Annotated in this window: 127 protein-coding genes, 1 tRNA gene, 1 other RNA gene and 1 pseudogene (2 of these 130 cut by a window edge); 58 read left to right on the forward strand and 72 right to left on the reverse strand. The window is 36.8% G+C overall.

All coding sequences use genetic code 11. The features are described 5' to 3' along the window. The 3 genes from SFB89_RS06890 to SFB89_RS06900 form a co-directional block, all read left to right on the forward strand. On the forward strand, nucleotides 1–947 hold the 3' portion of the coding sequence (locus SFB89_RS06890; protein ID WP_331773950.1) for a carbon-nitrogen hydrolase family protein. It extends 583 nt beyond the left edge of the window; the window shows 947 of its 1,530 coding nt (coding positions 584–1,530); the start codon falls outside the window, past its left edge; the stop codon is at nucleotides 945–947. A gap of 226 nt (nucleotides 948–1,173) precedes the next feature. Then, nucleotides 1,174–1,965, forward strand: coding sequence for a transporter substrate-binding domain-containing protein (locus tag SFB89_RS06895; RefSeq protein ID WP_331773951.1), 792 nt, complete (start codon nucleotides 1,174–1,176; stop codon nucleotides 1,963–1,965). 17 nt (nucleotides 1,966–1,982) lie between these two features. Continuing rightward, nucleotides 1,983–2,765, forward strand: coding sequence for an amino acid ABC transporter permease (locus tag SFB89_RS06900; protein WP_443082186.1), 783 nt, complete (start codon nucleotides 1,983–1,985; stop codon nucleotides 2,763–2,765). Here SFB89_RS06900 and fliP read toward each other — a convergent pair. The 3 genes from fliP to SFB89_RS06915 are packed head-to-tail and all read right to left on the reverse strand — an operon-like array spanning nucleotide 2,762 to nucleotide 5,054. Continuing rightward, nucleotides 2,762–3,496, reverse strand: a complete 735-nt coding sequence (fliP, locus tag SFB89_RS06905) for a flagellar type III secretion system pore protein FliP (RefSeq protein ID WP_443082169.1) — start codon at nucleotides 3,494–3,496, stop codon at nucleotides 2,762–2,764. The genes SFB89_RS06900 and fliP overlap by 4 nt on opposite strands. Beyond that, nucleotides 3,496–4,281: a flagellar motor protein MotB gene (locus tag SFB89_RS06910; RefSeq protein WP_331773953.1), complete on the reverse strand. Its 786-nt coding sequence runs from the start codon at nucleotides 4,279–4,281 to the stop codon at nucleotides 3,496–3,498. Before SFB89_RS06910 ends, fliP begins: the two co-directional genes overlap by 1 nt. A gap of 8 nt (nucleotides 4,282–4,289) precedes the next feature. Continuing rightward, nucleotides 4,290–5,054, reverse strand: coding sequence for a motility protein A (locus SFB89_RS06915; protein WP_331773954.1), 765 nt, complete (start codon nucleotides 5,052–5,054; stop codon nucleotides 4,290–4,292). Between the two features lie 151 nt (nucleotides 5,055–5,205). Here SFB89_RS06915 and glmU point away from each other — a divergent pair, with 151 nt between their 5' ends. Genes glmU through truA form a run of 7 tightly spaced genes read left to right on the forward strand, consistent with a single transcriptional unit; the run spans nucleotide 5,206 to nucleotide 11,580 of the window. Further along, nucleotides 5,206–6,501, forward strand: coding sequence for a bifunctional UDP-N-acetylglucosamine diphosphorylase/glucosamine-1-phosphate N-acetyltransferase GlmU (gene glmU, locus SFB89_RS06920; protein WP_331773955.1), 1,296 nt, complete (start codon nucleotides 5,206–5,208; stop codon nucleotides 6,499–6,501). Next, on the forward strand, nucleotides 6,501–7,694 hold the full coding sequence (coaBC, locus tag SFB89_RS06925; protein ID WP_331773956.1) for a bifunctional phosphopantothenoylcysteine decarboxylase/phosphopantothenate--cysteine ligase CoaBC: 1,194 nt from the start codon (nucleotides 6,501–6,503) through the stop codon (nucleotides 7,692–7,694). The genes glmU and coaBC overlap by 1 nt, the downstream gene beginning before the upstream one ends. After that, a complete protein-coding gene (locus tag SFB89_RS06930) occupies nucleotides 7,691–8,425 on the forward strand; it encodes a hypothetical protein (protein WP_331773957.1) in 735 nt (244 codons plus the stop codon). The genes coaBC and SFB89_RS06930 overlap by 4 nt, the downstream gene beginning before the upstream one ends. A gap of 2 nt (nucleotides 8,426–8,427) precedes the next feature. After that, nucleotides 8,428–9,099, forward strand: a complete 672-nt coding sequence (gene uppS / locus SFB89_RS06935) for a polyprenyl diphosphate synthase (RefSeq protein ID WP_331773958.1) — start codon at nucleotides 8,428–8,430, stop codon at nucleotides 9,097–9,099. Next, nucleotides 9,100–9,828, forward strand: coding sequence for a prepilin peptidase (locus SFB89_RS06940; protein ID WP_331773959.1), 729 nt, complete (start codon nucleotides 9,100–9,102; stop codon nucleotides 9,826–9,828). Next, nucleotides 9,821–10,846, forward strand: coding sequence for an LptF/LptG family permease (locus SFB89_RS06945; RefSeq protein WP_331773960.1), 1,026 nt, complete (start codon nucleotides 9,821–9,823; stop codon nucleotides 10,844–10,846). Before SFB89_RS06940 ends, SFB89_RS06945 begins: the two co-directional genes overlap by 8 nt. Nucleotides 10,847–10,848: 2 nt before the next feature. After that, the gene (gene truA, locus SFB89_RS06950; RefSeq protein ID WP_331773961.1) at nucleotides 10,849–11,580 is read left to right on the forward strand and encodes a tRNA pseudouridine(38-40) synthase TruA; all 732 of its coding nucleotides are present in this window, start codon (nucleotides 10,849–10,851) and stop codon (nucleotides 11,578–11,580) included. Here truA and SFB89_RS06955 read toward each other — a convergent pair. The 24 genes from SFB89_RS06955 to SFB89_RS07070 form a co-directional block, all read right to left on the reverse strand. Continuing rightward, the gene (locus tag SFB89_RS06955; RefSeq protein WP_331773962.1) at nucleotides 11,577–13,031 is read right to left on the reverse strand and encodes an ArnT family glycosyltransferase; all 1,455 of its coding nucleotides are present in this window, start codon (nucleotides 13,029–13,031) and stop codon (nucleotides 11,577–11,579) included. The genes truA and SFB89_RS06955 overlap by 4 nt on opposite strands. A 75-nt stretch (nucleotides 13,032–13,106) precedes the next feature. Beyond that, a complete protein-coding gene (locus SFB89_RS06960; RefSeq protein WP_331773963.1) occupies nucleotides 13,107–14,321 on the reverse strand; it encodes an amidohydrolase family protein in 1,215 nt (404 codons plus the stop codon). A gap of 3 nt (nucleotides 14,322–14,324) precedes the next feature. Beyond that, nucleotides 14,325–15,209 carry an NAD(P)H-dependent glycerol-3-phosphate dehydrogenase gene (locus SFB89_RS06965; RefSeq protein ID WP_331773964.1) on the reverse strand — a complete coding sequence of 295 codons (885 nt, stop codon included), beginning with the start codon at nucleotides 15,207–15,209 and terminating at the stop codon, nucleotides 14,325–14,327. Further along, the gene (locus tag SFB89_RS06970) at nucleotides 15,206–15,898 is read right to left on the reverse strand and encodes an NAD-binding protein (RefSeq protein WP_331773965.1); all 693 of its coding nucleotides are present in this window, start codon (nucleotides 15,896–15,898) and stop codon (nucleotides 15,206–15,208) included. Before SFB89_RS06970 ends, SFB89_RS06965 begins: the two co-directional genes overlap by 4 nt. Next, the gene (locus SFB89_RS06975; protein WP_331773966.1) at nucleotides 15,895–17,448 is read right to left on the reverse strand and encodes an NAD-binding protein; all 1,554 of its coding nucleotides are present in this window, start codon (nucleotides 17,446–17,448) and stop codon (nucleotides 15,895–15,897) included. The genes SFB89_RS06970 and SFB89_RS06975 overlap by 4 nt, the downstream gene beginning before the upstream one ends. After that, nucleotides 17,449–18,879 carry an Asp-tRNA(Asn)/Glu-tRNA(Gln) amidotransferase subunit GatB gene (gatB, locus tag SFB89_RS06980; protein ID WP_331773967.1) on the reverse strand — a complete coding sequence of 477 codons (1,431 nt, stop codon included), beginning with the start codon at nucleotides 18,877–18,879 and terminating at the stop codon, nucleotides 17,449–17,451. It abuts the gene before it with no gap. Nucleotides 18,880–18,935: 56 nt separating this feature from the next. Then, a complete protein-coding gene (locus SFB89_RS06985) occupies nucleotides 18,936–19,244 on the reverse strand; it encodes a hypothetical protein (RefSeq protein WP_331773968.1) in 309 nt (102 codons plus the stop codon). After that, nucleotides 19,231–19,908 carry a F0F1 ATP synthase subunit A gene (locus SFB89_RS06990; RefSeq protein WP_331773969.1) on the reverse strand — a complete coding sequence of 226 codons (678 nt, stop codon included), beginning with the start codon at nucleotides 19,906–19,908 and terminating at the stop codon, nucleotides 19,231–19,233. The genes SFB89_RS06985 and SFB89_RS06990 overlap by 14 nt, the downstream gene beginning before the upstream one ends. 63 nt (nucleotides 19,909–19,971) lie before the next feature. Next, the gene (locus SFB89_RS06995) at nucleotides 19,972–20,721 is read right to left on the reverse strand and encodes a TIGR02757 family protein (protein ID WP_331773970.1); all 750 of its coding nucleotides are present in this window, start codon (nucleotides 20,719–20,721) and stop codon (nucleotides 19,972–19,974) included. Continuing rightward, complete coding sequence (locus tag SFB89_RS07000) at nucleotides 20,714–21,514, reverse strand: ABC transporter permease (protein ID WP_331776066.1); 801 nt, start codon at nucleotides 21,512–21,514, stop codon at nucleotides 20,714–20,716. Before SFB89_RS07000 ends, SFB89_RS06995 begins: the two co-directional genes overlap by 8 nt. A gap of 23 nt (nucleotides 21,515–21,537) precedes the next feature. Next, nucleotides 21,538–23,388, reverse strand: coding sequence for a flagellar hook-associated protein FlgK (gene flgK, locus SFB89_RS07005; protein ID WP_331773971.1), 1,851 nt, complete (start codon nucleotides 23,386–23,388; stop codon nucleotides 21,538–21,540). Then, entirely contained in the window at nucleotides 23,388–23,816 is a 429-nt protein-coding gene (locus SFB89_RS07010) for a hypothetical protein (protein WP_331773972.1), read from the reverse strand. Before SFB89_RS07010 ends, flgK begins: the two co-directional genes overlap by 1 nt. Before the next feature lie 18 nt (nucleotides 23,817–23,834). Continuing rightward, nucleotides 23,835–24,032, reverse strand: coding sequence for a flagellar biosynthesis anti-sigma factor FlgM (locus SFB89_RS07015; protein ID WP_331773973.1), 198 nt, complete (start codon nucleotides 24,030–24,032; stop codon nucleotides 23,835–23,837). Between the two features lie 72 nt (nucleotides 24,033–24,104). After that, complete coding sequence (locus tag SFB89_RS07020; RefSeq protein ID WP_331773974.1) at nucleotides 24,105–24,398, reverse strand: rod-binding protein; 294 nt, start codon at nucleotides 24,396–24,398, stop codon at nucleotides 24,105–24,107. After that, nucleotides 24,398–25,456 carry a flagellar basal body P-ring protein FlgI gene (locus SFB89_RS07025; RefSeq protein ID WP_331773975.1) on the reverse strand — a complete coding sequence of 353 codons (1,059 nt, stop codon included), beginning with the start codon at nucleotides 25,454–25,456 and terminating at the stop codon, nucleotides 24,398–24,400. The genes SFB89_RS07020 and SFB89_RS07025 overlap by 1 nt, the downstream gene beginning before the upstream one ends. A gap of 53 nt (nucleotides 25,457–25,509) precedes the next feature. Beyond that, a complete protein-coding gene (locus tag SFB89_RS07030; RefSeq protein ID WP_331773976.1) occupies nucleotides 25,510–26,892 on the reverse strand; it encodes an ATP-binding protein in 1,383 nt (460 codons plus the stop codon). Then, the gene (locus tag SFB89_RS07035; RefSeq protein ID WP_331773977.1) at nucleotides 26,886–27,560 is read right to left on the reverse strand and encodes a response regulator transcription factor; all 675 of its coding nucleotides are present in this window, start codon (nucleotides 27,558–27,560) and stop codon (nucleotides 26,886–26,888) included. Before SFB89_RS07035 ends, SFB89_RS07030 begins: the two co-directional genes overlap by 7 nt. Next, a complete protein-coding gene (locus SFB89_RS07040; protein WP_331773978.1) occupies nucleotides 27,560–28,225 on the reverse strand; it encodes a phosphate signaling complex PhoU family protein in 666 nt (221 codons plus the stop codon). Before SFB89_RS07040 ends, SFB89_RS07035 begins: the two co-directional genes overlap by 1 nt. Beyond that, the gene (gene pstB / locus SFB89_RS07045; RefSeq protein WP_331773979.1) at nucleotides 28,225–29,016 is read right to left on the reverse strand and encodes a phosphate ABC transporter ATP-binding protein PstB; all 792 of its coding nucleotides are present in this window, start codon (nucleotides 29,014–29,016) and stop codon (nucleotides 28,225–28,227) included. The genes SFB89_RS07040 and pstB overlap by 1 nt, the downstream gene beginning before the upstream one ends. Nucleotides 29,017–29,018: 2 nt before the next feature. Continuing rightward, nucleotides 29,019–29,825: a phosphate ABC transporter permease PstA gene (gene pstA, locus SFB89_RS07050; protein ID WP_331773980.1), complete on the reverse strand. Its 807-nt coding sequence runs from the start codon at nucleotides 29,823–29,825 to the stop codon at nucleotides 29,019–29,021. Further along, nucleotides 29,822–30,787: a phosphate ABC transporter permease subunit PstC gene (pstC, locus tag SFB89_RS07055; protein ID WP_331773981.1), complete on the reverse strand. Its 966-nt coding sequence runs from the start codon at nucleotides 30,785–30,787 to the stop codon at nucleotides 29,822–29,824. Before pstC ends, pstA begins: the two co-directional genes overlap by 4 nt. A 38-nt stretch (nucleotides 30,788–30,825) precedes the next feature. Then, nucleotides 30,826–31,833 (reverse strand): phosphate ABC transporter substrate-binding protein PstS, encoded by a 1,008-nt coding sequence (pstS, locus tag SFB89_RS07060; RefSeq protein WP_331773982.1) that lies wholly within the window; start codon nucleotides 31,831–31,833, stop codon nucleotides 30,826–30,828. Nucleotides 31,834–31,905: 72 nt separating this feature from the next. Next, entirely contained in the window at nucleotides 31,906–32,481 is a 576-nt protein-coding gene (gene rsmD, locus SFB89_RS07065) for a 16S rRNA (guanine(966)-N(2))-methyltransferase RsmD (RefSeq protein WP_331773983.1), read from the reverse strand. Next, nucleotides 32,471–32,827: a hypothetical protein gene (locus SFB89_RS07070; protein WP_331773984.1), complete on the reverse strand. Its 357-nt coding sequence runs from the start codon at nucleotides 32,825–32,827 to the stop codon at nucleotides 32,471–32,473. Before SFB89_RS07070 ends, rsmD begins: the two co-directional genes overlap by 11 nt. 118 nt (nucleotides 32,828–32,945) lie before the next feature. Between SFB89_RS07070 and SFB89_RS07075 the strand changes: the two genes are divergently transcribed. From SFB89_RS07075 to SFB89_RS07095, 5 genes are all read left to right on the forward strand, one after another. Further along, the gene (locus SFB89_RS07075; protein WP_331773985.1) at nucleotides 32,946–33,299 is read left to right on the forward strand and encodes a FlaG family protein; all 354 of its coding nucleotides are present in this window, start codon (nucleotides 32,946–32,948) and stop codon (nucleotides 33,297–33,299) included. A gap of 3 nt (nucleotides 33,300–33,302) precedes the next feature. Beyond that, entirely contained in the window at nucleotides 33,303–34,679 is a 1,377-nt protein-coding gene (fliD, locus tag SFB89_RS07080; RefSeq protein ID WP_331773986.1) for a flagellar filament capping protein FliD, read from the forward strand. A 12-nt stretch (nucleotides 34,680–34,691) separates the two neighbouring features. Beyond that, the gene (fliS, locus tag SFB89_RS07085) at nucleotides 34,692–35,072 is read left to right on the forward strand and encodes a flagellar export chaperone FliS (protein ID WP_331773987.1); all 381 of its coding nucleotides are present in this window, start codon (nucleotides 34,692–34,694) and stop codon (nucleotides 35,070–35,072) included. Beyond that, entirely contained in the window at nucleotides 35,056–35,274 is a 219-nt protein-coding gene (locus tag SFB89_RS07090; RefSeq protein WP_331773988.1) for a hypothetical protein, read from the forward strand. The genes fliS and SFB89_RS07090 overlap by 17 nt, the downstream gene beginning before the upstream one ends. 87 nt (nucleotides 35,275–35,361) lie before the next feature. Further along, nucleotides 35,362–36,381: an aldo/keto reductase gene (locus SFB89_RS07095; RefSeq protein WP_331773989.1), complete on the forward strand. Its 1,020-nt coding sequence runs from the start codon at nucleotides 35,362–35,364 to the stop codon at nucleotides 36,379–36,381. Here SFB89_RS07095 and SFB89_RS07100 read toward each other — a convergent pair. Beyond that, nucleotides 36,378–36,725: a hypothetical protein gene (locus SFB89_RS07100; protein ID WP_331773990.1), complete on the reverse strand. Its 348-nt coding sequence runs from the start codon at nucleotides 36,723–36,725 to the stop codon at nucleotides 36,378–36,380. The two genes, SFB89_RS07095 and SFB89_RS07100, sit on opposite strands and share 4 nt — an antisense overlap. Nucleotides 36,726–36,786: 61 nt before the next feature. Here SFB89_RS07100 and SFB89_RS07105 point away from each other — a divergent pair, with 61 nt between their 5' ends. From SFB89_RS07105 to mutY, 5 genes are read left to right on the forward strand one after another with little or no spacing between them, the layout of a single operon-like run. Then, entirely contained in the window at nucleotides 36,787–37,677 is an 891-nt protein-coding gene (locus SFB89_RS07105; protein WP_331776067.1) for a DMT family transporter, read from the forward strand. Next, complete coding sequence (locus tag SFB89_RS07110; RefSeq protein WP_331773991.1) at nucleotides 37,674–38,534, forward strand: DMT family transporter; 861 nt, start codon at nucleotides 37,674–37,676, stop codon at nucleotides 38,532–38,534. Before SFB89_RS07105 ends, SFB89_RS07110 begins: the two co-directional genes overlap by 4 nt. Next, nucleotides 38,527–39,252 carry a class I SAM-dependent methyltransferase gene (locus tag SFB89_RS07115; protein WP_331773992.1) on the forward strand — a complete coding sequence of 242 codons (726 nt, stop codon included), beginning with the start codon at nucleotides 38,527–38,529 and terminating at the stop codon, nucleotides 39,250–39,252. The genes SFB89_RS07110 and SFB89_RS07115 overlap by 8 nt, the downstream gene beginning before the upstream one ends. Next, nucleotides 39,246–39,647 carry a YchJ family protein gene (locus tag SFB89_RS07120; RefSeq protein ID WP_331773993.1) on the forward strand — a complete coding sequence of 134 codons (402 nt, stop codon included), beginning with the start codon at nucleotides 39,246–39,248 and terminating at the stop codon, nucleotides 39,645–39,647. The genes SFB89_RS07115 and SFB89_RS07120 overlap by 7 nt, the downstream gene beginning before the upstream one ends. Before the next feature lie 4 nt (nucleotides 39,648–39,651). Beyond that, nucleotides 39,652–40,620, forward strand: a complete 969-nt coding sequence (mutY, locus tag SFB89_RS07125) for an A/G-specific adenine glycosylase (RefSeq protein WP_331776068.1) — start codon at nucleotides 39,652–39,654, stop codon at nucleotides 40,618–40,620. Here mutY and SFB89_RS07130 read toward each other — a convergent pair. From SFB89_RS07130 to proV, 4 genes are all read right to left on the reverse strand, one after another. Continuing rightward, nucleotides 40,617–40,937, reverse strand: coding sequence for a thioredoxin family protein (locus SFB89_RS07130; RefSeq protein WP_331773994.1), 321 nt, complete (start codon nucleotides 40,935–40,937; stop codon nucleotides 40,617–40,619). The two genes, mutY and SFB89_RS07130, sit on opposite strands and share 4 nt — an antisense overlap. Nucleotides 40,938–41,043: 106 nt before the next feature. Next, complete coding sequence (gene proX / locus SFB89_RS07135) at nucleotides 41,044–42,015, reverse strand: glycine betaine/L-proline ABC transporter substrate-binding protein ProX (RefSeq protein WP_331773995.1); 972 nt, start codon at nucleotides 42,013–42,015, stop codon at nucleotides 41,044–41,046. Then, on the reverse strand, nucleotides 42,012–43,010 hold the full coding sequence (gene proW / locus SFB89_RS07140) for a glycine betaine/L-proline ABC transporter permease ProW (RefSeq protein ID WP_331773996.1): 999 nt from the start codon (nucleotides 43,008–43,010) through the stop codon (nucleotides 42,012–42,014). Before proW ends, proX begins: the two co-directional genes overlap by 4 nt. Beyond that, nucleotides 43,003–44,220, reverse strand: a complete 1,218-nt coding sequence (proV, locus tag SFB89_RS07145; RefSeq protein WP_331776069.1) for a glycine betaine/L-proline ABC transporter ATP-binding protein ProV — start codon at nucleotides 44,218–44,220, stop codon at nucleotides 43,003–43,005. The genes proW and proV overlap by 8 nt, the downstream gene beginning before the upstream one ends. A gap of 144 nt (nucleotides 44,221–44,364) precedes the next feature. Between proV and SFB89_RS07150 the strand changes: the two genes are divergently transcribed. Then, entirely contained in the window at nucleotides 44,365–44,706 is a 342-nt protein-coding gene (locus SFB89_RS07150) for a MerR family transcriptional regulator (protein ID WP_331773997.1), read from the forward strand. An 11-nt stretch (nucleotides 44,707–44,717) separates the two neighbouring features. Here SFB89_RS07150 and rnpB read toward each other — a convergent pair. Then, an RNA gene (gene rnpB, locus SFB89_RS07155) (RNase P RNA component class A) lies at nucleotides 44,718–45,054 on the reverse strand. 16 nt (nucleotides 45,055–45,070) lie between these two features. After that, nucleotides 45,071–46,153 (reverse strand): tRNA pseudouridine(13) synthase TruD, encoded by a 1,083-nt coding sequence (truD, locus tag SFB89_RS07160; protein ID WP_331773998.1) that lies wholly within the window; start codon nucleotides 46,151–46,153, stop codon nucleotides 45,071–45,073. A gap of 179 nt (nucleotides 46,154–46,332) precedes the next feature. On the opposite strand from truD, the gene SFB89_RS07165 reads away from it, so the two are divergent. The 3 genes from SFB89_RS07165 (at nucleotide 46,333) to SFB89_RS07175 (ending at nucleotide 48,261) form a co-directional block, all read left to right on the forward strand. Beyond that, nucleotides 46,333–46,968 (forward strand): DUF5644 domain-containing protein, encoded by a 636-nt coding sequence (locus SFB89_RS07165; RefSeq protein ID WP_331773999.1) that lies wholly within the window; start codon nucleotides 46,333–46,335, stop codon nucleotides 46,966–46,968. Continuing rightward, entirely contained in the window at nucleotides 46,965–47,810 is an 846-nt protein-coding gene (locus tag SFB89_RS07170) for an HdrB C-terminal domain-containing protein (RefSeq protein ID WP_331774000.1), read from the forward strand. Before SFB89_RS07165 ends, SFB89_RS07170 begins: the two co-directional genes overlap by 4 nt. A gap of 64 nt (nucleotides 47,811–47,874) precedes the next feature. After that, a complete protein-coding gene (locus SFB89_RS07175) occupies nucleotides 47,875–48,261 on the forward strand; it encodes a class II SORL domain-containing protein (RefSeq protein WP_331774001.1) in 387 nt (128 codons plus the stop codon). A gap of 63 nt (nucleotides 48,262–48,324) precedes the next feature. On the opposite strand, the pseudogene SFB89_RS07180 reads toward SFB89_RS07175, so the two are convergent. The 3 genes and pseudogenes from SFB89_RS07180 to rsmH form a co-directional block, all read right to left on the reverse strand. Further along, a pseudogene (locus SFB89_RS07180) lies at nucleotides 48,325–50,106 on the reverse strand (methyl-accepting chemotaxis protein); the annotation flags it as partial. 196 nt (nucleotides 50,107–50,302) lie between these two features. Further along, on the reverse strand, nucleotides 50,303–50,602 hold the full coding sequence (locus tag SFB89_RS07185) for a hypothetical protein (protein WP_331774003.1): 300 nt from the start codon (nucleotides 50,600–50,602) through the stop codon (nucleotides 50,303–50,305). Further along, the gene (rsmH, locus tag SFB89_RS07190) at nucleotides 50,599–51,510 is read right to left on the reverse strand and encodes a 16S rRNA (cytosine(1402)-N(4))-methyltransferase RsmH (RefSeq protein WP_331774004.1); all 912 of its coding nucleotides are present in this window, start codon (nucleotides 51,508–51,510) and stop codon (nucleotides 50,599–50,601) included. The genes SFB89_RS07185 and rsmH overlap by 4 nt, the downstream gene beginning before the upstream one ends. A gap of 251 nt (nucleotides 51,511–51,761) precedes the next feature. On the opposite strand from rsmH, the gene SFB89_RS07195 reads away from it, so the two are divergent. The 3 genes from SFB89_RS07195 to ftsZ are packed head-to-tail and all read left to right on the forward strand — an operon-like array spanning nucleotide 51,762 to nucleotide 55,728. Continuing rightward, entirely contained in the window at nucleotides 51,762–53,222 is a 1,461-nt protein-coding gene (locus SFB89_RS07195) for a peptidylprolyl isomerase (protein WP_331774005.1), read from the forward strand. Further along, nucleotides 53,223–54,587 carry a cell division protein FtsA gene (gene ftsA, locus SFB89_RS07200; protein ID WP_331774006.1) on the forward strand — a complete coding sequence of 455 codons (1,365 nt, stop codon included), beginning with the start codon at nucleotides 53,223–53,225 and terminating at the stop codon, nucleotides 54,585–54,587. Between the two features lie 13 nt (nucleotides 54,588–54,600). Then, nucleotides 54,601–55,728, forward strand: a complete 1,128-nt coding sequence (gene ftsZ / locus SFB89_RS07205; protein ID WP_331774007.1) for a cell division protein FtsZ — start codon at nucleotides 54,601–54,603, stop codon at nucleotides 55,726–55,728. Nucleotides 55,729–55,762: 34 nt separating this feature from the next. Here ftsZ and prmC read toward each other — a convergent pair whose 3' ends face one another. From prmC to SFB89_RS07220, 3 genes are all read right to left on the reverse strand, one after another. Beyond that, on the reverse strand, nucleotides 55,763–56,578 hold the full coding sequence (gene prmC / locus SFB89_RS07210; protein WP_331774008.1) for a peptide chain release factor N(5)-glutamine methyltransferase: 816 nt from the start codon (nucleotides 56,576–56,578) through the stop codon (nucleotides 55,763–55,765). After that, nucleotides 56,566–57,804: a M48 family metallopeptidase gene (locus SFB89_RS07215; RefSeq protein WP_331774009.1), complete on the reverse strand. Its 1,239-nt coding sequence runs from the start codon at nucleotides 57,802–57,804 to the stop codon at nucleotides 56,566–56,568. Before SFB89_RS07215 ends, prmC begins: the two co-directional genes overlap by 13 nt. A gap of 68 nt (nucleotides 57,805–57,872) precedes the next feature. Further along, the gene (locus SFB89_RS07220; protein WP_331774010.1) at nucleotides 57,873–58,340 is read right to left on the reverse strand and encodes a YbaK/EbsC family protein; all 468 of its coding nucleotides are present in this window, start codon (nucleotides 58,338–58,340) and stop codon (nucleotides 57,873–57,875) included. Between the two features lie 109 nt (nucleotides 58,341–58,449). Here SFB89_RS07220 and abc-f point away from each other — a divergent pair, with 109 nt between their 5' ends. Then, nucleotides 58,450–60,387, forward strand: a complete 1,938-nt coding sequence (gene abc-f, locus SFB89_RS07225) for a ribosomal protection-like ABC-F family protein (RefSeq protein ID WP_331774011.1) — start codon at nucleotides 58,450–58,452, stop codon at nucleotides 60,385–60,387. 4 nt (nucleotides 60,388–60,391) lie between these two features. Here abc-f and purH read toward each other — a convergent pair whose 3' ends face one another. Then, entirely contained in the window at nucleotides 60,392–61,924 is a 1,533-nt protein-coding gene (gene purH, locus SFB89_RS07230; protein ID WP_331774012.1) for a bifunctional phosphoribosylaminoimidazolecarboxamide formyltransferase/IMP cyclohydrolase, read from the reverse strand. Nucleotides 61,925–61,989: 65 nt separating this feature from the next. On the opposite strand from purH, the gene SFB89_RS07235 reads away from it, so the two are divergent. Next, complete coding sequence (locus SFB89_RS07235) at nucleotides 61,990–63,129, forward strand: MalY/PatB family protein (RefSeq protein ID WP_331774013.1); 1,140 nt, start codon at nucleotides 61,990–61,992, stop codon at nucleotides 63,127–63,129. Nucleotides 63,130–63,133: 4 nt separating this feature from the next. Here the strand turns inward: SFB89_RS07235 and SFB89_RS07240 are convergent, their stop codons facing one another. Then, nucleotides 63,134–63,466 (reverse strand): c-type cytochrome, encoded by a 333-nt coding sequence (locus SFB89_RS07240; protein ID WP_331774014.1) that lies wholly within the window; start codon nucleotides 63,464–63,466, stop codon nucleotides 63,134–63,136. Between the two features lie 75 nt (nucleotides 63,467–63,541). Here SFB89_RS07240 and folD point away from each other — a divergent pair, with 75 nt between their 5' ends. From folD to SFB89_RS07255, 3 genes are read left to right on the forward strand one after another with little or no spacing between them, the layout of a single operon-like run. Further along, nucleotides 63,542–64,402 (forward strand): bifunctional methylenetetrahydrofolate dehydrogenase/methenyltetrahydrofolate cyclohydrolase FolD, encoded by an 861-nt coding sequence (gene folD / locus SFB89_RS07245; protein ID WP_331774015.1) that lies wholly within the window; start codon nucleotides 63,542–63,544, stop codon nucleotides 64,400–64,402. A gap of 57 nt (nucleotides 64,403–64,459) precedes the next feature. After that, entirely contained in the window at nucleotides 64,460–65,290 is an 831-nt protein-coding gene (gene lepB / locus SFB89_RS07250) for a signal peptidase I (protein ID WP_331774016.1), read from the forward strand. Continuing rightward, nucleotides 65,280–65,933 (forward strand): site-2 protease family protein, encoded by a 654-nt coding sequence (locus tag SFB89_RS07255; RefSeq protein WP_331774017.1) that lies wholly within the window; start codon nucleotides 65,280–65,282, stop codon nucleotides 65,931–65,933. The genes lepB and SFB89_RS07255 overlap by 11 nt, the downstream gene beginning before the upstream one ends. Before the next feature lie 4 nt (nucleotides 65,934–65,937). Here SFB89_RS07255 and SFB89_RS07260 read toward each other — a convergent pair whose 3' ends face one another. Next, nucleotides 65,938–66,579: an adenylate kinase gene (locus SFB89_RS07260; protein WP_331774018.1), complete on the reverse strand. Its 642-nt coding sequence runs from the start codon at nucleotides 66,577–66,579 to the stop codon at nucleotides 65,938–65,940. 114 nt (nucleotides 66,580–66,693) lie between these two features. On the opposite strand from SFB89_RS07260, the gene rpiB reads away from it, so the two are divergent. The 12 genes from rpiB (at nucleotide 66,694) to SFB89_RS07320 (ending at nucleotide 76,687) form a co-directional block, all read left to right on the forward strand. Continuing rightward, entirely contained in the window at nucleotides 66,694–67,125 is a 432-nt protein-coding gene (gene rpiB / locus SFB89_RS07265) for a ribose 5-phosphate isomerase B (protein WP_331774019.1), read from the forward strand. Nucleotides 67,126–67,127: 2 nt separating this feature from the next. Beyond that, entirely contained in the window at nucleotides 67,128–67,457 is a 330-nt protein-coding gene (locus SFB89_RS07270) for a hypothetical protein (RefSeq protein WP_331774020.1), read from the forward strand. A gap of 90 nt (nucleotides 67,458–67,547) precedes the next feature. Beyond that, nucleotides 67,548–68,102: an adenine phosphoribosyltransferase gene (locus SFB89_RS07275; RefSeq protein WP_331774021.1), complete on the forward strand. Its 555-nt coding sequence runs from the start codon at nucleotides 67,548–67,550 to the stop codon at nucleotides 68,100–68,102. Beyond that, complete coding sequence (gene trpB, locus SFB89_RS07280) at nucleotides 68,102–69,325, forward strand: tryptophan synthase subunit beta (protein WP_331774022.1); 1,224 nt, start codon at nucleotides 68,102–68,104, stop codon at nucleotides 69,323–69,325. The genes SFB89_RS07275 and trpB overlap by 1 nt, the downstream gene beginning before the upstream one ends. Before the next feature lie 12 nt (nucleotides 69,326–69,337). After that, on the forward strand, nucleotides 69,338–69,922 hold the full coding sequence (locus SFB89_RS07285; protein WP_331774023.1) for a DedA family protein: 585 nt from the start codon (nucleotides 69,338–69,340) through the stop codon (nucleotides 69,920–69,922). Further along, a complete protein-coding gene (locus SFB89_RS07290) occupies nucleotides 69,919–71,370 on the forward strand; it encodes a leucyl aminopeptidase (RefSeq protein WP_331774024.1) in 1,452 nt (483 codons plus the stop codon). The genes SFB89_RS07285 and SFB89_RS07290 overlap by 4 nt, the downstream gene beginning before the upstream one ends. After that, nucleotides 71,370–72,470 (forward strand): redox-regulated ATPase YchF, encoded by a 1,101-nt coding sequence (gene ychF, locus SFB89_RS07295; RefSeq protein WP_331774025.1) that lies wholly within the window; start codon nucleotides 71,370–71,372, stop codon nucleotides 72,468–72,470. The genes SFB89_RS07290 and ychF overlap by 1 nt, the downstream gene beginning before the upstream one ends. A 57-nt stretch (nucleotides 72,471–72,527) precedes the next feature. Further along, nucleotides 72,528–73,043: a TlpA family protein disulfide reductase gene (locus SFB89_RS07300; RefSeq protein WP_331774026.1), complete on the forward strand. Its 516-nt coding sequence runs from the start codon at nucleotides 72,528–72,530 to the stop codon at nucleotides 73,041–73,043. A gap of 12 nt (nucleotides 73,044–73,055) precedes the next feature. Further along, the gene (locus SFB89_RS07305; RefSeq protein WP_331774027.1) at nucleotides 73,056–73,487 is read left to right on the forward strand and encodes a globin domain-containing protein; all 432 of its coding nucleotides are present in this window, start codon (nucleotides 73,056–73,058) and stop codon (nucleotides 73,485–73,487) included. 385 nt (nucleotides 73,488–73,872) lie between these two features. After that, on the forward strand, nucleotides 73,873–75,873 hold the full coding sequence (locus tag SFB89_RS07310; RefSeq protein WP_331774028.1) for a TonB-dependent receptor: 2,001 nt from the start codon (nucleotides 73,873–73,875) through the stop codon (nucleotides 75,871–75,873). 8 nt (nucleotides 75,874–75,881) lie between these two features. Beyond that, nucleotides 75,882–76,310 carry a TonB-system energizer ExbB gene (gene exbB / locus SFB89_RS07315; RefSeq protein WP_331774029.1) on the forward strand — a complete coding sequence of 143 codons (429 nt, stop codon included), beginning with the start codon at nucleotides 75,882–75,884 and terminating at the stop codon, nucleotides 76,308–76,310. Further along, nucleotides 76,307–76,687: an ExbD/TolR family protein gene (locus SFB89_RS07320; RefSeq protein ID WP_331774030.1), complete on the forward strand. Its 381-nt coding sequence runs from the start codon at nucleotides 76,307–76,309 to the stop codon at nucleotides 76,685–76,687. The genes exbB and SFB89_RS07320 overlap by 4 nt, the downstream gene beginning before the upstream one ends. A 63-nt stretch (nucleotides 76,688–76,750) precedes the next feature. Here SFB89_RS07320 and SFB89_RS07325 read toward each other — a convergent pair whose 3' ends face one another. Further along, complete coding sequence (locus tag SFB89_RS07325; RefSeq protein ID WP_331774031.1) at nucleotides 76,751–76,981, reverse strand: hypothetical protein; 231 nt, start codon at nucleotides 76,979–76,981, stop codon at nucleotides 76,751–76,753. A gap of 73 nt (nucleotides 76,982–77,054) precedes the next feature. On the opposite strand from SFB89_RS07325, the gene SFB89_RS07330 reads away from it, so the two are divergent. Further along, nucleotides 77,055–77,447, forward strand: a complete 393-nt coding sequence (locus tag SFB89_RS07330) for an energy transducer TonB (RefSeq protein WP_331774032.1) — start codon at nucleotides 77,055–77,057, stop codon at nucleotides 77,445–77,447. Here SFB89_RS07330 and SFB89_RS07335 read toward each other — a convergent pair. Next, nucleotides 77,416–78,249, reverse strand: coding sequence for a phosphatidylserine decarboxylase (locus SFB89_RS07335; RefSeq protein WP_331774033.1), 834 nt, complete (start codon nucleotides 78,247–78,249; stop codon nucleotides 77,416–77,418). The two genes, SFB89_RS07330 and SFB89_RS07335, sit on opposite strands and share 32 nt — an antisense overlap. A 122-nt stretch (nucleotides 78,250–78,371) precedes the next feature. Here SFB89_RS07335 and aspS point away from each other — a divergent pair, with 122 nt between their 5' ends. Genes aspS through SFB89_RS07350 form a run of 3 tightly spaced genes read left to right on the forward strand, consistent with a single transcriptional unit; the run spans nucleotide 78,372 to nucleotide 81,434 of the window. Continuing rightward, a complete protein-coding gene (gene aspS, locus SFB89_RS07340) occupies nucleotides 78,372–80,129 on the forward strand; it encodes an aspartate--tRNA ligase (protein WP_331774034.1) in 1,758 nt (585 codons plus the stop codon). Continuing rightward, the gene (locus SFB89_RS07345) at nucleotides 80,126–80,698 is read left to right on the forward strand and encodes an adenylate kinase (protein ID WP_331774035.1); all 573 of its coding nucleotides are present in this window, start codon (nucleotides 80,126–80,128) and stop codon (nucleotides 80,696–80,698) included. The genes aspS and SFB89_RS07345 overlap by 4 nt, the downstream gene beginning before the upstream one ends. After that, on the forward strand, nucleotides 80,685–81,434 hold the full coding sequence (locus tag SFB89_RS07350) for a competence/damage-inducible protein A (protein WP_331774036.1): 750 nt from the start codon (nucleotides 80,685–80,687) through the stop codon (nucleotides 81,432–81,434). The genes SFB89_RS07345 and SFB89_RS07350 overlap by 14 nt, the downstream gene beginning before the upstream one ends. On the opposite strand, the gene SFB89_RS07355 is transcribed toward SFB89_RS07350, so the two are convergent. The 12 genes from SFB89_RS07355 to SFB89_RS07410 form a co-directional block, all read right to left on the reverse strand. Beyond that, the gene (locus SFB89_RS07355) at nucleotides 81,431–82,882 is read right to left on the reverse strand and encodes an N-acetylmuramoyl-L-alanine amidase family protein (RefSeq protein ID WP_331774037.1); all 1,452 of its coding nucleotides are present in this window, start codon (nucleotides 82,880–82,882) and stop codon (nucleotides 81,431–81,433) included. The two genes, SFB89_RS07350 and SFB89_RS07355, sit on opposite strands and share 4 nt — an antisense overlap. Continuing rightward, nucleotides 82,866–83,963, reverse strand: a complete 1,098-nt coding sequence (locus SFB89_RS07360) for a nitronate monooxygenase family protein (RefSeq protein WP_331774038.1) — start codon at nucleotides 83,961–83,963, stop codon at nucleotides 82,866–82,868. Before SFB89_RS07360 ends, SFB89_RS07355 begins: the two co-directional genes overlap by 17 nt. Continuing rightward, complete coding sequence (tyrS, locus tag SFB89_RS07365) at nucleotides 83,963–85,162, reverse strand: tyrosine--tRNA ligase (protein WP_331774039.1); 1,200 nt, start codon at nucleotides 85,160–85,162, stop codon at nucleotides 83,963–83,965. Before tyrS ends, SFB89_RS07360 begins: the two co-directional genes overlap by 1 nt. 10 nt (nucleotides 85,163–85,172) lie before the next feature. Next, nucleotides 85,173–87,335, reverse strand: coding sequence for a RelA/SpoT family protein (locus SFB89_RS07370; RefSeq protein ID WP_331774040.1), 2,163 nt, complete (start codon nucleotides 87,333–87,335; stop codon nucleotides 85,173–85,175). Beyond that, on the reverse strand, nucleotides 87,332–87,547 hold the full coding sequence (locus tag SFB89_RS07375; protein ID WP_331776070.1) for a DNA-directed RNA polymerase subunit omega: 216 nt from the start codon (nucleotides 87,545–87,547) through the stop codon (nucleotides 87,332–87,334). Before SFB89_RS07375 ends, SFB89_RS07370 begins: the two co-directional genes overlap by 4 nt. A 164-nt stretch (nucleotides 87,548–87,711) precedes the next feature. Continuing rightward, nucleotides 87,712–88,443, reverse strand: coding sequence for a UMP kinase (gene pyrH, locus SFB89_RS07380; protein WP_331774041.1), 732 nt, complete (start codon nucleotides 88,441–88,443; stop codon nucleotides 87,712–87,714). 77 nt (nucleotides 88,444–88,520) lie between these two features. Further along, complete coding sequence (locus tag SFB89_RS07385; RefSeq protein WP_331774042.1) at nucleotides 88,521–89,726, reverse strand: murein hydrolase activator EnvC family protein; 1,206 nt, start codon at nucleotides 89,724–89,726, stop codon at nucleotides 88,521–88,523. A 5-nt stretch (nucleotides 89,727–89,731) separates the two neighbouring features. Then, nucleotides 89,732–90,538: an FtsX-like permease family protein gene (locus SFB89_RS07390; RefSeq protein WP_331774043.1), complete on the reverse strand. Its 807-nt coding sequence runs from the start codon at nucleotides 90,536–90,538 to the stop codon at nucleotides 89,732–89,734. Next, complete coding sequence (locus SFB89_RS07395) at nucleotides 90,525–91,196, reverse strand: cell division ATP-binding protein FtsE (protein ID WP_331774044.1); 672 nt, start codon at nucleotides 91,194–91,196, stop codon at nucleotides 90,525–90,527. The genes SFB89_RS07390 and SFB89_RS07395 overlap by 14 nt, the downstream gene beginning before the upstream one ends. Nucleotides 91,197–91,223: 27 nt before the next feature. Next, entirely contained in the window at nucleotides 91,224–92,396 is a 1,173-nt protein-coding gene (gene trmB, locus SFB89_RS07400; protein ID WP_331774045.1) for a tRNA (guanosine(46)-N7)-methyltransferase TrmB, read from the reverse strand. 5 nt (nucleotides 92,397–92,401) lie between these two features. Further along, complete coding sequence (locus SFB89_RS07405) at nucleotides 92,402–93,640, reverse strand: fibronectin type III domain-containing protein (protein WP_331774046.1); 1,239 nt, start codon at nucleotides 93,638–93,640, stop codon at nucleotides 92,402–92,404. Further along, nucleotides 93,588–94,547 carry an RluA family pseudouridine synthase gene (locus SFB89_RS07410; RefSeq protein WP_331774047.1) on the reverse strand — a complete coding sequence of 320 codons (960 nt, stop codon included), beginning with the start codon at nucleotides 94,545–94,547 and terminating at the stop codon, nucleotides 93,588–93,590. The genes SFB89_RS07405 and SFB89_RS07410 overlap by 53 nt, the downstream gene beginning before the upstream one ends. Before the next feature lie 54 nt (nucleotides 94,548–94,601). On the opposite strand from SFB89_RS07410, the gene SFB89_RS07415 reads away from it, so the two are divergent. Then, on the forward strand, nucleotides 94,602–95,702 hold the full coding sequence (locus SFB89_RS07415; protein ID WP_331774048.1) for an FtsW/RodA/SpoVE family cell cycle protein: 1,101 nt from the start codon (nucleotides 94,602–94,604) through the stop codon (nucleotides 95,700–95,702). Between the two features lie 66 nt (nucleotides 95,703–95,768). Next, nucleotides 95,769–95,845 (forward strand) — tRNA-Ile (locus SFB89_RS07420). 179 nt (nucleotides 95,846–96,024) lie between these two features. Here SFB89_RS07420 and SFB89_RS07425 read toward each other — a convergent pair. Beyond that, the gene (locus tag SFB89_RS07425; RefSeq protein ID WP_331774049.1) at nucleotides 96,025–96,375 is read right to left on the reverse strand and encodes a S24 family peptidase; all 351 of its coding nucleotides are present in this window, start codon (nucleotides 96,373–96,375) and stop codon (nucleotides 96,025–96,027) included. A 250-nt stretch (nucleotides 96,376–96,625) separates the two neighbouring features. On the opposite strand from SFB89_RS07425, the gene SFB89_RS07430 reads away from it, so the two are divergent. Then, entirely contained in the window at nucleotides 96,626–96,841 is a 216-nt protein-coding gene (locus SFB89_RS07430; protein ID WP_331774050.1) for an XRE family transcriptional regulator, read from the forward strand. 533 nt (nucleotides 96,842–97,374) lie between these two features. Here the strand turns inward: SFB89_RS07430 and SFB89_RS11950 are convergent. The 13 genes from SFB89_RS11950 to SFB89_RS07490 form a co-directional block, all read right to left on the reverse strand. Beyond that, nucleotides 97,375–97,623: a helix-turn-helix domain-containing protein gene (locus tag SFB89_RS11950; protein ID WP_443082170.1), complete on the reverse strand. Its 249-nt coding sequence runs from the start codon at nucleotides 97,621–97,623 to the stop codon at nucleotides 97,375–97,377. A gap of 9 nt (nucleotides 97,624–97,632) precedes the next feature. Continuing rightward, complete coding sequence (locus tag SFB89_RS07435) at nucleotides 97,633–97,863, reverse strand: hypothetical protein (protein WP_331774051.1); 231 nt, start codon at nucleotides 97,861–97,863, stop codon at nucleotides 97,633–97,635. 29 nt (nucleotides 97,864–97,892) lie between these two features. Next, complete coding sequence (locus SFB89_RS07440; RefSeq protein ID WP_331774052.1) at nucleotides 97,893–98,453, reverse strand: hypothetical protein; 561 nt, start codon at nucleotides 98,451–98,453, stop codon at nucleotides 97,893–97,895. Next, nucleotides 98,443–98,886: a hypothetical protein gene (locus SFB89_RS07445; protein ID WP_331774053.1), complete on the reverse strand. Its 444-nt coding sequence runs from the start codon at nucleotides 98,884–98,886 to the stop codon at nucleotides 98,443–98,445. Before SFB89_RS07445 ends, SFB89_RS07440 begins: the two co-directional genes overlap by 11 nt. Before the next feature lie 777 nt (nucleotides 98,887–99,663). Continuing rightward, nucleotides 99,664–102,687 (reverse strand): phage tail tape measure protein, encoded by a 3,024-nt coding sequence (locus SFB89_RS07450; RefSeq protein WP_331774054.1) that lies wholly within the window; start codon nucleotides 102,685–102,687, stop codon nucleotides 99,664–99,666. Nucleotides 102,688–102,718: 31 nt separating this feature from the next. Then, on the reverse strand, nucleotides 102,719–103,198 hold the full coding sequence (locus SFB89_RS07455; protein WP_331774055.1) for a hypothetical protein: 480 nt from the start codon (nucleotides 103,196–103,198) through the stop codon (nucleotides 102,719–102,721). Between the two features lies 1 nt (nucleotide 103,199). Next, nucleotides 103,200–103,646 carry a hypothetical protein gene (locus tag SFB89_RS07460; RefSeq protein ID WP_331774056.1) on the reverse strand — a complete coding sequence of 149 codons (447 nt, stop codon included), beginning with the start codon at nucleotides 103,644–103,646 and terminating at the stop codon, nucleotides 103,200–103,202. Beyond that, nucleotides 103,643–103,897, reverse strand: coding sequence for a hypothetical protein (locus SFB89_RS07465; protein WP_331774057.1), 255 nt, complete (start codon nucleotides 103,895–103,897; stop codon nucleotides 103,643–103,645). The genes SFB89_RS07460 and SFB89_RS07465 overlap by 4 nt, the downstream gene beginning before the upstream one ends. Further along, nucleotides 103,887–104,699, reverse strand: coding sequence for a replication protein (locus tag SFB89_RS07470; RefSeq protein WP_331774058.1), 813 nt, complete (start codon nucleotides 104,697–104,699; stop codon nucleotides 103,887–103,889). Before SFB89_RS07470 ends, SFB89_RS07465 begins: the two co-directional genes overlap by 11 nt. Before the next feature lie 14 nt (nucleotides 104,700–104,713). Then, nucleotides 104,714–104,971 (reverse strand): hypothetical protein, encoded by a 258-nt coding sequence (locus tag SFB89_RS07475; protein ID WP_331774059.1) that lies wholly within the window; start codon nucleotides 104,969–104,971, stop codon nucleotides 104,714–104,716. Between the two features lie 262 nt (nucleotides 104,972–105,233). Further along, nucleotides 105,234–105,863 (reverse strand): BRCT domain-containing protein, encoded by a 630-nt coding sequence (locus tag SFB89_RS07480; protein ID WP_331774060.1) that lies wholly within the window; start codon nucleotides 105,861–105,863, stop codon nucleotides 105,234–105,236. Between the two features lie 95 nt (nucleotides 105,864–105,958). Next, on the reverse strand, nucleotides 105,959–106,471 hold the full coding sequence (locus tag SFB89_RS07485; RefSeq protein ID WP_331774061.1) for a hypothetical protein: 513 nt from the start codon (nucleotides 106,469–106,471) through the stop codon (nucleotides 105,959–105,961). Continuing rightward, the gene (locus SFB89_RS07490) at nucleotides 106,464–107,588 is read right to left on the reverse strand and encodes a tyrosine-type recombinase/integrase (protein WP_331774062.1); all 1,125 of its coding nucleotides are present in this window, start codon (nucleotides 107,586–107,588) and stop codon (nucleotides 106,464–106,466) included. Before SFB89_RS07490 ends, SFB89_RS07485 begins: the two co-directional genes overlap by 8 nt. Nucleotides 107,589–107,960: 372 nt before the next feature. Here SFB89_RS07490 and SFB89_RS07495 point away from each other — a divergent pair, with 372 nt between their 5' ends. The 7 genes from SFB89_RS07495 to SFB89_RS07525 all read left to right on the forward strand — a co-directional run bounded on the left by SFB89_RS07495 (nucleotide 107,961) and on the right by SFB89_RS07525 (nucleotide 114,896). Continuing rightward, nucleotides 107,961–109,298: an NAD-binding protein gene (locus SFB89_RS07495; protein WP_331774063.1), complete on the forward strand. Its 1,338-nt coding sequence runs from the start codon at nucleotides 107,961–107,963 to the stop codon at nucleotides 109,296–109,298. Next, nucleotides 109,295–110,743: a TrkH family potassium uptake protein gene (locus SFB89_RS07500; protein ID WP_331774064.1), complete on the forward strand. Its 1,449-nt coding sequence runs from the start codon at nucleotides 109,295–109,297 to the stop codon at nucleotides 110,741–110,743. Before SFB89_RS07495 ends, SFB89_RS07500 begins: the two co-directional genes overlap by 4 nt. 97 nt (nucleotides 110,744–110,840) lie before the next feature. Beyond that, nucleotides 110,841–111,629, forward strand: a complete 789-nt coding sequence (locus SFB89_RS07505; RefSeq protein ID WP_331774065.1) for a DUF234 domain-containing protein — start codon at nucleotides 110,841–110,843, stop codon at nucleotides 111,627–111,629. Next, nucleotides 111,622–112,650 (forward strand): sensor histidine kinase, encoded by a 1,029-nt coding sequence (locus SFB89_RS07510; protein WP_331774066.1) that lies wholly within the window; start codon nucleotides 111,622–111,624, stop codon nucleotides 112,648–112,650. The genes SFB89_RS07505 and SFB89_RS07510 overlap by 8 nt, the downstream gene beginning before the upstream one ends. Continuing rightward, a complete protein-coding gene (locus SFB89_RS07515; RefSeq protein WP_331774067.1) occupies nucleotides 112,643–114,139 on the forward strand; it encodes a DUF1538 domain-containing protein in 1,497 nt (498 codons plus the stop codon). The genes SFB89_RS07510 and SFB89_RS07515 overlap by 8 nt, the downstream gene beginning before the upstream one ends. Nucleotides 114,140–114,142: 3 nt before the next feature. Then, on the forward strand, nucleotides 114,143–114,499 hold the full coding sequence (locus tag SFB89_RS07520; protein ID WP_331774068.1) for a transcriptional regulator: 357 nt from the start codon (nucleotides 114,143–114,145) through the stop codon (nucleotides 114,497–114,499). Between the two features lie 10 nt (nucleotides 114,500–114,509). Further along, nucleotides 114,510–114,896, forward strand: a complete 387-nt coding sequence (locus tag SFB89_RS07525; protein WP_331774069.1) for a CBS domain-containing protein — start codon at nucleotides 114,510–114,512, stop codon at nucleotides 114,894–114,896. Nucleotides 114,897–114,907: 11 nt separating this feature from the next. Here the strand turns inward: SFB89_RS07525 and dnaE are convergent, their stop codons facing one another. Next, nucleotides 114,908–115,094, reverse strand: partial view of a DNA polymerase III subunit alpha gene (gene dnaE, locus SFB89_RS07530; protein ID WP_331774070.1) — the end only. 3,353 nt of this gene lie beyond the right edge of the window; only the last 187 of its 3,540 coding nucleotides appear in the window; its start codon lies beyond the right edge, outside the window; it ends in the stop codon at nucleotides 114,908–114,910.

The following is a 115,094-nucleotide window of genomic DNA, read 5'->3' on the forward strand; positions in this document are numbered from 1 at the left end:
CCGAATCTGGAGAGTTTGCGGTCTTGCTGGAGTGGGACAATATCTACTACGAAAAGCCGAGTAAACTCACCCAAACCAAGAAAAAAATCGTCCGACTTGGCTTGATTCAATGGCAGATGCGCCCCTATAAAAATTTGGAAGAATTACTACAACAAGCTGAATACTTTATCGATACAGTTTCGGGGTATCGTTCAGATTTCGCTCTTTTTCCTGAGTTTTTTAATGCCCCTTTGATGGCGGAGAATAATCATCTCAAAGAGCCTGAAGCCATACGTAAACTTGCAGAACACACGCATGATATTGTCCAAAAATTCTCCGATTTTGCCATCTCTTACAATATCAATATTATCGCTGGCAGTATGCCTGAAATTCAAGAAGGTCACCTCTACAACGTCGGGTATTTGTGCCGTCGGGATGGTACAATCGACCGGTATGAGAAGATCCATGTCACTCCGGATGAAGAAAAAGTATGGGGCATGCAAGGCGGTAATCATATCAGTACTTTCGATACTGACTGTGGCAAGATTGGTATCCTGATCTGTTATGATTCAGAGTTTCCTGAACTCAGTCGTTTGCTTGCAGATGAGGGGATGGATATCCTCTTTGTCCCTTTTCTCACAGACACGCAAAATGGCTACTCAAGAGTGCGTTATTGTTCTCAAACTCGAGCCATAGAAAATGAGTGCTATGTCGCAATTGCCGGGAGCGTTGGCAATCTCCCCAATGTGCACAATATGGATATGCAATTTGCTCAATCTATGGTCTTTACTCCCTGTGATTTTGCTTTTCCGACCAATGGTATCAAAGCAGAAGCAACGCCAAATACGGAGATGGTTTTGATTGCTGATGTGGATATTGACCTTTTGAGAGAATTACATGAATTTGGCAGTGTGAAAAATCTCAAAGACAGAAGAACAGATATTTTTGAACTCAAAAAAATAAAATGATTAAATAAAAATGTCATTTCCCCTACAAAATACACTCTTAACACAAGCTTGAAACGGCCTAAAACAGGGTCGTTTCAACAGATTGGTATCTCTTTTTTGTGACAAAGCCCACATACTTGCATAACAAAATATAATCCAAGTCATAGTAAAAATATCACAAAATTAATACAAATCTAATCAACTCTTTGCCATAATGCAAGGTATTTTAAAACGAATGGGAGACATTATGTTAAAAAAAGTAACGTTGGTGGCACTAGGCCTTGTCCTATCTGCTACAATGTCCTTGCAAGCAAAAGAACAAAAAGTATTAAACGTCGGTATGGAGTTAGCATATCCTCCTTTTGAAATGAGTACCAAAGATGGTAAGCCAAGTGGCGTGAGCGTTGATCTTGCCAAAGCAATCGGAAAATCACTCGGCAGAAAAGTTGTCATCAAAAATATCGCATGGGATGGTTTGATTCCTTCACTCAAAACCAAAAAAATCGATATGATTATCTCATCCATGTCAATTACCAAACAGCGAGAGAAAGTCATCAGCTTTTCTATCCCTTATGCTCAAGCAGACCTTGCAATCTTGACCAATCCAACTTCGGGTGTCAAAAGTGTCGAAGATCTCAATCAAGCCGGTAAAGTTGTCGCTGTCAAAAAAGGTACGACGGGCAATATGTATGCAATCAAGTACTTGAAAAAAGCAAAAATCTTGCTCTTTGACAAAGAAAATACTGCGGTACTAGAAGTCATCCAAAAAAGAGCAGATGCCTTTATTTATGATCAACTCACCATCTATAGAGAGTGGGAAAAACACAAGAAAACAACCGTAGCCCTACTCAAACCCATCTCGAAAAATCATGGTTATTGGGGTGTGGCGATGCGTAAAAACGATAAAGAGCTCAAAGCTAAAGTTGATGCCTTTATCACACAAGCCAAAAAAGATGGTACTTTTGACAAACTCGCCAACAAATACCTAAAAAATGCAAAAGAAAAATTTACAGAACTTAATATACCGTTTTTCTTTTAGGAGTCATCATTAAACTTATAGATTTTTTTATACAAAAAAATGATTTTCAAGAAGAGGAAAACCTAAAAGTCAAGGTTTACCTCTTCAATTTTTTCTTTTTAGCCATCATCATGATACTCTTTTTTTATCTCATGTTTAGCTATACACAATATGATTTTAATTGGTCTAATATCTACGAATACAAGCAAAAATTTATCAGTGGTTTCTTGACTACGATTTATATATCGTTTTTTGCGCTTATCTTGAGTTTCTTTATCGGACTCTTTTTTGCATACGGTCAAAATTCGAAAATTATCCTCTTGCGATTTTTCTCCAGATTCTATGTCGAAGTCATCAGAGGTACGCCTCTATTGGTTCAAATTTTGATATTTTTTTATGTGTTTGCTGCCAATATAGGATTGGATAATCGCTATATCGCGGGCACCTTGATCTTGGCAATTTTTTCAGGAGCCTACATCAGTGAAATCATCAGAGCGGGAATCTTTAGTATCCAAAAAGAGCAATACGAGACCTCATTATCACTTGGTTTTACAATATTTCAGACCTATAGATACATCATCTTTCCGCAAGCGTATAAGCGTATCATTCCACCGCTGACTGGGCAATTTGCATCGATTATCAAGGACTCTTCGCTACTCTCAATCATATCTGTGAACGAGTTCACCATGAATGCGCAAGAAGTCAATGCCTATACCTTCTCAACCTTAGAGAGTTATATCCCACTTGCCATTGGATACTTGCTATTGACCTATCCTATCTCATTGTATGCGCGACACTTAGAAAAAAAGATGAAGGATTAGTGGAAGCTTTTAACTAAGCTTCCTATCAGTAGATTCCAACCATCCACCAACACGAAGATTAAAAGCTTAAATGGCAAAGAAATCATGACAGGTGGGAGCATCATCATCCCCATACTCATCAAAATCGAACTCACTACCATATCGATAACCAAAAATGGCAAGTAGAGTAAAAATCCAATCTCAAATGCGGTTTTGAGTTCACTAATCATAAATGCCGGTACGGCGATAGTAAGAGGAATATCTTCAATATTTTTTGGATTCTCTAATTTGCGGATTCTAAAGAAAAGTGCCAAATCTTTTTCTCTTGTATTACGCACCATAAAAGCTTTAAAAGGCTTCGCAGCACGCTCAAATGCAACCTGATAGCCTATCTGTTTGGCAAGGTAGGGTTTGATGGCTTCATTATAAGATTTTGTAGCGACTGGTTGCATGATGAAAAATGTCAACACTAAAGCCAACGAAACCAAGATATTGCTGGGTGGCATTTGTTGGGTACCCAGTGCTTGTCGCAGGAAAGAAAAAACGATGATAAGTCGCAAAAAACTTGTCATGACAAATAAAATCGAAGGAGCCAAGACCAAAATCGTCAATAACACCAGCAGATTTAGACTGCTGACGAGTTGTTCTGGCGTATTAGGAGCACTGAGTGAGAGATTCACAGTCGGTATCGTATCGGCACCAAAGAGAACACTAGCAGAGAATAATAAAATGATAAAGATATATTTTTTCACTATTTACTTTGCTGATTCATATCTAAGATACTTTTTTGGGCGATACTTTTATCTGTATTGCCAACTGTAAAAAAGCTCAATTCAACGCGTCGATTTTTGGTTCTACCCTCTTCTGTCGTATTTGAGGCTATAGGGTCATATTGTGCTTTTCCTGATGCCATCAATCGCTTTGGTGATACATTATCTTTGATTAACTCTTTGACCACACTCACGCCTCGTGCGCTTGATAAATCCCAATTATCTCGGAAGGCACTTTGCACATCAGGAGCGGTATTGTCAGTGTATCCAATCACATTAATATGTAAATCTTTAGGTAATTTTTCGATAATCAGTGAGATACGTTTCAAAAAGAGGATAGCATCTTCATTTTCAATTACAGCCGATCCTGGTTTAAACAACAAAGCACCCGGAAGTCTGATGACAAATCCTTTTTGAGACTCTTCAAGTACCACTTGTGGAGAACCGGTTGCTTTTAACATTTGATTGACTTCTAAAATCGTTTTTTCTATATTTGACTTAGCACTGCTTGGAGTCTGTTTTTCATTGCGAATAAGCGAGGTTTGTTGTTGTCGTTCGCGACTGATTTCAGTCTTGGTGCCACCTTCAAGAACACTCAAAGCTCCAGCCAAAGAGCCAATTGCCTCTTGAACTTTTTTGGCATCCATCGTAGACATCGAGAGGAGTAACACAAAAAAACATAATAGTAAGGACATCAAATCGCCAAATGCAGCAAGCCAAGCAGGCAAACATTTTGGACAATCACATGGTTTGGCTTTTTTCCTCATAAATTTCCCTAATTAAATTGACTTTCTCGCTCTTTTGGAGGGAGAAATGACAATAATTTTCCTTCTAATGTTCTTGGATTATCACCCGATTGTATCGCCATAATCCCTTCTATAATCAATGTTTTGACCAGAATTTCATCACTATCTCGCACTTGTAGGATATTGGCGATTGGAGCACCGATGATATTTCCAATCATCGCACCATAAAGTGTCGTAATCAACGCCACCGCCATCGAAGGTCCGATTGCTGATGGGTCTGACATATTTAAAAGCATGGCAACCAATCCTATCAGCGTCCCAATCATCCCCATGGCTCCTGAGAATCCACCCATTTGCGCAAATATCTGAGCATTAGCTTTGTGACGTTCGCTGGATTGTTCCATATCCACTTCCAAGAGTTCACGGATGGTATCAGGTTCATTACCATCAACGGCCATAGAAAGCCCTTTTTTCAAAAATTCATTCTCTTCGTTGTTGGCATCATTTTCCAATGACAAAATACCATCACGTCGTGCTTTTGTGGAGTATTCTATCATTTTTTTAATCAATTCAGGCGTATCAATTTGTGGAGGTTTCACCGCAATCATAAAATACTTGGCGAGATTTTTCATCTGTTCCATCTTGAAGCCCACCAAAAGGACACCTGTCGTACCGCCAAAAACAATCAAAAGAGACGGTATATCAATATAAGGACCAAGACCTACACCCATAGCCATAGCGCCCAAAAGCAACGATAACGTCAGAACCAAACCGACAATTGTTCCCAAGTCCATAAATTATAACCTTTCGTTTAATTTGCATATTTTAAATTTATTTGTGTTAAAAGATGATTAAATCTTTTTTTATCGCTATCTTTAGCCCATTTAAAACAAATTTCTGTTAGAATATCGGACATTTAAATTTATTTTTTAGGAGCATGATTTCATGAATATCTCTATTGCCATTATGGCCGCTGGTTTTGGAACCAGGATGAAATCAAAAACACCCAAAGTTTTACATAAAATCAGTGGATTTGAAATATTATACTATATTATTAAAGAAGCTCAAAAAGTCTCTGATGATATCACGGTCATTTTGTATCATGAGGCCAATCAAATACAGCAAAAGATGGATGAATATTTTACCAATATCAACTACATCATTCAAAACCATGATCAATTTCCAGGAACGGGTGGTGCGATTATGGATGTACATCCAAAATATGAAAAACTCTTGGTACTCAACGGCGATATGCCCCTTTTGGAGGCCAAGGATATGCTCTTGTTTGCACAAGAGGAAGCCCCAGTCATTATGAGCAGTTTTTGCGCTAAAGATGCGAGTGGTTATGGTCGTGTGATTAAAGACAACACAAATCTTGTCGAAAAAATTGTCGAAGAAAAAGATGCCAACGAACAAGAGAAGAAAATCAAAGACGTTAATGCCGGTGTCTATCTGTTTGATAGTGACTTTTTGCAAACAAATCTGCCAAAACTCACCAACGATAACCAACAAAACGAGTATTACATCACCGATCTCATCAAAATCGCCAACGACCAACTTATCCCAGTCAAGGCCATTGATGTTGATGAAGAGACCTTTATGGGAGTCAATTCTAAATATCACCTTGCTTTAGCAGAAACTTGTATGCAAGCACGCATTAAGAAGAGATTTATGGAAGCTGGTGTTATCATGAGATTGCCAGAGACGATTTATATCGAAGCAGAAGTACAAATTTCAGGAGAGAGTGTGATTGAAAATGGGGTGAGTTTACTGGGTCACAGTAACATTATCGATTCGATTGTCAAGACCAATAGTGTCGTAGAAGATTCCACACTTGAGGACTCAGACATCGGCCCGATGGCACGAATACGACCGGGCTCTTATCTCTTTAAAACCCATATCGGCAACTTTGTTGAAGTCAAAAAATCAACACTCAAAGGAGTCAAAGCCGGACATCTTAGCTATTTGGGTGATAGTAGCATTGATGAGGGCACGAATATTGGATGTGGCACGATTACGTGCAATTACGATGGCAAGAGCAAATTTAAAACTATCATCGGAAAGAACGTTTTTATCGGAAGTGACACACAACTGGTCGCACCCGTAACCATAGAAGATGATGTCATGATAGCCGCAGGAACAACGGTGACCAAAAATGTCAAGCAGGGAAGCCTCGCGATTAATCGACATCCTCTAAAAATCATCGACAACTTTTTTTATAAATTTTTTGGCAAAAAATAATGGAAAATATACTCAAAAACAAGAACATTCTCGTCGGTGTTACCGGTAGTGTCGCGGTTTATAAAACTCTTGAATTGATTCGATTGTTTATCAAATCAGGTGCCAAAGTGAGGGTTTTGATGAGTGAAGAGTCCAAGCGATTTATCACACCACTCATGTTTGAGGCCATCTCCCAAAACCAAGTCATGCATACTGAGACGGAAAGTTGGGCCAATGATAACAATCACATCCATATAGGCAAATGGTCTGATATTTTTGTAGTAGCGCCAATGTCTGCCAATAGCATCAATAAAATTGCCCATGGGATTTCTGATAATCTTTTGGTTCAAACCCTACTGGCTTATGAGAAGCAAATCTTTATAGCACCGGCTGCTAATACCCATATGATTTTGCACCCTAGCACACAAGAATCACTCAAAAAACTCAAAAGTTATGGCTATAAAATCATCGAGCCACAAGATAAATTACTCGCGTGCAATGATAAAGGCATCGGTGCGATGGCTGAGCCACAAGAGATTTATTGGAGGATTTGTGCCCATCTTCTCAAAGATGATTTTTGGAAGGGCAAAGAAGTTCTCATTACAGGAGGCGGCACCAAAGAGAAAATCGACCAAGTCAGATATATTAGCAATTTTTCCAGTGGCAAAATGGCAAAAGCCCTCGCTACTTGGGCTTATCTACTCGGAGCTCATGTCACATATATTGGTACCGATGAGACGAGTGATCTTCCTCATGAAATCACAACATACCACGCCCCAAGTTCACAAGAACTTCAAAAAGCTATCCAAAAGAATCTCAAAAATGGTAGCTTTCTTTTTATGGTCGCAGCCGTCAGCGATTATGTGTGTGAGCATGTTCATGAGGGAAAATTGAAAAAAGAGACATTAGGAGAAAAAACCACCCTCTCTCTTGTCAAAAATATCGATATTTTACAGAGTCTAGACAAAAAAAATATTACGACTATTGGATTCAAAGCGGAACTTGATGCCTCCAATGCACTCAAAAATGCCCAAAGAATGCTCAAAGAAAAACATCTTGATGCCGTTTGTCTCAACGTATTAGGCACCCATAATAATTTTGGAAGCGAAAAAAATGCCATCACATTAATCACAAAATCACAAGAGACACAAATAGCATTTAATACAAAATCACACGTAGCATTTGAAATTTTTAGAGAGCTCAAAACTATATGATTCGCCAAATCAAACGTGTTGCCAAGATTTCCCAACAATCTTCTTACTCCAAAATCACGTTTAATACTAATCTACCGCTTTCTATCACTGTTTTGGAAAAACTCTACCAAAACCAATACAAATTGCAGGTAGGCAAACAGGAATTAAAAGCAAGAAGCAATCGGACACTCAGTGTCAATAAACAGTATTGGGGTATTTTAGAAGAGAATAAAGAAGCGATTTTAAATCTCTCTCATCTGGTTCAAAAACCAGAGATTTATAACTCAAATTCTGCATTTTTAGATATCGAATTTGACTTATTTGCACAACTCTTAGAAGAGGACCCGACTCCCATACAAACGCTCAAAAAACAGATGGTAGAAAAAATGCTCGATGCTACAACATCAAAAGAAGAATTTTTAACACTCACCTATATGTTACTTGCACAAAACCAAGGAATTTTTCATTTTCCTATTTTTTTGGAAGGGAAAAAAATACTGTTGCAATTTGAAAAACAAGACCTTCATACGACGGTATTTTATCTCGCATTTGAAAATTTAGGACCTATTCGTGGTATCATACGTGAGAATGGTAAAATACTCGATATTTCATTTGAGGTAATGTTTGATAAAAGTTATCAATTGTTACAAAAAGAACTAAAACAAAACGATTTACACATCACAGTGACACGCACAGATATGATGGTGCCACTCTTTAATCCTAGTGACGTTTTGTTAGATGTAAAAGGTTAATCATGAATACTCTAAAACACTTGGCTATTATCATGGATGGCAATGGCAGATGGGCGAAAGAACGAGGCAAAATTCGTTCTTTTGGACACGTAGCAGGAGCTAAAAAACTCGTAGAAATCACCAAACATGCTTCACGAATAGGCATAGAGTATTTGACCTTATACTCCTTTAGTACCGAAAATTGGAAACGAGAAAAAGTTGAAGTAGATTTTCTCATGAAGTTGATTGAAAAATTTTTAAAGCAAGAGCTCAAAAATCTTATGGATAACAATATTAGATTCAAAGTCATTGGCGATATGAGCAAAACATCAAAAAGCCTACAAAAACGTGTCAATCTCACTATAGAAAAAACAAAAAACAATACCGGCTTGACTCAAATTTTGGCCATCAACTATGGAGCGAGAGATGAGATTGTACGCGCCATCAACAGCATCAAAAAAGAAAAAATCACAGAAGAAGATATTCAAAATGCCCTCGATACGCATACCCTCCCCGATGTTGATCTCATGATTCGAACCGGTGGAGAACAACGCCTGTCAAACTTTTTATTATGGCAAAGTGCTTATGCAGAATTAATCTTCACAGATACATACTGGCCAGCTTTTTCAACACAAGAACTCGACATCATGATAGAAAAATATCAAAAAATACAGCGAAGATTTGGAGGCATTTAGATGGAGATTGTATTATTCACCCTGCTTGGTTTGGCTATTGGGTCATTTTTAAATGTTGTCATTCTTAGAGTTCCTGAGAATCAAAGCATTTCATTTCCATCGTCACACTGCCCCAAATGTAAAACAAAGCTAAAATTCTATCACAATATCCCCGTCATTTCGTGGATTGCACTTAGAGGTAAATGTGCATTTTGTCATGAGAAGATTTCTTTTCAATATCCTTTGGTAGAATTAATAACCGCGATGATTTTCATCATCGCCTATCTCAAATATGAAAATATCACACAGGGATTGATTTTGGGCTTATTGTTTGCCCTCTTATTAGCACTGAGTGTCATCGATTTACGGTACAAAGCGGTGCCAGATATCTTGAGCTTTCCTGCTTTGTTTGTTGCTTTTTTTGCTAGAAGTATTCCTGAGAGTTTTTATGATGCACTGCTTTTTGCAGGAGGATTTTCATTGCTGCGTATGATAATATCATGGATAATTAAAAAAGAGGCTATGGGTGAAGCTGATATTATTATCGCCGGTGTTATTGGCGGTGTTTTAGGAGTTCAATTAGGATTAGGGGCGATTTATATTGCGGCGGTGATAGCTTTGCCAGCTTTTCTTTTGGTCGGTAAAAAAGGATTTCAACTCCCTTTTATCCCCTTTTTAACGTTAGGATTATATATCACATGGGTTTTTGATACCCAAATTGCAGCATTGATGGGAAAAATTTATGGCTAGAGTCAATCATTATCTATTGAAAAATTTCATGGAGGTATTTAGTACCCTCTTTTTTATACTTTTTTTTGTTGCATCTATCATCTTTTTTATCAACATCGCCAATGTCACGTCTGTCATCAAAATGAACTTTATCGAACTTTTTACGATGTATGTCTATCTTATACCCAAGTTACTCATCTATACGATTCCCATCACGTTTTTTGTAGCGCTGTGCCTGACATTATTTAATCTATCAAAAGAAAATGAACTGATTATTTTATTTAGTTTGGGATATTCTCCCAAGCGAATGTCACGATTTTTTACTACCTTGGCGTTCCTGTTTTCACTGCTTTTGGTTGTGAATATTGTGGTTTTGGTCCCGCTGTCTAATCAACTTAACAATAACTTCCTCGAATACAAAAAAGCAAAAGCAAAATTTAATATTCAAGAGAGTAAATTCGGTCAAAAATTTTCTGATTGGCTTGTCTATATCAGTAAAGCAAAAAAGAATCAATCCTATGAAGATATCGCACTCTACAAAGTCGGTACGAACACTGAGGCGACACGATTAATTTTGTCACAACAAGCCTCTATCAAAAACGAAGAGGGCTCATTGAGGCTCATATTAAATGATGGTAAAGCATTTGAATTTCATAAAGATAAAATACAACAAATTAATTTTAAAAAAATGCATATGAATTCAACACCCAATGAAGATATTGGCTACATGCAGACTATCTATACCTATTGGACGCTCGCCTTTAAGGATAAAAAACGTGCTTATGATTTTGCCTTTTTTATGCTTATTGCACTATTTCCACTTAGTACCGTATGGCTTGCCATGGGCATCTCTGTAGTCGTTTCAAGATATGCTAGTGCTAAAATATATTGGTATCAATTTTTGTCAATACTCATCTATTTTTCTTTGGCTGTCATCGTTGCCAAGATTAACCCTTTTGGAGCTATTTTTGCGATTTTCTTGGTCTCATTGATAGCCTCTTATGCAATCTATAAAAGAAATGTTCTCTCAAGGTTCTAAAAATGCAAAGGATAAAGCTTACACTCTGCTATGATGGCGCAAAATTCTTTGGTTCACAAACTCAAAATAACAATAAAATGCCGACCATTATGGGTAGCTTACAAGATGCTTTTTCACTACTAGGTATCACCAGTCATTTGCAAGCAAGTGGTAGAACCGATCGAAACGTCCATGCCCTGCATCAAGTGTGTCATATTGATATTCCACTCTATTTTAAGGATTTGATGAAATTAAAAAAATCACTGAACAAACTCGTAAAGCCTTATATTTACATTGAAAAGATTGAACATGTCTCAGCTGATTTTCATGCAAGATTTAGCGCAAAAATGCGCCTTTATCGCTATATCATTTCTCATAATCAATACAATCCCACACAAGCAGATTATGTTTTATTTCTTCCAAAGCTTGATGCTTCAAGCATGCATCATAATGCTCAATATTTTGTAGGAACTCATGATTTTGGATATTTCAAAAAAAAAGGAACCCCCACCAAGACAGATATTCGCACTATCTATAAAGCAGGGGCTTATGCCTATCGTAATCATACGATTATTTACTTTTTGGGAAGTAGTTTTTTGAGAACACAAGTACGATTTATGTGTGATTTTCTACTCAAAATAGAACAACAAAGTGCCACTCAAGAAGATTTGCGCAAACAAATCAATCAAGACGCACGCATCAACATGACACCCGCCCCGGCACAGGGGCTCTATCTGTGCAGGATTTTTTATTAAAAACTAGAAAAAAGTGTGTGCCTTTGACTCTGATAAATCAACTTATACTGTTGAAATGGTTTTTGATGTTGAAGTAGCTCACCCTTTTGTCCTATGACAAAATATTTCTCTTTTGGGTGCGAGATAGCTATCTTCTTGAGGGCATCTAATGTCGTAATATGGATGTTTTTATTCATATAATAAATCTCTGAAAATTCTTTATGATTTAAAAAATAGACCGGCTCACCATTTTTGGCAAGATTTTTATATTTTTGAATCAAAAACTTTTCTGTTTTTAACTTTGGTGCCACATTCATCACATAAAATGTTCCCAGAAATCCCAGCACCGGAATCAAAAGAGCCCCTGCTAAAAATAATTTTAATGCACCTTTAGTGCGCGAGATATCGATACTACGATAATACAGGGCAAACAAAATACCAAGAGCCGGAAAACCATACAAGACATAGGTTTCTGTAATATTAGCCGACATCGTGAAAAATAACATCGGAAATAGCATCCAAATCAGATAAAAAGAGAGTGTTTCAGATCGGAGAGCCTGAAGCATTAGGCTTCGTTTTTCACCGTTAAAAAGATTTTTTAAGACCAAAATAATCCCAGCTAATCCCCAAGGCAATGAACAATACAGCCACATGAACCAAATCGTTCCAAGCGGTTTGAAATGAGCATGACCATATTTGTCACCCTTCCATCCCGAATCAAGAAAACGATCAAAATGCTCCCCAATGATAAAATAATCTAAAAATCCCGGTGTTTTATTTTCAGCAATCACATACCAAGGCACGGCGATAATCAGCATGATAATCGTCCCGCTAATCCAAGGAAAGAGTGATAGCGTTCGGATGCGTTTTTTAAATGAAAACAAAATCCAAATAAAAAGTGTCCCGCCCACTAGTACGATAGCAAGAGGGCCCTTGGCCAATAATCCAATACCCAAGCCAATAAAAAAGAGATAATTCCAATACTTCTTATGTCCTTTTAGTACCATGATAAAAGAGGCATAAGAGAGCGTTGTCGCAAAGGTAAGATAAGGGTCTAGTAATACGACACCGGAGAGTGCATAGACTAAAAGTGAGCTAAAATAGATAATAATAGCCCAAAGTGCAGTGATTTTGTCTTGAAGCACGACAAGCATCTTGTAAATAATCCACGCGGTTGCTAGTGTCACGAGCAATGAGGGAATTCGTGGCACAATATCGTGGATTCCAAAAAGATCATAAGAGAGTGCTTGAAACCAAAATGAGAGTGGCGGCTTGCCCCAATAAGGAATCCCATAATCAAAATAAGGGGTAATCCAATCATTGGTCTTTGACATAATGAGCGCAATATTGGCATATCGTGCTTCTGTGGTATCGGTGAGTGGTAATACTACCATCAACAAAATACGAGAGGAGACAATACTCCAAAACAGAATAACTAAATTTCGAATATATCTATCATTGGTTTTTTGCATTGATTATCTTTTTTTAAATTTTTTGGAATTGATTGTATAAAAACTTATACAATATTTTATAAACAAACAAACGTATTATGCGACGAAAACATTCGTAATCTTACCGTACAATGTTTCATTGTTATAAATTGAAAATTCATTCTTCATGATACTTTTTTTGTTGGCATCAAATAAGAACATATCAGCATCATATCCGACTTTTATCTTACCTTTTTTCTCAAAATTAAGCACTTTTGCAGGATTTTCTGAGCACATACGAATCAAATCACACATCGGCAATCCCTCTTGTTTGACGAGGTAAGTATACGCCAGTGAAAAGAACTCTTCAATCGAACCCATACCAAAATCAGCATCACAAAATGCAACGTCTTTGTATAGGACAGATTTGGGCGCATGAGAAGAGGTCAAGATATCAATCGTCCCTTTTTTAGCCTCTTTTACAAGTCGTACACGTTCTTCTTCTTCTCGCAATGGTGGTAAAATCTTGGCATACGTATTAAATCCATCACAACTGGTATCATTTTTGATGAGATGATGGATGGAGACTTCACTATACATTTGAGTTGCGTACTTTTTGACATTTTGAACAATCTCAAGTGAGCGCTGGGTGGAGAGTGTTTGAAATACAATAGGAGCATGCTGTTCGATAGAGAGTTCCGCGATTTTAGCCACTTCGACCGTTTCTGAGGATTTTGAAATCCCCGATAAGCCAAGTTTGGACGAGATGGCACCTTCATTCATGATACCAACATCATCAAGGTCAGGTTCATAACAGAAACAAAACAACGGTTTTTCTTTCATATGGGCGTATTGCATCCCGCGTTTGATAATATTGGAATTCAAACTAGAGAGGCCATATATCGCTGTGGCGCCATTATTTAAAAGTGTCGCAATATTATTCAGTTTATCATTTTTTTCGTTGGTTAAAGGGGCCGTGACTTTTAGATTGATGATAGTATTATCAAAAGTTGAATTCAAAAAATCCAGCAACGTAGAACTATCCAATCGAGGCGTAAAATCAGACATAATCACCGCGGTTGTCACGCCACCTTTTCTGGCACTATTGACCAACTTTTCCAAATTAGATTTACTCAAGATATTGTTTGCTAATCTGACATTTAAATCAATTAAACCCGGCAAAAGATACGCACCTTTTACATCGAGGATATCCCAACCATCTGTTTCTTGGATATAATCTTGAATCTTTAAGATGGTTCTATCATCACTCAAGATATCTTTTTTGACAAAACCATCATCTTCTATAATCATCGCATTTTTTATTAATCGCATTGTTTACTCCAATAAATCTCTCAAACTTAAATTTGGGTTTTTGCCCTGTATAATTTTTTGTACCTCACTGGCGATTGGCGTATAAATATCGTGTTTCACACTCAGTTGCATGATAGCCTCTGTTGTGAAAACACCCTCAGCCACCTCGCCTATTTCATTGAGGATATCCTCCATTTTTTTCTCATGAGCCAATCCTAAGCCAACTCTATAATTTCTAGAGAGTTCACTCGAAGCGGTCAAGAATAAATCCCCTGCTCCACTGAGCCCTAAGAATGTCGCATCTTTGGCACCAAAAAATCGTCCAAATCGAGCCATCTCGACTAAACCTCGTGAGATCAAACTCGCTCTTGCATTATTACCCAGTTGCAACCCCGAACAAATACCACTGGCGATGGCAATCACGTTTTTGTAAGCACCACATACTTCAGCACCGATAATATCATCGCTAATATAGGTCTTCATGAAATTTGGGAAAAAATCAGCAAAGGTTTTAGCAAGCGCTGCATTACTTGAATTAATCACAACCGCAGTCGGTAAAGATTGCATAACTTCAGAAGCAAATGATGGACCTGATAAAAATGCAAGATTTTCTGTGGGAACAAATTCTGTAAAAATTTCATTCAAAAATTCCCCACTATTTTGTTCAATTCCTTTGGCCACTACCAAAATCTTCTGTCCTTGAAATGTGAAGTTTTCTCGCAACCAACCTCGCACGACTTGAGTAGGAATCGCAATGATAAGATAATCACTCTCAAGCGCTTCTTCCAACGTGACAAAATCCTTCATCTCTCTTTTTCGTCTTGATGCTATCTGACATGAGGATTTTTGCGACAATGCAAAATGCAATGCACTTCCCCATTTCCCCGCACCTATTACTGCTATACTCATACTGCACCTATCTTTATTCTAAATTTTTTTATGTTTTCTTTACTACCGAGCAATAACAACACATCATCATGATGAATCTTGTGTGTAGCCTTTTGGGAATGAAAGATAAACGCTCCTTTTAAAGAGTGGTCTAATATACCCAAAAAAATCAGATTTGATTCTTCAAAAATTTTGAGGTCCTTAAAAGAGGCTCCATCAAAAATAGAACCTTTTAATACCTCAAATTCACTCATTGCTAACTTATTTTTAAGCAAAGAAAATCGGTTTAAAACCTTGGATATTTTGGGTTTATCGATAATTCTGAAAGCTTTCATAGCCCCCACACTATGTGGACTAATCGTACGATTAGCACCGGCTAAAAGCATCTTCTTGCTATCTTGTTCTTTTTTTATTAGTGTCAATATCTTGAGATTTTTATCAAGATTACGGGCTGAGAGTGTCACAAACAAATTCATACTATCATTATCGCTAGTACAAAATAAAATCGCTACATCCTTGCCAATACCTATCATCTCTAGTGATTGATCATCGCTGACATTACTGTGCCAGGCATCATACCCCGCTTTTTTGGCCTCATGAACCAAAAGCGCATCATCATCGATAATCTGAAACTCGTATTCATCCTCTTGTAACAGTTTTGCAATCTCTCGTCCTGTCTTGGTATATCCAAAAATGACTGCTTTTTTCATGCCAACTGCCTTGTGATTTCAGTGCGGATTTTATTAATATGAGTCTCATCTCCCATCACAATCAAAATATCTTTGACTCCCAATCGATAGTCCTCTTTTGAGGGATTAAATATAAAGTTGTGTAAATCACCCTCTTTTAAGACTGCTATTGGAATAATATCTAAATCTTGCATACCTAAATCTGAAATACTTTTGCCCACAAAGTGACTCCCCTCTAAGATATCAATTTCATCCAGAGTCATCCCCTCTTTTCTCAGTAAAATATTGTCGATGGTATCAAATTTAACACAATTACCAATATACTCCACCCCCACCTCGGCCACGGTCTCATAAGGGAAGATGACATGATCTGCCTTGGCTATCTTGAATTTTTTTATGTTTTCATAGCTATTGGAGCGCACAATCACTTCTATTGCATTTCGCTCTGCCTTGATAGTCAACAAAATGGAGAGATTCAGCGCATCATTTTCTGTTGAAATAACGACTTTTTCGACATCATTGTTGAAGATAATAGTATCGATGGTATCATAATTTGACGCATCGGCTTGCATGTACAAATAGCCTAAATTTTTTGCTTCTTGAATCTTCTCTTTATCATGATCTACGACGATGAATTCTTTTTGGGTACGCTTTAATTCTTCTGCTAATACTTGCCCCATCCTTCCAAATCCAATCACCACAATCAAATCAGATAATTTTTGTGCCTTTGCTAAAAACTTGTTTTCTCGCACGATTTCTATCTTTTCAGAGAGTGCATTGGTCACGATTGAAGTCGCTAATACGAGTATTAAAAATCCCCCACTAATCAAAAACACTGTCACGATTTTTCCACTCAAGGTCACCGGTGTAATATCCCCATAGCCTACCGTAGATATCGTCGTCATAGCCCAATAGACAGCATCTAAATAAGAGTTTATATTGGGATTATTCCCTACTCCTTCAAATACATAAATAATGGTAGAGGAGACCAATACCGCAAAAAGACCCATTAAAAATAAAAACTTAAATTCAAAATTTTTATCATGCAAAATACTAAAAAATGCATTGAAACTTTTGGTGTATCGGAACATTTTCAACAAGCGAAAAATCAAAAAAACACGTAAAATTCGCAGAGGCCTAAACATCGGCAATATCGCCAGTAAATCGATGATGGACATCGGAGAGATGATGTATTGAACTTTTTTTTGAATTATCATTTTCAAGATAGCCAAAACAGAGGGATTTCGGTTGTAATCAAGCATCTTTTTATGATAAAGAATCACCATCTTTCGCAAATCAGAACTAATCCAAAATCTACCAAGCCATTCAAAGATAAAAACGCTAATCGCGACATTTTCAACGACCTCAAAGTGGTATGGTATGTGGTGTCCAATATCATAAATCAGCATCCCCACAGTAGAAAAAACCAAGATGATAATCAAAGCATCAAAATAGGGTTTGATTCGTGATCTTGGATTTTCTAATACATCATAAACAAATCTTTTGGCATTTTCATAACTTGAACTCGAATTTAAAAAATATGCAAAAGTTATAAAAAGCCTTGCGAGCATTTAGCTACCTAGTTTTTGGGCAAGTAATGCATTGACTTTCGCAGGATTTGCAGTACCTTTGCTCGCTTTCATCACCTGCCCGACAAAAAATCCGAACAGTTTAGCTTTACCACTTTTGTATTGTTCCACTTTATCTTCATTTGCTGCTAATATCGTATCAATTAACTCTAAAATAGCACCATCATCACTGACTTGTTTGAGGCCCAGTTTATCAATCGCATCATCAACACTTACCTCTTCATCTTCTAAAATAAAGTCCAACACTTCTTTGGCTGCTTTACCACTAATCGTAGCATCTTGGATTCTCTTTACGAGAGTCGCGAGCTTTGGAGCATCTACAGGGCAGTTTTGCAAACTCATGCCATTATTTAAACGACCTTGTAACTCAACACTGAGCCACGTTACACTTGTTTTAGCATCAGCACCCAAAGAGAGCATTGTCTCAAAATATTTCGCCATTTCCACACTGCTTGTAATCACTTGTGCGTCGTACGGTTTGATACCAAAATCATTGACCAAGCGCAACTTCTTTGCATCAGGTAATTCAGGGATTTTGCGGCACTCTTCTAGCATCTCATCGGGAATGATCACCGGCAGAAGGTCAGGATCTGGGAAGTAGCGATATTCGGCACTATCTTCTTTACCACGCATACTTCGGGTCTCGTCTTTATCGATATCATACAGCCGTGTCTCTTGAACCACTTCTTGTTCATAAATACCATCTTCCCACGCACTCACTTGGCGCTCGATTTCATAGTGAATCGCTTTTTGTATGAATTTAAAAGAGTTAAGATTTTTAATTTCTGCTCGTGTATAAAGTTTTTCTTCGCCTTTTGGTCGGATAGAGATATTAACATCACAACGGAAACTTCCCTCTTGCATATTGGCATCACTAATATCAAGATATCTCACGATGGAGTGAAGTTTTTTGAGATATTTGATGGCTTCATCAGCACTTCTCATATCTGGTTCACTGACGATTTCTAAAAGTGGGGTACCGGCACGATTTAAATCCACATGACTCGTAGCACCCATGTGGTTGTTTTTGCCCGCATCTTCTTCAAGATGGGCACGCGTCACACCGATGCGCTTGGTTGTACCATCATCCATATCAATCAAAATTTCACCGCCTTCGACGATTGGAATCTCAAATTGACTGATTTGATACCCTTTTGGAAGATCCGGATAAAAATAATTTTTTCTGTTAAATATGGATTTTTGATGCACCGTAGCATTGATAGCCGTACCAAATGCAATGGCTTTTTTCACCGCTTCTTTATTCAGTACGGGGAGTGCTCCAGGGAGTGCCAGACAAACAGGGCACACATGAGTATTGGGTTCGTCTCCAAAACTGGTTGGACAATTACAAAAGATTTTCGTTTTTGTATTTAATTGCGTATGTACTTCTAAACCGATAATAACTTCAAACATCTATAAAACCTTTAATTTTTATAGACTTATTTTAACATTAATTTCTTTTAAATTCTCTAAACTTTGGTATTGCTCTCTTGGAGTTCGACTAATTTTTCCAATAATTTCGTCTGTTTTTTTACTTCTCGGAGTTTGTCAAATTGGATTTGTATCAATTCAAAAAGAACAACAAAAAAGAAACCAACCAATGAGCCAAGAAAAGCACCAAAGATTGCGATTAAAAGACCAAGATGATAGAAGTTTGTAAAAAGTGTGAAAGCGCCTACTACGACAAGGGCCCAAGCGGCACCTTGTAGTAGGCTCAGTAGTTTTTCAAAAAATGATTGTCGTTGCATCAATTCTGGCGTTATATTAGTGGTCTTCACTAATCAAAACAGCACCCGCAAGATAGACATAGGTCAAAATCATGAAGATAAACGTCTGCAATATGGCAGAGAACACCAACAAGGCATAAGCAGGAAGTGGTGCAATCCATGGTGCTAACATCAAGATAACAGCCAAAAATAAATCATCACCTTTGATATTTCCAAATAATCGAAATGAAAGTGAGATGATTCGTGATAAATGTGAGACGATTTCGATTGGGAACATTAAAGGGGCTAAAATTTTCAAAGGTCCCATAAAATGGCCAAAATAATGGATAAATCCATTAACCCTTAAGCCTTCAAAATTATAATATACAAATACAATAAGTGCCAAGGCAATCGTCATATTTAAGTTACCAGATGGTGACTCAAATCCTGGGATTATACCCATAACATTGGCGAAGAATATCATCAAACCCAGTGTTCCGACCAATGGAAGATATTTTCTTGAAAGGTCTTCTCCTATGACATCTTTACCCATGGATAGTATGCCTTCTAGATAAGCTTCCATGACATTTTGGGCGCCTCTTGGAACTAATTGCAACGAACTCGTAGCAAGCTTAGCAATCACCAAGACTATAACCGCAACGAGAAGCATGTGAGATACAAAAAGATAACTGTATCCATGATCTACAAGGCCTAAGAATGTAAATGGTTCATTCATTACGCGACTTCCTTTTAAATATTTTTACAGATTTTATCCAAAATTGATTTAATAATTGATTAACTAGAGTAAATTTTCTTGACCCAGACGATACAATGCAAAATCAAACCGTACCGGATCACGTGGATCGAGTGCTTTCAAAGCATTTGTCAATTCAAGTACGGCTTTAAAATCATACGTCTTTCTCTGGATTAAGCCTAGCTTTTTTCCGACATTAAACGTATGCGTATCCAAAGGAATCAAGAGGTCTTTTGTATCCACATGCGACCACAATCCAAGATCTAACGCATCCTTTCGCACCATCCATCTTAAAAACATATGCCATCTTTTATAAGGGGCTGATGGGGTTTTCTTGGGTATTTTTCCAATCAAAAATTCATAACCGCGTGAACGGTAAGGATTAGTAGAATAAAGGGCATCAATGAGCATAAAAATACCATCCATCACATCATGCTTTTGCTTGTATCCTTGCATAAAAATTGATTCAAGCGATGTACTTTGCTTGAGTTTTTGCAAGGTCAAAAAAATTTCTTGCGTATCCTGAGTCGTTTGAAAACGATAATAATGATGTGTTATAGTCGTTTGGATGGCTTGTGCATCATGATCTAACAATGAGAAATCCAACGTCTTGAGAAATTTCACAATCATCATGGCATTTCCATAAGAGTACATTGCACAAATTAACGCGATATATTCATCCCTATAAGGAGCAGCAACCAATAGAGGATCTGGTTTTTGATCGTGAATCTCTTTCTTATTGTCGCGTTTTGCGGCTTCTGAGAGCAGTAGGTCAAAAACACTTTTTTTAGACACTTAATATCTCTTTTTCATTGGTTTTACTTTGCAGAAAATCGGAGATATTAATCAATGAAAATGTCACCAAGAAAATCATAAAACCCGGAAAAAAGCTAAGCCACCACGCGATATCAATCACCTCTTTACCTTCACTGATAATGGTTCCCCAGCTGATTTGCGGTGGATTGATACCAATACCCAAAAAGCTCAGTCCACTTTCTGCCAAAATCGAGCCACTCACTCCAAAGGTAAAACTAATCAAAAAGATAGGGGCAATCAAAGGCAAATAGTATTTTATAATAATTTTAAGTGGATGTACCTTTGCTATCTTCAATATCTTAATAAAAGGCATATGAGAAATCGCAAAACTTTCACTACGTATCATCCGTGCCATCCCCATCCAACCGGTCACAGAGATGACAATGATGAGTACCAAAATAGAAGCATTGACATAACTCACCAGCGCCAAAAGGAGAAAAAACGTAGGAAAAGTCAAGAAAAGATCTATCATGATCACGATGCCTTTGTCCACGGTGCCTTTAAAATATCCCGCACTAATTCCTATCATGACGCCAACAAAACTAGCAATCAAGGCACTAAAAACACCAATACTAAGAGAGACCCTACCCCCTTGCATCAAACGAGCGAGCAAATCTCTACCGAGCCTATCGGTACCGCACCAATGCTCCCATGATGGACTGAGTAAAATCGCATGATAATCAAAATCATACGGCGATACTCGATAAAAATAAGGCAATATAAATGAAAAGACAAATACAAAAACAATCGTAAAAGTACTCAGAAGTGGTATGCGTTTCAATGGAGTCCTAGCAATTATGTTTTGATACCCAATAGGGTTGTCAACATTTGATCAATCGTCGTAATCACTTTCGCATTGGCGCCATAAGCAGCTTGAAATTTAATCAAATTGGTCAATTCCTGATCAGTACTAACCCCACTGATGGATTGAAATTCTGTCTGTACCGTCTGAAACAGTGCATTAGAAGTATCCACATTATTGCCTGCTTGTTCACCATCACTTGCAATCTCCGTGGTAATGGCTCCATAATAACCAGAGAGTTGTTCTTGTGTGATTGTATTATTTGAACCATAAAAGTTAACATTATCATATTGTAATTGCACCATGGCATTGGCCACATCATTATTACCATCAATTGGGGCTTTATACCCTTGTACTGAGGCGGGATTCTCTTCATAAACATCATTCACTTTGATATCTTTGGCATTGGTACCGCTAAAGAATTGATTGATTCCTATGGTTCCGGGGAAATTTGTCCCATTGTCTTCGATTGATATTTTATAAGCCCCAGAGACATTGCTACTGGTTGGGGTGAGAGAAAAGGTAGAGCCATTATATTGTGCTGTAAATTTACTGTTGATATCATTGGTATTATTGTTATCATGATTGTTATCTGTTGGAGCATTGATTTGTTTGACAATACTATCACTGATGCTATTATCATCCATCGTCGTTGTGCCATCGATGGTGATGGTTTTCCTACCTACTTCTGTACCGGCATTATCATACATCACCACATCAAAAGATCCGGTGTTGATATGTTTATCGGTGTTGACCAGTATCGTATTGGCATCTAAATTCTCTTGCGCAGGAGTGGTCATACTTGTGCTCGCACTTTGTGCATAGATAGTATTGGTTTGTGTTATCAGTGTATTGGCAAAGCTATCTAGTTTATCAATATAATCTTGCAACACACCATCACTCGGGAATCCGCCTTGTGAAGTCGTGTCAAAAGTTCGTCCTCTAATATCGAGAATCGCGCCCAATTTCCCACCTGAAATCTTATCCGTAAGGTTCGCTTTTGTTCCATCTTGGGAGACACTATAAACAGAGTAATAATTACTTTGATTACTCACATTTTCAGCTACCAATGGACGAAAAGTCGGGCCATCAACGAAAGAATTGCCCGCAATATTGATATTATAATCATTGCCTTGGTCTGTCGCATTGCTATCAATAATATTTTGCGTTGAGACATTGCCTTTAAACACTGCAATATCCAAAAGTTTTGATAGATTAAGCTCAAGATTGTCTCTTTGGTCTCTTAAATCATTAGCATTATTGCCACTCACGCTCTCCGCGGTTGCAATGCTTTTGTTCAAATCAGCAATCTGTTGCCCTAATGTATTGATTTCATTAATATTTGCTTTTACCTGATCATTCAAAGAGTCTTGTAATGTTCGTAATTGATCGCGTGTGTTAGAAATATTGGCAGAAAGTGTCACGGCACTTTGAACCAGCGAAACTTTTTGAGAAGCATCACTCGCATTTGTCGTCACATCATTCCACGCATTAAAATAATTGCTTAAATCTTGTGAAATACCCGAGCCTTGCAAATCCGGAAAATAGCCCGCTATCTCTTCGAGTGTTTGTTGGGAATATTGATTGTAAGAGAGTTGGTTGGAAGAATCTTTGAGCCTTTGATACACAAATTCATCATGAATTCTCTCAATAGAGGTGACTGTGACTCCCGTGCCAACACTTCCTGGTGAAACACTCAAAGGCGTGGAGGCAGATGTGACAATTCTCTGTCTGGTATAGTAATCATTATTGGCATTGGAGATATTTTGTCCCGTTACCGAAGTGGCAAGTTCTGAGGCACTAAGTCCGGAATATCCTGTATTTAGTGTACTAAAAAGACTCATTATGCTCTCACTTTCAACAAGGTTGCCGGCGTACGATTGGCTTTTTTGTAACCTTCGAGTTCGCGCGGAAAGATTTTATCTAACAATGTATTATAAAATTCACTCACTATCACAACAAATTTAGCATACTGTTTATTGACACTCTTTAGCTCTGTCAATTTGATTTTCATTTCATTAAGTAGCGTTTTTTGTTCTTCATTTAAGATTGATTCTAAATCCATACCTTTGTTGTTTGAAACCATTTTAATGAGTTCATTATCTAACAAAGATTTTTTATTTTCAAACGCTTTTACTAAATCATTTTTGATTTTTGTTCTCTCAAAAACAAGCTCATGATTGGCTTCTTTGATATCTTCGATATCTTTTTTTGTCAAGTCAATCAAATGATCAATATCATCTAGAGAACTTTTAAGATAGTGTAGCAACATATAAATCCTTTTACAAGGCTAAATAAGTTCCTCAAAGACAGATTGTGCAGTTTTTTGAATATCCACGTGATACGTACCGTTTTTAATCTGCTCTTTTATAGAGTCGACTTTATTTAACACTTTGTTTTCTTTTACTTGGGCTGTGCCCTTTTTCTCTTGAGAATTTTGTGTATTCTGCAAGATCGCCGTATTGGTGGCGTTTATATTTGAAATCATCTTGAACCCCTTTAGTATCTAAAGATACATACTATTCTTCTTTAATACTATATCGTCACATCATGATAAAACTTAACCTTTTTGTTTGAGAAAATTAAATAGGATTTGACTCAATCCAAATTTTCCTCCCATGGATTCACTAATAGCATCATTATACATCGAATGATAAATACCATCTCCAGCACTTTTTCCAAAGAGTGGATTGTCATTTTTCATCGACACATCCAAAACTTTTTTGATAAAAAAAGCTTCAAATTTATCCGTTTGCTCTTTGAGTTTCACATCATTTTCCTTGGATAAATCAGATGCAATGTTCACTTTACCGATGTAAGATTTGGCAATACTATTATCAATTGTGTTTGTCATTATATAATCTCCAATTTCGCATTGATGGCACCGGCTCGTTTGATATTTTCGATAATCGATATAATATCCTTCGGTGTCGCTCCTAGCTTGTGCAAAGCTCTGGTGATGTTAGCAATCGTGATATCCTTTTCTTTCATGTTGAGTTCATTTTGATTGACTGCGATTTTAACACCATCCCCTAGATTCACTTGTTCTTTACCTTTTGGCATCACTTTTCTTGGCTCAATTTTGATGGTAATATCACCGTGTGTGATGATAATAGGTGACACATGGATACCAATGCCACTGACGACGGTGCCTGTGCGTTCATCGATGACAATTTTCTCCTCTTTTTCATATTTCACATTCACATTTTCCATCTTGGCTAGAAATGCTACCATAGAAAGATTATCTGGTTTTTTTAATCGAATAGTACGAGGATCTATCGCTGTTGCGACGTTTTGTTCAAAATAAGTGTTTAATGTTTTTTCTATTGTTATGGCGGTATTAAAGTCTGAATGTTTCAAACTCAAATCAGCAAATTTTTTATCATACAAATCATACGCGACATCGCGTTCAACAATCGCACCATTAAAAATCGTGCCGTTGGTAGCATGATTGACCTGTCCTTTGCTCCTTTTTGGATTCATTCCCCCAATCGTAATGGAGCCTTGTGCTAACGCATAAATCTTCCCATCGACCCCTTTTAAAGCGGTGAGTAAAAGCGTCCCACCTTGAAGCGATTTGGCATCTCCAATTGAAGAGATGACAACGTCCATCTTGTCCCCTTGTCTCGCAAAGGCACCCAATTTTGTCGTTACAATAACCGCCGCAACATTTTTGGATTTGATATCAGAGGAAGAAATTTTGACATTCACCGTCTGCAAAAGATTGGCCAATGAACGCAGTGTGAATTTAGATGACGTGCCATCGCCCGTTCCATTGAGCCCGACAACTAAGCCGTATCCGATGAGTTGGTTTTCTCTCACACCAATGATATTAGCAATATTTTTAATCTTCTCCGCTTGCAAAAAAGAGAGGTTTGATAATATAAGACACAATAGTATGAAGCGCTTCATTGTCATCCTTTGGTTTAATTACCAAAGATAAAGCAATTTATGTTCCAAAAAACTCAAGAGAGCAAAGGTTGTAAATCAAAGGAAAATTTAGAGCCCTTCGCTGGTGTACTTTCAATTTTGAGTTTGCATCGATGAATTTTCAAAATATATTCAACAATATACAATCCTACGCCGATGGAATTATCCCATTTTAGCGATTCAACACGATAAAATCTTTTGGTGATATTTTGTACATCTTGAGGCTCAATCCCAATGCCTGAATCAATCACTTCCAACGTGTTATTTTCGGTTCGCACCACGACATCGCCTTCAGAATATTTGAGCGCATTTTCGATCAAATTCGTCAAAACATTTTCAATCATCACGCGATCTGCTTGAATTTTAATCTCGTCTACGGCGACGATAATAGTCCGATCTTTGTATTTTTGAATCAGCATATCCTTGACATCTTGGACAATCACAGCGAGATTAAACTCTGTTAATTCTGGTGTTATCGTGTCATTTTCAAATTTGATTGCCATAGACAATCGATTAATCATCATGGATATTTTATGGGCATTATTGATGACTTTATCCAAAAATTTATCGCGAATACCCAGACTCAAATTATGGTCATCTTTGACACTTTGAGCATAGCCAATCACAGCAGCTATTGGATTTTTAAATTCATGACTAATCGCAGAGATGATATCGCTCTGTTTTTTACTCAAGGCTTTGAGATTTTTGGCATATTTTGTTTTTTGTTTTTCCCGTTTTTCTAATTTTTTGGATACTTTAGTAATCTGTTTGGCTATGGTATTAAATTCACTACAACACTTACTCTCATCAAATTCAAGTTCATATTTTTTATTTAGCATATTTTCCAAACTCTTCATAATCGCCACCAGGTCTTTTTTGATTTTGCGATTAATCCGCACAGAAATCCAAATTGAAAAAAGCATCGAGAGTGAAAAAAGTCCAATAGCACCAAACCAGAATTTGAGAAATTTACTTTTGATATTGTTGAGGGGAAATGCCATACGAATAAAATAGTCTTGATATTTTTTGGCCACATAGAGCATATTGGTATCAATACTCTCAGAATAGCGCACACTCTCGCCAAACTCCTGCTTGAGTGCTTGTTGGATTTCAGGTCGGTGGAGGTGATTTTCCATCCCTTTGATGTTGCGATCACTCTCATCAAGCACATCACCTTTTAAATCAACAATCGTCACCCTCACCGAGGTTTTTGAGCGAATCGCCACCAAGCGTTTTTGTGAATCTTTAATATCATGAGTGGATACAATAAACTGATTAATCATGTTTTGAAGCATCATTTTATGGTTGCTAATCTCTATCTTTTCTAGCAAGAAATACCCCACCAAAGAGACCACAAAAATCGTCCCAAAAAAGAGTAGAAAATAGTTACGAAAATAGAGCTGATTTAACCTCAACAAAATTTGTACCCTACCCCTCTAATCGCGTTAATATAACCCTTTTTGTTCTCTTTATCGATTCGATTTTTTAAACGGTTCACAGTCACATTGACGGTTTTATCTTGTTTTAGATACGTATCACGCCACACATCTTCTAATAATCTGTTACGATCTAGCACAATGTTTTTATTATTGATAAAGTAGAGTAAAAGATCAAACTCCAATTTGCTCAAAGCTACCAATTCTTCGGCTACAAATACTTCTCTTTTATCAATATCAAGTACAATATCTTTGTAAGCCAGCTTGCCACTTTCAACATAGGATTTTGTTCTTCTTAAAATCGCTTTGATGCGCAAAATCAGCTCATTAATATTGTAAGGCTTTGTGACATAATCATCTCCCCCTCGCAAAAATCCCTCTTCAATCTCTTTATCACTATCTTTGGCGCTTACAAAAATTGCAGGAATTTTATAGCCATTTTTTCGTAAGTATTTGACAAATTCACTCCCCTCCACGCCAGGAAGATTGCGATCGACAATCATCAAATCAGCCGATTCTTCTAACAAAAAATCTTCCACTTTTTTGGTAGATAAAAAACCGACAACACGAAAGCCTGCTTTTGATAGATGATACTCTAAAAGCTCTAGCAAATCCTCTTCATCTTCAATAATAATAATTTGTGCACTCATTATAGTTTTATCTTTCCGCCCTTAATCGCAAAATAGGATAATTTGACGATATTTAAGCTTCTATCAGAAATCCTCTCAAACTTTCGCATACTCTTCAAAAAGGCAAAAAATGCTTCTGCTTTTTCAGGCTCTAAATAGACTTTTTGAATCACCGATTGTTCTAAAACAGAGAGGATATCATCACATTTGCTCTCTTCCACATTAACATTGCGATACAAGCCCTCTAGCTCCTCTTCAGAATCTGCCACGATAGATGCCACTGCCGCCTGCAATGATTTTGCAGCACTTTGCATATAAGCTTGGGTATCTTCTTTGATATCTTCGATAAAAAACTCTGCAATAATTTGCACTTTGGTATTTTTAGCACACGCTCGAATATAATCAGAAATCCGTGTTAGTTCACTGGCAATCTTCAAGTGTGCAATCACCACTCTCAAATCACGTGCTTCTGGAGAAAAAAGTGCCAATGTTTTGATAATTTCATTGTCAATTTTACTATTTCTATCATGAGCGTTTTTGAGTATATTACGTGCTTCATCTGCTTTGATTTCATCGCCATCACGAAAACTCTCCAGCAACAAATCATAAGCTTGGATAACATCATGACCTAAATCAAGGACCCTCTTTTTAGATTTATCTAAAATTTCTTTATAATTCTCTAACATTATCCAAACCTTCCTGTCACGTAATCTTCTGTCAACTTTTCTTGAGGATTGAGAAAAATTTTATCGGTTTTATTATACTCAATTAACTTCCCAATGTACATAAAAGCCGTATAATCACTCAATCGACTGGCTTGTTGCATATTGTGCGTCACAATAACAATCGAAATATCTTTTTTTAACTCTGAGACCAACTCCTCAATCGCCCCGGTAGAGATAGGATCAAGCGCGCTCGTTGGCTCATCTAAGAGTAAGACTTCTGGCTTAAGTGCCACGGCTCTTGCGATACACAAGCGTTGTTGTTGTCCCCCACTCAAGCCCATGGCACTCTCTTTGAGTCTATCTTTGACTTCCTCCCAAATGGCTGAGCCTTTGAGTGCATTAGTAACTTTCTCTTCAAGTAGTGTTTTATCCTTTAATCCCGATAGTTTCAATCCATAAGCAACATTATCAAAGATACTCATCGGAAAAGGCGTTGGCTTTTGAAAAATCATCCCTACTCTTTGGCGCAGTTGAATAAAATCATTCTCTTTTTTGATATCCAAAATGTTTTCAAATGTATCATTCTCATTATTCAATAGATTAATGTCACCTTGGTATTCATGTCCAGGGTAGAGATCATGAATACGGTTAAGCGCTCTGAGAAGTGTTGATTTACCACAACCACTCGGTCCAATGAGTGCGGTTACTTTGTTCTTATGAATGGGCAGATTTATCGACATCAATGAGGCTTTTTCTGCACCTGCATAACGAAACGAAAAATCTTTGATATTCATAATCAATTCTTTTGCCATATTTATCCTTTTTCTCTTGTAAAAAATCTGCCGACAATATTAATAAACAACACAATCATCGTCAAAATAAATGATGCCGCCCATGCTAAATCTCTTGCTTTATCTGTCGGAAAATTTGCAAGATTATAGATACTCACACTTAAAGAAGGAAAGGCATTGCTAAGATCTGTTGTCCAAAAACTGTTGGTACCGGAAGTAAAAAGAAGGGGCGCGGTTTCACCGATAATTCTGGCAAATCCCAGCAAAATACCGGTCATCAAACCAACCTTTGCGGCTTTTAAAACAATATCTAAAATCACTTGATGTTTTCCACCACCGAGTGCAATGCCAGCTTCTCTGAGCTCTTTTGGCACTAATGAGAGCATATTATCAGTCGTACTCACCACGATGGGAATCAACATAATAGTCAAAGCAATCGCACCAGCCCAACCGTTGATACTGCCAAAAGGGACGACCACAATCACAAAAACAAAAGAACCAATAATAATAGAAGGCGCACTCATCATGATATCGCTTAAATCTCTAATGATATTAGCATACCTTCCCTGTCCATACTCACGCAAATAAATCCCTGCCATCAATCCCAAAGGTACGCCAATCACGGTCGCAATTGTCGCCATTAAAAATTGTCCAAAGATGAGATTTTTCAATCCACCATCCACAAGGTCATGCAGAAACAATGAAAAATGAAGCGAATTCACCCCTTTTAAAAATAAGGTGATGAGAATCCATGCTAAAAAGGCTAACCCCGTAATCGCTGATAAAATCGAAAGCAATAAAGCGATTTTATTAATCATCAAGCGTTTCATCTGTGTCTCCTTAAAAAATAAAATTTAGCAATACCGATAATGATGAAACTAAACACAAACAAAATAAATGCAAGATAAAAAAGCGCACTCATCATATCCCCACTCGCTTCACCAAAGTTGTTAGCTAAAACAACCGGAATCGATATGGTAGGACTTGTTAGTGAATTTGGTACCTTAAAAACACTCCCTATCAAAAAGGCTACTGCCATCGTCTCACCCAAGGCACGACCGAGAGAGAGAATAATTGAGCCAATGATGCCAACTTTTGCGTACGGAAAAATAATATCTTTGACCACTTCAAATTTGGTAGCACCCAAAGAGTACGCTGACTCTTTTAAGACACTAGGCGTCGTATTCATCGCATCTCTAGTGATTGCGGCCATAAAAGGAAGTATCATGATCCCCAGCACCAAACCCGCTGTCAAGATGGAGATTTGATAGCCACCAAATATTTTTTGTACAATAGGCGCAAAATAAAAAAGTCCCCACATTCCATAGATAATACTAGGAATGGCTGCAAGCAATTCAATCGCTAAGCCCACAGGTTTGATGAGAAATTTCGGTGCTATTTCAGATAAAAATATTGCTATACCCATAGCAATCGGCATCGCAAACGCCATCGCAATAAGCGTTGAGAGAATCGTTCCTACAATCGGAACAAAACCGCCATAGATGGTCTTTGTAATTGTAGGAGACATTTGATTTGTAGGGTCAATACTTTGATCTGAGATAGGTAAGATGGGAGTCTCTTCATCAGCAAAGAGATTAGAATCAGCATCACTATTATCTGGCGATGTTGCGATGGGTTGCATCACTGGTTTGCTAGATGTTACCTCAACCGTTTTTCCCCAACTACTATCAACCAAAAAATGCCAGCCATATGCTTGCATCGCAGGTTTTGCAGAGATAAACAACATCACAAAAATTGAGACTAAAAGTACCAAAATAAGGGTCGCGCTCAAAAACGAGACCCTTTTAAAAATATATTCTTTGTTCACGATTAGTAAACTCCGTTATCTTTCCAATATCCTTTGATTTTATCCGTAACACTTTTTGGAAGAGGCACATAATACAAATCTTTTGCTATTTTGGCACCATGGTCATAAGCCCAAGCATAAAAAGCAGTAATCTCTTTGTTAGCGTTGGTTTTCTCTTTTGGCATGATGATAAAAGGACACGCTACCAATGGATAAGAATCTTTGCCTCTTGGATAACCAATGACAGTATAAAAACCTTTTTTAGGGTCAAAATCCGCACCGGCTGCTGCGGCTTGGAATGTTTTCATCTCAGGTTTGACGAAGTATCCGTCTCTATTTTCAACAACTGCAACTTTTGCGTTAGATTCAATCGCATAGGCATATTCGATATAACCGATTGAATAAGGAGTTTGTTTGATGATAGAGCTCACGCCTGGATTTCCTTTTCCACCGATATTTTTACATTGCCAATTGATGGTTTTTTTCACACCAAAGTTTTTTCTCCAATCGGTACTAACACTGGCTAAAAAGTAAGTAAAGTTCCACGTCGTACCAGAAGCATCAGATCGTCTTGCAAAAATAATCTCTTTATGGGGAAGTTTAATCATTGGATTGAGTGCACTAAGCATTGGATTATCCCAATATTTGACTTTGCCCTCAGCAATAGCCACGATAGCTTTGCCACTAAGCTTTAGAGCTTCACTCTTCACACCCGGTAGATTGTATGCCATAACCGTAGCACCCACGACTGCAGGGAATTGCAACATTTTGTCTTTTGCTTGTGCTTTGGGTGTCAATGGGGCATCAGTACCACCAAAGTCAACCAATCGTGACGTGGCATCTTTGATTCCTTTTCCACTACCGCCGCCATTGTATTGTACTTTTTTACCGGTTGCTTTAAAGTACGCCTTCGCCCACGCTTGATTGATAGGAAGGACAAAACTAGAGCCATCTCCCTTTACCATATCTCCTGCCATTAAAGAGGCTGCACATAAGGCACCACCAAGAATTGCCGCAGTAAACTTTTTCATTACATATTCTCCTTGAAATTTTAAATTCGTTGAGAATTATAATGAAGTTCGATAACAAAACGGTTACAACCTCTAGCGATAATATGAGAGAGAGCTTTTTCCGAATTTTTTGGTTTTTTGTAGTGTGAAAGAGGCGATATGTTCTGGCATTTTCAAGGCACTCATATGCTCGATAGTAATCAAGGCTGCTTTAGCGGGAGGAATCTTCTGGATGAGTTGATAGACTTTTTCATAGACATCTTCCATACCATCACGAATCGAAAAGGGAGGATCAAAATAGAAAAAACTTTTTGAATCAATCTCGCCTAAGAGGGTTTCAAAATACTCAAAGCTGTCTGCCTTTTTACAAATAGCATGGTTTTTATCAATCTGTGAGCAATTAAAACGCAAAATCTCAAACGCTGTGGCATTTTTCTCTATGAAATAGGCTTTTTTCGCTCCCATACTCAACGCTTCTAGGCCCATAGAGCCACTTCCTCCAAAAACCTCAACAAAGATTTGATCGCGTATCTCAAATTGGATGGTATCAAAAAAGGAGCCTTTGAGAATTGATTTGGTACTGCGAGTAGTACCAATGGCAGGGATTTTTATCTTTTTCCCTTTATAAAGACCTGCCCGAATAGTAGTATAAATCTCTTTATTTTTCATAATGTTGCGCTATAATTGAAATCAAATCATTACGAAATTTTGTCGTAATCTCGTCAATTTTGTCCTTTAAATCATCTTCAGGAACTCTAGGCTCTTCTTTTGAAGCAGCAAGATTTAATATATTTGTATTATAAAATTTTTCGAGTGCTATAATCAAAGAAGATTCCGAAAAAGGCATCCCAAGATGGGCATCATGATGGGCGATAATAAATTGTGGTTTATCCAACTCAAGCTGCTTATCTGTGATGACAAAATCACATTTTTTGTATGTCGTGATTTTGTTTTTCAAAAACAATTCCAAAGATTTTGAGAGCAGTAAAGACTGACACATGAGCGCAATTTTCATAGAATAACCTACATTTATATAATTTTGGTTACGATTTTATCATATAAAGATAAAAAGCATATAAATTAAAAAACATTCGCGCCGATATACTTTATAGATTTTAGTAAAGGAGTCAGGTATGGATATCTTTAATGTCGCCAGCAAACCCGTTTCGCAGACTGCATCACAGACGACTAGTACACAATCAGTGACTAATAAAACAAGTGATGTGGCTCCCGTGCAACAAAAACAAATGAGTACCGATCAAGTCAATACCAAGATAGACAGTACGGTTAAGGAGCTAAATCAGCATATGGACGCGCTTAATACCAATGTCACATTTGGATATAATGACAAAATCAACAGCATGTTTGTTGATGTTATGGAAAAAAGTACCGGTAAACTGATTAGAAAAATACCATCCGAAGAAGCCATGCATCTTTCTGAAAAAATGAAAGAAATTGTTGGTATGATATTTGACAAAAAAGGATAAACAATGGCAACATCTTCATTGAGTTCTCTTGGAATTGGAAGTAGTGGTGTCCTTAGTAGTGATGTACTCGATCAATTACGATCTGTTGATGAGAAAGCCATCATTACACCTATAACAGACAAAATTACTGCCAATCAAACAAAAACAACTGATTTAGCAAAATTGACGACATTAGTAGCCACACTCAAATCAAATACGAGTGCCTTAGCATCAGAATCAACATATTTTAAAAATACTGTCACAACATCATCAGACAATGCTACCGTCACAGCAGAAGATGGCGTATCTGCACAAGATTTTTCACTCAATGTAACAAAAATTGCAAAACCAGACATCTACCAAAGCGACTCTTTTAGCAGCGAAAACAGCACCTTTACCAGCGCCGATGACACCCTTAATTTTAATATTGATGGAAAAGATTATAGTGTGGATGTCACCGCTAGTATGACTATTAATGATTTAAAAAATAAAATTTATGATGCAACCGATGGAAAAATTATTGCCTCCACCCTCAATGTTGGAGGAGATACTCCTTACAGATTGACATTTAAATCAGCCAATACCGGAACAGACAATGCCATCACCATCACCTCTACGGGTTCGGCTGCATCAGATTTAGGTTTAGACACTGCTGCAAATCATATTCAAACAGCCACTAATGCAGAGTTTACTTACAATAACATCAATATCACGCGACAAACAAATACCGTAGATGATCTTATCGTAGGAGTCACTATCAATATCAATCATACGGGAGAATCAAATGTCTCCATTACACAAGATACTGATTCAATTGTTAGTAATATTAGTGATTTTGTAGACAATTACAACACATTAATCAGTAGCCTAACAAGTAGTACAGGCTATGATTCTTCTACTCAAACCGCAGGCGTTTTTCAAGGGACCAGTGAAATTAGAGATTTAAAATCTGCATTAAGTAGACAACTTTTTGAAGTCAATTCTGATGGTAAAAGTTTGTCCGATTATGGCGTCACCCTCAATAGTGCTGGCACCTTAGAGTTTGATCAAACCGCACTAGAAGATAAAATAAAAGAAAACAGTTCTGATGTTGAAGATTTCTTTAGAGGCACAGGCACAAGCGGTACGGGATATTTTACTGATTTCAATTCATTATTAGACACCTATACCAATACATCAACAGGTATCTTAACCGGCCTGGATACTCAATATTCAACACAAGCAACATCGCTGAGTGAAGAGAAAGAAAAAGCCACCGCATCACTCGATAGTAAATATGATGCACTGACCTCAAAATTTATTGCTTATGATGCCGTCATTTCAAATCTCAACTCATCATTTCAGTCATTAAGTATGCAAATTGATGCATTATCAAATAATAGTTCAAGTACAAGTAGTTAGAAAGGAAACATTATGAGTCAAAACGCCGCATACGCTGCATATTCACAAAATAATCTCGCCATAGAGTCACCTGAAAAGTTAATCACTATGCTTTATGAGGGGATTTTAAAATTTGCTTCTCATGCTAAACGTGCCATCGAACATCACGATTTAGAAAAAAAATCCTACTGGATTAATAGAAGTGTGGCGATTTATATAGAATTGCTCAATGCTTTGGACTACAAAGAGGGCAATGTCGCGCATTATCTGAGTGGTCTTTATGTGCATCAAATCAAAATGCTCTCAGAAGCTAATATCGAAAATGATACGAATAAAATCGATACAGTGTTACACGTCACCAAAGAGTTACTAGCTGCATGGGAGGAAGAGACGAGATATGCCATGGCTCAATAAACTGAAAATTGCTGTCATTGAAGAAAATATAGAAAATATTAATGCACTCACAACCACCATTCCAAACTTTGACAGCTTAGATAAAGCCCAAGAGGCTTTATCCCTTCTTCAAACTGCAATCTCACTTGTTAAGAGAGAACAACATAAGATTGCCCTCAATATGGATAAAATCCGAAAAACAAAAGAATACTTAAAAAATTAATATTGCTAACAAAAGTATATTTTTTATTTTGAAAAATATGCTAAAATTGGAACATATAAAAAATAAAAAACAATCAAAGGAATATTGATGAATTACAGGTATATTGGGAAAAGTGGCTTGAGAGTGAGTCCAATTTGTCTTGGAACGATGACATTTGGTAGCTTTTGTGATAAAAAAGAATCTTTTAAAATCATGGATAAAGCTTATGAGCGAGGTATTAACTTTTTTGATACAGCAGAGCTCTATCCAGTGCCTGCTTCTAGCAAATACAATGGTCGCACTGAAGAATTTATCGGTGAATGGATGAAAGACAAACCCAGAGACTCGATTATCCTCGCATCAAAAGTAGCAGGAGCATCCAATGGATGGTTTGTACCACCAATCCGCCATGGTCTCACTGCTGTTGATCGATTTCATATTACCAAAGCATTAGATGAGAGTCTCAAACGATTACAAACAGATTATCTAGACCTCTACCAAGTTCATTGGCCGGATATGACGGTACCAATAGAAGAGACGTTAGAAGTTTTAGACGAATTTGTAAAAGCAGGAAAAATACGCTATATCGGAACGTCTAACGACACCGCTTATGGCCTAACAAAAGCGAATGAAGTGGCAAAATTCAAAAATTTAGCACGCTATCAATCTATCCAAAATAACTTTTCAATTCTCAATCAAAGATTTTTAGATGAGTTAGCGCAAGTCTGTCAAAAAGAATCCATCTCTTTATTGCCATATTCTCCATTAGCAGGGGGCGTTTTAACAGGAAAATATAATCAAAAATTTATGCCTCAAGACGCACGATTTGCAAAATACCTCAACAATCCAAATCCACGCGTTCAAGCACAAGCTGCACGATTTGTCAATGATAAAACCTTGGCTTCGGTAGAAAAATATCTACAAATAGCCAAAGAATTCGACGTCAATCTTACCACACTAGCCACAGCATGGAGTATGCATTTTGATTTTATTGCCTCTACGATTATTGGGGTTACGGATGAGACACAACTTGATGTTATTTTCGATGCCTTTGATTATACAATTTCACCAGAATTGATGCAAAAGCTCGATGCTGTTCATAAGGAAATTTTGTATCCAATGGGTTAGCGGTACATCTTCCAATTTGACAATTCAAACAAGTCCGGTGTCGCAGACACTTTTGTGAAACCGGCACTTGTTAAGTAACTCAATCTCCCTTGAGAGAGACATACCACAAAACGCTCTTCAAAAACAGCATAATTTCTACCGCTAAGATAAGAAAAAAGCTCAGGAAAAGAGGTAGGCTCCACATAACACTCCTCAGTCACACGACACGCAATGACATCTTTGAGTATCTCCAAAAACATCTCATTTTTTGCCACCCACGACGGGAGCGACCAACTCTGTTCTGGATAACTAAAATTCCCAAATAAATCTGAAGTTTTTAATTTTGTTCTTTTATTAGCATTCATAATCTTCTCTTTTTGTCATTTCAGTGATATAATATCTTTTTTTAAAAATAAAGGATTTATTATACCAGTTTTTTTTCTATTAATATTATGCGTTTTATTTTGGTCGGGCAATTTTGTCATTGGTAGGTTTGTTCACTCAGATATCGACCCCTTGCAGTTAGCATTTTTTAGGTGGCTTGGAGCCGCTGTGTTTATGTTGCCCGTCATCATTGTCAAATTTGGTAAAATCACCAAAGTGATTAAAGAGCATTTTCTCATACTCACCCTCCTCTCGTGGCTTGGTATCACAGCATTTAATACCTTATTGTATGTCGGATTGCAATATACCACAGCAACCAATGCGCTTTTGATTAACTCTTTTATTCCTATTCTCATTTTGGTCTTTTCTTTTTTTATTCTCAAAATTCGCATCAGTCCAAAACAGTTTACAGGGATTCTTATCTCCACCTTAGGCGTTATCTTCCTAGTACTTCGAGGTCAAATATCTACACTGAGCACGTTAGAACTCAATCAAGGAGATATTTGGATTATTGTCTCCTCCTTAACATGGGCACTCTACTCAGTACTTGTCAAATTTAAACCCAAAGAATTAAATGATCTTGAATTTTTTACTACCATTGTATTTGTAGGTCTCTTTTGGCTCTTTCTTATCTACAAATTCATGGGATATAGTGTCAATGAGGATATGGCAAAAGTTTATGCACACCCTTGGGTCTTTGTTTATGTCTCCTTTTTTACCTCCGTACTATCTTTTTACTTTTGGCATCAAGGTATCCATCATATCGGAGCGAATAAAACCGGTCAATTTACCCATCTCATGCCGCTATTTGGTTCAATTTTGGCTTATTTATTTTTAGGAGAAAAACTCCATCTTTACCATATTTTTGGGGCGTTACTTATCGCAACAGGCATTTACCTCTCTTTGTTTAGCAAACGAAAAGGGATTATTTGAAATATACCGGTTTCCTGCTCGTTCTCTTTTCGAGTATCTGCTTTGGGGTGATGCCAATCTTTGCAACTTTTGCCTATCAAACAGGCCTCAGCGTGTCGGTTGTTTTGTTGTTTCGATTTCTGCTTGCAGCCATTTTATTGAATCTTTATGTTCTGATAAAAGGATACAAATATCCAACAGGAAAAACACTCATCATTCTTATCATGATGGGCGGGGTAGGATATGCCACGCAATCTTTTTTATATTTCACAGCTTTGACACTCATTGGCTCCTCTCTCACCGCGATTTTACTCTATCTTTATCCTGCTATTGTGTTGCTGCTATCCATATTTTTACTCAACACAAAAATCAAGAAGATTGAGATTATCGCACTCATTTTAGCGATGATTGGAGCGCTACTTGTTATTGGAATCAAATTTGAACAGATGAATTACATCGGCATTTTATTTGGTATCGGTGCTGCTTTTGTCTATTCGATTTATATATTAGCCGGCTCAAAAGTCATGCAGGGTATTCATGCCCTCGTCGGTGCTACGGTCATCATCAGTAGTGCCTCTGTGGTTTATTTGCTATTTACCCTCTCAGCTCATGCAACGATGCCGGCAACAACACAACAATGGACCTGGGTATTTGCGATTGCCATGGTCTCAGGAATCTTAGCAATCGTGACTTTTTTCTCTGGCATGAAAATCGTCGGTCCCGTCAAAGCTTCTATGATTTCAACATTTGAACCGGTAGTGACAGTGTACCTTTCTTATTTACTTTTACATGATACAATCACCCGCTACCAAATCTTAGGAGCTATTTTAATTATTACAGCCGCTATTTTAATTTCTAAGGAGGGAAACCATGAGTAAATGGGATGAAAAAGCAAAATATTACACACGCTATACACCGGGTAATGATAGGTTTGAAGCAAAAGTTTTGGATACGTTAGCACAATCAAAAATTGATATCACTAACAAAAAAATCATAGATATTGGTTGTGGTACGGGGGTTTATACCTTACGCATTGCAGCACACGCTGCTCACGTTGATGCCCTTGATTCTTCACAAGGAATGCTTGAAGTTTTGCGCCAAGATGCTCAAAAATTACACCTTAATAATATTACAATCTTGCCAGAACCCTGGCGTACATTCTTGGTGAGTCCCAATAGTTATGACTTGGCACTTTGTACGATGTCACCCGCACTCGATGAGCCTCAAGATTTTATGAAGATGACACAATGTGCAAAGACAAAAGTCTATCTCGGTTGGGCAGGACGTAGGTCTTCACAAATCCTAGAGGCACTCTTTCAAGCGCATCAAGCCACCTATAGCCATCCCAATGGTGCCGGAAAACTCGCCACGTGGCTAGAAGAACAAAAGATTGCGTACACGTGTATCCCCTTTGATGAAAATCGCGAAACAATCAAAGATTTTGATACAGCATTTCAAAGTTTCATCTGGCATCTTGAAGTCCGAGGTGTTACTCCTGATAAGCAGAAGGTAAAGACCGTATTAGAACAATTCTGCGATAGTGATGGCAATGTGACAGAAAAAATGATGAATAAGATGAATTTGATTCTATGGTAAATAAACCCTGTCCGTGTGGAAGTCATATCAAATATAAAAAATGCTGTCGCCCTTTTCATGAGGGTAAAGTCGCAAAAGATGCTTTGACGCTGATGAAATCACGCTACAGTGCTTATGCAAACCACCATTATAAATATATCATGAGCACCACACACCAAGATCATGATGATAGCAAAAAAGATCCAAAAATCTGGCAAGCAGAGATTGAGGATTTTTGTGCGCACACGCAATTTCAAAAATTACAAATTTTAGAATTTATCGAGGGGCAAACGGAGGCTTATGTGACCTTTAGAGCATCCTTGTTATCAGACAGTAACGATGTCTCCTTCACAGAGAAAAGTCGATTTCTCAAAGAAAACAATCGTTGGTATTATGTCTCTGGTGACATCCTCTGATACTATGAGCTCCTCACTCCATCAGAACATTCAACTGTGGTATCACCAATACGGTAGAGTTGATTTGCCTTGGCGAAAAACGCGTGATCCTTACAGAATTTGGGTGAGTGAAATCATGCTACAACAAACACAGGTCAAGACCGTATTGGAGCGATTTTATTTCCCTTTTTTAGAGGCATTTCCCACTTTCAAATCTCTCGCTCAAGCGCCATTGGATGCGGTGCTAAAACAATGGGAGGGATTGGGATATTATACAAGAGCGCACCATCTTCATAAAGCAGCACGACAATTAGGAGAGACTTTTCCAAAAAGTGTTGAGGAGCTCGTCGCTTTACCGGGTATTGGTCCAAGTACGGCTCATGCCATTTGCGCTTTTGCCTACGAGACACCCGTGCCTATTTTAGATGCCAATATCAAACGGATATTGTACCGCTTTTATGGCCTAAAATCAGCTACGCCAAAGCAACTATGGCATTATGCCTATGAACTTTTGGATTCGCATCATCCCTATGAATACAATCAAGCGATGATGGATATTGGCAGTATGTTGTGCCAATCAAAACAGACCCATTGCGATGCATGTCCCTTACAATCTCACTGTCTTGGCACTCAAACCAATCCTCTGGATTTCCCACCAATGAAACAGAAAAAAGAAGTTCCCATCCGTCAACGCCATATTGTCATTTATGAGCATGACAAACAGCTCGCACTCATCCAAAGAAAGAGTCGTTTTTTACACGGATTGTGGGGTTTTTATGAGTATGAAACAGTCTATCATGAGGGTCAGTGTCTTGGTAAAATCATCCAAAAATATAGCCATTTTCACCTGCATGCAACCGTCTATCTTTCTCATAAAAAAATCCATCATGATAGGTGGTTTCTAGAAGAAGAGCTCCAGACACTCGCACTCAGTAGCGCAGATTCTAAGGTGCTAAAACTCTATTTGAAACACCTTGCGTCAAAGGGTTGCTAGGACATCATGATAGTATAAGGACGTTCTATCTCTCGCATGACTTCATCAACGCTCATATTACGAGATTTTCTCAGAAATTCTTTTCCATCTAGATAAATCAAGACCGTCGGTACGGTAAAGACGCCAAACTGTGGGGCAATCTCTTCAGTGATGGACACATCGACACTCTCAACAACAAAAGCTGGAAAATGTTCATCTAATGCTTGCACTAACTTTGGTTTCAGCACATGGCAGACATTACAAGTTGGTGCAGAAAAGTAGACCATAACAGCGGGATTTGTGGCAATAGTATTGTTTATATTTTCAATGGTTTGCATGGCGTGATTATAGTATAATCGCCCACACAATGCAATAGTATTGTTCTGATTTTATTCTAGAAGATTGAGAGAGGAGTGCATGAGGCAAAGCCCCATACACACATTATTATTTCGCTGCTTTTGCTTCTTGTATCCATTTGTCAAAAGTTGCTTGATGTTGTTTGATCCACATTTTCGCATGGCGTTGCATATCGGCATCTTTATCTTGTCCCTTTGTGATGAGTAAATTTTCACTACTGACATCATTGACACTCAATTTCATGATAGAAAAAAGTTTTGCGACATCAGGATGCTTGGTCTCAATACTTTTATTGGCCACGATTTTTTGGTTGTTAATGCTAAAGCCAAAATCCATTCCATTTGGAAGTTTGGTACTTTTGACAATAGGATGAGCAGAGTGTGTTACTTGCAACCAAGTCACATCTTTACCCGGAACTAAAACACCACTAACCCAATACGGTGTCCAAGTATAATATAAAATTGGCTTGCCTTTTTTGTATCGTGTGATGGCATCTGCTATAATCGCAGAATATTGTCCTTGATTGTGAGTGACGGTTTTATCAAGACCATATGCTTTTAATTGATAGTTGATGACTTTTTCACATCCCCAACCAGGATTACATCCTGCAAGGTCTGCTTTACCATCTCCATTTGCATCAAAAAGCTTTGCAATTTTTGGGTCTTTGAGCTGATTGATATATTTGATATGATATTTGTCTGCAGTCTTTTTATCAATGAGATAACCTTGAGCGGAATTGGCGATATAAACCCCTTTACTAAAAAGTTTTTTGTCTCCGCCTGCCTTTTCAACCATAGCATCATGTAAAGGTCTCCAGCTATCTGCTAGGAAATAGATATCATTACTCTTGCTATTTTGAGCTATCGTCTCATATCCTACCGCATATGCGACTTCTTGAATCGGTTCTACTTGATATCCCAATGCTTTAAGCGCATCGATAACGATATAAGTTTGAAAACTTTCTCCTGCGATGGAGCTTTTTAAAGGCACCACTTTAACACCGGCATACAAACTGCCTGTTAAAAAAATTAAAACAAAACTCAATAAAATTTTCTTCATTTACTACTCCTTAAATTATAGATAAGTCCAACCGGACCTCTTTCATACCATTTACTCTTGTCTTTTTTGTCTTTCTTACCCATTTGTTGGGTGAGTCGGTCTAATACAATCGCTAATAAAACGATGCCCAAGCCACCAACTGCTGCCAGACCAATATCAAGTCTGCCGATACCTCTTAGCACCATTTGTCCCAAACCTCCAACGGCAATCATCGAAGCAATGACCACCATAGAGAGTGAGAGCATCAAGGTTTGATTAATACCTGCCATAATTGTAGGCATGGCCACAGGTAACTGGACTTTAAACAACATTTGAGTGCCACTAGCACCAAAAGATCGTGATGCTTCAATCAAATCCGCAGGTACTTGCCTAATACCCAAATTGGTCAAACGAATCAAAGGAGGCAAGGCGAAAATAATCGTCACAATGACACCTGGAACGTTGCCGATACCAAATAACATGACAATAGGGATCAGATATACAAATGCTGGCGTGGTCTGCATCGCATCCAAAATAGGCCTCAATATATTATCAAATCGATCACTTTTGGCACTGAGAATCCCAAGAGGAAGCCCTAAGAGCATTGAGAAGATAACCGAAGTCAATACCAAGGCTAATGTAATCATAGATTGTTCCCAAACCCCTATAAATCCAAGTGCAAGAAATGATAATAAGGTCAAAAATGCCATCTTTTTTGATGACACTTGCCATGCTAAAAGTGCAAAGAAGAGGACAATAATAAAGGGATTGACGTGTAATAAAAAGTTCTGTACGCCGAGTAATATAGTCTCCACTGGTACTTTTGCTAATTGAAAAAAATCTCGAAAGTTACCGACTACCCATGATAATGATGAATCTACCCATTTGTCCAAAGGAAGCACCATATCTTTAAAAGGATGCGAAATATCAAAATGATAGGCCGCTTTTTGTGACGCTTGCCCCCAATCCATCGTTGAATTTTGCTCTACAGCTGTACCCCAAGGATTACTACTCATTTATATATCCTTCATCAAAAGTTTCAAGCAAAATGCTTTTGGAGATAGAGCCTTTATATTTGCCATCTTCACCCACTACTGCAATTGGATTTTTATGAGAGGCGACCACACTAATAATGTCACTAATAGGGGTATTCTCCAAAATGGTTTCTTGCTCGATAATGGCATCATAAATCGTTCCTCCGAGTTTTTGTTGTTTACTCAAAGAAGCCATCGTCAAACATCCAAGATATTTATTATTTTTTTCAACAAAAAAACCAAAATCTCTGTCATAATCACTCATATATTGCATCGCTGATTTTATCCCACTTCCCTCTTTTTTGACAATCGTTAGATTTGATTTTCTTGCGATATGTGAAGCACTCAGCACTGAGGTAACATTGACCCCCTTAAAAAATGATTTGACATAATCGTTGGCCGGATTACTAATAATCTCTTCGGGCGTTCCGATTTGAGCAATATTGGCATTTTCCATAATAGCAATACGATCTCCAATACGAATCGCTTCGTCAAGATCATGAGAGATAAAGACAATCGTGCGTTCTTGTTCATTTTGCAAATTTAAAAGTTCATCTTGCATTTCGGTTCTGATCAAAGGATCAAGTGCTGAAAATGCTTCATCCATGAGCAAGATATCAGGATCATTTGCAAGCGCTCGAGCAAGTCCCACGCGTTGTTGCATCCCGCCGCTGAGTTCATCAGGATAGACATCACCATAATTTTCTAACCCAACTTGTTTCAATGCGGCATTGGCTTTTTCATAACGTTCAGATTTAGAAACTCCGCTCAAATCGAGTCCAAATGCCGTATTATCGAGAATATTTAAGTGTGGCATCAATGCAAAAGATTGAAAGACCATAGAGATTTTGTTTCTGCGTATATTTTGCAACTTCTTATCACTGAGATTTGTGACTTCAATATCATCGATAAAAATTTGTCCGCTTGTTGGTTCAATCAACCTATTTAAAAGTCGTACCAGAGTAGATTTGCCAGAGCCAGATAATCCCATAATGACAAAAATTTCACCTTTGTACACTTCAAATTCAGCATTCTGAACACCTATTGTCATTCCAGTTTTTCTAAATATTTCCTCTTTGTTTTGACCTTTATGTACCATTTTCATCGCTTGTTTTGGATTATCTCCAAAAACTTTATAAAGGTTTTTTACGACGAGTTTTTTTTCTCTTTCTTCGATATTTTTTCCTTTTATGTGTTATTATTTGACAAAAATATTGTAAAATTATTACATGTTTTATGTCGTTTATATTCATTATACTTGTTTAAGCATAAATTTTTATTAAAAATTTTTTGTTTATTATTACGGTATAATGAGAAAATTTTAAAGGAACAACACGTGGCACTATTAGACAACGATAAGAATATATTACCTATTAGTAGTATTGCAGAAATTTTAGCAACTAAGCCAAGAACACTGAAAATGTATGAAGAAAAAGGTCTATTGCCACAAGAGCGTCGACAGATCAAAAAACTTTATTCCATCAATGACATTAAATTGATTGCATTTGTACACTATCTTGCTAGTGTGAAAAAAATTAATGCGCATGGTATCAAATTTATATTAGACATGCTCTATAACAACATCGATGAACAAAACCGACAAGATTTTATCAATAAAGTAGAACTGGAAATGGAGAAGATATCTGGCAATGACGTCAAAGATATCGAAACGATGTAACAAAAAGTAATCAAAAAGGCACGACGATAAGCCGGGTTTTGTCGCGGGTGATTATTTATCTACTTACTATCTTGCAATAGCACTCTAGCGAATGGTATTATCATGAGACGAAACCAATCCATTCTTGCTGCAGGTTGGGTTTACATAGCAATCTAGATTACTCTAGACTCTGGTGAGCTCTTACCTCGCCGTTTCACCTTTGCCATACCTTTTTCAAAGTATGGTAGTTTACTTTCTGTTGCACTATCCCTTGGGTTACCCCAGTCGTCCGTTAGACGAAACCCTGTCTCAAAGCAGCCCGGACTTTCCTCTTGAATCAAAAATCCAAGCAATCACCTGTCGTACCTTTAAGGACGAGATTATATCATAATTTGTGTGTTAATTCTTCGAGTACCACTGTCGCATAAGAACCTTTAGGCAAACTAAAGTGGATTTCGAGCCAATTTTCTTCTTCTTTATAGCGCGATTCTACATCGGTTAAAAATATCCAAGCAAAACGCCGTGAACCATTCATCTGTTTTAAGTACGCTTCTGCCTCACCGTAAATCTTATCATCCAAGACTTTGGCATAGCCCTCTCCTCGCATACTTCTACTTCCGGGAAGCCATCCGGTGAGTGTGATATCATGATCAGAAAAACGCTGTGACTCTTTAGCTACATCCTCACATAAAAATGCTTTCCCGGCAGGGTAATGATGGGCCACGTCCCCTTGAAATAATTTCAAAAATTGTTTTTGGGCACGCAGCATTTTAATCTCATCTTTAGATAAACCAAGCAAATCCATCACTTCGGCATCTTCAAAACTGGATAACGTGTGTGAGATTTGAATACGAGAAGAGAGCCATTGATTGAAAAGATCGCTTTGATACGCGCTGATAAAGAAATTTTTCATTTTCATCCGACGCTCTTTTCGTGTCCCTTCTAAAATCGCTTTCCCAATCGCACTATTGTCGCCAGTTTTTCCAAAACGCTGATAACCAAAATAGTTTGGACATCCCTCTTTCGCCAAGGTTTTGAGTGCATTTTGTAGTTTGAGGGCATCGACTTTATTAACTTTTTTGAGTCGAATAAAAAATCGATTGCCTTTGAGATGTCCCATCCTAATTTTGTTATCATGATAGGTAGTAGAGAGAATCTTTATTTTTTCATCATGAAAATCTTTGAGTTTGGTTTCAAATTTTTTGTGTATTGAGAGGTATTGTGTGGTCATGCCATCTTTGTCTTTTAACCCAGCATAACCAAAATCTCGCACCTTAGCACCACAAACTTCACTCAGTTTTTGAATCATATCCCACGTTGTCATATCTTTTTTACGAACATGCAAGACCAGATGCTCCCCTTGTCCTGAAAATTCATACAATGGAAGTTCGTTGACGACAAAATCATTAGAATTTTTAGTAAATACAACATTGACAGGAGCGTGATTGAGGAAAAATAATCGTTTCATACCAACACGCTCCTTTGTTTTGATACATCATGATTTTTCATAAATTGCTCCTTATTATCACCTATCATCAATATAATTTTGCGACATTATACTGTAAAATTTTATTTTGTTAGAGATTAAGTTAATTTAGAGTAAACTATTATCAAATTATGTATTTATCAAACAAAGGAGTAAAGAGTATGGAGCTTGAACTGAGATTGAGCGTCTTTAGATTTGATGCATCGAGTGATTATCTACCATTTTATAAGAAACATATTATAAAGATAGATAAAAGCAAGACTTTGAACAATTTATTGGCGATCATAAAAGAAGAAGACAGACTATTTGACTACCCGACAGGAAGAAATGCTGCGATTAGCATTGAGGGGAAAAATCTTTTTACAACCACAAAGATATCCGCAATCGTCGAGGCTTTTGGTGAATCGTTCACGCTCTTGCCGATGAGCCAAAAAAGAGCCAAAAAAGATCTCATCGTCAATATGGATGATTTTTATGAAACATTTGATTTGATTGATCCCTTTGTCGCTGCGACTGATAAAAAGATATTTGAAAAACTCGTTATCTATCATTATGCTTCTGATGTTTTTAAATACACCGATGATTTTCAAGGTGATGCACTGTTTCTTTTTGCTCATGAGATGGTCAAAAAATATCCTGATCAAGCACAGCATATCTTTAAGATTATCGATAATGATGAAACAGGCATATGGCTTCATACTAATATCTGCAATAAAGTCTTCCCCTATGATTTTGATGTAGAAAATAAAATCTCTAGTATTCAAGATGAAATAGTAAGAGCAAGGAGCCAAAAGTGAAAAAATACGTCTTATTTGATAATATCATCGATATCAATGCAACAGAACCAATCGCTATATCTACCCGAGAATTACTCAAATTTTTAAAAGTCGAAACACTCACCATCAAAGAGTTGTCACGTGATCTTGGAAGTCATGATATGGGATATGATAAAAAAGGCTTTTATGTTGCCAATGCAAAAAATCTCGCTCTCGCTAACAAAGAAGGTGGCGCTATTATTTGTGCTGAAGATAGTGTATTTCTTTCGATACAACTTACAATCCAAGCGTTGAGAAATGATGCCGCACTCAAATCAGAAATTGACACCCTTTTAAAAGAGCAAGATTTGGAACTCGATTTGGATATTCAAATCAACACCTTAGCAGATTTTCTCGTCGAAGAAATAGGACTATCAAAAATCTCAAAACTCGTTAAAAATAATTTTGGAGCCTTTAATGCCGCCATTTATCTTGGCTCTAGTCAATGTCAACTCAGTCAATTTAGCACACTAGGTTCCTACACGGACATCTTAAAAACTTTGGGAGCCCAATGCATATCCTATGACTTGGCAGACCAAAGTAGTGGATATGAGATTAAAGAAATCAAACAAGAATTGGCTTTTAAAATGTCAGGTAGTTTGATGTTGGATATGTTTGATAATGCTGCTGATTTCGTACTCGTCAATGATGCACGAAGTTTCGTCATGTTTGACCAACACCAAAGAGAACTCGAAAAAACAGTCGGAAGGGAAATCGATTTGAGTATCTTTTCTTTGGCTCAATTGGTACTCTTGGCCTTTGGGGAGACAAATAGAGAAGTTTTGGGTCTTAAATACCATAAAATTCAAACCAAAATAATATAAATAAGACTAATTTAATCCTATTTGTAATATAATGACAATATAAAAACAAAATAAAGGAGTTTTAATGCCAACCATTAATCGTTATGTCGATATCGACACCGTAGAGAGAGAATCAAAAAAAGATTACATCGATAGACACTCACCATTTATTCACTGTGCTAGTGAAGCCAAAAAAGGTGAAATCTTTCAAGTCACTGTAAAAATGGGAAATGAATACACCCACCCTGATGACTTTGATCATTATATTGCTAACATTGCACTATATAATGGCGAAACATTACTAGCAAGAGCAGATTTTGTTGCCGGAACACTCGGTAATGAAAAATCTCATACTGAAGTCACTTTTAATATCAGACCGATGGGAAGAAAACTCAAATTAGTCGCACATGCATACTGTACAAAACACGGACTATGGGAATCTACTCCTGTAGAAGTAGCCGTAACTGAATAATTTTTTATCATGAAGAAGCCTGAATCAAAAGGCCTCTTCATCTCACGCCCACATCCCCTTCTATCACGTCCTAAACTCACTCAATTTATTATTTAATGTCTCTGTCATCGTATTGAGATGTTCTGCTGCACTGGCAATCTCTTCGGTACTTCGTGCATTGTGTGTAGAGATTTCATTGATTTTAGAGACTTGATTAAAGATTTCATCAACATCTTTTTGTGTTTCATTATAACTGTGTTCAATGGAATCAGATGTTTGAGTGGCGGCTTTATTGATAATACTTGCCATATCATTGATAGTAGTCTCAACTTCAGTGGCTCTTGTTGCTAGAGCTTCTACTTTTTTGGAGTTGGTATTCATCTCTTCACTGCTTTGGACAATAGATTGGACAATCACATTAATCGTCGCATTAATCTCAGTGAGTGATTTTTGGGTACGTTCTGCTAATTTTCTCACTTCATCAGCAACCACAGCAAAACCTCTTCCATGCTCACCTGCCCTTGCCGCTTCAATCGCAGCATTTAATGCCAAGAGATTGGTTTGATCAGCAATATCACTAATGACCGTCAAGATATCTTTGACTTGTGTCGCATCATGACTGAGCTGTTGAATCTTAGCGGAGAGTTCTACCTCCATCGCGGCACTTTGTTGAATATCCTTGGCTAAAGCTAAAATAGCACTATTAGCTTCTAACATATTTTGATTGACTTGTTCTAATTCACTCCGTGCTACTTTGGCATCTTGAACGGAGACTTCTAGTTTACTTTTAATCTCTTTGGTTTTATCATTAGCTACATGAGTGGTTTGTGTGGAGTTCTCGACTAATTTCCCAACTTCTAATGCGGTGGAGGAGAGTTCATTGGCAATTGACGAATTCTCATGAGAGATATGTTTGGCTTCATCTGTGATAATACGAACTTTTTCAATAAAATGATTAATCTCAACACTCGCTTGTGCTATCTCATCTTTGCCTTTGACTTCTAGTTTCTTCGTCAAGTCTCCATCACCACTTGAGAGCTCTTTAGCGCGTTTGGTGAGGTTGGAAAGAGGTATAAGAACCGCCTTGTGAATAATCAAGTATAAAATAGCCATGACGATTATATAGGCCACCAAAATAGCAATAATTTGGTTTAATACATTATTCATCGCGCTATCAATCACTGCATTGACAACCTTTTTGTTTTGTCCTACAAGCGCATAAGCGACAGTATTACCACTGAAATCTTTCATAGGAATCGAGACAAAGATATAATTTTTACTCTCCAAGAGTGTATTGTTTTGTCTCAAGTCGATACCTTTGAGTTCATGAAAAAAATTCATATTGGCAGTTTTTTCATCAACGGCCAAGGCATAATCTCCAACTGTGACAGATTTCTTGAGTAGCGTAGCGATATTTAGGTATTGTTTTTTTAGTACAATAAGCACATCTTTTCGTTCCGCAGCACCATCGTGTACAAATGAATTAAATCCTTGCATAAATTCAACAGACCCCAAATAGGTATGGTCTTCGATAATAGGGGCAACCCCTCGCAAGACCAATCCTGCCCGTCCTAATTCTATTGCTACTAATGGTTTTTTTGTCTCTTTAACTTTTACAAGTGTTTTGCGAAACGAAGAGAGATCATCGCCAAATTTATTAGGAGCCCACACCCGTAGCATACTATGAATACTCGAATCGTGAATATGGATTTTGATGTTTTTCAAAGAGGTATTTTTTTTGAACTCTTCTAGCAAATGGGTTAAGCCTTTTTCTGTATATCCCCGAGATCCATCTAGCATCAAAGACGTCACATACTCATTACCACTTAACATAATCGCATTGGTCAGACCAAAGTCTTTTTTCTTTTGATACTCTTTATTGAAAAATATGGTGTATTGTTTCAATTCATCTTTGTAAACCGAAGCTTTTTCGCGTGAGATGGCGTAATAATAATTGACAACTAAAGATACGATAAATACCACAATAAGAATCATTAATGGAAGAAAAATTTTCTTTTTAATGCTCATAGATACATCTCCTGATTTTTTGTATTGAATGGATTTAAAACACCGTATCCAATACTTGATTTTTAAATTTAATATATTCTACTTTTTGTTTCAAAAATCTATTTTCTTCTTGCAGTACGGAGTATTCGCTGGAGAGTTTGCTAATATCTCGACTCGTATAATAAATCTCATTTTTTATATAGATATTAGGTAAAATGACAAGTAATCCCACAAAAATACTCAAATAAACCACCAATAGTAGTTTAAAATCTAGATTTTTTTCTTCGTGTATAGTATCGTCAATTTCATGTAAGAGTTGATCTTTGCCGCGATTTTCATCATATTTTTGCGTCATGATATTTGAAATACTCGCATTTTTGAACTTCGGCTCCTTGGATTGAGATGAATCTCTTCATCCGTTGGAACGATGGGACGTTTGGTCAGTATCTGACCCAGTGAGTGGTCGTTGCCACATGTGCATTTCATAACACCATCGGGGCAAATACAGCTTTTTGAAAACTCTTTGAAGACTCTTTTTACAATCCTATCTTCAAGTGAATGAAATGAAATAATGGTGACCGTACAATCATGTAGCTTGGCCGCTTCAATACTCCCTAATAATTCACCTAATTCTCCCAATTCATCATTTACCTCAATACGAATCGCTTGAAAAATCAGTGTGGCAGGGTGGATACCTTTTTTTGAAGGAAATTTTCTAAAAAGGCTACTCAGCTCTTTAGCACTTTCAATCGGTTTTGTTTTCCGATATTCGCAGATGATTTTAGCAGCTTTTTTAAAATCTCGCACCTCACCGTAATCTCGAAATATCGTCTCCAACTCCTCTTTCGTGTAGTGATTCACCACCTCAAAAGCACTCAATTTGTTGTGAATATTCATCCGCATATCCAAGTTGTCACTTTGAAAACCAAAACCTCTCTCTTCTTGGTCTAATTGCAACGATGAGACGCCAATATCTGCTAAAATACCTCGAATGGGATACGTTTTATATTTGGAGATGATAGTCGAAAATTTTGCATTTTCAAATGTCACACGATCCGCATAAGGTGCCAATCTTTTTTTGCTAAACTGAATCGAAGTGTCATCTTGATCACAGCAAATCAATTGGATGTTTTTGTTTTGTTCTAACAGCGCTTCACTGTGTCCACCATATCCTACGGTGCAATCGATAATATAACCACTTTTTATATCAGAAAAAACTTCTTTGACTTCTGACAAAAGGACAGGGATATGAGGTGATTTCACGTTATTTACCTTTATTTTCTTTATAGTATCATAGCAAATAATGCATTAGAGAGTACTTTACTAACAACTAACGCATCTCAAGTCTCATTTTGATACTGTTCTCATGATAAAAAAGATTAAAAGTACGCTTTTCAAGGTTTCACTGGCTTTTTTATGGCTTAGCGCCCTTGTCCTTAGCGTTATTTAATAACTTTAAAGGTAGAATTATAGCAAATTTATAGTGTTCTTTAAGCACTAACAGAAGGAAGAGAATGATTACTTGGATGCAACACCGCAAAAAGTACTTAGTAATAACCATATGGATTGCCACAATAGCCTTTATTGGTGCTGGTTTTGTTGGCTGGGGCGCTTATGATATGAATACAAACAGAGCCAAATCAGTCGCAAAAGTTGGAAACCGAAATATCAGTGTTGAAGAGTTTCAACAAGCATATGCCAACAATTTTAATTACTACAATCAACAATTAGGCGGAAAACTAACACAAGAAGAAGCCGATAAAATGGGACTTGACAAAGTCGTAATGCAAAATATCATCAATGAAGCGTTGCTTTTAAATTTTGCTAATGACATGGGCTTTATTGTTCTAAAAAAAGATATCGAAAATGCCTTGATTCAAGACAAAAACTTTCAAACTGATGGCGTTTTTGATAAAAATAAATATTACAGTCTTCTCAAAGCACAAAGAATGACGCCAAAAGAGTATGAAAATAGTCTCAAAAAAGAGCTCTTGCTCAATAAACTTCAAGCGGTGTTAAACCTACCTATCTCCAAACAAGAAATCGAGGTTTTTGGGTCATCAATCTTCATGCAAGACAAATTAAATGTCTCTGTATTGTCCATCAATCCACGTGATATTGTTATTAAAACAGAGGCCTTGAAAAAATTCTGGGAACAACATAAACAAGCGTATATGACAAAGAAAAAATACATTCTTGATACTATCAAAGTCGCTCTTGATCCTGCAGCACCAGATACAGAGGCCTTGAAAAAATTCTGGGAAAGCAAAAAATATCTCTACAAAGATAAAGAGGGAAAATTACTCAGTTTTGAAGATGCTAACGCAAAAGTAACGATTGATTTTAAACTCAAAGCAAGTAAACAAAAAGCGCTTGAAACTTACTTGAAACTCAAAAAAGGAGAAATCACCCCTACTGGCACAAAAACAGTATATGACGATGATACAGCGTTTCCATTAAAAACATTACGCGTATTAAACCAAGGACAGGTCATGAAACCAATCGCGATGTCTGATGGTTATTTGATTGCCAAATTAAAACAAGTATTAATGCCAAGAGAGATGACCTTTGAAGAAGCAAACGCACAAGTGACTAAAGATTATCGACAAACACTGCTAAAATCTGAATTAGAAAAAAAGGCAACTGCGAGACTTGACCTCTTTAATGGACAAAATACTGGTTTTGTTAGTAGAGACTCACAAGTGTCTATAAATGGCCTCAACAGCACGCAGAGCAGTCAATTCATCAATTTTATTTTTGATCAAGCACAAACAAAAGGTTATAAAGTTTTTGGTAATAAAGTAGCAATGTATCGAGTTTTGGAACAAAAGTTGCTTAATCAAGAGAAGTTAAAGTTATATAAAAATATAATAACAAACAGTATAACACAAAACAAAAAAGCGGAACTCTACAAGAATTTGTTAGCAACGCTTAGAACCATGTACAAGACAGAACAGTATTATAAAGGAAAGTAGTTGAGCACAACAATATTAGGTATTGATATCGGATCCACTAAAATTTGCGCAATCATAGCAGAAAAGAATAGTGATGGCGATATCAAAATCCTAGGAGCCGGCATTGCAAAATCTCAAGGCTTAAAAAAAGGGATTATTACAAATATAGATCTCGCTTCCAACTCCATAAAAAATGCCTTAAATGATGCCAAAAGAGTAGCGGGAACTCAGTATGAAACTGTCATCGTCTCGATTTCAGGCGCTTACACAAAAAGCGTCGAGAGTACTGGAGTGGTCAATATACCCAATCATGATATCGGAATCAAAGAGATTAGCAGAGCGATGCAGATGGCTGATCACAACGCAAATATTCCTAACGAATATGAAAAACTCCACATCTTGCCATTTAATTTCAAAGTAGATGATCAAGAATTTATTGACGACCCACTTGGTATGAATGGATCACGCCTTGAAGTACATGCCCATATTATCACCGTACAAAAATCTTCCATCAGCAATCTCGCCAAAGCAGCAAAATTAGCCGGTGTGAAAATCGACAATATCGTACTATCGGGTTATGCCTCAGCCATTGCAGTAGTCAATGAAGATGAAAGAGAATTGGGCGTTGTCGTCATTGATATGGGTGGCGCAACATGTGATATGATTATTCATGCGGGTAATTCACTCCGATATAATGATTATCTAGGAGTGGGTTCTAACAACATCACCAATGATCTCTCCACCGCACTTCACACGCCACTAACAGCGGCTGAAAAGATGAAAATAAAATATGGCACTTTAGATAATAATTCCAGCGAACTCATAGAACTTCCGGTAATCGGAGATGATGGTTCCACACATGAAGTTTCACTAGATATTATCTCAAATGTTATCTATGTCAGAGTTGAAGAGACATTGATGATACTGGCTAAGATGTTAGAAGACAGCGGCTATAAAGACCAAGTTGGCGCGGGTATCGTGCTAACAGGTGGGCTCACAAAAATTGCCAACATCAGAGAATTAGCCACAGCTATCTTTGATAATCTACCGACAAGAGTCGCCAAGCCAAGAGAGATGGATGGCTTATTTGAAACACTTCGAGATCCAAGCTATTCAACAGCACTAGGATTGGTATTATATGGTGGTGGTCATTTTACACCATACGAAATTGATTCAAATAAAAATCTAAGATACAAAGATGAAATCATTGACTCAGAAAAAAATATACAAAATGTACTATTTGAAGAAGAGCCTGAGGTCATCAAAAAAAGTGATGAAATGTTGAGTGCAAAAGACAAACTGGCAAATATCGCCAAAATCAATGAAAAAAATGAAAAAAATGGTTTCTTTACTAGTTTATGGAACCGATTAACACAACTATTTTAAGAGGAGCAAAGATATGAGCGGCTTTAGCATAGAAGAATCAAAATACACATACGGGGCAAAAATAAAAGTAATAGGTGTCGGTGGTGGTGGCGGTAATATGATTAACCACATGGTCCGCGAAGGCATCGGTGGTATTGACTTAATTGCAGCCAATACAGACGCTCAGGCACTCGATAGCTCATTAGCAACAATCAAAATACAATTGGGTGAAAAAAAGACAAAAGGACTCGGTGCGGGTATGATTCCTGAAGTCGGCAAAGAGTCTGCACTAGAGAGTTATGAAGAAATCAAAAGTGCTTTGGAAAACTCAGATATTGTTTTTATTGCCTCTGGATTTGGTGGTGGTACGGGAACCGGCGCAGCTCCTATCATAGCGCAAGCAGCCAAAGAGATGGGTGCATTGACCGTTTCAGTAGTCACAAGACCATTTATGTTCGAAGGAAAAAGAAGAGCAAAACTCGCTGAAATTGGTCTCGGAGAGCTCAAAAAAGAGAGTGATTCAATCGTAGTGATTCCAAATGATAAATTACTCTCTATCGTTGATAAAAGCCTCGGAATAAAAGACAGTTTTAAAATCGTTGATGATGTGTTGAGCCGTGCAGTCAGTGGGATGAGTTTAGTTGTGTTATCATCCGGACAAAGCGATATTAATCTGGATTTTGCCGACGTTCAAACCGTCATGAGTCATCGCGGTATGGCACTTATGGGTGTGGGTGAGTGTACAGGAGAAGGATCCGCAGTAGAAGCCATCAAAAGTGCCATCGAATCTCCTCTTCTTGATAATATGTCTATAGATGGCGCGTTGGGTGTATTGGTACATTTCCACATATCTCCAAATTGCCCTATTTCTGACATCAGTGATGCCATGAGTATCGTACATGAAAGTGCAGATGAAGATGCTGATGTCATCTTTGGAACGACTACGGATGAAAAGATGGAAGACAATAGAGTCAAAGTGACTATCGTGGCCACAGGTTTTGATAGTAAATTAGAAGAAACAAAAGAATTAAAATTACTTGATCCAACACAAGAAGCAATCAAAAAAGAACGTATCAATAGAATGAAAAAAGTCAGTGGTGGGTATGAAAGCCAAGAAGACTATTTAGAAATACCAACCTATATCCGTCATCAAATGGATTAAAACCAATCAAAGGGAGTGTCACGCTCCCTTATGATCACCCTTCCAATAAAAATCCTCGATCAAAATCAGAATAATCCTTATAAAATGTTGCTTTGGCATTCAAAGTGTGTAGATAATTTGTAATTTTTTCTCTTTGGTCATATCCCATCTCACAAGCCAAAAGTGCAATCTTTCGCTTATGTGCAATGTCAATAATCTCTTTCAATATCTCATCGCCCTCTTCTCCGCCAAATAAAGCAAGAGAGGGTTCATAAGAGAGATTTTTGTCTAAAATAGCATCTTTTTTGATATAAGGAGGATTTGAAACAAGCACATCAATGGGCACATTCACATCATCAAGTAAATGACCATGCACGAAGGTAATGTTCTGACTCACACCATGTTTTATGGCATTGATTTGCGCCACTTCAAGAGCCTCTTTTGAAAGATCCACGGCAATCAAACGTGCTTGTGGTAAAAAATGTGCTAGCATGATCGAGATAATCCCACTACCCGTACCGATTTCAGCGATGGTAAGGCTCTGGTGCTCCTTTACCCAACCGAGTACGTGATCCACTAAGAGTTCGGTTTCAGGACGGGGTATCAAGACACGCTCATCTACATAAAATTCACGCGAATAAAAAGAGGCTTGCTTTAAGATATATTCTAAAGGTACAGATTTTTTTCTTTGTTCAATATGGTCTAAAAAATCTTGAGGTGTTTCGATTGTATCATCATCATGAGCCATAATCCACAGCAATTCTTTGCCTAAAGCATGCGAGAGCATCGTGCGTACCTCTTTTTGAGGATTCTCGCAGATGCCTTGCAATACTTGTGATGCTTCAGCAATCATCTCTTTTATTCGTGGCAATGCTCTTCCATAAAACGCTTATCTTCATTCACATCAACACCCAAATGTTTGAGTCGCGTAACCAATGGTGGATGTGTAAAATATAATGCAATCGTGAGGGGATGAGAATAAGGAAAACTTTTGTTGGCATCTGCCAATTTCATCAAAGCAGACGCCAGTGCTTCTTTGCTTTCACACTCACTTCCATAAGCATCCGCTGCATACTCATTTTTACGGCTAAGAAAACTAAAAAATGGCATAAAGAGAAACGAAAGCACCGGAGAAAAAAGCAAGAAAAAGACCAATGTCATGTAGCTTCCATTGCTTACCCCTAATTGCAAAAAGATATCACTAGGAAGATTTCCAAATATCGCGAACATAATCAATAACATCAAGCCACTAGAGAAAATATTTTTGATAATATCTTTATGTTTAAAATGTCCCAGTTCATGACCTAAAACCGCCAAAAGTTCTGTTTTGTCGAGTTTGGCAATCAACGTATCAAAAAGCACGACGCGCTTTGACTTACCCAACCCTCCAAAATACGCATTCAATCGATTGTCTCTTTTGCTCGCATCCAAACTAAAAACGCCACTACTTTTCAAACCGGCTTTTTGCAGCAGTGCTTCGATAGCGTTTTTGAGATCTTCATCTTGCAATGGCGTAAATTTGTTGAACAATGGAGCAATCCATGTCGGATAGACCATATTAATAAACAGAAGAATTAAAAATACTACTCCAAATCCCCAAATCCACCAATTTGGCAATACTAAAATGATCCAAGACAATAGCGCAATAACCAGTGAACCAAAGACTAAAAAGAGCACAGATGCTTTGAGTTGGTCCATCAAATACATTTTAAAATCCATATTTGAAAAACCAAATTTTTTATCCAAAGAAAAGGTTTTGTACCAATCAAAAGGCAGACCTAAGAAATAATTAATCGCGATAAATAGATCCACAAATACAACCGCATGTAGAATCTCATTATCAATCACAATGGCGCGATCTAAAAAATTCAATCCAAAATCAAACCACCAAAAGAAAATTAGCAAATCATAAAGAATTTGAAGCAACTCCATTTTTGTAGTGGCGATTTTGTAATTTCCTGCCTTTATAAAATTACTAGCACTTAAAATGACCGGCTGTGCCCTTTTTGCTTTTAGCACAAAACCAATCTCCATCACGGCGGCGTAAAATCGCACCAACGCATATACTGTATATATCAAACTAATCCAAATTAACATCAAAGATACCTTGTTTTTTACGCAATTGTAGCAAAAATGTGTTAAAAAGAGATTGATTCTGTCTTAATTTATTTTAATTTGCACACATCCACCCAGCGCAGCGCTCCAGAAATCTCATACAATTGATCATGTGTTAATTTAATCGCAGAATTAGAACTCCCACATGCAGGATAAATAAAATCGTACTGTTTTAATGAAACATCAAGATAAATATCTACATCCTCATTCACACCAAAAGGACACACGCCACCCACATCATGACCAATTAATGTACCGACTTGATCAAATGAAAGCATTTTGGCTTTGGTGCCAAATTCTTGTTTATATTTTTTGTTATCAATCTTCACTTCACCACTGGTCACCACTAAAATTGCTCGATCATTAAGCATAAAAGAGAGGGATTTTGCTATCCGTGATTCTTCAGTTCCTAACGCTTTGGCGGCGAGTTCCACCGTGGCACTTGATACGTCAAATTCTATAATATCTTTCTCTTTGTTCCATCCTTGTAAATGAGCGCGTGCTTGTTCTATCCCCAAAGTAATCTCCTTTATTTGTTGTTCTGAATGTTTTTATTTTATCAAAAATATTGTAAAAAGAGAATTTTAGATAAAATATCACCTCTAAAACTTTGATATAGGAATCACATTGGCATTATTAGATATTTTGGAAGTTAGCAAATCATACGAATCACAACAGATACTGAACAAAGTCAGCCTCTCCATCAACAAAGGAGAACGCATTTGTATCATCGGTAAAAACGGTGGTGGCAAGTCGACCCTGATGAAAATCATCAACGGTACCTTAGACGTTGATGAGGGCCGACGTATTATCCAAAATCAAATTAAAGTCGATATGCTAGACCAAACCCCTCTTTTTGAAGAGAATCTTAGTGTCAAAGAGACAATTGCACAGGGACTCAAAGAGTTGATTGATGCCAAAGCAGAATATGAAACAACCCTGCAACGCTTATCTCAAGATTTTGAAAATCCGGAACTTTTAAAAAAACAGGATGAATTATTGAGCTTTTTGGATGCTCATGATGCTTGGAGTTTAGATGATAAAGTCGAGCGTGTTTTGCAAAAACTCAATCTCAAAGAGTATGAAGACACCAATATCAATCTTCTCAGCGGTGGAGAACAGCGACGCGTCACCTTGGCGGGATTGATACTCAAAAAACCCGATATTTTACTCTTAGATGAGCCGACTAACCATCTTGATGTTTATATGGTTGAATTTTTAGAAGAGATGCTTATCAAAGAACAATTTACCTTGGTTTTTATCTCTCATGATCGTTATTTTATTGACAATCTGGCCACAAAAACACTCGAAATTGATAACACCAAGCTTCTCTCTTTTAGCGGAGGGTATCAAGATTATCTACGAGCCAAAGAGTTACTATTACACTCCATGAACCAAGAGCATGAAAATTTACTCAAACTCCTTAAAAGAGAAGAAGCATGGCTAAGGCGTGGTGTCAAAGCCAGACTCAAACGAAATGAAGGCAGAAAACAGAGAGTTTTTGATCTCAAAGAAAAAGCCAAGACCAATCCAGCGGCCATCAATAAAATCAAACTAGAACTCGAGCGCGAACAAAAAAACTTCAATCAAAGTGCTTCTGTCAATAAACAAAAAATGCTTTTTGAGATGTATGATATTTGCAAAACGCTTGGACATAAGAGACTCATCGAAAATTTTTCAACGCGTATTTTACAAAAAGACAGAATCGCCATCGTAGGGAAAAATGGCTCAGGCAAATCAACGTTTTTGAAGATTTTGCTCCAAGATATCCCCATTGATAGTGGGATTTTAAAGATGGGAGAGTTAAAAATCGGCTACTTTGACCAACAACGAGAGATGCTCGATGATACTAAAGATATCCTAGAGACCTTCTGCCCAAATGGAGGTGATCGCATCGATGTAAAGGGTCGTAATCTGCATGTTTTTGGATATTTGAAAAATTTCCTCTTTCCCAAAGAGCATCTCAACAAAAAAATCGGCGTCTTAAGTGGTGGGGAAAAGAATCGAATCGCACTGGCACTTCTGTTTACTAAAGAGGTCGATTGTCTCATCCTCGATGAGCCGACTAACGACTTAGATATCCCAACTATTAATATTTTAGAAGAGTATATTCTAAACTTTCAAGGAGCCGTGATTTTTGTCAGTCATGATCGCTACTTTGTCGATAAAATTGCCAAAAAACTTTTTATTTTCAAAGGCGATGGCGTTATTGAAGAGAGTTTTCAAGAATACAGTGAATATCTCAGTATCGAAAAAGAGATTGCCTCCTTAGACCAATGGAGCACTGAAGAAAAAAAAGAGAGTGGCAAAAAGGACAAAACACAGAATCAGCGTCCTTCAAAACTCAGCTATAAAGAGAAGCAAGATTATGAAACCTTGCCAAAACAAATCGAAATTTTAGAAGATGAGATTAAAAGCATCAATGCCTGTTTACAAGACCCAAAATGCTATGAAACGATTAGTTTTGCAGAAGTCAGTCAAGAACTCAGTAAAAAAGAACAACAATTAGAGATCATGATAGAACGTTTTTTAGAATTAGAAGAAAAGGCCGAAGCCTTCTCTTGATATCTTAATGTAAAAAGTGTCGGGTACCACTAAAATAAAGTGCCATTTTGTGTTCATTAGCCGCTTGGATGACCTCATCATCACGGATACTGCCACCGGGTTCGATGATAGATTTGACGCCCGCTTGTGCTGCGGCATCAATACTATCTCGAAATGGGAAAAATGCTTCGCTCGCCATCGCGCAACCGGTGACATCTAGGCCTAAATCTTTGGCTTTTAACAGTGCACATTTAGCCGCATCCACACGACTAGTCATCCCCATACCGATGCCAACCATCGCAGCATCTTTGACATAAACGACACAATTTGATTTTGTCAAAGAAGCAACTTTGTAAGCAATCTCAAGATCATGCATCTCATGAGCACTCGCAGTACGTTCGCTCACGCATTTTGATTTTTCAACCTCATCGTTTGCAACGCGATCGCTATTTTGATACACAAATCCGCCATCAACATGCTTGAAATCATACGCATCTTCATTTTGGACAAGATATTTACTCTCTTGTGTGAAGATTTTGATACGTTTTTTAGAAGCAAATACTTCCAGTGCATCCGCATCAACATTGGCCGCGATAATCACCTCGACAAAAATCTCATTGATTTTATTGGCCAATGCGACATCCAAAGTACCATTGATAGCAACCACACCACCATAAGCAGAAATCGGGTCACATTGTAATGCTTTCGTATAAGAATCCAACACATTTGCTCCAATTGCAAAACCACAAGGATTGGCATGTTTGATGATAGAAACTGCCGGTGCTTCCCCAAAAGAGGCTGCGATTTTAAGCGCCCCATTGATATCGGTTAAGTTATTAAAACTTGCCTCGCCTTTGAGGGTTTTAAAATTATTACTAAAGAAGTAATCAAACTCATACAAAGCGCCTTTTTGATGTGGATTTTCGCCATATCTTGTATCAAATGCTTTTGAGCCCACGATAAATTGCTGTGCCCCAAAACCATCATGAAATTTTTTGTTCATGTAGTTGGCAATCATACTATCATATGCTGCGGTATGTTCAAACGCTTTGATCATAAAATCACGTCTGAAATCGACATCATTTTTGCCCTCTTTTATCGCTTCAATCACACGATCATAATCATTGACATCAGTCACAATCAAGACATCATTGAAGTTTTTAGCAGCACTTCGTACCATCGCTGGACCGCCAATATCGATATTTTCAATAATCTCATCAAAATCATCGGTTTTTGTTATCGTCTCTTTAAAAGGATAAAGATTGACACACACCAAATCAATCCCTTTGATATCATGTTCTTGTGCCATTTGGACATGAGATTCAAGATCTCTACGATGCAAAATTCCTCCGTGAATGTAAGGGTTTAGAGTTTTTACCCTACCATCAAACATCTCAGGAAATTTTGTCACTTCGCTGATTTCAATCGCTTGAATTCCTGCCTCTTTTAAAAGTCTAAAAGTCCCACCTGTTGACACGATTTCGTAACCTAAAGATTCTAACTCTTTAGCAAACGAAGCGATGCCCTCTTTGTCGCTGACGCTAATCAATGCTCTCATTGTAATCCTTATTTTATATTAAAGCGTTTATTATATAATAACGCAGTTTTAATAAGGATAAAAAAATGACCGGCTTTGACCAACAAATCAATAGAATAGATACTAATTGCGAAAAATGGAATAAATATAAAGACCAAGATATCATCCCAGCTTGGGTTGCTGATATGGATTTTCAATCCCCTCCTTCACTTATCCAAGCACTCACAGAAAGAGTCGAACATGGAATATTTGGTTATACAGGCATGGACGATGCTACGATTGAAGCGACGATTGCTTTTGTAAAAAGACAACACAATTGGGACATTAAAAAAGAGTGGATTGTGTGGACTCATGGTGTGGTTGTGAGCATGAACCTCGTATGTCGTATGCTCGCAGCAGATGAAGAGGTCATCACCACAACACCTATCTATCCACACTTTGTCAAAGCACCTCATAATGCGAAGAAAACACTCACACAAGTACCCTTGAAAAATATCGATAACCGATGGACCATCGATTTTGATACCTTTGAATCATCGATTACGCCCTCATGCAAACTCATGTTACTGTGCAACCCTTATAATCCAGGGGGTACGGTCTTTACACGAGAGGAATTAGAGCGTTTGAGTGCGATATGTATTGCTCATGATCTCATAATTTGCTCTGATGAAATTCACGCAGACCTCGTCATCAATCCTGCGGCAAAACATATTCCGATTGCGTCACTAAACTCAGATATCCAAAAGAGAAGTATCACGCTCATGGCACCTAGTAAGACTTTTAATATCGCAGGACTTCAAAGTTCTTTTGTTATTATCCCAGACAAAGAACTCAGAGTGCGTTTTCAAAAAGAACTCAGAGGACTTGGCGGAGATATCAATGTGCTAGCCATCACTGCTACCCGTGTGGCTTATCAAGATGGCGATACGTGGTTGGCAGATTTAAAATCTTATCTTTTAGAAAACTTCAAAATGATTCAAGCATTTGTCGAACACAATAAAAATCTAAAAATGCTCCATCATGATGCCACATTTTTAGCATGGATTGATTGCTCACAACTCAATACGCCCCATCCTTATGAACTCTTTTTGAAATACGGTGTAGGGCTTAGTGATGGCTCGGGATTTGGAGACAAAAATTTTGTCAGACTGAATTTTGGAACGGATAAAAAAACATTAACACAAATCTTATCGCGAATGCAACACGCTCTAAATTCCCTAAAATAGAATTCTAATGTGCCGCTTCGCTTCTCACATAAAAGAATAAAATATCCATTTCTTGTTGGGTCAAGAAATAGGTTGGCATGACTTTATGTGTGCTGCGAAGTGCCTCAAAAAATACCTCTTTTTTCAAATCATTGATCGGAGGTGCCTTCAAGACGCGCGGTTTGCCTTTGACTTTATAATGAGCGATAATCTTACCCTCGCCTTTTTTACCGTGACATTCATCGCATCCGATGCCTCTTGGGTTCACATAAAGCATCTTGGCATACTCCATTTTTGTGATAAAATCTTCGCCAAAAACAGACACACACAATAAAAAAACCAGAAAAAATATTCTCATAACACTCACTTTATCAACTATTTAATACTAATTTGTTATGATACTGAATATTTATTAAAAGAGAGTAAAAAGTCCATGAAGATTTTAGATGGTAAAGCATTATCTAGTAAAATACGAGCCCAAATCAAAGATGAAATCGATGATTTGAAAAAGAGCAATATCACTCCCGGTCTTGCTGTTATTTTGGTAGGAGACAATCCTGCGAGTAAGACGTATGTTGGCATGAAAGAAAAAGCCTGTGAAGAGACAGGAGTCTATTCTATCGTTCATAAAATGCCCAATTCTATCTCCCAAGAAAAGATTCTTGAAACCATTAAGATGATCAATGAAAATGACAATATTGATGGGGTATTAGTCCAATTGCCACTCCCAAAACAGATTGATACAGAGAAGATTTTGGAATCTCTCAATCCTGATAAAGATGTTGATGGGTTTCATCCTTTTAATGTCGGTAGATTGGTGGCTGGACTTGATAGTTTCGTGCCATGTACACCACTGGGGGTCATGCGACTTTTGGAAGAGTATCACATCAATGTCCAAGGCTTAGATGTCTGTATTGTCGGGGCGAGTAATATCGTCGGCAAACCGATGATGAATCTGATGCTCAACGCCGGTGCGACGGTCGATATCTGCCATATTTTTACAAAAAACCTCAAAGACCATACAAGCAAAGCTGATATCGTGGTTGTGGGCGTCGGCAAAGCCGGACTCATTACAGAAGATATGGTAAAAGAAGGGGCGATTGTGATTGATATTGGTATTAACCGACTTGAAAATGGTAAATTAGTCGGTGATGTTGATTATGATGCTACCGCACCAAAATGCTCTTATATTACACCCGTACCTGGTGGCGTGGGTCCGATGACCATTGCGATGCTACTACGCAATACCCTCAAAGCTGCGAAAAAAAGAAAAGGATCATCTATTGAATCATGAGATACAACATAAGACAACAGCTTCTGTGAATATACGTCAAAGCAGAGGAATCACACAATGAGCAAATTAAAAAAACTTTATAAATTTTCAAACAGTTGGACGGGTACGGTTATTATCGTATTACTTGTCATATTTTTTGTAGCACAAGCTTTTGTAATCCCAAGTGGTAGTATGAAAAACACCCTCCTCATAGGGGATCATCTTTTTGTCAAAAAATTCTCTTATGGTGTGCCGGTGCCACATATTCCTTGGATTGAGGTTCCCGTATTGCCAGATTTTAGAGGCAATGGTCACTTAATCGATGCAGAGGGTCCACGACGTGGTGATATTGTCGTCTTTAGATATCCTAAAAATGTCAAAGTACATTATGTCAAACGTTGTGTTGCCTTAGGTGGCGATGAGATACTCTATGCCAATAAAACGCTCTATCTCAGATTTCATGAAGGCGATGCATACATGCAAAAAAACTACCCGAATCAAATCGTATCCTTAGGCGGAAAAATCTGGGTAAAAAACCCCTATCTCAAGAAATATCCGGGTATTCATTATGACCCTACGGTCAATATCTTTCAACAAATGGGTCTCTATATGGGCGTGAATCAACTGGCCATGCAGCCAGCTCTCATCCCTGAGCTTCCTAAAAAAGATGGACTTCTTTATAATGCCTTTTACAAAAAAGTACCCAAAAATGAATACTTCATGATGGGTGATAATCGTGACCATTCAAATGATAGTAGATTTTGGGGTAGTGTCCCTTATTCTCTTGTGGTAGGAAAACCTTGGTTTATCTACTTTTCTTGGGACAAAGATTATAAAATACGTTGGAATCGCATTGGTAGATTTATCAATAGTATGCAACTTGATAAGAGTTTTTTAAATGACAAATGAAGAATATATCAATATTATCACTAAAATATTAGCCCTCATGATCGCCATCATCGGTCATGAGATTATGCATGGATATGTGGCGTATCGCTATGGGGATAATACCGCCAAAAATGCGGGACGTCTGAGTATCAATCCCATCAAGCATGTCGATTTAGTCGGTACCATCATCTTACCAGCACTGCTGTTTGTCTCCCATGCACCCTTTTTATTTGGTTGGGCCAAACCGGTTCCTATCAATATGCGAGAGGTCATGAATAATGGCGGTTACAAAGCGGCGATTTTCGTCTCATTGGCGGGTATTGCTTATAACTTTACATTGGCAATTGCGGCAACGGTGATTTTGAGTCAATTGAGCACACCAGAAACTATATTTGGTATCTTTTTCGCGTATTTGATGATTCAAACGATGATTTATAATGTGGTGTTAGGAGTCTTTAATCTCTACCCGATTCCACCTCTTGATGGCTCACATGCGCTCGCATATTTGGCGGCATCAAAAGGGTGGTATGGTATTATGAGATTTTTTGATTCGATTCAACGATATGGCATCATTATCTTGCTTCTATTTATCGCCACACCGCTTTCAAATTACTTTTTTGCCCCGATTGGGTATATTATCAATTATCTTATGAAGCTAGTGTAATCTCTTACACTAGCGCTTCAAACATATCTTTGGTCACAAGATGCAACTCTTGCGCGCCATCAATCGGAGCAAAGATTCCTAAATCTTTATAAAAATCAATCAACGGTGCAGTTTGCGCATGATAGGCTTCGAGTCTATTTTTGACCGTATCAACATTGTCATCTTTTCTAATAATCAAAGCATCCCCACAATAATCACAAACATCTTCCTTCTTTGGCGGATTGAATTGAACGTGAAAAGAAGCACCACATTTTGGACACACTCTTCTGCCTGCGATTCGCTCGATAATTTGACTATCAGGAACATCAAAAGAGAGTACTTTATCTAATTTTTTGCCACTGTCATCTAATAATTTTTGCAAGGCTTGTGCTTGCTTTAAAGTTCGTGGAAAACCATCAAGTACAAAACCGTTGGCACAATCATCTTGTGCTAATCGATCTTGGATGATTCCTATTATTGTCGAGTCTGGGACTAATTTACCTGCGTCCATATACTTTTTTGCTTCCATACCCATGGCGGTTTCATCTGCGATGGCCGCTCGTAATATGTCTCCGGTTGAGATTTGTGGAATATTGTATCGCTCGGTTAAAAATTTAGCTTGCGTTCCTTTTCCGGCTCCGGGTGCACCAAATACCATAAGATTCATATAATCTTCTCCTCTAAATTGTTTCACATATGATATAGTATTTTATTTTAATAAAACCTTTTTATAATAATCCTTATGGTATAATCTCTAAAATTAATTTAGAAGAGAGAAAACGTGAAATTTTTTATAGCAACAGATCATGCGGGTGTTGCAATCAAACCCGACATTATCAAAATATTACAAAATATGGGGCATGACGTCATCGATTTAGGCCCTATGGATGACAGTCGGGTAGATTATCCCGATTATGCTCATAAACTGTGTTTGGAAGTCTTAGCGGACACCCAAGGGGCACACGGTATCTTGATTTGTGGTACGGGTATTGGTATGAGTTTGAGTGCCAATAAGCATGTAGGAATCCGAGCAGCATTGTGTCATGATGCCTATACCGCATCCATGTCACGCGCTCATAATGATGCCAATGTGTTGTGCTTTGGCCAACGCGTTGTCGGACTTGGTGTTGCAGAATCTATACTTCAAGCCTGGTGTGAAACACCGTTTGAAGGTGGACGACATGCCACGAGAGTTGAAAAGATAGAGCTTTAAGCATGACAACTTGGCTTATAACAACCATCCTCTCATCCCTATGTATCTATTTGCTTATTATGGTTTTTTATTACAAAACCTTGCTCAAAAAAGAGAAGCAAGGTAGTGTGTTTATCAAAGAAACTTTAGGGGATGCAGAAGTTGTTATCAGAAAGTACCAAGTTCAACTTCAACGATCATTAGGAAATATGGATATCTTAAGTGATGAACTGAGCAAAGTCAAAAATGATTTAAAATCACTAAGAGCCAGAAATTCACAATATCGGATGGAGAGCGATAAACTAAGAGATAAGATAAAAGAGCTTGAAAGTAAAATCGAGGCACTCCTCTAATGTCCACCCTTATCGCCTACTCTTCCGTATTATTCATCACCGCGATATTTTTATATATCAAAGTAAAACTTTTTAAATAAAGGTTAGAATATGAAAAAACTCAGCCAAAAAGAAAAAGATTTTTTATTGCATTCAATTCGCACAGTAGAAAATTTTCCAAAACCCGGTATCAGCTTTAAAGACATCAGCACCCTTTTGGGGAATGAGAAAGCATTTGGCTTTTTGATGGACCATCTTGTTGATCGATATGAGAGTATGGACATCGACTATATTGCGGGTATTGAGAGTCGGGGCTTTATCTTTGGCGCAGCCCTTGCAGCGAGACTTCATAGCAAATTTGTACCCATAAGAAAACCAGGAAAACTTCCCTATACTACCATCAGTGAAAAATACTCTTTGGAATATGGAGTTGACGAAGTACAGATTCATATCGATGCATTTGAGTGTGACAAAACCAAACCCAATGTCTTGTTGATTGATGATTTGATTGCCACAGGTGGCACAGCCAACGCTTCGGTCAATCTTATCAATAAAGCGGGTGCTACTTGTATTGAGAGTTGTTTTATCATCAATCTTAAATCACTTTGTGGTGATGCTGAGATTAGAAAAACTACGCCGGTCTATTCGGTATTGGAGATTGATTAATGTACATACCAAAAGCGTCAAAATATGACCCAGATAGCGATGGGCATTTCGGAAACTTCGAAAACGATGGATTTTCCTATGGTGGTAGATACGTCCCTGAAACGCTGATGCCTGCCTTGCTTGAATTAGATGCTGCTTACAAAGAAGTGCGATTTGATCAAGATTTTTGGAAAGAAGTGAATTATTATCTGAGTGAATATGTAGGCAGACCCTCGCCACTTTTTTATGCGGAAAATCTCTCCAAAGAATTAAACGCAACCATCTACCTCAAACGAGAAGATCTCAATCATACGGGCGCTCACAAAGTCAACAATACCATCGCGCAAGGCTTACTGGCAAAACGACTTGGCAAAAAGCGCGTCATCGCAGAAACAGGAGCAGGACAGCATGGTGTTGCCACAGCTACCGTTGCGGCACTTTTAGGTTTGGAATGTGATGTCTTTATGGGTGAACTTGATGTGCAAAGACAAGAATTGAATGTCTTTAGGATGAAACTCTTAGGCGCGCGTGTCCACTCCGTCAAAAGCGGGAGTCGTACACTAAAAGATGCCATGAATGAAGCCATCAGATATTGGGTCACCAATGCACGTGATACCTTCTATATCATCGGCACTGTTGCCGGCCCGCATCCTTATCCTATGATGGTGCGAGATTTTCAATCAATCATTGGATATGAAGCCAAAGCGCAAATTCTCAAAAAAGAGGGAAAACTTCCTGATTTTGTCATCGCTTGTATTGGCGGAGGAAGCAATGCTATTGGTATTTTTAACCACTTTTTAGAGGATGCCTCTGTCACATGCATAGGCATAGAAGCGGGTGGTATGGGAATAGACACCCAAGAACACGGATGCAGTTTAGCCAAAGGAAAACCAGGCGTGCTTCATGGACAGATGAGTTATTTACTACAAGATGAAGATGGACAAGTACAAGAAGCTTACTCCATCTCAGCCGGACTTGATTATCCCGGCATTGGACCAGAACATGCGTATTTGAAAGATATCAAAAAAGCGCGATATGAAAATATTACCGACCAAGAAGCACTGGATGCTTTTGTATGGCTCAGCCAAAAAGAGGGAATTATTCCTGCATTTGAGAGTGCTCATGCTATCGCGTATCTTAAAAAAATGAAACAAGAAGAGTTAGACAACAAACTTATCATCATAAATCTATCCGGCAGAGGCGATAAAGATATGATACAAGCCAAATCCATACTCAAATTTTAACAGGAAAAAAACTTGGAAGCCTATTTAATCGAACTGCTACAACACTATGGCTATATCATACTCTATTTTTGGAGTATTTTAGAAGGTGAGATGGGACTCATCATGGCAGGAATCATGTCACATACAGGACATATGAACCTAGCCATTGCTATATTTGTCGCAGGTCTGGGAGGATTTACGGGAGATCAAATCTACTTTTTTATCGGTAGACACAATAAAAAATATGTCTACAAAAAGTTCAAAGGACAAAGAAGAAAATTTGCTTTAGCACATATTTTGTTAAAGAAAAACGGATGGCCCATCATCTTTTCACAACGCTATATGTATGGTATGAGAACTATTATCCCTATTTCCATAGGATTGACCAGGTATAGTGCGAAAAAATTCGCATTTATCAATCTACTGAGCGCATGGTGCTGGGCAACCGTCACCATAACACCCGCGTGGTTTTTTGGAGAAGAGATACTAGTGGTCATCCATTGGGCCAAAGCACATTGGTACTTAGCACTGCCACTTGCGGCGATTTTAGCCGGTGGTATCTATTACTATTTTCACAAAGCAACTGAGAAAAAAATCAAACAAGAGGTAAAAATATGAATTTTAAATTAATCGAAGATCAACTTAAAAACATCAAAGCAGATTGCGAAATTATCTTGGTACTCAATCAAGATATGACGCACAAATGGGTTCAAGATAGCGTTTTATTAGAACAAACTGATTTTCACGCTAAAAGTGACGAAGTTGTCTATTTAGCTTCACTTCAACGTGTATATGCCACACTAGAATCATTAGATCATGATGCCATCAGATTGGCTGTTGCCAATGCATATAAATGTATCAAAAACAACAAATTTGAAACATTAAAACTTGGCATCTATGGTGATACACAAAGTGTGAGTGCTTTGGTTGAAGGTTTTGTTTTAGGTGATTATGCTTTTGACAAATATAAAACTCAAAAAGCCACACACAACATCCATACAGTATTGATTGCCAGTGAGACTTATGACAACCAAAAGATTGACATCCAAGAGGCCAATACCGCCATCGCACGTGCTCAAATCATTGCTAATGCGACCAATGAAGCCAAAGAGATTGTCAATACGGCACCTTATGAAATGACTCCCGTCAAACTGGCTGAGTATGCAAAAAATCTTGCCGATTCCACTGAGGGGATTGAGTGTTTTATCGGGGATGAAACCTTTTTGGAAAAAGAGCAAATGGGAGCATTTCTAGCAGTAGCGAGAGCCAGCAGTGAAAAACCAAGACTCATTCATCTCAGCTATAAGCCTGCCAATGCAAAAAAACGATTTGTTTTTATTGGCAAAGGATTGACATATGATAGTGGTGGACTCAGTCTCAAACCAAGCGAGCATATGGTCAGCATGAAATCAGATAAAAGTGGTGCTTCAGCGGCACTTCATATCATCAAAGCAGCAGCACTTTTGAAACTTCCTTTTGAAGTTCATGCTGTCATTGGCGCGGCTGAGAATATGATTGGGGGAAATGCTTATAAACCTGATGATGTTTTAATCGCACGAAATGGCAAGAGTATTGAAGTGAGAAACACCGATGCAGAGGGAAGATTGGTTTTGGCAGATTGTTTGGATTATGCACAAGATCTCAATCCTGATGCGATGTTTGATCTCGCAACCTTGACCGGTGCGTGTGTTGTTGCACTGGGTGAATACACCAGTGTCGTCATGGGACACAGCAAAGATTTAAAAGAGAGTTTTTTATGCGCCGCGGAGCAAAGTGGTGAACTGGCTGCAACGCTTCCTTTTAACAACTATCTCAAAAAACTTTTAAAAAGTAATGTCGCCGATCTCTCCAATATCTCCAGTTCACGTTACGGTGGTGCCATCACGGCTGGATTATTTTTAGATCACTTCATCAAAGATGAATTTAAAGACAAATGGCTTCATCTTGACATTGCAGGACCGGCTTACATCGAAAAAGATTGGGGTTATAACCAATGTGGTGCCAGTGGTGCAGGTGTGAGAATGTGTACATATTGGATGATTAAAGCAGCAAAGGAAGATGCATAATGGGTTTAGGTGTCGGAATTGTAGGACTTCCAAATATCGGTAAATCAACAACGTTTAATGCCCTCACAAAGGCACAAAATGCTCAAAGCGAAAATTACCCTTTTTGTACTATTGAGCCCAATAAAGCAGTGGTACCTGTACCTGATCCTAGACTCTCTGAACTTGCGAAAATCGTCAATCCCGAAAGATTGCAATATTCTACGGTAGATTTTGTTGATATTGCAGGACTTGTCAAGGGGGCGAGCAAGGGAGAAGGATTAGGAAATAAATTTCTCTCCAACATCAGAGAAGTCGAAGTGATTCTTCATATGGTCCGCTGTTTTGTTGATGAAAATGTCGTCCACGTAGAGGGAGATGTCAATCCACTGCGAGATATTGAAATTATAGAAACCGAACTGATTTTGGCAGATGTGGAACAACTTGACAAAAAGATTGATAAACTCAATCGTCAAGCCAAATTTGACAAAGCAGCCAAAGCGACACTTGAAATTGCCCTAGAACTCAAAGCACATTTAGATGAACTACAACCGGTTAGTAATTTTGCAAAAAAAGAAGATGACCTGTTTATAGAATTAAACAAAGAGCTTAGATTCTTATCGGGCAAAGCCATCATTTATGGTGCTAATGTTGATGAAGATTCGCTCCTTGAAGACAATGAATTAGTAAAAATTGTAAAACAACATGCCCAAGAAGTTGGTGCTGAAGTCATCACACTCTGTGCCAAAATCGAAGAAGAATTAGTCACGCTTGAAGAAGAGGAAGCAGCAGAGTTCCTAGCAGATCTTGGCGTCGAAGAATCGGGACTCAATAAAATTATCCATACTGCTTTTGCAAAGCTGAATTTGATTAGCTATTTTACAGCCGGTGTCAAAGAAGTCCGAGCATGGACCATCAACAAAGGATGGAAAGCGCCAAAGGCCGCATCAGTCATTCACAATGATTTCGAAAAAGGCTTTATTCGTGCTGAAGTTATCAGCTATGAAGATTTTATCGCCTGTCATGGTGAAAATGGTGCGAAAGAAGCTGGAAAGATGCGATTAGAAGGTAAAGACTACGTCGTACAAGACGGTGATGTCATGCATTTTAGATTTAATGTATAGTATTTATCAAATATTTATCTTCTCACTATATGATATGAAAAAAATTAAAGGATAAAGATGAAAAAATTGTTAATCATTGTGATGATTATGTGTTTGGGTATCAGTTTACAAGCTGAAGATATTATCAAGACGTATAATATCAAAGATGCAAAAGGAAATATGGTTTCATTAGAGACAAAAGGGAGTGGTGTCAATTTTCCAGAATTTAAAGGCAAAGTTGTCTTGCTTGCGTTCTTTGGTAGATATTGTCCTCCTTGTATCGCAGAGATTCCTGAGTTGGTCAAACTCCAAAAAGAGTACGGCAAAAATTTTCAAATCGTCGCCATGCACGTCCAACAAAAGATGTCAGATACAGAGTTGCAAGATTTTGTAAGCTCACATAAAATAAACTATACCGTACTTCCTGCCACCGATCAAGTATTTGATTTTGCAAATTTCATATCACAAAGAACCGGATGGAAGGGTCAAATCCCCTACTCTATTCTTTTTGATAAAAATGGAAATGCCATCAAAACATATCTAGGAATGCAAAAAGAAGAGACGCTGACTAAAGACATCACTGATCTTTTTTAATAAAGGAAAAAAATGCAATATACCATCACTCAAGCACTTCCGGGGGCCAGACCTCCGGTACAAATCCCAAATCCGAAAGTGTTGCAAACGCTGGGAGAAGACGGTATGCGCCAACTGGTTTCAGAACACTATGAAATTCTAAAAATCAGTAGCATCAAACACCTTTTCCCTACTACGGATAAGGGGCTTGAGATGGCTAAAAAACATGCTGCAGATTTTTTCATTCAAATTTGTGGCGGTCCAAAATATTTTAATGAATCACGAGGAGCGCCTAAGATGGGGCAACGTCATGCCCCTTTCAAAATCACACCCACTGCGAGAAAAATCTGGCTTGAATCTTACATGATAGTTCTCAAAGATGTTGATTTAGAAGATAGTTTAAAACAATCATTTTGGAATTATCTTGATATCTTTTCAATTTGGATGATCAATACTCCAGAATAAACACCTCGGTCATGTTACCTCATTACTCAAAACATGACCCACGTCCCTCTTATCACATTACTTTTAGACAAGAATTTTAATAAAATTTCATGATTATAATTATAAAAAGACTCTTTACGGTCGCTTTTTTATCATTCTAAAATATTTAATACATTTTTAACACTCATATAATAGAATTTTGCTGTTTTTAGCATAATAATACTGATTGCATTGACATGAAGTTTAAAATTTGTGGGCCAAATCAAAACTTGATGTCACAATAGTAGTAGAAAAATATGAGTAAATTTGTCATGATAATTTTGGTGGAAATCGAAATCATTTGACACAAATTTAACACAATTTTTGTACTATTGCAAACACTAAAACGATAATAAGGAGCGTGGGTATGAATAAGAAGGTATGTATCTCAGTCATGTGTGCATTATGCATCAATGCGTATGCAACAGATTTGGGCAAGATTGAAGTGACAGATTTCAAAACGAGTAAAGTCGTAGAACATGTCAATCAAGAAGAGGTAAAAAGTGCGGATTTGGCAGAATCACTCTCACGAGTGGTACCGAGTATTTCACTGCAAAGACGTAGTGGTATTGCTAATGACATCATTCTAAGAGGTCAGAGAAAAGATGATATTAATGTTCTCATTGATGATGGTAAGATTTATGGAGCCTGCCCTAATAGAATGGATCCTCCAACATCACATGTCTTGACCAATAACATCGAAAAAGTAGAAGTGATTGAAGGGCCTTATGATGTCACAAACTTTGGAACACTCAGTGGTGTGGTAAAAGTAACAACAAGTAAACCAACCAAAGAAACTCATGGGGATGTCAATCTCAACGTCGGTAGTTGGGGCTATAAGAAGGCGTCTGCCTCTGTGAGTGGGGGGACTGATAAAGTGCGCGTCTTAATAGGTGCCTCAACAGAGCAAGGAGGGCAATATAAAGATGGCAATGGCAATACCTTAGCAGAACAACTCAAACTTGCCACCGATGGAACATCAGATGCTCCAAAACAATACAAACCAAGTGAGTTTGACAGAGACGCATACAAAAAGACATCATTTATGGGTAAATTGTATATTGATGTCACGGAGAATCAAGAGTTACAACTTGGCTATACCGGTAATAGAAGTGATAATATCCTCTATCCTTCTACTCCGATGGATGCCATCTCAGATGATTCAGATTTGTACAATGTCAAATATATCATTAAAAATCTCAACCAATACTCTGATCGATTGAATTTTGAGTATTATTACTCCACAGTTGACCATCCAATGACCACGCAGTATAGAAAAGCAAGTGATACTGCGATGGGAACCATGGCTAATGTCATGAGCTCCACCATCTATGGAGGAAAAATCAGCAATGACTTTCATATCGATGATGCCAAAATCTCTTATGGTATTGATGCGAGCAAGCGAAATTGGGATGGAAGGTATTGGAAAAATTACACCTCCGCCACACCGATTCCATCATTTAAAAGTATCCCGGATGTTGATACAACCAATGTTGCGCTCTTTACTAAAGGAAAGAAAAGTTACGGTAAATATGATCTAGAAGGTGGTTTGAGATACGATCATACAAAAATAGAAGCCGGCAATAGTGATCCAAGCAAAACCTATGATGATCTTAGTGGATATATCTTGGCCTATTATAACCAAAGTGATGCACTTAAATATTTTGCAGGCATCGGAAAATCCATCCGAGTCCCTGATGGCAAAGAGTCACACGACCGTGACAAAAGCAATGCATTGATTGGAAATCCAAATTTAAATGAAACCAAAAACTATGAAGCCGATCTTGGATTTGAAGTTCATCAAGATAATGCCGCCGTCAAAGTCAAACTCTTTTATAGTATCTTGAAAGATTTTATTATTTTCAACAAATCAGACAACCAATATCAAAATGTTGATGCTACACTTTATGGAGCAGAATTAAGTGGTACCTATTTTGCAACCGATTCGATCTACTTTGATTTTGGAGTCGCCTATCAAAGAGGTGAAAAAGATGAACCATTGGCAAATCAAACCAACACCAATCTACCATCAATTCCACCAATCAAAGCCAATATTGGTATCAACTATGATTATGATCCAACACTCTCTTTCAAAGCCGAAATCGTCGCTTCTGGCAAATGGTCTGATTATGATGCGGACAATGGCGAACAAGAGATCGATAGTTGGAGTATTGTCAATCTAAAAGCGAGCAAAGATTTCTATAAACGATTCAATATTACAGTGGGAATTAACAATATCTTTGACAAAGCATATGCGATTTCCAACACCTATAGCGATTTGACTTTAGTATCGGGAACCGCTAGTAATGTGATGCTATTAAATGAGCCAGGTCGATATTATTATATGAATCTAAAATATAAATTTTAGAAGATATAATGGATATTGAACTTCTAAAAAATCTTGTTGATTATGGGATTTTAGGCATATTGGGGTTGATGAGCTTTTTGGCGGTTTGGTTTTATATCGAGCGTTTGCTATTTTTTAGGCAGATTAAGATTGAACACTATCAACAAAAAGAGGCATTAGAGATTGATTTGACGAATAACATCACCATTCTCTCTACTTTTGGTTCAAATGCCCCTTATGTCGGGCTTCTTGGTACTGTTTTTGGTATCATCATCACCTTTTATGCGATGGGTCAAAGTGGGAATATGGATATCAAAACCATCATGACCTCTTTGGCATTAGCCCTAAAAGCAACCGCTATGGGATTAGCGGTTGCCATCCCATCGGTGATATTTTACAACCATCTCACAAGAAAAATCGAAGTCCTTTTGACACAATGGGATATACAAAATAAATGAAAATACAGAAATTTGACTCCATTAATGTCGTGCCTTTTATCGATATTATTTTGGTTTTGCTTGTGATTGTACTCACCACCGCAACTTTTATGGCCAATGGAGTCATCCCTGTAGATCTTAGCCAAAGCAAGAGTGCCATCCAAGATAAAAAACCGAAGATTTTGGTCATTACTATCAAAGAGCATGGAGATATTTTTCTAAATACACAAAAAGCCAATAAAGCTGATTTTGAGGCCCTACTCTCGCGCTATCCCATAAAGACACCCATCCATCTCAATTGCGATAAATCGACCAAATTTGACAATTTTATCTTCGTTTTGGATATTTTGAAACAAAAAGGCTACGAAAACTTAGGCATCATCACCAAACATGAATAGATACTTGATTTCATTTGCGCTTACAAGTGTGTTATATCTCTTCCTCATTTTTGCTCTATTTTTTTATTTTTCTGAGCCCATCGTTTTAAAAAAAGAGTCGAAAGAGTGCATCACGAAATTTAAGATTATCGAAGCAAAACCGGCTCCTAAACCGAAGCTAAAACCAAAACCTATTCCAAAGCCTGTGGTACAACCTAAGCCAAAGCCAAAGCCTAAACCTAAACCTAAACCTAAACCTAAACCAAAGCCGAAACCTAAACCTAAGCCGAAGCCCATTATTAAACCCAAACCCAAGTTAGCACCAAAGCCCATTCCTAAGCCAAAGCCGGAGCCAACACCAGCGATTGTACACCCTATTAAAGAACCCGTGGTTAAAAAACCTCAGGAAGTTGTACAAGAGCACATTTCAAAACCAATCGTGACGAAAACCACCAACAAGATAATCAAACAAGACCAGCAAGAAGATAGCATCAAGGAGCAAAAACGTTTGCGTTTCATTATCAAACTACGAGAGCGCATCAATCACAATAAATTTTATCCAAATCGTGCCATCAAGATGGGAATAGAAGGAAGTGTTGCTGTTGAATTTATGTTAAATGAAGATGGTAGCATCACGAATATTCATGTACTTTCAGGTCAAAAAGTTTTTCGAAATTCAGCATGCAAGGCTATCGAAGATAGTGCCCCGATTCACGTAGAAGCAGGACTTTTTGATTTTCCAAAGCAATTTAAAGTGACGCTTGTTTATGATCTTCAATAGAGGCTAAAACTTCACCAAATTTGATATGTTTTTTGCTATCACATGCGAGTGTAACTAAATCTTTTTCAAAAAACATGACGATAGTAGATCCCATCTCAAAGCGTCCCAATTCTGTTCCTTTTGCGAGAAAAAGATCACGATATTTATAGACACTGACCTCTTGGGCATCAATATTGGTCTGGATATTTTCATCAAATATAAAGCTGATTTTCCCCACATTAAGGGCACCAACGAATACCATATAAAAAATCTTGTCTTCCATCGTTTTACACTCAAGTATCACCCGTTCATTTTCGACAAAAAGTTGGGGCACTTTGTGCAACCATTTGAGATTGACAGGATATAATTTACCGGGGATATGGACAGCTTTTTGGATTTTCATATCAATAGGAGTATGGTATCTATGATAATCACTCGGTGAGAGATAGAGGTTGACAAAATCTCCGCCATTGATTCTTTTTTGAGATCGGGTATCGATTTTTTTACTCAGCAATTCATGAACATTATATTTAAATCCCTTAATTTGCAATGCAGTATATTGATCTACCCTACCATATTCGCTAATCATACTGTCGCTTGGAGAGATAAAATTATCAGCATCATGATTAAATTCCCGCGTCTTTATAAATGCTCTCGTAAACAGTGCATTTAAACTTTCATATTTCGAGCTATCATAAAATTCACTCAAATCCACTTTCATCATTTTTACATAACACAAGTTAATAATTTTTTGAAAAAATGGAGGGAATTTCGTCGATGCAAATCTACCAAAAACCCTAGAAACCGCTGACGTTGTTATCATATATACAATCCTATAACTATGAGATAATCTCTATTTTAGCGATAAATTAATTAATATAAAGTGAAGTGAAGTTATTTTTTGGTAAAATAATTGGCTTAAAAATGGATAAGAAGGAATAAAATTTGAGAAGTCATTATTGCACAGAATTAGATGAGAAAAATATAGGCGAGATCGTAGAAGTATGCGGATGGAGCAATAACAGCAGAGACCATGGTGGCGTCATATTTATAGATTTGAGAGATAAAAGCGGATTAGTACAATTAGTCTGTGATCCAACCGATAGTACTACAGCACATGAAACAGCCAATAAAGTCAGAGACGAGTACGTGCTCAAAGCCAAAGGAAAAGTCAGAGCTAGAGGTGAAGGCCTTGAAAATCCCAATCTCAAAACGGGTAAGATAGAGATTGTCGTAGAAGATTTGATTATTGAAAATATTAGCGAGCCCGTACCTTTTGTCATCGGCGATAATAATGTCGGTGAAGATGTGAGATTAAAATACCGATATTTAGATTTAAGAAATAAAAAATCCTATGATATTTTCAAGCTCCGAAGTAAAGCAACGATTGCGGCAAGAAACCTACTCGATCAAGAAGGATTTTTAGAAGTAGAAACGCCTATTTTAACCAAATCCACACCAGAAGGTGCGCGAGATTATTTGGTCCCTAGTCGTGTTCACAATGGTGAATTTTTCGCATTGCCTCAATCCCCACAACTCTTTAAACAACTTTTAATGTGTTCTGGATTTGATCGATATTTTCAAATTGCTAAATGCTTTAGAGATGAAGATTTAAGAGCAGACAGGCAACCTGAATTTACACAAATCGACTTAGAGATGAGCTTTTGTACACAAGAAGATATTATCAGAGTCACCGAATCCCTACTCCAAGAAATCTTCAAAGCGTGTGGTCATGATATCCAAATTCCTTTTAATAGATTGCGATATAAAGATGCGATGGAAAAATATGGTAGTGACAAACCAGACCTTCGCTACGATTTATCGATGATTGACGTCATTGATATCTTTGCACGCTCTAGCAATGAAATCTTTAGCTCCATTGCGAAAGATAAGAAAAACAACCGAATCAAAGCACTCAAAGTGCCAAATGGCGACAATATCTTTTCAAAAAGACAAATGAAGGGTTTTGAAGATTATGTCAGAAAATTTGGTGCCTCCGGTCTGGGATACTTTCAAATGAAAGAAGATGGACTCAAAGGTCCATTGACGAAATTTTTCACAGAAGAAGACCTCAATGAAATTATTGCCATCAGTGACTTAAAAGTCGGCGATGTCATCTTCTTTGGTGCGGGAGATAAAAAAATTGTACTTGATTATATGGGACGATTTAGAATCTACTTGGCTGAATTGATGGAGATTATTCCAAAAGATCGATTTGAATTTGTCTGGGTTGTTGACTTTGATATGTTTGAGGTCGAAGGAGAAGAAGTCAAAGCACTGCATCACCCATTTACCATGCCAAAAAATCTTGATGCTCCTGTTGAAGAGATGGAATCAATCGCTTATGACATCGTGCTCAATGGTGTAGAACTTGGCGGTGGAAGTATCAGGATTCATAAAAAAGAGATTCAAGAAAAAGTCTTTAAACTCTTGGGTATCAGTGATGAAGAAGCCAATGAAAAATTTGAATTTTTACTCGATGCACTTAAATTTGGTGCGCCACCACATGGTGGATTGGCCATCGGTTTGGATCGACTTATCATGCTCTTGACAAATTCAAGCAGCATCCGAGATGTCATTGCATTTCCTAAAACTCAAAAAGCACAATGTCTCCTAACCCAAGCCCCAAGTGCGGTAGATAATACACAACTACGAGAACTTGGCATCAGACTTCGAGAAACACCTGCTAATAAAGTACTATGAAAAAAATATTTTTAATCATCGGCGCTCCGGGAAGTGGCAAGACGACCGATGCAGAAATTATTGCAAAAAATCATCCCGATAAGGTAGCTCATTTTTCAACCGGTGAGCTTCTTCGAGAAGAGATTCAAACCGGGAGTGAATTGGGAAAAGAGATTGCCAATATCATCAACAAAGGCAATATCGTCTCAGCTAAAATAGCCGTACAAACGATTCTCAAAGCAGCCAAAGAAGCTTCACAAGAGATTATTCTCATCGACGGTTATCCACGCTCCATTGAGCAACTTGAGACCTTACATGAGCGACTTCTAACACAAAATGATATCGCATTACATCATGTCATCGAAGTGAGTGTCTCTTATGATGTGGCAAAAGCCAGAGTACTCGCACGATCTCGAGGTGTTGATGATGATGAGGCTATCTTTGAAAATCGAATCAAAGTCTATCAAGAACCCCTCGCCGCTATCGAAACATTTTATCAAAAAGAAAATCTACTGACTAAAATCAATGGAGAATATGACATCGATACTGTTGTCAAAAATATGGAAGATACGATACATGCAAACTTATAATTTTTATAGTGTTGTTATTGGCACCGAATTGATGAATGGCAGACGAGAAGATAAGCATTTTAATTTTATCAACAAAGCACTGAGAGATCGAGGTTTCAAACATTTTGCAAACTTCATGATTGTGGATGATGTCATCTTGATGGAGCGTGTTTTTGAAATGATCAAAAATGACCCTCACTCTATCATGTTTTGCTTTGGAGGTATCGGCTCAACTCCTGATGATTACACACGAGAAATAGCCGCCAAAGTATTTACCAATAATCAATCACAAACCCATCCAGAAGCGCTTCGACTCATTCTTGAAACCTTTCAAGACGAGGCCTATCCTCATCGTGTCAAAATGGCAAATTTACCACTAGGCGCATCACTTTTGGACAATGTCGTCAACAAAGTTCCTGGATTTTCACTAGAAGAGCGATTTTTCTTTGCGCCGGGCTTTCCATCGATGGCTTGGCCAATGTTTTCTAATATCCTTACAACGAAATTTAAGCCGCAACAGCAACACTATGCCTGTAGCTTTTTTGTCGAAGCCTCAGAAAATGACCTTATTGATATTATGGAAGCACTTCCTCATGATATTGAACTTTCATCACTACCAAAAATCGAAAATAACAAAAAAAGTGTCGAAATCTATCTCGCTTCAAAAGAGCAAGACTACCTCCATACCTGGTGCCAATTTTTTCAAAATGAGATGAAAAAACTCAACATTACTTTTCGACATCTTAAAACGATTTAATTTTTTAGAAAATAGTTATCCACACCATCAGCAATGCCCTTTGCAATCAAGTTTTGGTAGTAAAAACTAAAGAGTCTTGTCCCTTCTGTAGGATTGGTGATATAACCCGTCTCAATCAAAATGGCCGGCATTTGTGCACCAACTAAAACCCAAAAGGGTGCTTTTCTGACGCCCCCATCTACGATATGGTATTTTTTTCTAACATTTTGTAAAATGCCCTGTTGCACATCTAAGGCCATTTTATTAGCTTGGACAATCTTTTCTCGGTTAATAAGATTTAAAAAAGTGTTTTTTGAATAATAATCCATATCTTCTAAATCTACGCGGTTTTCAAGCGCAGCAACACGTTTGCTTCTCGCACTCCTAGCCGGTGAGAGAAAAAAGGTCTCAAGCCCTTTTGCACTATAATATTGACTCTTTTTAGGCGCAGCATTGGCATGGATTGAGATAAAGAGATCCGCTCGCTTTTGATTTGCGAAGCGTGTACGATTTCGTAATTTCACAAAATAATCACCACGACGGGTCATATAGACACGATAGCCTCTTTTTTTGAGTTCTTTATAGGTTTTTAACGCGATACTTAATACCGCATTTTTTTCATAGCGCCTTTTATAACCAATGGCACCTGAATCTTTTCCGCCATGTCCGGGGTCAAGTACGATAATTTTATTTCTTGGGTTAAAAGTGAGAAAATTTGTCTTTTTCACTGCTTTTTTAGTGACTTTTGGTGTCGGTTTTTTGCTACTCTTCTTGGTGATTTTTTTATGGCTTGAGAGCGGTGGTGTATAATAGATATGTATTTTTGACGCATGAATACTGAAACGATAACGTATGACTTTAGTACTCACAAGCACCATCCGCACGGTATTTTTATTGTACCATGCAATGCGTATCTCTTTCAGTCCTCGAGGCGTTTTGAGTTTGCCTAAGGTTGATAATCTGGCATGAAAATCAAAAACTTTTTTGTATTCATGCTTGCCGTTAATCGCAAAGGTATTGATAGCCTTTTTTGCAATATTTTTATTAAAATAGAGTGTCACATCATGATCTCCGATTACAACGCGTTGCAATAGAGGGAAGTTATCATTTGCAGGTATCTGTTTTTTGCGTCCCCCAGAGGGTTTGCTTTTGGGATGTATTTTCGGTTTTATTGTATCATGAGAGGTAAGCGTACGCAATTCATTCTCATAATTTTTCGGACTTAATTTCAATATTTTCGAACTCTTGATGAGTCGTTTTAAGGTTTCTCTTTTTAGTGTCGTGTCATTGTTAATAATTGATTTGATATAAATATTTTGCAAAGAATGAAATATTCGAAACATCTCATTCTTATCGGCCTGTTCTATCTTTTTGTCATAAGAATAGACCTGTTTGAGATACGGTGAGCTTGCAAAAAGCATCACTGAAATAGAGATTAAAAGTGTTAAGGTTCTAACTATTTTCGCCATGCACCAACTTGTTAATAAGTTCTTTAACACTTATAATTTCACGGAGCTTATAACCGTTTGCTCCCGTGAAGAACAAGCCTGTTTCGGTTTTGCCCAAATAAGCATCAGACAATCGATCTGCGATACAATATCCCACTGCTTTGGCTTCTTGTCCCCTGTGACATGGGCTCACACAATTACTGATACATTTGATTTTCGGACCTTCTCTTTTATCCACCATCTCAATCAGATTGGTGCGCACTCCACGTGCGGGATATCCCACAGGGGATTTCAACAATTGAATATCCTCTTCTTTAGAATCTAAAATTACTTTTTTAAAATTATCACTCGCATCACATTCATGGGTTCCAATAAATCGTGTTCCCATTTGAACACCATCAGCTCCCAATTCAATCATCTTCAAGATATCATCATGATCCCAAACACCACCAGCAGCAATGAGTGGAAAATCTCCCCATTTTTTTATCTCTTCTTTGACCGGTTTTATCAAATTTTCAAGCTGATACTCTTCTTTAAAGCATTGCTCATAGGTAAATCCTTGATGCCCGCCACTTTTTGGTCCTTCAACGACTACAGCATCAGGGAGCCTATCATAGCGTTGTTTCCATCTTTTGCAAATGATTTTAAGCGCCTTAGCAGAAGAGACTATCGGCACTAAAGCCACATCGGGATACCCTTCTGTAAATTCGGGCATATTCGTAGGAAGACCCGCCCCTGTGATGATGATATCCACACCCAATTCACAAGCATCTCGAGCAACCCTACCATAATCATTGATAGCATACAAGATATTTGCAGCTATGGGTTTGCCATTGGCAATTTTTCGAGTATTGTTAATAATTGCTTTAAAACTCTCTCTAGAATAAAAATTTTCTGCCTCAAAAGGTCGCTCACTGATCTCTTTTTTGATGTATCGTTTGTCTTTGTAATATCCTGTTCCTACAGAGCTTATGACGCCTAAGCCTCCTTCAAGACTTACATTCCCGGCAAGTTTGTCCCAACTAATACCAAGGCCCATACCTCCTTGAATAATAGGATATTCTATAGTATATTTACCAATCTTAAGAGCTTTTAATGCCATCATGTTGCCTTTAGTTTTACAAATTTTCTCTTCCCTACTTGGAGTATATACTCACCTTGTTCTAATTGCATTTGAACATCATTGACTTTGACTTGATTCACACTTAGTGCATTTTGTTTGATATCTCTTCGTGCTTGAGAGGTTGAAGGCTCTAATCCACAATCAACCAAAGCTTGGGCAATCCAAATAGGAGCGTGACACTCATAAGTCTCCATGTCGCTTGGAAGTTGATTTTTTGAATGTACCTTATCAAACTCTTCTTTTGCTTGCACCGCCGCTTCTTCACTGTGATAGCGTGCTACTATCTCATGGGCTAGGTTTTCTTTGACGCGTTTTGGATGGATGATTCCATCTTTAACTTTTTGTTTCAATGCATCAATCTTATCAATAGAGAGCGCACTAAGTAACTCATAATAACGCCACATCAAATCATCACTAATGCTGAGCATTTTGCCAAACATTTCATTAGGCTCATCTGTTACGCCGATGTAATTCCCCAATGATTTGCTCATCTTATTGACGCCATCTAAGCCTTCAAGGAGTGGCATCATGATAACGGCTTGTTCTTTTCCAATATTATAAGCGCGTTGCAAATGTCTTCCCATCAATAGGTTGAACTTTTGATCCGTCCCGCCCATCTCGATATCTGATTTTTTAGCCACACTATCGTATCCCTGCAATAAAGGATACAAAAATTCGCTGATTGATATTGGTGCACCGGATTTGTATCTTTTATCAAAATCTTCACGCTCCAGCATTCTAGCGACATTAAAAGTCGTCGTTAACTCGAGCATACCACTCGCGCCTAGGGCTTCAATCCAGCTTGAATTAAATAAAATTTCTGTTTTACTACGATCTAATACTTTAAATACTTGCTCTTCATAACTTTTAGCATTAGCTAGAACCTGTTCTTTGTCTAACTTTTTTCGTGTTTCATTTTTGCCTGTAGGATCACCAATCATTCCGGTAAAATCGCCAATAATAAATTGCACGATGGCACCATATTTTTGGAACATGGCCATTTTTTGTAACAAAACGGTATGTCCAAGGTGTAAATCCGGTGCCGTAGGGTCAAACCCTGCTTTGACATAATAAGTCTGTCCTTTTTCAAAATAATTTTTTAACAGTGTTACAACTCTTTCTTCATCTATAATCTCACTAACACCGCGTTTTATCTCTATTAAAGCAGATTCTATCATCGTTATCCTTCTAATGTTTATATGCATCTGAAACGGAGACAAATTCTATGATATTAAATCGTGATTTTAAATTGTCTCGTATTGATTTTATAGGCTTATCCGGAATTTCAACAATCATGTCAAAATAATCCGCATGTCCCTCTTCTAACTTACCTAATTCTATTGTCACTAGGTTGATTTGCATTTTAGCCAAATAAAATAAAAAATTTGCTAAAGATCCCTTTTTATTTTCGATACTAACAAGCAATTTATACCTATCTGGTGCCTCTTTCGTCCATTTGACGAAGATAGCTGTCTCGCCAGCATCAAGTTGTTGATTGGCTTTTTTACAGAGTTTATGATGCACAAAAACATCATTGCCTTTTTTGAATCCTATGATATCATCACCCCGTTTTGGATGACAACAATAATCAAAGAAGACATCATTGATATTTTGATTTGAATACACCACAATATTTTCAAATTTTTGTTTTTTAACTTTATAACGATCGATTTTTAACAGAGGAAAAATTAATTTGTCAGTTTTAGAGTGTTTCTTCAGCAAGTTGACAACTTCTAAAAGATAAACAGAATCAATTGCAATTCTAGAGACTTTTTTGACAATATTTTCACGCTCTAGCCATTCGCTAATCTTTTTTTCACCAACATTGAAAATATAAGTCAAGATTCTCATCGCTATTTTATGATTAATCTCTCGTATTTTTTGACTGCAATTAACACGGATGGCATTACGTGCTTTTCCGGTTTTGACATTGTTAATCCAACTACATCTTAGTTGTGGCACATCGGTTGTGATGATACGCACAATATCACCGTTGTTCAGCTCACTCAGTAATGGTGTCTTTTGTTTGTTAACATAAGCATGACTGGCAAATAAACCAATTTCTGTATGGACTTCATACGCAAAATCTAAAACAGTCGCACCTCTTGGAAGCGTAAAAATATCACCTTTTGGAGAAAAGACAGCAATATCTTCACTGTAAAGATTATCTTTAGCAATCTCATAAAATTCTTCAATATTGTCAATTTGTTCATTTTGCGCTTTGAGATCATTGAGCCAATCCAAACTTGGATTTAAACCACCGGTTTTATATTTCCAATGGGCGGCAAGTCCAAACTCTGCGGTTCTATCCATATCGTAGGTTCTAATTTGTGATTCGATGATAGATTTATCATTAAAGACTGTCGTATGAATGGTCTGATAGCCATTTTCTTTGGAAATAGCAATATAATCTTTAAATCGTGATATCAAAGGATTAAACTCTTGATGGATAATACCTAGAACCTTGTAGCAGTCTAATGTCCTTTTTACAATCACACGAATCGCCAACAAATCGAGAACTTCTTCTAAAGAGATTCCTTTTCGTTGCATCTTTAAATAGATAGAATAATGATGTTTGACCCTTTTGATAATCGTAAATTCATCTTCGTTAAATCCATTTTTTATCATGAGGGTTCGAATCTTTGAGGCAAAATGATTTAATCTCAGTTGAAACTGTTGTTTGTGTTCATTGATAAAATCATCAATCTTCTTGTATTCTTGTGGCATGACATAATAAAAACTAGTATCTTCTAGATAGTTTTTAATTGAGGCGATACCCAAACGATGTGCAATAGGAGCATAAACAACAACAGTTTCTTCGCTAATGCGTTTTTGTTTGGCCTCTGGTAGTCCGTGGAGCGTCATCATATTGTGAAGTCGGTCACATAATTTAATCACCAATACCCGAACATCACTAATAGATGCCAACAGCATTTTTCTAAAAGTGAGTGCAGATGCGATAATCTTATCACTGGAACTTGAAGGGATTAATTCATTGCCCCTGATTTCCATAATCTTGGTCAATCCCTCAACCAAGCCTCCAATCTCTTTAGTAAAGAGTTGATCTATGGTTTTGATATCGCAATCAGTATCTTCCACCACATCGTGTAGCAAACCCGCTACAATCACCGCCTCATCACCACCATAATACGCGACTAAAGCCGCAGTTAAGATGGGATGATTGACATACTCTTCACCACTTTTTCGATATTGCCCTTGGTGCTGTTGAATCGAAAAATCAATCGCTTTTTGAATCAACGGTGTGATTTCTGTAAAACGCCTCAAAATCGATATAGAAGTCTCCACATCTTTTGAAGCTTTAAAGTCTAATGATAATTCTTCTAGTGTCATTTTAAATCAATTATTGAATCCAAAATAATTTGTCCTTCAGCAATCTCTTTCAAAGCAATATCAGTAAATTTTTCTTTATCAGTACTTGCTTTAACCAAAGGTTGTGCACCATTTGCTAATTGTTCTGCTCTTTTTGATACCATAATAGAGAGTAAATATCTATCGCTATCTACTTTTTTTAAAGCTTCTGCAATTACTTGTTCTGTTCTTATCATTATTTTTCCTTTTTTATTTTATTGTCATCTTTTTCAGGAGCCAAGCCCCTGAAAAATTCACACGCTACTAAAGCTTCGACTCTCGTCGAGATTTCTCTTTGTCATCTCTTTCAGGAGCCAAGCCCCTGAAAAATTCACACGCTACTAAAGCTTTTTAAGCCTTATACATTGTTTGTTTTATTTACAATCGAACAACTCTCATAATTGCCCTCAATAATACGCAAGAGATTTTCTTTCTCAAACATATTACAAACAATAATTGGCAAGCTATTATCTTTGGCCAAAGCGATTGACGTATCATCCATCACCTTAATATGGTCATCCATAGCCATTTCATAGCTGAGTCGATTGTATTTTTTAGCATCTGAAAATTTATTTGGGTCTCGATCATAAACGCCATCTACTTTTGTGGCTTTAATAATCATATCAGCATCAATCTCAATTGCGCGTAATGTAGCGGCGGTATCTGTTGTAAAAAACGGATTACCAGTACCTGCTGCAAAAATAACAATTCTGCCTTTTTCTAAGTGGCGTTTCGCGCGTCTTACGATAAAAGTTTCACTGATTGCTTCCATCTTGATAGCGCTTTGAACCCTAACATCCATCCCTACATGTTCTAGTGCTTCTTGCATCGCGATACTATTGATGACTGTCGAGAGCATCCCCATATAATCACCACTTGAGCGTTTAATAATACCATCTTTTGCAGCACTCACACCACGAATAATATTACCGCCACCAATAACAATACCGATTTCGATGTCATGTTCTACTAGAGTTTTAATCTCATTTGCAATAAATTTCAAGATAACAGTATCAATCCCAAATCCATTCTCACCGGCTAATGCTTCGCCTGAAAATTTCACTAAAACTCTTTTTCTTTTGTTGCTCATATATCCCTACCCTTTAAAATTAGAGGCCATCTTTAATAACCTTTGATAATTTACCCAAAAATAGCTAAAAAACTGATTTAATGCTTTAAAGCAATCAAATCTAGCGGATTTATGTGGTAATTTTTCTGAGTGACTTCAAAAGTCAATTCATCTTTAACTCTGCCGATAATGTACCCTTTTAGTATTTTTTTCCCTACTCTAATCGTCGGTGCAATTTGACTGAGATGTGCATATATCGTATGAATTCCGTGACTATTTTCAACAATCACTACCTTGTCTAATACCGCCGTATCTCTGGCAAACACCACTTTCCCATTCAAAACATTTTTAACTTTTGCATTACGAATATTGGACTCCATGACGATGGATTCATTGAATATTTTTATCTTATATATCGGATCAATATAATTTCCAAATTTTCGTTTGATGACAAAACTATCCAAAGGGGCAATCGTTTTTCTTCCACGATAACGCCTAACATTGGCACTTTGATACGAAGAGCCTATTTGTCTGACTTTGAGTGTTTTTTGATTTTTTGTAAGACGCTTTTGACGACGTGCTCTTGAAATTTCTTGTTTTTTTAATATCTTCAAGCGCTCCAAAGTCGCACGAATGCTTTGTTTTTCTTTGTCTAAGCGTACCAATCTTTTTTTATATCTTTTTTTCTCACTTGCCAAAGATTTTATCGCAGATTCTCGTCTTGCGATTAATCGTATTAACTCTTGTTTTTTTGATTTTAAATCCGAGATGTCCGCGCGTAATTTTTTGATTTTATTTTGGTGTGATGCGATATTTTTATTAATTTTTTCATAATTTTTTGCCAACTGGGCAAACTCTTTTTTCATGATGACATTCATTTTTTTGATTATTTCATCAATCAAAATCGAATTTTGAGTCTCAACATAATCCTTATCGCTGATAAGATAATAAGAAAAATCCTTGGCGATAATACGAATCAACTTGGCTTCGAGCGCTTTTTTTTCTTGGAGTAATTCTTTGTTATTATTTAGTAATTTACTCAGCGTACTCTTTTTGGTTTTGATATCTTTCTGACCAATTGATATGCTTTTATCTAGGGTGTTGATTTTCTTTTTTAATATTTCTAAATTTTTCATTTGAGTCAAAATTTGGCTGGCCAAACTTTTGAATTTTTTGTTGAGACTTTTCTCTTGTCTGCTTTTACTGCTAAGCGCACTCACTTTATTTTTGATTTCTTTATCAGTATTGGCTTCAAGCACCGTAAAGGTATAGCAAAGCAGCACGATGGCATATAATAACTTCATACCAATCAATCACTCATCTTCATAGAAACAAAGGTCACAATCACCAATGAAAAAACCAATGAAATGGCAAATAAAAGACCACCATCATGAAGCATGGAAAAAGATGGAAAATCAATATCCAACATGCTCAATTGCAGACGTACCGTCGTGCTACGCTGTAGGAGTTCAAAACAGCCTACTACAAAAACAGAACTAATCAAAGAATCAATCAAAACCAGCTTATACAAAAAGGCACTTTTCATCCAAAAAGTTGCACCAAAATAACTCATAATTTGCATCTTTTCTTCATGTTCTAAAATCCAAATCCGTATTTGTTTAAACAAAAGTAAAATCGAAATCAAAATAATAATACCCGAAAAGGCATAAGTAATCAGCTGTAAAATACGTAACACTTGAAATATATTTTCATAAGTCTTCGAGAACACTTCAACCTTAGAAATCGATTTTGAAGATAGCAACACTTTTTTTATCCTCTCGAGTCGATCTTTGGTTGGTAACACATTGAGTTTGAGAGAATAAAAATGCGGTAGTGCAATCTTTAGCAGTGCCAGATTATCAGCTGTCATGTCGTTTTTTAATTTATCCAATATTTTTTCAGAACTGATGGTGCTGATGGAAGCAACCTCAGACACTTGCTTTTGAATGTCATCCAGTTGCAACGTTTTGTTCGAAACAACAACAATCGAATAACTTGAAAGCATTTTTTTATCTTGACCTTTAATAATCTTATCAATCACAATACTAGATTCAACACTTAAAAGCAATACAAATAAAGAGAGGATGACTGAAATATGGTTTTTAAGGGACTTCATGTAAAATGCCTTTATCTAAAAAAAGATGTTTATAATCAATGCCAATGGTTGAGGGAATATGATGGGTGACGACCACAACTGTCGTACCTAAATGCTCTCTCGCATTTTTTAATAATCCCCAAATCACTTCGCTGGAATAATCATCTAAATTACCAGTGGGTTCATCTGCTAAAATCAAAATTGGATTGTGTGCCAAAGCTCTGGCAATCGCAACACGCTGCTGTTCTCCACCACTGAGCTCAAGAGGATATTTACCAATCTTATGCGTCAACTTAACATGCCTTAAAAGCTTGACAGCCTGTGCTTCGCAAACCGATTTTGAAAAGCCTCCAATCATGAGTGGCAACATAATATTTTTTTCAATCGTCCATGAGGGGATGAGTTTGTAATCTTGAAAAATAATCCCAAGATAACGTCGCAATAAATTAAGTTTGTTATTACCGATTTTTTGCATATTAATACCACAAATCTCTAAGATGCCTTTTTGGGCTGCTAATTCGCCATAAAAAGACTTGAGAAGTGTCGATTTGCCACTACCACTTTTGCCGGTGATAAATACAAAATCATGAGAGTGTACCCCCAAGGACGCTTCTGTGATGACCGGCTCTTCACGATCATAATTGATTGATAAATCTTGGGCGTGTATCACGTATTCCATCAAAGACTCCTTGAGCATACTACTGGGTTATTTTTGAATTTCATTGAGCCACTCTTTCATAGAGTCATGAGCTTTTTGATTGGCTTTGGTTGCCAAAACATTATCCGGAAAATATTGTGTTTTATCAGAAGAAAGATAAATAAAAGCCCGTTCATTTTTAAAACTTGAACCAAAAGAGACTTTGATAATCCCCTCATGCGTATCAATCTGATACATTTTCTCAATATGCAAAAAGTAGCTATCATCTTTGCGAAGTGTTGGTACAAAATTTTTATTGATTGTCGCAAAATCATACCCCTTTTCAAAAGCTAATTTCCCAATTTTTTCTTTTGCTTCATCACTATCATGATGTGTGAGTGTCAAATCATAAATATCTTTTTCTTGTCGCTTCCATCGATCTTCATACTTGCTACTGATGGCCAGTTCTTGATTCTTCTTAATAGAAAGCGTGGCTTTATTGAGCCGTAAAAATTCTCCCAACGAATAATGAAAATATTTGTCGCTATCAGTACGCAACTCAAGCGTCCCCTCAGGTTTCAAAATCCGAAGCGATTCTTGTATAAAATCTTGAGAGATAACTCTCCGGTGAGGTTTTTCATCCCAAGGTACCGGAAAATGCACAAAAATTCTACCCACACTATTTGAGGCTAAAAATTCAAAGAAAATACGCGCATCAAAATCAAGAAGTGCAATATTATTGATTTCTTGTAATTCACACTGTTTGGCCACTTGTTCAATAGAAGGCTTGTGAATCTCTAAACCGACAAACTGAATATCAGGATGCGCCTTTGCTTGATGCAACAAGTGCCTACCGCTCCCAAATCCGACCTCAACCCAAAGCTCTTTGTCGTATTGAAATGCATCAACAAAATAACTGATACTTTTTAGCGCAGCATAACTTTTCAATGTTTTGTACTTGTGCGAGTCGATATTGGAAAACAACACTTCACAACCACACAAATCCCTAAAATCTCGCATGGCTTGATGCACAAAAACCACTTGAGACGGTCGGGTAATTTTATCGGCTTTGATGAGATACGTGCCATTTTTTTCTCTTATCTGGATAAAAAATTCATAAGTTTTATGAATCACTTTGACGAGTTTTTCATGGTCGCTTGAGGCGACGAAACAGAAATGACTCTCTCCAAAAGTAGCAGGAAAATTAGGCATAGTGAGATTTTTGGTTTTTATGTTTGGCATATTTTTTACTGATCTTTTGGTATGGTAACGACGATAGATTCAGAGGGTTTTGATTCCAAACCGTATTTGTCAAGCTCAACAACACTGTATTTATAATCGACTCCTGGAATAACATCATGATCTTGATAGCTAAACGAGGTGATACCGGTCAGATTGACTTTTTTAGAACCATACTCTTTGATAATATTATAAGAAGCCGCACGATTATCATAGCTAGCCCATGTTAACATGATACTTTTGCCATCTTGCTTGGCTGATGTGATAGAAACCTCTTCTGGTATGCCAAGGGTACTACCCGCAACAGGGGAATCTTGACGTAATGATTCTAATACATCTTTATCCACGGCTGTGACTTTATAGTAATAGGTTTTACCATTATCATTGATCAAATCTTCAAATTTATTATCTTTTGTTTTGGCATAATAGCTATAAAATAAGATGGGATTGATAGTGCGATACACCTTGTAATATGAAAAATCAGGAATCGTACTCGCATCCCAACTCAAGACTATCTTTTTAGGCGCATTATTCGTCGCTCTAAGATTTTCTACCATAGGAGGCAAAGGCTTGGTATGCGCTTCGACAATCTGGCTTGGGTGTGAAATAATGCCATTGCACGTTTTTACTTTGATACGGTATCGATACAGATAATTATCTTTTAATCCCGCATCGATATACTCTGCACTCAAGCGCCCTTTTACTTCGGCAATTTGTTTCCATTCTGGGGAACTTAAATCATTTCTCTCTATAATATAAGATTCCACACTAGGATACTCTTGCGGTCTCCAAATCACTTTGACTCTATTGGGTAACCCTACAATGGCTTGAATAAAAGCAACAGAAGGAATCATTTTTTGAGTATCTACGGTAATCATTTCACTAGGAACAGATTCTCGACCCTCTTTTGAATAGGTGGAAAATCGGTAGTAATATTTAGTTTCTGGAGTGAGTTTTGTATCGACAAAATGGGTACTGTATCTATCTTTGACGGTCGCAATACGCTGCAACTTGGTGGAGGTCACTTTAGGATTAGATCGGTACACATAATAACCCGCAACACGCTCATCATAATTTGCCTTCCACTCAAAACCAACTTCTGTCATATCAGACAATGACTTGATTTGGGTCACCGTCGGCAAGGTCGAATCAATCTGAGGCTTTTTGGGAGCAAGCGGTGTCGTCTGACAGCCACTAAAAACGATGATGGAAGTGATTGATAATGTTATCAATTTTAATAGTTTCATGTATCTTATCCTTATCAAAATATTTATCTAGTACGTTTATAAAATCATCAAAAAGTGGTGCAAAAATCTGCATTGGCTCACCACTTGATGGATGCCTTAAATAGAGTATATATGCGTGCAACATAACTCTATTTATTTTAGCATTTTGGCTCTTAAACCCATATAAACTATCGCCTAAAATATGTCGGGAGAGGGAATTTAGATGGATTCGTATCTGATGGGTTCTACCCGTGTATAATTTTGCACCAATCAATTCAAATTTTTCGTTTTGTGAGAGTGCTATTTTAGAAAATGAACTTTTAGCATATTTACCCCCCTCCACTATCGCCATCTGGAGTCTATTTTTAGGATTTCTCGCTATTGGTTTTTCCACATCTTGATCTTCTTTTAGCGGTAAATCAATCACAGCAAGATAATAACGCCCCATACTTTTATCTTCCAATTGTTTAGATAACGCCACGTGAGCTTTGTTATTTTTGGCAACCACAAGCGCCCCACTCGTCTCTTTATCGATACGATGCACAATCCCATGACGCGCTTCTCCACTGATTGTCGAGAGTGAGATTCCTCTAAGTTTTAGCCAATCTACCAACGTGGCTTCTTTGACACTCGGTGCTCCATGCACGGTGAGAAATGGTGGCTTATTGACAATCAACATATCATCATCTTCATACAAAATATCAACATCAAAATCTACTTCATATTCGCTTTTCTCTTCATGCATCTCTTTGAATTCATACATCACTACATCACCGCTAGTAATCTTAAATCCCGGTTTTGTTATCTTTTTTTGATTAATATAAACACCGACATTTTTGATAAACTTTTCTACTTGAGAACGCGAGATATTTATCTCATGACTCAAGGCGATGTCAATTCGCGAATCTTCTTTGGCTTTAAAGGTCATTTTTCCTCTTTTTTTGATATAATAAATCACTATCTTAAAATTTCAAGGGTTACTTTGCTACAAATAGACAGAAGAATACTCAGTCATTTCGACATCTTACTACCTATCTTAGTCTTGCCCATCATCATGATGTCCTATTATCTCATTTCTGAGATTAGTACGACTCTGGCAGACAAACAATTGATATATTTTAGCATAGGATTGATGTCTTTTGTATTTTTTTTCTTAATTCCCATCAAAAGACTTGAGTGGCTCATTCCCCTGTTTTATTGGCTAACGATTATATTATTGGCCAGTGTCGACTTCTTTGGAGTCTCTAAATTGGGAGCAAAAAGATGGCTTGATATCCCTTTTATTCACTTCACGCTCCAACCCTCAGAAATCTTCAAACCGATGTTTATCTTAATGCTCGCCTACTTAATCAAACAAAATCCTCCAGATCGCGATGGCTATGGATGGGCAAGTTTCACCAAGATTAGTTTTTATATCTTATTGCCCTTCTTTCTCATAGCCAAAGAGCCCGATCTTGGGACGGCTTTAGTCTTATTACTCGTTGGTTATGGCACATTATTTATCGTGGGAGTGAATAAAAAAATATGGATTACGTTGATTGTGTTAATATCAGCAAGTACCCCATTTTTGTACCATTCCTTGCACGATTACCAAAAAAAGAGAATTATGGATTTTGTCAGTGAAAAACCAAGCTACCACGTCAAGCAATCTATCATCGCCATTGGTTCAGGCGGATTAAATGGCAAACCAAAAGAAGAAGCAACGCAAACGCATTATAAATTTCTACCGATTGCAACGAGTGATTTTATCTTTGCTTATTATGTTGAACGTTTTGGTTTTTGGGGCGCTTGCGCATTGATTTTTCTCTATGCTTTTTTAATCATCCACCTCATTACACTGAATTTAAAATTACGAAAAGATTACTTTGCTCAAGTTATTACTACGGGAATTGGTCTATTATTATTTGTTTATTCAAGCGTTAATATTGCCATGACCATAGGTCTCGCTCCAGTTGTAGGAGTCCCTTTGCCATTTTTCAGTTATGGAGGGAGTAGTTTTATCACTTTTATGATATTTTTCGGGATTTTAGAAAACACTATAGCCTTCCGCTTTGACCCCTCTCATAGGATGGTGAAATATTAGATGACGCTTTTGAGTTTTATCTGGTTTTAATTTATAACACAGTAAAATGTCACTCTTAAAAATGATGGGTTCTTAGCTCAGTTGGTTAGAGCTCCCGGCTCATAACCGGGCGGTCGAGTGTTCGAGTCACTCAGAACCCACCATCTCAAAACCCCTTCATATAGGCAATTAGAATACATTTTGCAACATTTTACAAGCTTCACATAAAATATACTTTCCACCCTATTTCCACCCTAAAAAAATATTAAAATAACTCCTCATGAAATCAACTGAGATAATTTATAAGTGGATCATACTTCTTTTAAATATCCATATCTACTATTTATGCGATATTTAATTTTTTACTAACTGAAATTATTTTATGAAATTCAATGTTCATTTCGATAATTTTGGAAAGCTCTATTGATAGTGTGCTATATGCCTTTGCATCAATTGGTATAAATTGTACAATCTTTTTGTCGATATCTCTAAAATATACCCGGATAAGACTCTCTCCATCTATTTTACAATGAACGAGATCTCCATTTTGAATAATTGCATTGCAATCACAAATACAGTCATCGCCAGGGTTTATTTCTGGTAACATGCTACTGTCTGCTGCTGTGATACAATAAAATTCTGATCCATGTAAAGTTTCTTCTATATTATCTCTTGATAAGTCTAATTTTTTCATTTTATCTCCTTTAAAAGCCTAAAACGAGGCTTTATGCTCAGTCTCACTCATTTGGAATAAGAAAGTCGATTGTAGGGCCATTTAGACCACCTTTTTATATCTCTTGTTTTTTTACCTCCTTGTTAATCCAAAATGTATATTTATCAAAAATTATACACTTTTAATGTAGAAAAGTCAATAAAATATTAACATATTTCATGAATAATTAATATTTTATGCTATAATTATAAAAAAAGCATTAGGGTGTTTTATGACGAATGAAGAATTTGAGAAATTACTGATGATTGCAAAACTAAGTAAAAAAACATTTAGTGATCTTGTGGGTCTTAATTATCATAGTGTAGGAAATTGGAAGCAATCAAATAAAATACCAATATGGGTTAAATCTTGGTTAAATCTATATATAGAAAATAAATTTAGCCGGGAACTCAAAGAGCTTATAAAAAAAAGTGGTTTATGCCAATAAAATGAAGACTTTTATCGATTCTCATATTGGTCTTATTAATGTTTTTGATTCACTTGAAATATATAATTTTATTGACAAAATTGAAACTACTTTAAATGGTGATGTTTTAACACCAGGTGTCAAAACTAATTTAAATAATTTTGTTAATGGTTTTTGGAAATAATGTCTTTTAAAAAATATGCTGATTTATATCTTCAATTTTTTTCAATGTCATTTCCATTAAGACAGCCCCATATTTACTTCCTTTCCACTTTATTTTTGGAAACACCGACAGAAGGGACATAGCGCTTAAACTATACATTTTTATTTTTTTTGTTAGCCCAGGTGTGAGATACTTCAAATTCTTTCACTATTGAGCAGATAGAGCAGGACTTCCTTCAGCCTTTAATTTTATCTTTTGTTTATGTATCATTTAACCCTACCCCCTAATATAGGTTTTTGTAAAAATTTGGGAGGAGTGTCGGTGTATGGACATTGCATCTGTGAGTTTTTAACCCCGCCCCTCCCCATGAAGTTTAGTACGACTGAGAAAATCATCCATGTAATTCTCTTCTAAACAATTCCCTGTTCTCTTCAATTTTCAAAGGATCTATAGCATACAAGTAATATAACTTACCAGGGACTGGAGTAGTTATTATATCAAACCCAATTTCTTTCAATTTTGTAACTCTTGATCTTAGATTATTACTGATATAGACTTGACATGCTTCTGCAGCAGTTATGGGCCCTTTGTTCAATAGATGCCTAATGATGCGATAATTTTCAGTATTGCTCCTAATCATTTTAACTCCTTATGAATTATAAATACTGTTTAAGAATTTATCAAACTCTTTAATCCAAGTATTTGAGGTAGCAGTGCTTACACCCCAATTACTTGCATAATATCTTTGACTATTATACTTCTGTTGCCCATAAACACAATCATGCTGTATGTCGCTATAATAGTCTAAAAATGCCATTCCTTTTTTAAAATTTTTAACCTTTAGCATTTTTGTATAATTAACGATACTATCTTTTTCCATATTGTCCCCTTGAGTAATGTGCAATTAATCTATCTATGACTAATTATAAACTCAATTTTTCCTAATGATAAATACACTGTGTCATAAATAGTTCCTGCTCTGTGATATGGTGCAATATCTTCTAACTCTTTCTTTATCTTTTGTATAATAGGGAGTGACCTATCTAGAATAGCGGCGGCTTTCTCATAAGCTTTTGTTCTATCTTTATCAGATTGTATCATCGGCTCACAATATAGGTTAATCATATCTACTACAAGATTAAAATTTTCACTTAACTTTTCACCAATATAATATCGGCAAGCATTTTCAAATAATGCCCACTGGTCATATATTATGCTTCCATTAATTACACTTGATATGATTCTTCTATCGATACCTTTTTCTCTCAGTAAATGTTCTGCTCCAAGTTGTTGCAGATGTGAAGAGTAGTTTGCAGGTGTGCTACCATGCTTCCATAATTCAATGAATGATTCAGGTATCTCGTCGAATTTATATCCTATACCCTCCATCGCCTCAAGAACCGGTTCAAAAGTATCTCTTATTGTCTCTCTTGTCTCATTCGTGCGTGATGCAATTGCTCTATAGTTCATTATAACTCCTTAAAAATTTTTCTAGATTTTTTATCTTTTCTTTATCCAACAAATCTGTAAGACTTGTAAAATTCTTTTGCATCGTAATAATATCTAGACGCATTAGCTGATCTAAAAAAGTTTTATTTTCTTTTTTAGTAGTGTATTTTCCTACGATTTTTTCTAAGTTTTTTCTACCCCTAGTAATATATGATGCTGCATTAAAATCAGCATTACACTCTTGTAAGTGAAATAACCCAGAATAAATTCTACTATATAGTTTAGTTGATTCGCTGCTACCTGCTTCAAATTCTAGAATTTTTACCATATAGGCAAATGGAGATAAAGTCTTTTTTATATCTCTTGTACCAGATAATGATGCCTCATATTTTGAGTATTCATTGCTCAGCTGTGGTATCTTTTTGAGAGCATTTATAATTTCAGCATGCTTCATTTTTTATTCCTTCTCTTTATTTTTTATATTTTATATTTTCTCATTTGTTTTTAAATATTTTGGGCCCAATAGCATAGGTTCTATTAAAAAGGTGCAATTTTATAAACATTTAGCTAGATCCTCATAAATATTTAATAGCGATTGTAAGTGCTTTATTTTTCCCTTATCAACAAGGCTGGAATAATTGTTAAATTGATCTTTCATCTCAACTATTTGAAGAGCTACCATTTGATGTAAAACTGATGGTGGTACTTTATCTATCCCCAATTTTGCAACAATTTGGTTACATGTTCTAAGACATTTTTTATTCTCAAAATCTATGCGCTCTTTTGTATATAAGCTATTGAATACAGTATTTATTTTTTTCCCAGATCCTTTGAATCTCTTTGTCTACTCTCATTTAGCAAAACTTGAAGTATATGTGTATTTGGTCTTCTCTTTTTGCTTTAAAATCTGTATTGGCCAATGATGCCTTATATTTTAAGTATTCATTGCTCAGCTGTGGTATCTTTTTGAGAGCATTTATAATTTCAGAATTTTTCATGTTAGTTACCTCTTTTATTTTATATTGTATGATTTTTTATAAATATTCTTAATCCAAGCATTGCATTTTTGTACATAGTATTTAATCTCAAAAACTTTATACTCTATGATAAATTTAACTCTTTGAAACATTATACATAGGTAAAACAATGAAACCCAAATAGTCCAAAAAAAGATGACTACCCATAGTCTAAGCATTGATTTTCCATCTTAAACTACCATATGTTGGGAAACTCATCTAACCCCCTTTATCGCATTTCTCATATCAGGGTTTCTCTCTATTGCATTCATGACGATTTGGATTGTCTTATCCCCGTTTTGGTTTATGACTTGGCTCACTTGTTTCATATCTATTGGAGTGCCTGATTTATTCTCTACATTGATGATGACATTGCCACTAGGAACAGTTCCCGTGTTATTCATATGATTTAGATTGCTTACTCCAATTGCATTTGTCGCTTGTTTGTTTAGGATATACTCACCGCCCATAGCAAAGATATTACTGCCACTTGCGCTGCCTAAATATAAATCATCTCTAACACCACTACCCCCAGTTAAAAGTCCGCCGGTTGCATAAGCCTTTGCAGGTATCATGCCGCCATTTGCTCCAAAAAGAGACATTATCCCAGTACCTATGCTGCCAAATACTCCACTCATCCCAGAAGAAGCGCCTACAAGTGCTTTTTTTATCTGTATCCGGACAAGATCTGCAATCATAGAGTCTGCTAAATCTTTAAAACTTAGTTTTCCCGTTTTGACAAAGTTCACAAAAGCATCTTCTACCCCTTGCAACCCATCTACCATTAATTTTGTACCGGTTTGAAAATCTGTCGGTATATTTTTGGCATAGGTGTCATAGGCATCCTTCATGCCTTCAAATGTGCTTCCAGTTAGCACTAGATTTGCTCTTTCTTTATCATATCTTGCTTGTAATACGCTATTAATATCTTTTTCTTTTGTTAGTCTTGCTTGCGCTTGTGCGCTTCTGTTGTTTAATAATGCCGTATCAAATATATCATGATCAGTTTTATCCTTTACTGCTTGTTTGATTTTATCTTCTATTTTTTGTTCTTCATTTTTTAATCTTATAATATTTTCTTTATCAGCTTTTTGCTTATCAAGAGCATTTAAATAATCATTAGCTGTTATTAGTGATTTTGTTTCACTTTCACTATATTCTTTTCCTATCAATGTCCTATCTCTCAAGGTCTTATTTATAGAGTTTTGTATGTTATTTTGTTCTTTGAGAGAAGGTGAAATTTGTTTTAATCCTTTTAACCATTCTTCCTGCGCAGACTTTGTCCTGGTGGTAGGCTTGAATGTCTTGGAGTAAGCATCTTTAAACCTAGTAATATAATTAGTAAAATCTTTTCCCTTTAACCCTAAAGCATCTGCTGTACTGTATGCTTTGGTTCTAGTTAGACTTACTAGCCACGCTGTCCTGGCATCCCCAATCCCCTTATAATAATCTTCCCAATCTGATTGACTTGCCCCTAAAGTATAGTTTATTTTTTTTATTGTAGGAGTGATATCTTTTAATCCAAGATATGATTGCGCGTCGAATGTTGTTTTTGGAGCAAGCGTTTGGACACTTGGAGCTAAAAGTCCGTTGATTTCTTTTTGGATATTTCTAATTTTTTCTAACGCGATTTTTTTATCATCAAGGATAGCTAAGTTTCTTTTTTGCTCATCATCGCTTCCATTTTTTTTGGATGCAGCTATATAGGCAATATTAAAGTCTTTTATCGCATTCATCTCTGCTTCATTTAACAACACTTTTTGATATTCAAGTTGATGTTTCGTCAGTTTTTTTAAACTATCCATACTCCTTTGCGCTGCTTCATTTAATTCATCTGCATGATGTGCTGATGACAAAAATGCATCACCGATTCCATATATGGTTGCAGCAATACCAATAAATGGCAATGATTTCATAGCAAGAGATAAAGCTTTTGTAGAAACTGTTGTTAAAACAATAGCTCTATTTACTCCACCATATGCCCCTCCATATATGGTTGCAGCATTTGTAGCAAGTGCCACAATAGAGGAAAAAGATCTTAGAGCGATTTTGGCTCCGACAACACTACTGGCCATTAATGTTATTTGCCCACCTAAAGATTTTATAACACTTTTATTATCTGTCAAATATTTAGAAAGTTCAACCAAAACACTTGAAACTTCCATTATAGGACTTTTCAAGTCTTCTCCATAGGATGCCGCTAATATTTTTAAAGAAGAGGATAGTTTTGTATTCTGTGCCTGAAGTCCTTGAGATGCAGCTACATACTCATTCTGTATTGAAGTTCCCCTGGTATATTCATCATTGGATATTTTTAAATCTTCTGATAATGTTTTTGTTGAGGAGGAAAGCTTGAGTAATACCCCAGATGTACGAATTTCGCCCAAACCAAGATTAGATAAAAAATTTATCTTATCACTTGAACTTAATTTACTCATTACATCGAAAAACTCATTGAGAGCTTTTATCGGTTTATCTCTCATATCATTTGCAAATTCTTGTGCATTGACACCCATTTGTTTTGCAAAATTATTAGTATTAGCAGACATTAACATTAGAGTCTTTGATATAGCACTACCCCCTACTTCATAATTAATTCCAAGATCTGTTAATGCTGCTGATATCCCTGCTATATCAGCAGTTGTTAATCCTACAGTTTTTCCTGCTCCTACAATCTGACTAGAAAACATAAGTAAATCTCTAACGGTCGCAGTTGTTCTATTTGATAGCTCATTGAATACACTAGCTAATTTGCTAATATTGCTTATTGGCTCTCCCATTTGGTTTGATAGCTTTGCAAATGCTGTTCCTGCCTCTTGAGCCGACAAGTCTGTTGTCAGCCCAATCATAGATATTACTTTAGAAAAATTTGCAATATTATCAACACCTCTAATACCAAGTTGCCCAGCTGCTTCAGATATAGAGTAAAGAGAGTCAAGGTTTAATCCCGCCATTGTTGTGCTCATCTTCTTTAGTTCACTATCTAAAGCTTTAAAACTTTGACCAGATAATCCCGTCGTCTTTTTTACAGCAATCTGTGCATTTTCTAAGCTTATAAATGAATTTGTAACTTTATTAATCCCCTCAAATCCAGCATATGCTGATACTAGACTGAGAATCGTTTGCTTCATTTGTTTTACACTTTTTGTAACTGATGATTCTGCCTTGTCCATACCTGATATAAGTTTAGCGGTATCTGCTTTTATATCGATAAGAACTGTTCCAATTGTTGTACTCATTTATAACCCCTCTAAAAATATTTATTGAAAATTAATCTTGTATGGACAAACTTTTTTCAATGTTACCTTTTTCTTTATCAATCGCACTCAAAATCATCTTATATGATGTTCGTTCTGCATATTCACGAAGTTTATCTTTGTCTTCCCCAAATATCAACATGTCAAATCTTTTTTTAGCCATTGTTTCCTCAAAATCATCACCTCTTAGCTTTTCAATCTCTATATTTAGATCTTCTGCATCTATAGTAAGCTGATCCATCTCTTCAGATATTTCGAAAGCTCTTTCAAATTTTTGCATTTTTTTAAGAAGCTCAAATTTTTTGCTTAAAATACTTTCTTTTTGTTCTAGCTTGTTTGCCCTTATAAAAAGTTTTTTGAAATCAGCTGTTAATGTATCAATTTCTTCTTTTTCTTTAAGTGTATAATCTCTATAAAATACCACCAAACTTTCTTGTTTTTCTCCATTTTGGGTAATCTCTATTGGGATTTTAACATCAAGACTTATTTTCATTTTACACCGCCGCTGTAACTACTGGTTTACTCGTCATTTCCAAACTTGTTGAACTCTTCATAAAACCATTTTTTTCTAAGCCAGAAAGCTTATAACTTGGGACAATCGCATCAAATGTAAATAAAGTACCGGTTCCTGATGCTGTTGCAGGATTTGGAAGTTCTATTTGTACCTTAATTGGTGTTGTAGTTGTAGCATCAAAAGCAGCTTTTATAACTCCATTCCCGTTAGGTTCATCTGGGTCATAGGTGTAACTTAGATCAAGTGAGCCAAGTTTTAACGTGCCGAGGACCTTATCAATAATTTCTGAGTCTAACGAATCTATCGTAATTACATCTTTTGCCCCAAAATCAATATCTCCGATAGTTTGTATTGCCCCTACCTTGTTATATGTAGTTCCACTGTCACTACTCACACTAAGTGTCGTATTTTGCGCCTGTATAGTCATTTTTTTCTCCTTATAGTTTTTTGATTTTGTATTTTCTCATTTGTTTTTAAATAATTTGGGCCCAAATCAAAGGCACTCTTTAATTCTTCTGGCGTCATATTGTAATAAGACTCTAATAAATCATCAAATCTTTCACTATCAAAGAGAAATGAAGTGAAAAGAACGCCATATGACTTACCGGTTGCTTCATGCAAGGTTTCAAAAAAAACAGTGATATTGGCGTCTAGATAAGGTCTGATTCTAGAGTTCATTTTTATCTCCTTTATCTTCTAATGACATTACAAACTTTCTTAACTCATAGATCGTTTTAAAAGTAATGTTTTGCTTAGAATCTGTAGTTTTATCGATAAAAGACAAATAAAACTTTATATTTAGTGCACTTTCTTTTACACTGTAGTATGGCAATAATTTTAGTTTTGTCATGTTCTCAAAGCTTTTATCTTGATACCGAATGTTAAATATTTCACATTTGATATCAAGATAATATCGCTCAAACTCTTCCAAAGTTCCTAAATCCTTTTTTTTGAATTTATTTCTAATTGATACTTGAAAGGACTTTTTATTTCTAATATTTGATGATTCATTGATCACATGCTGTATATAAGCTTCTACTGCTTCAGAGATATCATCACCCAGGAGAGAAAAATATATATTCTCTCTCTCTTTTTGTATTATTTTATTTTGTGTGTTCGTGTGGCGAACCACCCCTTGTTCGTGTGGCGAACTAGGGTTGTCCGTGTGGCGAACTACCTTTTTACCAAAATTTTCGGAATTTAAACTATATCTTGTGTAACTATTTGAGCCAGATTTTGTTTTTTGCTTAGAAGCTATGATAATTTGTTTATCTTTCAAGCTTTTTAGTGAACTGATCACCTTTGTTTTTCCTATTCCCGTGAGTTCGGAAAACTGGCTAAAGCTGATACCGTCACTTTTTTTATTAAAGCCAATAGTTTTTCTGACAATAACTGACAATATTGCAAATTCATAAGTGTCAAATACGCTAATATTATCAAGTATGTCATTTGGAAATTGTGTAAAATTTGCATTGTCCATACATATTGCATTTACTAAGCTGTTTGTATGTTGTCAAAATAATATCTGGCAATTTCACTGATAGGGAACATCACTCGTCCGTTGTTTGTCCTGCTATTTGTAACAATCTTTTTATGCTTGAGGCCTACACCAAGATTACACATCCGGTCTAATGTTTGAGTAGATACACCTAAAATTGTCGCAGTTTCAATCTTTGTATAGATTAACTTTGTTTTGATTCCCATACCGTTAATAACTGGCATGATTTCTTTGATTTGCTCTTGTATTGTCATTTTGTCTCCCTTGTATTTTTATTTAACTTGGGATAATTTTATAATATTGTTTAAAGATAGAGTTGTCTCATAATATTGTGTTTAAGGTATGTGGAAACTATAATTAATTAAATTTATAATTTATTTTTTATTGATATTGGAATATAGTATGATTATTTAAGGATATAGGAGCAATTTCATAGAGTATCGTTTTTTAACACAGATACCCCTAAAAATTAGACTTTTGATTTTGCATTGTGATGGGATAAGATAATAAAAAAATCTATAAAAATTTAATCCAATGCTGCTCTGATACGATTGATAAACCGGTTTGTTTCTGATCTCTTAGAAATATTGCCTTTTCAATTTTCCGCCCAAAAGAGGAGTGGGCCCATTGTTCACTTCCTATGCCCCCAATAACTAGATAGTTTGTATCATTTTTCATAGATTTATGCATAATCCCGCCTAAGTCACAGATAATCTCTTCGCATTGTTTTCTAGCCCCAATAGTAAAAATTCCGGTAAAGACAAATGAATTATCAGGGATAATGATATCAGGTAGTGGATCATTAAGAGGCAATGTTGTGCTTCCTTGTATTGTATTTTGGTGTTTATTTTTATCTCCATTTAAATTTTTGATAATCTCAATAAGTTCTGCAGCTTCTTGATCATCAAGGATATCATCTTGAAGCATTTCCTTAAGTCTATTATAGAGTACATTAAAAGGATAAATATTGACGTATTCTCTATGATCATCAATCCATTTTAATAAATATTTTGCTTCTAGTTCATTTATAATGCCATCAAAAGTAATGCCTTTACAGATACCTAAAAGTTCATCTATATTTCTATCCGTCATAGCATCTATATTAAACTTTATGATAGGTTGCCCTTGGTCGTCAATATACTGCACTTTATCTCCTTATATCATATTTTATATCACTCTATTGAAGATATTAGAGACATAATATCTTTAGAACCTTAACATAATTTTAAATACTATATAATTTATTGTTCTATTTTAAAATCTAAACTTTCTATAAAATCATTAATTTTTTTGCTTTTGCGCTCATAATATTTTTGATTAAAAAATTCTTTAATTGTGTCTCTTTTAGGTTTTACATCTGTTTTTCTTATAAAATATTTATCTGGATCTTCCAAAAAATTATATAATAAATCATTTAAATCACTAGCATCCTTTGTCATAAGTCCATTATAGGTCAAAATTTCACTTAAATATTTAGCATGATTCACAGCTTTTTGTTTTAATTCTGGGATACCTCTCGTCCGATTCTCTTTAAAAAGATCATTCAGTCCATCCTTATAGTTTTTTTGTGATTTTCTATAAGAATTTATTAAGAGCAAAAAAGTAGTAATCGATAAATCTGGAAGTGGACAATTTTCAAAAATATCAATATAATTTTCAATTAAAAAGATATCGTCTTTATCTATTTTGACACCATCTTCTTTAATCTTTTTTTCTGCTTTTAAAAGTAAGTTTTTTAGAGCAATATTATCCATTTTTGAACCTATCAAAGACCTTTTGTGCGATATTATGTCTTTGATTTGGTATCAGGTGTGAGTATCTCAAAGTCATATCTAGCTTTTTATGTCCCAATTGTTCTTTGATCTGCAAGATATCGGCTCCCTCAAGGGCCATCCATGATGCGTGCGTGTGCCTCAGATTATGTGTAGTAATCCTATATTTTCCATTGATCGTTTTATTTTCTGGGATAAGTTCATCCACTATGGTTTGCCATTGCTTTGGCATCTCATGCATTACCGTTCCAAGTCTTGAAGGGATTACTAAGGTATTTGTTTTGGGTAAACTCTGCAGCACTTTTTTTACTTCATCCACTATGGTGATGTACCTTGCATTTCCATTCTTAGAGCTTTTAAAATATATCAAGTTCGTTTCAAAGTTTATATCACTCCAGGTAAGTCCTGCTATTTCACTAAATCTAGCGCCAGTGAAAAGCAATAATACAGTTAAATTATACATGGTAGGACTTTTCTTGGCTTTGAGGGTATCAAGTAATTTAGACGCCTGATCATATGTCAAAAATCCTAATTTTGCATTGTCGACAACCGGCATCCTTACTCTTCCATTGGCAATTGGATTTATATATGACTTCACATAATTATTTTTAATACAATAGTTGATCATATGTCTAGCTGCTCCCAGGATACCAACTACAGTTTTCGGCTTATACCCCTCTTTGAGTTTTAATTGCTTAATCTTTTCAAAATCTTCTGTAGTAATCGTGATAAGTTCTTTTTTGCCAAGAAAGGGTTTAATATGTTTGATATACACGGTGTAGTCGTTATGCTTCCATGTCTTTTTATTTGCTTTAGCCCATTCAATATAAATGTCAAAGGCATCATTTAGGGTAAATTTGCTTTTTTTTACCTGGTTAAAAGGAAGACTCTCCCCCATTCTAATTTTATAGACGACTTCATCCCTTTTTTGTTTGCAGTAGTTTTCTCGGATCCCCTCACTATATTTACCGAGTTTTATTTCCTTTCTTTTCCCTAACTCATTTTTGTATGCAATATAAAATGTTTTGTCAGTTTTTCCGTTAGTAAAACTCTCTCTCCAAAATACTCCATCATACTTGGTTGCGTTTCTTTTTGGCATCGATTTAACCTCCTAAACTTCACAAAACTTGTTTAATTTTTTTAATGTTTTTCCACCCTATTTCCACCCTTAGAATAGAAAACTTGATTTTTTTTGATAAAACTTGGAATAATTATATCATCTTTTAACCCTTATTTCAAGGGGGTTTGATGCAACTTGATAGCTTTTTAAGAAATATGGAAAGTATATATAAATTCGGCTCATAACCGGGCGGTCGAGTGTTCGAGTCACTCAGAACCCACCATCAATACTTCCTTATCTTACCCCTTTTATTTTCACATTTTTTGTTTAAGAGTAACCTCTATGCTTGTATGCTATAATATCCCTTTTAATTACTATTTGAGTATAACTTACGGTTAGAGGAAAATGTGAATGAATGTAATAATTGCTGGAGCCGGAAAAGTCGGCTACCTCATAGCCAAACATCTCATGGCAAATAATGACGTTATGGTCATAGACAAAAATGAAGATGCCATCAGGCAAATACAAGAAAAACTAGATGTCTTAGCGATCTGCGGTGATACCGAAGATCATCACACATACGAATCGGTCAGTTCTGAAATCGATCTTTTTATTGCAGTAACAGACTCTGATGAAGTCAATATGATAGCCGCTCTCATGCTCGATAAAATTGCTACCGTGAAGAAAAAGATTATCCGATTAAAAAATAGTTTCTTTAATGATGAACTCATCAAAGTCAGATTGGGAATTAGTGATTGCGTTATCCCATCATTTGAAGCGGCACAACCTTTTAAATATTTGATTGATTTTCCACACGCTCGCAATGTCAAATCATTTGAATATACAAAGGCCTTATTGATTTCTATCAAAATCCCTGAAGATTGCCAAACCATGATTATCAAATCGCTCACTCAAAATATGAACCACAAACTGGTCGTAGCAGGGATTGAACGGGCAGGAGTTTTCTCCGTACCTGAAGATATCGATATTTTACAAGCCAACGATTTGGTCTATTTTTATGCTTATCCCTCTGCTATTAAAGAGTTAAAATTCGGTACTTTTAATGCAGAAAATAATGATGAAATCAAAAATTGTCTCATATTTGGTGCTGATAATTTAGGTATTGAAATTGCCAAAGTACTGTTGAAAAAAGATTTAAATATACAACTACTCGACAAAGACCTCAAAAAATGCGAACGCGCCAATCTCATTCTCAAAGATAAAGTCACCGTCATCAAAAGCACCTACGGATTGGATCACTCTATTGGAAATGATGGGGTGATGCCAGATCTGTTTATCGTCGCATCGCCAAATGATGAATATAATATCGCTAAGTGTATGGAAGCGAAAGACAACAACGTCAAAAAAGTCGTCGCCATTAATAATGATATGGCCTATTCAAAACTCATGCGAAACCTCAATCTTGAAGTAGTTCGAGGGGAAAAAATCAATGCCTATTACTCTATTTTGGAGAAGATTGAATCTTCAAATATTGTTATAAAAAGACAGTATTGTGGTGGTGAGGGCGTGCTGATGTTTCGCAAAATCTTTCATGCCTCAAATCTCGTAGGCAACTATCTACCCCTACCTCAAAAACTCCAAAATAAGGGGATCTTTTATGTACAACGAGAGCAACAATTGTTTCCATATAGTACGATTGATGTTTTCAAAAAAAATGATGTCATTATCACCTTTAGCAAAAGCGAAGACGCAGAAGTATTATCAAAATGGTTACACTCTAATTTATGATTAGTCTCAAAAGTATTTCCAAATTCGTCTCAGCTGTCGGAATTATCATTTTTTTAGCCTTTTTGATACCTGTTTTTATCGGAATTTATTATCATGAGGATATCCAATCACATCTTTTTGCCATCTTGGCACTACTTTTTGCTAACGCACTTGTTTTTTGGTCACTTCGAGATTATAAATTTTCTCTGAGTATCAAAGAGAGTATCATCGCGGTCAATCTCATCTGGATCCTTCTAGGTATCGGAGGAGCCCTTCCTTTAATACTTCGTACGGGAATCGATTTTTCTAGTGGTTTTTTTGAGGCTATTAGTGGCTTTACTACCACGGGTGCTACGATCTATGGTCACATAGAATCGCTACCAAAGAGTATTTTATTTCATAGAAGTTTGATGCATTGGATTGGAGGGATGGGAATTATCGTCTTGGGTGTCGGACTCTTTCCACTCATCAATCCAAGTGGTTCGCTGAGTCTCTTCCGCGCAGAATCTACGGGTATTTCTATCGATAAAGTCACGCCTAAAATCAAAAATACCGCCAATAAATTGTGGGGGGTTTATTTTCTTATCACCATTACCAATATTTTGTGTCTAAAATTTTTCGGCATGAATTGGTTTGATGCAATTAATCATGCCTTTTCTACAGTCTCAACTGGAGGATTCTCAACCAAAGATGATTCTTTTGCCTATTTCTCGAATGACGATGGTATCATCTGGACCACCATATTTTTTATGATTATATCGGGTATCAACTTTCTGGCACATATCAAATTTTTAAGTGGCGATTATAAAAGTTACCGTTCTGAAGAGGTCAAATGGTATTTGATTATTCTCTTCATACTCTCACTCGCCCTCACCTTTTCACATTACAATAGTAACTCTATGGCGCTGTATGATGTTTTTAAACACTCTGCTTTTACCATCACCTCTATCATGACCAGTACGGGTTTTGTATCTGTGGATTATTCGACATGGAGCCATTTTTCGATTGCTTTGGTCTTAATTGCTATGATAACCGGTGCAAATGCAGGGTCCACAGCAGGTGGTGCCAAAATTATCCGTTATATCATCTACTTTAAAAATATCTCCATCGAGATTAGACGCTCCCTTAAACCTGAATCAATCGCTTCAATATTTATTGATGATAAACCAATCAAAAACTCTGTCATTAGTGCAATTTTTGGGTTTTTCTCACTCTTTATCTTAACAATTTTTTCGGTCATGTTGTATCTGTATGCACGAGGATATGATGAGATGACCTCTATCAGTACCGCGATGACTATTGTGGGAAATACGGGACCGGGATTTTCTCTCACAGGGCCTGTGAATAATTATGCTTTTTTCTCATGGTATGATAAGATTATCCTCTCTTTTGCTATGATTATTGGTAGGTTAGAATGTTATACTGTCTTCATATTACTGAGCAAATCATTTTGGAAAAGATTTTAGGTTGCGGCGCAAATTCAAGAATTTTTATAAAAAATTTCCTTATCTTGATATTGATGAATGTATCACTTTTTATGCAATTTTTGAGGGATATCCACATTTGAACTCTTTAAATTTATCAAAAGGATTGCCGACACTGGTACAAGAGCATATCCTCGATCAAAAAGAAGCATTACAGCCCTATTTCCACTACACTGAAGATCATGATAAACAACGGTTACTTGAGAAGATTTTGATTCGTATCGCTAGAGGTGATCGCAAAAGCTATACCGTTTACAATAAAGAAAAACTCTCCCAAACCAAAGGGCGCATCCTCTATAAATACCTCTTTGAAAACCATATCATTAAAAAAGAAAAGAGTAGAGAACTTCCCATCAAAACTTCAAAAAAGCAGTTGATAAAAAAAGATTTAAGACACTATCAGATCCAAGATAAAATTCAATTTTCCAATAACTTTACCAGATTTTGGTTTACGTTTATTGCGAAAAATTTTGATAAAGAACAGATTAGCTACGACCAAGATATTGAACCTTTTTTAGATAAGTATATTAGTTTGGAGTTTGAAAATCTTTCCAATACCCTCCTATGCCATATCTACAAAAAAGATGGTATCCTCTCTTCTGGGAGTTATTGGGATAAAAATCTTGAGATTGACCTCTTTATAAAAACACAAAAAGAGAATATTGCCGGTGAAGTCAAATGGAAAAACAGCAAAGTTTGCAAAAATATCTTAAACGCATTGATACATAAATGTAAAAAATCTAATTTAGATGTCAATAAATTTGCACTCTTTTCAAAAAGTGGCTATTCAAAAGAGTTAGAAACAAAAAAATATGCTAATATAGAGTTATATTATTTAGATGATTTCAAAAGGCTTTTGGATGATTGATGAAAATTTGTTGAATTCGCTGAACACAAAAGAAAAAGAACTTTTCAAAAAAGGGTTAAACGACCTAATAGAACAGACATATGTGATTGAAAATGAGTATAAAAAACTCAATGAGTCTTATGCTTCACTCCAAAATTTCATTAAACAAATTATTGAAGTACAACCTAATGCGTTGTGGGTTTTAGATGAAAATGGTGAGATTTTTTTGCAAAATAGTGACGCAAAAAAACTAGAACCTCTTCTTAGAAAAATTTTAGAACATAAAAACAAAAAAGAATTTAGCTATAAAGACGCCTACTATATTGTCAAAACGGTCACACAAACAGAGAAAACCATCATCAGTGCCACAGATATTACAGAAGAAAAGAGACAAGAGCGTCTGATTTCCATGGGACAAGTGGCCGCACACCTCTCTCATGAAATTCGCAATCCAATCGGCTCTATTTCACTTTTGGCCTCGACCTTATTTAAGAAAGTAGACACTAAAACAAAACCATTGGTTTTAGAGATGCGAAAATCCATCTGGCGTGTCGAGCGCATCATCAAAGCCACCTTGCTCTTTACAAAGGGACTCAATGTCGATGCCCACTCTTTTTCGCTTTTAGCTCTCAAAGATGATTTAGAAGAATCTCTGGCTTATTATACCTATTCCAAAGATATCACATTTGATTTCCAACTCCCCGACACGCATATGATTGGGGATTTTGAGCTCTTATGTTTGGTCTTTCAAAATTTCATCTTTAATGCGATTGATGCGATTGAAGAGGGAGAGAATGAAGAAGGCATGATTAGAATATCCTATCAAAAAGAGGCCGATTATACGATTTTTCATATTCAAGATAATGGCAAAGAAATTAAAAACAAAAACATTCTTTTTGAACCTTTTAAAACGACAAAAACCAAAGGAAATGGTCTAGGATTAGCACTATCATGGCAAATCATCAAAGCACACGGTGGGGATATTGCGCTAAAAGATAACCCAAAATCATTTGAAATCAAAATAGGAAACACCCTTGTTTAAAGAAAGTATCAAAATATTTTTAGGAGATCTTTCAAACTCAATCAGAGATTTACTGCCCATCATCGTCGTCATATCATTTTTTCAAATTGTCATTATCTCAGAGATGCCAAAACATCTCTCTTCAATCCTCTTAGGACTTTGTATTATCGCTTTTGGATTGGCTGTTTTTATTAGAGGCTTAGAGATTGGGATTTTCCCCGTTGGTGAGAATCTTGCCAATGATTTTGCCAAAAAAGGTTCATTGATATGGCTTTTGGTTTTTGCCTTTTTTATAGGATTTTCCACGACTATCGCAGAACCGGCACTGATTGCTATTGCAGACAAGGCCACTATCATCAGCCAAGGAAGGATTGATGCCTTTTCATTGAGACTGACCGTTGCTATCGCGGTAGGAATGGCTATTTCAATCGGTGTGCTGAGAATATTACTAGGCCATCCTGTGCAATATTATATCATTGCCGGTTACATAATTGTCGTGGTTATCACCTTTTTTGCTCCAGCACAAATCATCGGTTTGGCTTACGATAGTGGTGGAGTCACTACATCCACAGTCACGGTCCCTCTCGTCGCAGCGTTAGGAATCGGTTTGGCATCTAGCATCAAAGGGAGAAACCCTGCGATTGATGGCTTCGGTTTAATCGCCTTTGCCTCATTGACCCCCATGATATTTGTACAATTATATGGTATCATCGTGTATGATTTTTTTGATCCACCACCGACATCAACATTGGTCATCAAAACCGTGACGAGTGTAGCAAAAGGAGCAGAATTTGACATTATTACATTGATGTTGGATTTTTTAAATGTCGCAAAAGATATACTGCCTATCTTATTGGTCATAGTTTTTTTTCAATACCTCATCATTAAAAAGCCAATTTTACATATTCCAAAAGTTGCGACAGGTGTTTTTATGGTCGTTGTGGGGTTGTATGCTTTTATCGTCGGATTGGAATTGGGCTTATTCCCAATAGGTGGAGAATTGGCCGCTTCTTTGACACGGATGCAAAATGTTTGGTATATTTATCTTTTTGGTTTTGCCATAGGATTTTCTACTACAATGGCAGAACCTGCATTGATTGCTATTGCATTTAAAGCCAATGAAATCAGCCAAGGAAACATCAATCAAATGGTACTCAGAATCTCCGTAGCCATAGGTGTAGCTGTCGGTATTGCACTAGGAGCATATCGTATTGTGCAAGGCGATCCCATTTATTATTACATCATTACAGGTTATATCTTTGTCATCATTTTGACCTATTTTGCACCCAAATATATCATACCAATAGCTTATGATAGTGGCGGCGTCACCACCTCTACTGTCACCGTACCGCTCGTAGCTGCTTTAGGATTAGGTTTAGCACACAACATACCTGGCAGAAGTGTGTTGATAGATGGATTTGGATTAATCGCATTTGCATCTTTGTTTCCTATGATCACCGTCATGGGATATGGCATACTTGTTACAGAAATTTCAAAGAGGAGAAATTAAAATATGCAATTTATTGTTTTAGCCGCAATCGTTCCCGATGCGCAAGAAGAAAATGTCATGAAAATAGCCAAAGAGGCTGGAGCCGGAAGTGCTACGATTTTACATGGCAAAACGATTGGATTAAAAGAAAAAAAGGTCTTTTTTGGTTTGACATTGGAAGAAAATGTTTCCATTCTTCTCTTTATCTTGCCCAAAAGAATTTCAGTCATCACGTTCAAAAAGCTCAAAGAAGAACTCAAATCAGGCGAAGAAGAAGATGCTCAAAATGGTATGGTTTTTACATTTCCATTGACACACTTATCGGGTTTGGATATAGATGAGTTAGACTTCTTTGAAGAAGAAATTAAAAATGAATTATAAAGGATAACCGATGTTAGTACGCGATATCATGAAAAAAGAGAGATTAGCAATCGTCTCTCCAATGGCTCCGGTAAGAGATGCCCTCAAGCAAATGAAAGAGAGAAAAGTAAAGTCATTAATCGTTGACAAACTCCGCCCTAGTGATGCTTATGGATTACTCACGTATAAAAATATTATGTTTTCGATTTTAGCCAGCGATGGAGATATCGATTTGTTGCGCGTGTATGATATATGCTCCAAACCAGCCTATCAAGTCTCTGAAGAGTTAAATGTCAAATATGCCGTACAATTAATGGTCAGAGGAAATGTCAAACGACTGCTCGTCATTGATAATAATGAAATCGAAGGCATCTTAACGATGACAGACATTATGGAAACGTATTTAAAAGATATCTAGCAAGGGAGCACTTAGGCTACCCCTGCGAGATTGATTTCTTTTAATTTTTCATCTATATCATCGGATACTTTAAAGTAGGTATCAAAGACGACATCTTGTAGTTTTGAGGAAAATACCAATTTCAGCGGTCGATTTCCAGGATTTTCTCTCACCAGTCGGTATAAATCTTCTAAGATTTCTGCATTTTTTTGAAACTCG

It is taken from the genome of Sulfurospirillum sp. 1612 (genome assembly GCF_036556685.1).
Classification (GTDB): Bacteria; Campylobacterota; Campylobacteria; order Campylobacterales; family Sulfurospirillaceae; genus JAADIZ01.

What these genes read in the sequence shown, in the direction of transcription:
- trpB (WP_331774022.1), top strand. Translation starts at nt 68,102, where the DNA reads ATGTACATACCAAAAGCGTCAAAATATGACCCAGATAGCGATGGGCAT.
- SFB89_RS07195 (WP_331774005.1), top strand. Translation starts at nt 51,762, where the DNA reads ATGATTACTTGGATGCAACACCGCAAAAAGTACTTAGTAATAACCATA.
- SFB89_RS06945 (WP_331773960.1), top strand. Translation starts at nt 9,821, where the DNA reads ATGGCTAGAGTCAATCATTATCTATTGAAAAATTTCATGGAGGTATTT.
- pyrH (WP_331774041.1), bottom strand. Translation starts at nt 88,443, where the DNA reads ATGAGCAACAAAAGAAAAAGAGTTTTAGTGAAATTTTCAGGCGAAGCA.
- exbB (WP_331774029.1), top strand. Translation starts at nt 75,882, where the DNA reads ATGGATATTGAACTTCTAAAAAATCTTGTTGATTATGGGATTTTAGGC.
- pstA (WP_331773980.1), bottom strand. Translation starts at nt 29,825, where the DNA reads ATGAAACGCTTGATGATTAATAAAATCGCTTTATTGCTTTCGATTTTA.
- SFB89_RS07460 (WP_331774056.1), bottom strand. Translation starts at nt 103,646, where the DNA reads ATGACTATACAGGCGCAAAATACGACACTTAGTGTGAGTAGTGACAGT.
- SFB89_RS07095 (WP_331773989.1), top strand. Translation starts at nt 35,362, where the DNA reads ATGAATTACAGGTATATTGGGAAAAGTGGCTTGAGAGTGAGTCCAATT.
- SFB89_RS07240 (WP_331774014.1), bottom strand. Translation starts at nt 63,466, where the DNA reads ATGAGAATATTTTTTCTGGTTTTTTTATTGTGTGTGTCTGTTTTTGGC.
- SFB89_RS06915 (WP_331773954.1), bottom strand. Translation starts at nt 5,054, where the DNA reads ATGGACTTGGGAACAATTGTCGGTTTGGTTCTGACGTTATCGTTGCTT.
- SFB89_RS07300 (WP_331774026.1), top strand. Translation starts at nt 72,528, where the DNA reads ATGAAAAAATTGTTAATCATTGTGATGATTATGTGTTTGGGTATCAGT.
- SFB89_RS07320 (WP_331774030.1), top strand. Translation starts at nt 76,307, where the DNA reads ATGAAAATACAGAAATTTGACTCCATTAATGTCGTGCCTTTTATCGAT.
- SFB89_RS07485 (WP_331774061.1), bottom strand. Translation starts at nt 106,471, where the DNA reads ATGGATAATATTGCTCTAAAAAACTTACTTTTAAAAGCAGAAAAAAAG.
- purH (WP_331774012.1), bottom strand. Translation starts at nt 61,924, where the DNA reads ATGAGAGCATTGATTAGCGTCAGCGACAAAGAGGGCATCGCTTCGTTT.
- SFB89_RS07390 (WP_331774043.1), bottom strand. Translation starts at nt 90,538, where the DNA reads ATGAAGTCCCTTAAAAACCATATTTCAGTCATCCTCTCTTTATTTGTA.
- trmB (WP_331774045.1), bottom strand. Translation starts at nt 92,396, where the DNA reads ATGCCAAACATAAAAACCAAAAATCTCACTATGCCTAATTTTCCTGCT.
- SFB89_RS07260 (WP_331774018.1), bottom strand. Translation starts at nt 66,579, where the DNA reads ATGAATCTTATGGTATTTGGTGCACCCGGAGCCGGAAAAGGAACGCAA.
- SFB89_RS07445 (WP_331774053.1), bottom strand. Translation starts at nt 98,886, where the DNA reads ATGAAGCATGCTGAAATTATAAATGCTCTCAAAAAGATACCACAGCTG.
- SFB89_RS07255 (WP_331774017.1), top strand. Translation starts at nt 65,280, where the DNA reads ATGACAAATGAAGAATATATCAATATTATCACTAAAATATTAGCCCTC.
- fliD (WP_331773986.1), top strand. Translation starts at nt 33,303, where the DNA reads ATGGCAACATCTTCATTGAGTTCTCTTGGAATTGGAAGTAGTGGTGTC.
- SFB89_RS07525 (WP_331774069.1), top strand. Translation starts at nt 114,510, where the DNA reads ATGTTAGTACGCGATATCATGAAAAAAGAGAGATTAGCAATCGTCTCT.
- SFB89_RS07165 (WP_331773999.1), top strand. Translation starts at nt 46,333, where the DNA reads ATGGAGCTTGAACTGAGATTGAGCGTCTTTAGATTTGATGCATCGAGT.
- SFB89_RS07070 (WP_331773984.1), bottom strand. Translation starts at nt 32,827, where the DNA reads ATGAAAATTGCGCTCATGTGTCAGTCTTTACTGCTCTCAAAATCTTTG.
- proW (WP_331773996.1), bottom strand. Translation starts at nt 43,010, where the DNA reads ATGAGTAGTAATCCTTGGGGTACAGCTGTAGAGCAAAATTCAACGATG.
- SFB89_RS06975 (WP_331773966.1), bottom strand. Translation starts at nt 17,448, where the DNA reads ATGCTCGCAAGGCTTTTTATAACTTTTGCATATTTTTTAAATTCGAGT.
- proX (WP_331773995.1), bottom strand. Translation starts at nt 42,015, where the DNA reads ATGAAGAAAATTTTATTGAGTTTTGTTTTAATTTTTTTAACAGGCAGT.
- SFB89_RS07345 (WP_331774035.1), top strand. Translation starts at nt 80,126, where the DNA reads ATGAAAAAAATATTTTTAATCATCGGCGCTCCGGGAAGTGGCAAGACG.
- SFB89_RS07010 (WP_331773972.1), bottom strand. Translation starts at nt 23,816, where the DNA reads ATGTTGCTACACTATCTTAAAAGTTCTCTAGATGATATTGATCATTTG.
- SFB89_RS06965 (WP_331773964.1), bottom strand. Translation starts at nt 15,209, where the DNA reads ATGAGTATAGCAGTAATAGGTGCGGGGAAATGGGGAAGTGCATTGCAT.
- lepB (WP_331774016.1), top strand. Translation starts at nt 64,460, where the DNA reads ATGAGCAAATTAAAAAAACTTTATAAATTTTCAAACAGTTGGACGGGT.
- glmU (WP_331773955.1), top strand. Translation starts at nt 5,206, where the DNA reads ATGAATATCTCTATTGCCATTATGGCCGCTGGTTTTGGAACCAGGATG.
- SFB89_RS07450 (WP_331774054.1), bottom strand. Translation starts at nt 102,687, where the DNA reads ATGAGTACAACAATTGGAACAGTTCTTATCGATATAAAAGCAGATACC.
- pstB (WP_331773979.1), bottom strand. Translation starts at nt 29,016, where the DNA reads ATGGCAAAAGAATTGATTATGAATATCAAAGATTTTTCGTTTCGTTAT.
- fliS (WP_331773987.1), top strand. Translation starts at nt 34,692, where the DNA reads ATGAGTCAAAACGCCGCATACGCTGCATATTCACAAAATAATCTCGCC.
- SFB89_RS06960 (WP_331773963.1), bottom strand. Translation starts at nt 14,321, where the DNA reads ATGCGATTAATAAAAAATGCGATGATTATAGAAGATGATGGTTTTGTC.
- SFB89_RS07350 (WP_331774036.1), top strand. Translation starts at nt 80,685, where the DNA reads ATGCAAACTTATAATTTTTATAGTGTTGTTATTGGCACCGAATTGATG.
- SFB89_RS07510 (WP_331774066.1), top strand. Translation starts at nt 111,622, where the DNA reads ATGATTGATGAAAATTTGTTGAATTCGCTGAACACAAAAGAAAAAGAA.
- SFB89_RS07435 (WP_331774051.1), bottom strand. Translation starts at nt 97,863, where the DNA reads ATGGAAAAAGATAGTATCGTTAATTATACAAAAATGCTAAAGGTTAAA.
- gatB (WP_331773967.1), bottom strand. Translation starts at nt 18,879, where the DNA reads ATGTTTGAAGTTATTATCGGTTTAGAAGTACATACGCAATTAAATACA.
- ftsZ (WP_331774007.1), top strand. Translation starts at nt 54,601, where the DNA reads ATGAGCGGCTTTAGCATAGAAGAATCAAAATACACATACGGGGCAAAA.
- SFB89_RS07465 (WP_331774057.1), bottom strand. Translation starts at nt 103,897, where the DNA reads ATGAACTCTAGAATCAGACCTTATCTAGACGCCAATATCACTGTTTTT.
- SFB89_RS07040 (WP_331773978.1), bottom strand. Translation starts at nt 28,225, where the DNA reads ATGTTAGAGAATTATAAAGAAATTTTAGATAAATCTAAAAAGAGGGTC.
- SFB89_RS07310 (WP_331774028.1), top strand. Translation starts at nt 73,873, where the DNA reads ATGAATAAGAAGGTATGTATCTCAGTCATGTGTGCATTATGCATCAAT.
- pstS (WP_331773982.1), bottom strand. Translation starts at nt 31,833, where the DNA reads ATGAAAAAGTTTACTGCGGCAATTCTTGGTGGTGCCTTATGTGCAGCC.
- SFB89_RS06990 (WP_331773969.1), bottom strand. Translation starts at nt 19,908, where the DNA reads ATGAATGAACCATTTACATTCTTAGGCCTTGTAGATCATGGATACAGT.
- SFB89_RS07335 (WP_331774033.1), bottom strand. Translation starts at nt 78,249, where the DNA reads ATGATAACAACGTCAGCGGTTTCTAGGGTTTTTGGTAGATTTGCATCG.
- SFB89_RS07215 (WP_331774009.1), bottom strand. Translation starts at nt 57,804, where the DNA reads ATGTTAATTTGGATTAGTTTGATATATACAGTATATGCGTTGGTGCGA.
- folD (WP_331774015.1), top strand. Translation starts at nt 63,542, where the DNA reads ATGAAGATTTTAGATGGTAAAGCATTATCTAGTAAAATACGAGCCCAA.
- tyrS (WP_331774039.1), bottom strand. Translation starts at nt 85,162, where the DNA reads ATGATAGAATCTGCTTTAATAGAGATAAAACGCGGTGTTAGTGAGATT.
- SFB89_RS07090 (WP_331773988.1), top strand. Translation starts at nt 35,056, where the DNA reads ATGCCATGGCTCAATAAACTGAAAATTGCTGTCATTGAAGAAAATATA.
- SFB89_RS07500 (WP_331774064.1), top strand. Translation starts at nt 109,295, where the DNA reads ATGATTAGTCTCAAAAGTATTTCCAAATTCGTCTCAGCTGTCGGAATT.
- SFB89_RS07025 (WP_331773975.1), bottom strand. Translation starts at nt 25,456, where the DNA reads ATGAAGCGCTTCATACTATTGTGTCTTATATTATCAAACCTCTCTTTT.
- SFB89_RS07185 (WP_331774003.1), bottom strand. Translation starts at nt 50,602, where the DNA reads ATGACGCAAAAATATGATGAAAATCGCGGCAAAGATCAACTCTTACAT.
- SFB89_RS07355 (WP_331774037.1), bottom strand. Translation starts at nt 82,882, where the DNA reads ATGGCGAAAATAGTTAGAACCTTAACACTTTTAATCTCTATTTCAGTG.
- SFB89_RS07440 (WP_331774052.1), bottom strand. Translation starts at nt 98,453, where the DNA reads ATGAACTATAGAGCAATTGCATCACGCACGAATGAGACAAGAGAGACA.
- SFB89_RS07360 (WP_331774038.1), bottom strand. Translation starts at nt 83,963, where the DNA reads ATGGCATTAAAAGCTCTTAAGATTGGTAAATATACTATAGAATATCCT.
- SFB89_RS07270 (WP_331774020.1), top strand. Translation starts at nt 67,128, where the DNA reads ATGACAACTTGGCTTATAACAACCATCCTCTCATCCCTATGTATCTAT.
- SFB89_RS07455 (WP_331774055.1), bottom strand. Translation starts at nt 103,198, where the DNA reads ATGAAAATAAGTCTTGATGTTAAAATCCCAATAGAGATTACCCAAAAT.
- SFB89_RS07020 (WP_331773974.1), bottom strand. Translation starts at nt 24,398, where the DNA reads ATGACAAACACAATTGATAATAGTATTGCCAAATCTTACATCGGTAAA.
- flgK (WP_331773971.1), bottom strand. Translation starts at nt 23,388, where the DNA reads ATGAGTCTTTTTAGTACACTAAATACAGGATATTCCGGACTTAGTGCC.
- SFB89_RS07470 (WP_331774058.1), bottom strand. Translation starts at nt 104,699, where the DNA reads ATGGACAATGCAAATTTTACACAATTTCCAAATGACATACTTGATAAT.
- SFB89_RS06970 (WP_331773965.1), bottom strand. Translation starts at nt 15,898, where the DNA reads ATGAAAAAAGCAGTCATTTTTGGATATACCAAGACAGGACGAGAGATT.
- SFB89_RS07175 (WP_331774001.1), top strand. Translation starts at nt 47,875, where the DNA reads ATGCCAACCATTAATCGTTATGTCGATATCGACACCGTAGAGAGAGAA.
- SFB89_RS11950 (WP_443082170.1), bottom strand. Translation starts at nt 97,623, where the DNA reads ATGATTAGGAGCAATACTGAAAATTATCGCATCATTAGGCATCTATTG.
- SFB89_RS07015 (WP_331773973.1), bottom strand. Translation starts at nt 24,032, where the DNA reads ATGATTTCAAATATAAACGCCACCAATACGGCGATCTTGCAGAATACA.
- SFB89_RS06930 (WP_331773957.1), top strand. Translation starts at nt 7,691, where the DNA reads ATGATTCGCCAAATCAAACGTGTTGCCAAGATTTCCCAACAATCTTCT.
- rsmD (WP_331773983.1), bottom strand. Translation starts at nt 32,481, where the DNA reads ATGAAAAATAAAGAGATTTATACTACTATTCGGGCAGGTCTTTATAAA.
- SFB89_RS07490 (WP_331774062.1), bottom strand. Translation starts at nt 107,588, where the DNA reads ATGCCAAAAAGAAACGCAACCAAGTATGATGGAGTATTTTGGAGAGAG.
- coaBC (WP_331773956.1), top strand. Translation starts at nt 6,501, where the DNA reads ATGGAAAATATACTCAAAAACAAGAACATTCTCGTCGGTGTTACCGGT.
- SFB89_RS07100 (WP_331773990.1), bottom strand. Translation starts at nt 36,725, where the DNA reads ATGAATGCTAATAAAAGAACAAAATTAAAAACTTCAGATTTATTTGGG.
- SFB89_RS07405 (WP_331774046.1), bottom strand. Translation starts at nt 93,640, where the DNA reads ATGAAACTATTAAAATTGATAACATTATCAATCACTTCCATCATCGTT.
- SFB89_RS06910 (WP_331773953.1), bottom strand. Translation starts at nt 4,281, where the DNA reads ATGAGGAAAAAAGCCAAACCATGTGATTGTCCAAAATGTTTGCCTGCT.
- SFB89_RS07385 (WP_331774042.1), bottom strand. Translation starts at nt 89,726, where the DNA reads ATGAAGTTATTATATGCCATCGTGCTGCTTTGCTATACCTTTACGGTG.
- SFB89_RS07395 (WP_331774044.1), bottom strand. Translation starts at nt 91,196, where the DNA reads ATGGAATACGTGATACACGCCCAAGATTTATCAATCAATTATGATCGT.
- SFB89_RS07410 (WP_331774047.1), bottom strand. Translation starts at nt 94,547, where the DNA reads ATGACCTTTAAAGCCAAAGAAGATTCGCGAATTGACATCGCCTTGAGT.
- SFB89_RS07290 (WP_331774024.1), top strand. Translation starts at nt 69,919, where the DNA reads ATGAATTTTAAATTAATCGAAGATCAACTTAAAAACATCAAAGCAGAT.
- ychF (WP_331774025.1), top strand. Translation starts at nt 71,370, where the DNA reads ATGGGTTTAGGTGTCGGAATTGTAGGACTTCCAAATATCGGTAAATCA.
- SFB89_RS07235 (WP_331774013.1), top strand. Translation starts at nt 61,990, where the DNA reads ATGACCGGCTTTGACCAACAAATCAATAGAATAGATACTAATTGCGAA.
- SFB89_RS07115 (WP_331773992.1), top strand. Translation starts at nt 38,527, where the DNA reads ATGAGTAAATGGGATGAAAAAGCAAAATATTACACACGCTATACACCG.
- SFB89_RS06895 (WP_331773951.1), top strand. Translation starts at nt 1,174, where the DNA reads ATGTTAAAAAAAGTAACGTTGGTGGCACTAGGCCTTGTCCTATCTGCT.
- SFB89_RS07305 (WP_331774027.1), top strand. Translation starts at nt 73,056, where the DNA reads ATGCAATATACCATCACTCAAGCACTTCCGGGGGCCAGACCTCCGGTA.
- SFB89_RS07475 (WP_331774059.1), bottom strand. Translation starts at nt 104,971, where the DNA reads ATGACAATACAAGAGCAAATCAAAGAAATCATGCCAGTTATTAACGGT.
- SFB89_RS06955 (WP_331773962.1), bottom strand. Translation starts at nt 13,031, where the DNA reads ATGCAAAAAACCAATGATAGATATATTCGAAATTTAGTTATTCTGTTT.
- SFB89_RS07495 (WP_331774063.1), top strand. Translation starts at nt 107,961, where the DNA reads ATGAATGTAATAATTGCTGGAGCCGGAAAAGTCGGCTACCTCATAGCC.
- truD (WP_331773998.1), bottom strand. Translation starts at nt 46,153, where the DNA reads ATGAAACGATTATTTTTCCTCAATCACGCTCCTGTCAATGTTGTATTT.
- SFB89_RS07075 (WP_331773985.1), top strand. Translation starts at nt 32,946, where the DNA reads ATGGATATCTTTAATGTCGCCAGCAAACCCGTTTCGCAGACTGCATCA.
- truA (WP_331773961.1), top strand. Translation starts at nt 10,849, where the DNA reads ATGCAAAGGATAAAGCTTACACTCTGCTATGATGGCGCAAAATTCTTT.
- SFB89_RS07275 (WP_331774021.1), top strand. Translation starts at nt 67,548, where the DNA reads ATGAAAAAACTCAGCCAAAAAGAAAAAGATTTTTTATTGCATTCAATT.
- SFB89_RS07035 (WP_331773977.1), bottom strand. Translation starts at nt 27,560, where the DNA reads ATGAGTGCACAAATTATTATTATTGAAGATGAAGAGGATTTGCTAGAG.
- SFB89_RS07520 (WP_331774068.1), top strand. Translation starts at nt 114,143, where the DNA reads ATGCAATTTATTGTTTTAGCCGCAATCGTTCCCGATGCGCAAGAAGAA.
- SFB89_RS06940 (WP_331773959.1), top strand. Translation starts at nt 9,100, where the DNA reads ATGGAGATTGTATTATTCACCCTGCTTGGTTTGGCTATTGGGTCATTT.
- SFB89_RS07130 (WP_331773994.1), bottom strand. Translation starts at nt 40,937, where the DNA reads ATGCAAACCATTGAAAATATAAACAATACTATTGCCACAAATCCCGCT.
- SFB89_RS07430 (WP_331774050.1), top strand. Translation starts at nt 96,626, where the DNA reads ATGACGAATGAAGAATTTGAGAAATTACTGATGATTGCAAAACTAAGT.
- uppS (WP_331773958.1), top strand. Translation starts at nt 8,428, where the DNA reads ATGAATACTCTAAAACACTTGGCTATTATCATGGATGGCAATGGCAGA.
- SFB89_RS07120 (WP_331773993.1), top strand. Translation starts at nt 39,246, where the DNA reads ATGGTAAATAAACCCTGTCCGTGTGGAAGTCATATCAAATATAAAAAA.
- SFB89_RS07370 (WP_331774040.1), bottom strand. Translation starts at nt 87,335, where the DNA reads ATGACACTAGAAGAATTATCATTAGACTTTAAAGCTTCAAAAGATGTG.
- mutY (WP_331776068.1), top strand. Translation starts at nt 39,652, where the DNA reads ATGAGCTCCTCACTCCATCAGAACATTCAACTGTGGTATCACCAATAC.
- SFB89_RS07425 (WP_331774049.1), bottom strand. Translation starts at nt 96,375, where the DNA reads ATGAAAAAATTAGACTTATCAAGAGATAATATAGAAGAAACTTTACAT.